Raw genomic sequence first — 113,263 nt, 5'->3', positions numbered from 1 at the left:
TTATTTTCAGTCTGTTACCGATGTTTACTGACGTTGATTTATCGCTCCTTGATCCAACGTCTTACTTCGGCCGCTGCTTTTGCAGCGGCCTTTTTTATGCCTGAAATAAAGCGGGGCGCCCCACGCGCCCCGCTTTATTAAATAATGTTCATGCAACGATCAGAGGGCATACTTCTGCAGGTTCGCCATCATTTCCTTCAAGGCTTCGATATTGTCCCGGGGATGGGCGGCGCCTTCGAAGTCGCAGATTTGCTGCCAGTGCGCGGCCACATCGTCCGGGGAGAAACCCGCTTCAGGGTTAAACCCCACACCCAGGCTGCGCTCCCAACGGGTCTTGCCGATCCAGCCACCACCGACTTCAAACAGGCCAGACGTTTCCTGACAGGCCTCGCTGCCCAGGTACACCACCAACGGGCTGACCAGTTCCGGCTTGAGACGCTCGAACACTTGCGGCGGGATCAGGCCTTCAGTCATGCGCGTGCCACCGGTAGGCGCAATGGCGTTGACCAGAATGTTGTTCTTGCGCCCTTCCAGCGCCAGGGTACGGGTCAAACCATACAGACCGAGCTTGGCCATGCCGTAGTTGGACTGGCCGAAGTTGCCGTAGATCCCGGACGTTGACGCGGTGAAAATGACGCGCCCATAACCTTGCTCGCGCAGGTGCGGCCAAGCGGCGCGGGTGACTTTGTAGGCGCCTTCGACATGCACTCGGTAAACCAGGTCCCAGTCACCATCGTCCATTTTATGGAAGGTCTTGTCCCGCAGGATCCCGGCATTGTTCACCACCACGTCGATGCGGCCGAAAACGTCGAGGGCGTTCTGTACGATCTTATCGCCGTCGGTGACCGAATCATGGTTGGCTTCGGCAATGCCGCCGGCCTCACGGATCTCGGCTACCACGCGGTCGGCCGCCGACGCATTGGCGCCTTCGCCCTGGGCCGAGCCACCCAGGTCGTTCACCAGCACCTTGGCACCGTGCTTGGCGAACAGCAGCGCATGAGCCCGGCCCAACCCACCGCCAGCGCCGGTGACGATCACGACCTTATCCTTGAACTGCACAGACTCACTCATACGAAACTCCTGGGACGATAGGGGAATGGGTTGAGTGTCCGGCACCGGGCTTGTGGTCACAATAAACACGGTTGAGGCTGAATGGTGCGCGATAAGGCGCAGGGATGATTGTCAGGAACAGGCCACGCGTGGCGCCATCAACGCGATGCGCTGGCGAAACGCCGACCACGAAACACAAAGCACTGGCCACGTTTGCGCCAGGCGCTGAGAGGAGTCGTCTCGGCCAGTGGCATCAGGCTGTGTATCCAGGGTCTTGCTTGTCCAGCTTGCGCAACAGCGCCGGCCAGGCCAATGCGCCGCCCATGCCCTGAGCGCTTTTGGTGACGCCAGCGATCATTGCCTTGGCACCCGCCAGGATTGGCGGCTCGATGGCGATTAACTCGGCGCCGCCGTTTTGCGCCAGCACCTGGATATCGCAGGCCCGCTGGAAGGTGAACATCATCAGGAAAGTATCGGCGATGGTGCCGCCGCAGGTCAGCAGCCCGTGGTTATGCAGCATGAGAAAGTTGTTTTCCCCCAGGTCGGCCTGCAACCGGGCTTTTTCCTCGGGGTTCAACGCCACACCTTCGTAGGCGTGATAGGCCAGGCTGGATAACACGAATAACGACTGCTGGCTGATGGGCAATACGCCCTGCTTCTGCGCCGAGACAGCAACGCCGGCCGCGGTGTGGGTGTGCAAGACACACACCACGTCGTGCCGCACTTCATGCACCGCGCTGTGGATGGTGTAGCCCGCCGGATTGATCTCGTAGGGACTGTCCATCAGTTTATTGCCGGCCTGATCGATTTTGACCAGGCTCGACGCCGTGATCTCGTGGAACATCAGCCCGAACGGGTTGATCAGGAAATCTTCGGTGCCCGGCACTTTGGCCGAGATGTGGGTGAAAATCAGATCGTCCCAGCCATGCATGGCCACCAAGCGATAGCAGGCGGCCAGGTCGACGCGGGTCTGCCATTCGGCGGCGCTGACCTGGTCTTTTACACTCTGTGTCGATTGAACGGGGGCTAGGCTCACGGCAATGACCTCGACGGTGTGGAGTTCTTATTGTTTTGAGGATGAAGGACCAGTCTAGTCAGCCCTGAGGGCTGGCGTAGTTGCATTGGCAGCCAGCTTGATGGCCGAGCGGGTCAGCACTCAGCATAGTTTCAATTTGCTCAATGCGTGTCAGCCGCGCAGCGCAGCAACCAACTCAGCCAGCCATGGCTCGGCGTCGGTTTCCGGGGTCACGCTTTCGCTGGCGTCCAGGCGCAGCATCGGCAGCACTTCTCGAACACCCAACTCGGCAAACAGCTCACGCATTTGCTCGCCACCGCCGCAGAAGGTGTCACCGTAGCTGGCATCGCCCAGGCCGATCACCGCGCCCGGCAAGCCACGCCAGGCGACGGGCAACTGATCACGGATCATCGAATACAACGGTTGCAGGTTGTCCGGCAATTCGCCCATGCCGGTGGTGGACGTCACGGCCAAAAAGGCATCCGGGGCGAAGGCCTGCACATCCGCCAAGGTGGCCCGGGCGTTATGCCAGGCCTCAAAACCTGCGTCTTTAAGGATACTTGCTGCATGCCGGGCGACGTCTTCAGCCGTGCCGTACACCGAGCCGGAAAGAATGGCGACTTTCATCAATCTGATCCTGTAGCTGAGTAAAAGCCTGGGATATTAGCAGCTACGGCGACGCTTTCAGCGAATGCCCTGCAAGACCCTGTGCAAAGGTGGCCGAGACACTGGCTGGGTTGACCGCGCTCAAGGCGACGAGCGGATCTAACAAAATTTAGAAAGTGCGGTCTTCTTAAGGCGATAATCGCTTTTTGCCACATTTTTTTGAGCCAGATCAATGCAACGCGACGCGCTTTTGACGCAGGACGAGTTGGATTTCATTCAGACCCTGCACCACAACCCGCAACTCAACATGCGGGACGCGTCGTCGAGCCTGACGGTCAATGGCGGTGCGCAGATTCGCGATCTGCTCACCCGCTTGGCCGCCCACGAACACGTCACTATCCAGGCCCAATTCGACAACCAGCAAATGACCTTTCCGCTGCAACTGGTGGAAGACGAGTTTCATGCGGTGCATTTGCGCCTGGGCGTACCGAGCATTTTCGAAGACGGGCCGATGATCCGTCCGTGGCGCCTGGCACTCGAGGAGCCAGTAGCCCTTGAGAATATCAAGGGCCATCCAGGTTCATTATGGGTGTGTGAGGTGTCATTCAAGGGATTGCTGCTGGAGGTTCGCGGCCGGGCCAAGGCGCCGAAAACCTTTTCTCTATGGTTCAGCCCGTCCGGTTACGAGCGCATCGCCGTGCGCGGCACCCTGGAGCGCGAAAACGCCCAAGGACTGTTTGCCTATCGCCTGAATCAGGGGGATGTGGATGAAATCGAGCGCCTGCGCCAGTTCATCCTGCAGCAGCACCGCTTGGCGCATCCGGACGTTCATGCCTGACTTCAGGTATCCAGGGTACCGCTGAGAAACTCTTGCAATCGCCGCTGCATCAAGCGTCCATCATTTCCCAGGCAGCCAATGAGCGAGCCCGCCAGGGCCTCCTGCACCAGGTCTGAGGCATCACCGGCCAGCAGCAGCGGGCATTCGAGGGTCAGCGCCAGCCGGTTCAGGCGCCGAGGAAGGTCATGGGTCGGTGAGTGATTAGAGAACACCACCATCGCCTGAGGACGAGCCTTTTCACAAATCAGCGTCAATTCATCGAAGGGCTGGCCTATGCCCAGAATCTGCACGGCCAGTTCTTCACTGCTTATCAACACACCGGCTACCAGCAACTCCAGCCCGCGGCACTCCCCGGACATGGCCGCCAGCAATACCCGGGGAGTCGGCAAAGCACACGCCATTTGCAGGCGCTGCATTGTCCGGCCACGCAGGAAGACGTCGAAGAACAACCATTCACTGGCTTGGCCAAATTGGCCCTGATGGCGTAACAGCTGGTACCAAAGCGGCATCAGGATGTCCTGGAACACCACCGCAGTCGGGTAAGCCGCAAAAATCCGATCGTACAAACGGTCCAGTTGCCGCTCGTCAAAAGCGCGGACGGCCTGTCCCAGTTGAGCTTGCCACTGAGCCCACTCGTGACCCGCGGTATCTTCTACGGTATCGTCGCGCGCCAGGATCTTCCCCACCTTGCTTACCGCCACTCCACGCTCGATCCAGTCGACAATGCGATGAACGGTATCAATATTGGCTTTCGAGTACAGGCGATGCCCTCTTTCGGTGCGTATGGGCTGGATCAGGCCATAACGCCGCTCCCAGGCGCGCAAAGTGACCGGGTTGATGCCTGTCAATCTCGAGACTTCGCGGATCGGAAACAGCTCATCGGAGTCAACCACACCGGGGAGTCTGGGGCCTTCAAGCGAAGCAATAATCGAAGCCATTAGAAGCCAGCACATCCATGTGATTTTGGATCCCATTTAACGCCTATACACCTGCCTTATTCAAGGTTCTACCTAATCGACCAACGTCACTGGTGTATTTCGTCAATTCAGGAATAATCCTTGCCTGTTTTTCAGTACCACCGCCCTACCTCGCGGTTGTGCTGGGTACGCCACCTATCCGGTTACGCGTGCCCATACATCTGGAGATACACAATGTCTACCTCCCCCGTTACCTTGATGGTCGCGCGTCGCGTGGCCAAAGGTCGTTATGAAGACCTGATTGCCTGGCTGCGCGAAGGCGAACAATTGGCCACTGACTTTCCGGGCTACCTCGGCTCAGGCGTACTGGCTCCGCCACCGGGCGATGATGAATTCCAGATCATTTTCCGTTTCGCCGATGAACAGACCCTGCACGTCTGGGAGTTTTCCGCATCCCGCAGCGCCTGGTTGGGACGCGGCAGTGATTTGTTTGCCAACCCATCAGAACATCGGGTCCGCGGGATCGATGGCTGGTTTGGCGCCGTCGGCCAGCGTCCACCACGCTGGAAACAGGCGGTTGCCATCTGGCTGGCATTTTTTCCGGTATCGCTGCTGTTCAACTTCGGGCTTGAGCCACTGCTCGGCGAACTGGGCCTGTTCAACCGCGTACTGGTCAGTACCTTGGCGCTGACGCCGTTGATGGTTTATTTCTTTATCCCGCTGTCGACCCATTTGCTGGCGAACTGGCTGCAGCCTGCACCGGTTCGGGTCAAAGCCACTGAAGCTGCGGCGTAACCTACGCACATCAGGTAAGGCGGGCCGGTCGCTGGTATAGTTTTCGCCTACCCGCGATTCGAGCCCGTCATGACGCCTACTCCTGCCCCGATCCTGATCACCGGCGCCAGCCAGCGCGTCGGCCTGCATTGCGCGTTGCGCCTGCTGGACGAGGGGCAGCCGGTAATCTTCAGCTACCGCAGCGAACGTCCGGGCGTGCAGACCCTGCGCGAGCGCGGTGCGATTGCCTTGTTCGCCGATTTTTCCAGCGAGGTGGGTATCCTCACCTTCATCGATGAGCTCAAGGCACATACCACCCGCCTGCGAGCAATCATCCACAATGCCTCGGCCTGGGAAGCAGAAACTCCCGGCGAGGAAAGCCGCGCCTTCACCGATATGTTCAGCGTGCATATGCTTGCGCCATACCTGATCAACCTGCATTGTGCGGACTTGCTGCAACGCGCTCGACCGGCCGATATTGTGCACATCAGCGACGACGTCACCCGCAAGGGCAGCCGTCAACACATCGCCTATTGCGCCACCAAGGCCGGCCTCGACAGCCTGACCTTGTCCTTTGCCGCTCAACTGGCACCCGATATCAAGGTCAACGGCATCTCCCCTGCCATGGTGATGTTCAATGAAGGCGACGATGCGGCGTATCGTGCCAAAGTGCTGGCCAAATCGGCGCTGGGCATCGAGCCAGGGCCCGAGGTGATTTACCAGAGCGTGCGTTACCTGCTGGACAACCCTTATGTCACTGGTACCACCCTGACCGTCAACGGCGGGCGGCATATCAAGTAAGCCGTTTGCGAGGATGTTGTATGACGTTGTCCCTGCCCCACCACTACCGCGAGATTCTCAAAGGCCTGGGTGAAGACCCGGAGCGCGAAGGCTTGCTCGACACACCCAAGCGCGCGGCCAAGGCCATGCAGTATCTGTGTCATGGCTACAGCCAGAGCGTGGAGGAGATCGTCAACGGCGCACTGTTCGCCTCCGACAATGACGAGATGGTGATCGTCGCCGACATCGAGCTGTATTCCCTGTGCGAACACCACCTACTGCCCTTTATCGGCAAGGCGCACGTCGCCTATATGCCAACGGGCAAGGTGCTGGGCCTGTCGAAGATTGCACGCATTGTCGACATGTTTGCCCGTCGCCTGCAGATTCAGGAAAACCTCACGCGGGAAATCGCCGATGCCATCCAGGATGTCACCCAAGCTGCCGGCGTGGCGGTAGTGATTGAAGCCAAACATATGTGCATGATGATGCGCGGTGTCGAAAAACAGAATTCAACCATGAACACCTCGGTGATGCTCGGCGCCTTCCGCGAGTCGAACACCACACGCATGGAGTTCCTGCAACTGATTGGACGGAGCAAGTAGCAATGCCACAACTTCAACCAGGCATGGCGCGCATCCGGGTCAAGGACCTGTGCTTGCGCACTTTTATCGGGATCAACGAGGACGAAATCCTCAACAAACAGGATGTGTTGATCAACCTGACCATCCTCTACGCAGCCCAGGACGCGGTGCGTGACAACGACATCGACCATGCGTTGAACTACCGCACCATCACCAAGGCAATCATCGCCCACGTGGAAGGCAATCGTTTTGCCCTGCTGGAGCGCCTGACCCAGGAATTGCTGGACCTGGTGATGAGCAACGAGTCAGTGTTGTACGCCGAAGTCGAAGTCGACAAACCCCATGCGCTACGTTTTGCCGAGTCGGTGTCGATCACCCTCGCGGCGAGTCGCTAACCCCTTACATTCGCAGTGAGCCCTATGAACGATCAACAACGCCTCGAACTCGAAGCCGCCGCCTTCCGCCGGCTGGTGGCGCATCTGGACAGCCGCAAGGATGTACAGAACATCGACCTGATGAACCTCGCCGGCTTCTGCCGTAACTGCCTGTCCAAGTGGTACAAGGCCGAGGCCGACGAGCGCCAGATCGAGGTCAGCCTCGATGACGCCCGTGACGTGGTGTACGGCATGCCGTACGCCGAATGGAAAGCCCAATACCAGCAAGAAGCCAACGCCGGACAACAAGCGGCGTTCGCCAAAGGAAAACCCCATGACTGACCTGAACACCCTCCGCGCCAGCCTCAACAGCGGCGAACACGCCTTTGCCGATACCCTGACCTTTGTCGCCGCCGGTTACGACTACCAGCCACAGGCCTTCACCAACGGCGGCGTGGAAAACGCTGCCGGCCAGAACGAAGGCTCTTGCAAGACCCTGGGCCTGGCCCTGCTGGAAGGCTTGAGCGATCAGGAAGCGTTGCTGGCGTTTGGTGAGCATTACCGTTCGGTGATGGCGACGCCAGAGGGCAGTGACCACGGCAATATTCGTGCGTTGATCGAGCATGGGTTGGCGGGTGTGAAATTCAGCGCACAGCCTCTGACACGCAAATCCTGAGTCAGACATAGATCAACATGTGGGAGGGGCGGTGCGACGATTCGACTTGCTCCCTCCCACATTTGAGCTGCGGTGTGGCATAAATCGCAGACATAAAAAAACCGGCCTCGCAGCCGGTTTTTTCATTTCAACGGTTTAGAACGAAGCGTCCTTCAATCCGTCGAGGTAACGCTCGGCGTCCAGTGCCGCCATGCAACCCGCGCCGGCCGAGGTGATCGCTTGGCGGTACACGTGGTCAGCCACGTCGCCGGCAGCGAAGATGCCTTCGATGTTGGTCGCGGTAGCATTGCCTTCACGGCCGCCCTGCACCACCAGGTAACCGTCTTTGGCTTCCAGCACGCCTTCGAACAGCGAGGTGTTCGGGGTGTGGCCGATGGCGATAAATACGCCGTCGACGGTCAGTTCGTCGAAGCTGCCGTCGTTGTTCTTCAGGCGAGCACCGGTCACGCCCATGTTGTCGCCCAGGACTTCATCCAGGGTGGCGTTGAGCTTGAGGATGATCTTGCCTTCGGCAACCCGGGCGTGCAGCTTGTCGATCAGGATCTTCTCGGCGCGGAAAGTCTCGCGACGGTGAACCAGAGTCACGGTGCTGGCAATGTTGGCCAGGTACAGCGCTTCTTCGACAGCGGTGTTGCCACCACCAACTACGGCAACGGGTTTGTTGCGATAGAAGAAACCGTCGCACGTGGCACAGGCAGAAACGCCCTTGCCCATGAACGCTTCTTCCGACGGCAGGCCCAGGTAACGAGCGCTGGCGCCGGTGGCGATGATCAGCGCGTCACAGGTGTAGACGCCGCTGTCGCCGGTCAGGCTGTAAGGTTTCTTCGAGAAATCGACGGCGTTGATGTGATCGAAGACGATTTCAGTCTCGAAGCGCTCGGCGTGTTCTTTCATGCGTTCCATCAACACCGGACCGGTCAGGCCATGGACATCGCCCGGCCAGTTGTCGACTTCGGTGGTGGTGGTCAACTGACCGCCCGCCTGCATGCCGGTGATCAACAGCGGCTTGAGGTTGGCCCGGGCCGCGTAGACCGCAGCGCTGTAACCGGCAGGGCCGGAACCGAGAATAATCACTCGCGAATGACGGGTATCAGACATGACTCACTCCTATCGACCGCCCGGACAACAGAACGGCTGGAATAAAAAAGGACCGCGAAGCACTTGGGGAAGGCTTGAACTCGCAAGATCCTGAAAAATAATGGGTGCAGCGTATCGAGGGGGGCAAGATTAAGGAAATACGGAATAACAATCCAGCTCATAGGTGGTCTCTATGCAGTCGCCTCTATTAATCGACGCCTTTGTTACCGTTAGTGTCGACATGTCGACCCAGCTTTCGCCTTTCCGGCAAAGGCGGTAAGGTCGGCCCGTTCGCCCTTTTGACCGGAGTTATCCATGTCCGCCCCCGCTCTCTCAGGCCCGCAGTATCTGCGCGAAGGCCTCAAACTGGTGCTCAGCCCCGGCCTGCACCTGTTTGTCCTGCTGCCGTTGGCGATCAACCTGATACTGTTCGTCGGATTGATCTATTTCGCTGGCCATCAGTTCAGTGTGTGGGTCGACACATTGATGCCGACCCTGCCAAGTTGGCTGAGCTTCCTGAATTATCTTCTGTGGCCGCTGTTCGTGGTGCTGGTGGTGCTGATGGTGTTTTTCACCTTCACAATGCTCGCCAACATCATCGCCGCACCGTTCAATGGCTTTCTCGCGGAAAAGGTCGAAGTGGTGGTGCGCGGCACCGACGACTTCCCGCCGTTCAGTTGGGCCGAGCTGGCAGCCATGGTCCCCCGTACCCTGGCACGGGAAATGCGCAAGCTGGGTTACTTCCTGCCGCGGGCCATCGGCCTGTTTATTCTGTCGTTCATTCCGGTGGTCAACCTGGTGGCGGCGCCACTGTGGTTGCTGTTCGGGGTGTGGATGATGGCGATCCAGTACATCGACTACCCGGCGGATAACCACAAACTGGGCTGGAACGAAATGCTCGCCTGGCTGCGCCAGAAACGCTGGCAGAGCATGAGCTTCGGCGGGATCGTTTATCTGGTGCTGCTGGTGCCGGTGGTCAACCTGCTGATGATGCCGGCGGCAGTGGCTGGAGCAACGCTATTCTGGGTGCGTGAGCAAGGTGCCGAGGCGATGGCAGTGAAGAAGGCCTGAGCCGTCATAAATCCATCATCCAGATGACACAATGACGACATGGCCCGCGCCGACACTGGGGCCATGACGAGCGCTTTGCTGCATATCACCCTGATTACCGAAACCTTCCCGCCGGAGATCAACGGGGTGGCCAATACCCTTGGCCGCCTGTGTGACGGTTTGCGCGCGCGCGGCCATCAAGTGGAGCTGATCCGCCCTCGTCAGGGCAGCGATCAAAGCCGGCCCAGCGACGATGGCTTGTTGCTGTGCCGTGGCTGGCCGTTGCCTGGCTATCCGGGCCTGCAATGGGGGCAATCGTCGATGCACAAGTTGCTGCGGCGCTGGAAACGCCAGCGCCCCGATGTGTTGTACATCGCCACCGAAGGACCGCTGGGGCTGTCGGCACTACGGGCTGCGCGGCGCCTGGGAATCAGCGTGGTCAGCGGCTTCCACACCAATTTCCAGCAGTACTCCAACCTGTACGGCCTGGGCATGTTGAGTCGGGTGCTGACCCACTACTTGCGCTGGTTTCACAACCGTTCGACCTTGACCCTGGTGCCCAGCGCCAGCCAACGGCTGGAACTGGAGCGCCGCCACTTCGAGCGACTGGGCATGCTGGCAAGAGGTGTCGACAGCCAGCTGTTCCACCCGGCCAAGCGCGACAATGACTTACGTGAAGGTTGGGGAGTGGGCAACGACGATATCGCCGTACTGCACGTTGGGCGCCTGGCTCAGGAGAAAAACCTGGGAGTGCTCAAACGCTGCTTCGATTCGTTGCAGGCCGCTTATCCACAGCGTCGGTTAAAGCTGATCATCGTCGGCGATGGCCCGCAACGAGTGATGTTGGAGAAAGCGCTACCAGAGGCGATTTTCTGCGGCACTCAACGCGGCGAAGAGCTTGCCCGGCATTACGCATCAGGCGACCTGTTCCTGTTCCCCAGCCTCACCGAGACCTTTGGCAACGTGGTACTGGAGGCCATGGCCTCAGGGCTCGGCGTGGTGGCCTACGATCAAGCGGCCGCAACCCAGCATATCCGCCATGGCTACAGCGGTGTACTGGCGATGCCCGGGGATGAGGACGCGTTTTGTGACGCCGCCAACTGGCTGCTGGACGAGCGCGAGCACTTGCGGCGGGTACGACTCAATGCCCGGCAACACGCCAGCCGTCAGGGATGGCCGGCGATTATCGAGCAGTTTGAGCAGCAGTTGCGTGGAGTGTGCGTGGACGAGCAGGCGCTGCCCGTCCTGCCGCCGCTTATACCAGGGTCATCAACGCCTCACGACTGAACGGCAAGATATCTCCTTCACGCCCTTCACGGACCTTCACTGCCCAGTCCGGATCCACCAGCAACGCACGACCGACTGCCACCAGGTCGAACTCGTCGTTGTTCAGGCGCTCCAGCAGTTTTTCCAGGCTCGCTGGCTGGGCAATCTTGTCGGTGTTGACCATGAACTGCAGGAACTCGCCATCCAGGCCGACGCTGCCCACGGTAATGGTGGGTTTGCCGGTGAGCTGGCGGGTCCAGCCGGCCAGGTTCAGGTCGGAGCCTTCGAACTCCGGCTCCCAGAAACGGCGGGTGGAGCAGTGGAAGATATCCACGCCCGCATCAGCCAATGGCTTGAGGAACTCGCCAAGGGCTTCAGGGGTTTGTACCAGGCGCGCGGTGTAGTCCTGCTGCTTCCATTGCGAGAAACGCAAGATGATCGGGAAGTCCGGACCCACGGCGACGCGGACCGCTTGAATCAATTCAATGGCAAAGCGCGAGCGGTTGACCAGACTGCCGCCGTATTCGTCGGTACGCTGGTTGCTGCCTTCCCAGAAGAACTGGTCCACCAGATAGCCGTGGGCACCGTGGATCTCCACACCGTCCATGCCGATGCGTTGGGCATCCTTGGCGGCCTGGGCGAAGGCGGCGATCACCTCCTTGATATCCTGGACCGTCATGCCATGGACCACGACCTTGCCGTCCTTGAGTTTCTCGGTCGGCCCATAACCCGGAACGCTGGCATCCGGCTCGGTGCCGATGCGGCGCACACTGCCCACATGCCACAGTTGCGGGACGATCTTGCCGCCTTCGGCGTGCACGGCGTCGACCACTTTCTTCCAGCCGGCCAACGCGGCTTCACCGTAGAAATGCGGCACGTTCGGGTAGCCATTGGAGGCCTGATGGCCGACCACGGTGCCCTCGGTGATGATCAGGCCCACACCCGCTGCGGCACGGCGACGATAGTATTCGATGACTTTGGAATTGGGCACGCCACCCGGGGAAAACGAACGGGTCATGGGCGCCATGACCACGCGGGTCGACAATTGCAGTGCACCGAGCTGGAAGGGTTTGAACAAGGCTTGGACAGGCATGGGAGCACTCCACAAGAAGGAATTTATGATATGGATAATATGGAGTGCGCAACGTGCTGGATAGCACTATTGATTGGGGTGATTAAGGGGTAAAAGCACGAAGGACTGTGGAGAGGGGGCTTGCCCCCGTTGGGCTGCGCAGCGGCCCTAAGTCGGGCAACCTGTTCTCTCTAGTGTATGCAGTGACATTATTGGGGCCGCTTCGCAGCCCAACGGGGGCAAGCCCCCTCGCCACAACAAGCCCCCCACTACAACAATGGTGTATCAGGCCAGGGCTTTTTCGATGGCCTGGACGATGGTCGGATCATCCGGAGCGGTACGCGGCGAGAAACGCGCCAGCACCCGACCGTCCTTGCCCAACAGGAATTTTTCGAAATTCCAGGTGATATCCCCAGGAAACTCGGCCCCCTCGCCCGCCAGCAAACGGTACAGCTGGTGACGCTCAGGGCCATTGACCTCAAGCTTGCTGCCCAGGGGAAAGGTCACGCCATAGTTAAGGCTGCAGAATTCCTGGATCTCTTCTTCGGTCCCAGGCTCCTGACCCGCAAACTGGTTGCACGGCAGGCCCAGCACGGTGAAACCCTGGCTTTTATACTGCTGATAGAGGTTTTCCAGCGCGGCATATTGCGGTGTCAGCCCGCATTTGGAGGCAACGTTGACCACCAGCACGACTTGCCCCTTGAAGGGCGCCAGAGGCAGCTCCTGACCATTGAGGCCAGTCAGATTAAGGTCGTGGAAAGCACTCATGACGAACTCCAGATATCCCATGTTCTTCGCATAACAGCGGTTCGAGATTACAACCGCCAAGTCGGCAATAATAGCCGCCGATCAAAAAAGGCGCCCGAAGGCGCCTTTTTCCAACTGACAGACCTTAGCCTATCAATTAATGGTGATGACCGCCTTCACCGTGGACGTGACCGTGGGCCACTTCTTCCTGGGAAGCATCGCGGATAGCCACGATCTTGACCTGGAAGTTCAGGCGCTGGCCAGCCAACGGGTGGTTGCCGTCGACGGTGACATCGTCGCCGTCCAGGTCACGAATGGTGACGATCTGCATTTGGCCGTCTGGAGCGGAAGCGTGGAACTGCATACCCACTTCCAGCTCATCAACACCTTCGAACATGCTGCGGCTCAGGGTGCTGACCAGTTCGGCGGAGTATTCACCGTAGGCATCTTCAGGTTCTACGGCAACGGTCAGTTCGTCACCGACCTCTTTGCCTTCCAGGGCCTTTTCCAGGCCCGGGATGATATTACCTGCGCCTTGCAGGTAGACCAGCGGCGCGCCGCCGGCAGAACTGTCGATGACCTCACCAGCGTCGTTGGTCAGGGTATAGTCAATGGAGACAGCCTTATTGGCGGCGATCGGCATGGGGCGAGACCTTTTGCATAAGAATGAAGAACGGACAAGTCTAAACAAGGATTTGCCCGAAAGCGAACAGAACCCGGACAGACGGGGTCGAACAAGCGACTCGACGGTCATGGGCTTTCATCAGGATGAAGACCAACACTGGGTCGTCGAGCTTTCCTGCGGCCACACCCAACACCTGCGCCACCAGCCGCCGTGGCAATCCCGGGCCTGGGTCAATGACCCAGCACAACGCCTTGAAAAAATAGGCCGACCCTTTGCGTGTGGCTGGTGTGCGCAGGACTCAGATAGAGATAACCTTGGCACTTGATTCCCCCGGTAGGCCATCAGCTATAGACAGCCACCGAAGCCATGCACCTCCAGAGAATTCGCATGCAGACTTTTTTTATCGCGCCCACCGATTTTGGTGTGGGTCTGACCTCCATCAGCCTTGGGCTGGTGCGCACCCTTGAACGGGCCGGGCTGAAAGTCGGTTTCTTCAAACCCATTGCCCAGCCGCACCCGGGTGATACGGGGCCGGAGCGCTCCACCGAACTGGTGGCCCGCACCCACGGCCTGAAACCGCCACAGCCGTTGGGCCTGGCCCACGTCGAGCGCATGCTCGGCGACGGCCAGTTGGATGAGTTGCTGGAAGAAATCATCACCTTGTACCAACAGGCAGCCGTGGGCAAAGACGTGCTGATCGTCGAAGGCATGGTGCCAACCCGCAGCGCCAGCTATGCGGCCAGGGTCAACCTGCACCTGGCGAAAAGCCTGGATGCCGAAGTGATTCTGGTCTCGGCTCCGGAAAACGAAGTGCTGACCGAGCTGTCCGGCCGCGTGGAACTGCAGGCCCAACTGTTTGGCGGCCCGAAAGACCCGAAAGTCCTCGGTGTGATCCTCAACAAGGTCCGCACCGAGGAAAGCATGGAGGCGTTCTCCGCGCGCCTCAAAGAGCATTCGCCGTTGCTGCGCAGCGGTGATTTCCGCCTGCTGGGCTGCATTCCTTACCAGCCGGAACTCAACGCCCCGCGCACCCGCGACGTGGCTGACCTGATGGGCGCGCAGATCCTCAACGCCGGCGACTACGAAACCCGGCGCATGACCAAGATCATCATTTGCGCCCGTACCATGCGCAACACCGTGGAGTTACTCAAGCCCGGCGTGCTGGTGGTAACGCCGGGGGATCGTGACGACATCATCCTGGCGGTCAGTCTCGCCGCCATCAACGGCGTCCCCCTGGCCGGTTTGCTGCTGACCAGCGACACCCTGCCCGACCCGCGCATCATGGACCTGTGTCGTGGCGCCTTCCAGGCCGGGCTGCCGGTATTGTCGGTGAGCACTGGTTCCTACGACACCGCCAACCAGCTCAACAGCCTGAACAAGGAAATCCCGATTGATGACCGCGAACGTGCGGAGATCATCACTGACTTCGTCGCCAGCCACCTGGACGCCCGCTGGCTGCACCAACGTTGTGGCACACCACGGGAAATGCGCCTGTCGCCGGCGGTGTTCCGCTATCAATTGATCCAACGTGCCCAGGCCGCCAACAAGCGCATCGTCTTGCCCGAAGGCAGCGAGCCGCTGACCGTACAGGCCGCCGCGATCTGCCAGGCACGGGGCATCGCCCGTTGCGTGTTGCTGGCCAAACCTGCGGACGTCGAAGCGGTAGCCCGGGCGCAAGGTATCGAGCTGCCCGAGGGTCTGGAGATTCTCGACCCGGATTTGATTCGCCAACGCTATGTCGAACCCATGGTGGCCTTGCGCAAAAGTAAAAGCCTCAACGCACCGATGGCCGAGCAGCAACTGGAAGACACCGTGGTGATCGCTACCATGATGCTCGCGCTGGATGAAGTCGACGGACTGGTCTCCGGCGTCATCCACTCCACCGCCAACACCATCCGCCCGGCCTTGCAGCTAATCAAGACTGCACCGGGCTGCACTTTGGTCTCGTCGGTATTTTTCATGCTGTTCCCGGAGCAAGTGCTGGTGTACGGCGACTGCGTGATGAACCCGCACCCAAGCGCCGCGGAGCTTGCGGAAATTGCCTTGCAAAGTGCCGATTCGGCTGCGGCTTTCGGCATCACGCCTCGAGTGGCGATGATCAGCTATTCCAGCGGCGATTCGGCCAGCGGCGAAGAAGTGGAAAAAGTTCGTGAAGCCACCCTGCTCGCCCACGAAGCCCAAAGCTCACTGCTGATCGATGGCCCGCTGCAATACGACGCCGCCGCTAACGAAACCGTTGCCCGGCAACTGGCCCCCAACAGCCTGGTAGCCGGCAAGGCCACAGTGTTCGTGTTCCCCGACCTGAACACCGGCAACACCACCCACAAGGCCGTGCAACGCAGCGCCGATTGCGTCAGTCTGGGGCCGATGCTGCAAGGCCTGCGCAAACCGGTGAACGACCTGCCCCGTGGGGCCCAGGTGGACGATATCGTGTACACCATCGCCCTGACTGCGATTCAAGCCGCCAACCGACCTATGGATGTCTAAATGCTGGATTTTCTACCTGCCGCCGTGCGCGGGGTGATCGCCTCGCTGTTGCTGGCGTTGAACACGATCCTGCTGTGTTCGTTCCTGTTTATCGTGGCGTTGTTCAAGCTGCTGCCGTTCGCCAAACGCTTCAGCGAATGGCTGATGAACCACACCCACGAGGCGTGGATCAGTAACAACAAGGCCTGGATGAACCTGGTACGCCGCACCCGCTGGCACCTGACCGGCCTTGAGGGGCTGGACTACGAGCACTCTTATCTGGTGACCAGTAACCACCAGAGCTGGGTCGACATCATGGTGCTGCAATACGTGCTCAACCGCCGTATCCGGCCGCTGAAGTTTTTCCTGAAGCAGGAGTTGATTTGGGTCCCTGTGATCGGTCTGGCCTGGTGGGCATTGGGCTTCCCGTTCATGAAGCGCTACACCAAGGCCTACCTGGAGAAGCACCCGGAGAAGAAAGGCAAGGATCTGGAAACCACCCGCAAGACCTGCGCGAAGTTTCGTGACAACCCGGTGGGAATTTTCAACTTTGCCGAGGGCACACGGTTTACCCCTGCCAAGCACGCGCAGCAGAAATCACCGTTTCGCTACTTGCTCAAGCCCAAGGCCGGCGGCATTGCGTTTGTGCTGGATGCCATGGGTGAACAGCTGAAATCGCTGGTGAACGTGACCATTCACTACCCTGGCGGGCGTCCCGGGTTTTGGGATTTGCTGTGCGGGAATGTGAAAGACGTGGTGGTGCAGTTTGAAGAAGTCCAGATCCCTGTGCAGTTCATTGGTAAGAACTATGAGCAGGATGGGGAATATCGGTTGGAGTTCCAGGGGTGGATCAATGGGTTGTGGGAGGAGAAAGACGAATTGCTCGCCCAATTGCACACAGATTTCCCAGGCAAACGGTAATTAAAATGTGGGAGCGGGCTTGCTCGCGAAAGCAGAGTGTCAGCCAATACATGTATGACTGATACACCGCTTTCGCGAGCAAGCCCGCTCCCACATTTGACCGAGTTGTTTTCAAGGCCCCACAAGAAAACCCGCCACCGAGTGATCGGTGACGGGCTTTTTTGTGGCGGCGAGGTTTAGATCGCGCCGCGCTGACGCAACAGCTCCAGCACTTGCTTGACGCTTTCTTCCAGCGACAACACCTGGGTGTCGATCACCAGGTCGGCGTTCAACGGTACGTCGTACGGGAAGGACTCGCCAGGGATGTTATCCCCGCCTGCCGCGTACAAGCCTTGCGGATCACGCTCGGCACACACCAGCGGCGAAGCCTGGACGTACACCGTCAGCAGACGATCAGCACCAATCAACGCCTTGGCCTGTTCACGCCCTTCAGCATCCGGGGCGACAAACGCGGCCAGGGTCAACAGGCCAGCTTCGTTGAACTGACGGGCCACGTGAGCCGCACGACGCCAGTTCTCGGTACGCCCGGCACGGTCCTGTGGCAGACCTTTGTTCAAGTCATGGCGCAGGTTCTGCCCATCGAGCACAAACACCGCACGGCCCATGTCGAACAACTTGCGTTCAACCGCGTAGGCCAGGGTGCTTTTGCCGGCGCCGGACAGGCCGCTGAACAACACGGTGGCCGGTTGCTGGCCGAAACGCTGGGCGCGTTCTTCAGTGGCAACGTGGGCCAACTTGCCGTGCTGCGCCGCGCTGCCGTGAGTCACCGGCTGCGCGATGATCATCCCCGCCGCCACGGTGCCGTTGGTCAACCGGTCGATGACGATGAACGACCCCGTGGTGCGGTTGCTGGCATACCCATCGAGGGCGATGACAGCATCGAGGCTGACCTTGACCCGGCCGATCTCGTTCAATTGCAAGGCACTGGCAGGTCCTTCGGCCAAGGTGTTCACATCAACGCGATGCACGATGCTGGTAATCGAACCCGGCACGTAACTGGTGGCGCGCTTGATGTCGTATTTCTTGCCCGGCAGCATCGGCTCTTCGGCCATCCACACCAGCATGGCGTCGAAGGCGTCGGTCACTTGCGGCACGTTGTCGGCATGCACCAGCAGGTCGCCACGGGAGATGTCGATCTCATCTTCCATGGTCAGCGTCACGGCCTGGCCGGGACCGGCGTGTTCCAGTTCGCCTTCGAAGGTAACGATGGATTTGACGCGGCTGCTCTTGCCCGACGGCAGCACCACGATTTCGTCGCCCTTGTGCACGATGCCGCTGGCCAAGGTGCCGGCGAAACCACGGAAGTTCAGGTTCGGGCGGTTGACGTACTGCACCGGGAAACGCAGGTCGGTGTAGTTGCGATCGTTGGCGATCTCGACGGTTTCGAGGATCTCCATCAGCGACTGGCCGGTGTACCACGGTGAACGCTCGCTCTTGTTCACCACGTTGTCGCCCTTGAGCGCCGACATTGGCACAAAGGCCATGGTGCTCGGCTTGAAGGCGATACCTTCGGCGAACTTCAGGTAATCGGCCTTGATCTGCTCGAACACACTTTGGTCAAAACCATTGATGTCCATCTTGTTGACGGCCACCACGATGTGTTTGATGCCCAGCAACGAGGCGATAAAGCTGTGGCGACGGGTCTGGGTTTGCACGCCGTAGCGGGCGTCAATCAGGATAATCGCCAGGTCACAGGTGGACGCACCAGTGGCCATGTTGCGGGTGTACTGCTCATGGCCGGGGGTGTCGGCGATGATGAATTTGCGCTTGGCGGTGGAGAAGTAGCGGTAGGCGACATCAATGGTGATGCCCTGCTCACGCTCGGCCTGCAGGCCGTCGACCAGCAACGCCAGGTCGATGTCGTCACCGGTGGTGCCGGACTTTTTCGAGTCACGGGTGATGGCTTCCAGGTGATCTTCGTAGATCATCTTGGAGTCGTGCAGCAGGCGCCCGATCAGGGTGCTCTTGCCGTCGTCGACGTTGCCACAGGTCAGGAAGCGCAACATTTCCTTGCGTTCGTGCTGGCCCAGGTAGGCGAGGATGTCCTCGCTGATCAAATCAGATTGATGCGACATGACAACCCCTTAGAAATAGCCTTGACGTTTTTTATCTTCCATGGAGCCTGCGCCATCGTGATCGATGACTCGGCCCTGGCGCTCGGAAGTTCGCGTCAGGAGCATTTCCTGAATGATGTCCGTCAGGCTTTCAGCCTCGGACTCCACCGCGCCCGTCAACGGGTAGCAGCCAAGGGTACGGAAACGTACTTTCTTTTTGACGATTCGGGCTTTGTCTTCGTCGGACAGGTGCTCGAGGATGCGCTCATCGTCAATCATGATCAGCGTGCCATTCTTCTCGATCACATCGCGTTCGGCGGCGAAGTACAGCGGCACGATCGGGATGCCTTCAAGGTAGATGTACTGCCAGATGTCCAGCTCGGTCCAGTTGGACAGCGGGAACACACGGATCGACTCGCCCTTGTTGACGTTGCCGTTGTAGACGTTCCACAGCTCCGGTCGCTGGTTTTTCGGGTCCCAGCGGTGCTTGCTGTCGCGGAACGAGTACACGCGCTCTTTGGCACGGGATTTCTCTTCATCGCGACGGGCACCGCCGAAAGCAGCGTCGAAACCGTACTTGTCGAGGGCCTGTTTCAAGCCTTCGGTCTTCATGATGTCGGTGTGCTTGGCGCTGCCGTGGGTGAAGGGGTTGATACCCTGTGCCACGCCGTCCGGGTTGACGTGGGTGATCAATTCCAGGCCCAGCTCTTCAACCATACGGTCGCGGAACTTGTACATCTCCTGGAATTTCCACTGGGTGTCGACGTGCATCACCGGAAACGGCAGCTTGCCCGGGAAAAATGCCTTGCGCGCCAGATGCAGCATCACGGCGGAGTCTTTACCGATCGAATAGAGCATCACCGGGTTATCGAACTCGGCGGCGACCTCGCGGATGATGTGGATGCTTTCCGCCTCCAGCTGTTTCAGATGCGTCAGTTTGTCGACCATGGCTACTCACGGAAAAACGATCTTATGGACGGCCAGCGGGCCGTGTTCGAGCGGGGCATGCTAGCACAGCACCTGCTTCTATTCAGGGAGCCAGCTAGAACGAAACGGTATATGAATATACCGCTGGGTTTGGCGCTACTCGGTCGAATGTGGGAGCGGGCTTGCTCGCGAACGCGGTGTGTCAGACCATACATGTGGTGACTGACACTCTGCTTTCGCGAGCAAGCCCGCTCCCACATTTTTTGGCAGTGCTCATCAGATCGGGTTGGGGCAATCGATGAACAGGTGTTCCAGGGCAAAACGCCTTGCCAGGTAATCCCCCAGCGCTTGCACGCCATAACGCTCGGTGGCGTGGTGACCGGCGGCAATGAAGCTGATGTCATTTTCCCGCGCGCTGTGGAACGTCTGCTCCGAGGCTTCACCGCTCAGGTACAGGTCAACACCGGCCAGCACGGCCTGATCGATATAACCCTGGCCGCCCCCCGTGCACCAGCCGACACGGCGGATCATCTCGCTGCCTTCGATCAGCAAGGGCTCACGACCCATGGCATCCTGCACGCGGCGGGCGAAGTCGCGGGGCGACACAGGCTCAGCCAGCGAGCCCACCAGGCCGACAATTTTAAGGTTATCCGGGTCCAGCGGGCCCTCGACGGTGATGTCCAGTTGCCGAGCAAGCTGCACGTTGTTGCCGACGTCGGGGTGCAGGTCCAGAGGCAAGTGGTAGGCCAGCAAGCTGATGTCGTGCTTGAGCAGGGTTTTCAGGCGCCGCTGCTTCATGCCGGTGATACACGGGCTTTCGCCCTTCCAGAAATAGCCATGGTGCACCAGCACCAGGTCGGCCTGGGCTTCGACTGCCGCGTCCAGCAGCGCCTGGCTCGCCGTAACGCCGCTGACGATGCGCCGCACCTGGGGTCGACCCTCGACCTGCAGGCCATTGGGGCAATAATCGGCAATTTTCGCGCTGTTGAGGTAGCGGTCTGCTTCCTCAACTAAGGTGCTCAGAGCGACGGCCATAAAAGACTCCTAAATACCCGTTCGGAGGCGCTCGCGGCCTCGTATAATGCGCGACATTATGGGCGCTCTTGCGCCCCCTGCAACCTGTCAGGATTTTTCTTAATGCTCAAGGCACTGCGTTTTTTTGGATGGCCATTGTTGGCTGGCGTGCTGATCGCGATGCTGATTATTCAGCGTTATCCACAGTGGGTCGGCCTGCCGACCCTTGATGTCAACCTGCAACAGGCACCGCAAACCAGCGCGGTGGTACAAGGCCCGGTGACTTACGCCGATGCCGTCGTCATCGCAGCGCCTGCGGTGGTCAACCTGTACACCACCAAGGTCATCAACAAACCGGCCCATCCACTGTTTGAAGACCCGCAGTTCCGGCGTTTCTTCGGTGACAACTCGCCCAAGCAGCGGCGTATGGAGTCGAGCCTGGGCTCCGGGGTCATCATGAGCCCGGAAGGCTACATCCTCACCAACAACCACGTGAGCACCGGTGCCGACCAGATCGTCGTGGCCCTGCGTGACGGCCGAGAAACCCTGGCCCGCGTAGTCGGCAGTGACCCGGAAACCGACCTGGCGGTACTGAAAATCGATTTGAAGAGCCTGCCCTCGATCACCATCGGTCGCTCCGAAAGCTTGCGCGTCGGTGACGTAGCGCTGGCCATCGGCAACCCGTTCGGCGTCGGCCAGACGGTAACCATGGGGATCATCAGCGCCACCGGGCGTAATCAGTTGGGCCTCAACAGCTACGAAGACTTTATCCAGACCGATGCGGCAATCAACCCCGGCAACTCCGGTGGTGCGCTGGTGGATGCCAATGGCAATCTGACCGGGATCAATACGGCGATCTTCTCCAAATCCGGCGGTTCCCAAGGCATCGGCTTCGCTATCCCGGTCAAGCTGGCCATGGAAGTAATGAAATCGATTATCGAGCATGGCCAGGTCATTCGTGGCTGGCTGGGTATTGAAGTGCAACCGTTGACCAAGGAGCTGGCGGAGTCCTTTGGGCTGACCGGTCGCCCTGGCATCGTGGTCGCCGGTATCTTCCGCGACGGTCCGGCGCAGAAAGCCGGGCTGCAATTGGGCGATGTGATCCTCAGCATCGACGGCGAGCCGGCGGGTGATGGCCGTAAATCGATGAATCAGGTGGCGCGGATCAAGCCCACTGACAAGGTCACCATTCAGGTCATGCGCAATGGCAAAGAACTCAAGCTGTCGGCGGAAATCGGCTTGCGGCCGCCGCCTGCACCGATGAAAGGAGAGGAGTAACCCGCCTCTTGCAGGAGCCTGTGCGCAGGCTCCTGTAACCCAATATTTCAAAAAGCATCCATTCTTATCCGTCATGTTATATTGTTTCAATAACGCTATTGGAACGCTCTACCATGCCTTCTCGAAAATTTGCCCCATTGGCCGGAATCGCCTTGGGTTTGCTGGTGGACCCGGTCTACGCCGAAGACACCACCAGCCTCGAACTGGACACCATCAGCGTGACCAGTGAGGCGTACGAATCCGCCACCGGTCCCGTCAAAGGCTACCGCGCCACCCGTTCCGCCAGCGCCACAAAAACCGACACCGCCATACGGGATATCCCGCAGTCCATCAGTGTAATTCCCGCCACGGTGCTCAAGGACCTGGGCAGCACCAACGTCGAACGCGCCCTGGAATTTGCCGGCGGCGTGTCCAAACAGAACAATTTCGGCGGCCTGACCCTTTACGAATACAGCGTGCGCGGGTTCACCACGTCGGAGTTCTACCAGGACGGTTTCAGCGCCAACCGCGGCTACCCGAGCACCCCGGACGCGGCCAACATCGAACGCATCGAAGTACTCAAGGGCCCCGCCGCCAGCCTCTATGGCCGTGGTGATCCCGGCGGCACAGTGAATATCGTCACCAAGAAGCCGCAGGCCGAAGCCTTCACCACCGTGCAGACCAGCGCCGGCAGTTGGGATCGCTACCGCACTGCCCTTGACGTCAACACGCCACTGGACAGCAACGGCACCTTGCTGTCGCGGGTCAACCTGGCGGTGGAGGACAACCACAGCTTCCGTGATCACGTGCAAGGCAAGCGAGTGTTTGTCGCGCCGTCCCTCAGTTGGCAACTGGACCCGGACACCAGCCTGCTGGTGGAAAGCGAATTCGTGCGCCACAGCTCGACCTTCGACCGAGGCATCGTCGCGCCCAACAACCGCTGGGGCGGCGTCTCCCGCTCGACCTTCCTCGGCGAGCCCAACGATGGCGATATCCGCAACCACAATAACCGTCTGCAAGCGACCCTTGAGCATCACCTCAACGATGCCTGGAAGCTGCGCCTGGCCAGCCATTACAAACAAGGCAGCCTGTGGGGCGACGCCTCGGAAAACCGCGCACTGAATACCGATGGCCACACCCTCAACCGCCGCTACCGCGAACGCTCCACCGGTTGGCATGACAGCATCACCCAGCTGGAACTGCGCGGCCTGTTCGACATCGGCCGTTGGCAGCATGAACTGCTCATCGGCACCGAATACGAGGATTACCGCAAGAAGGAACGCGTGACCGCCATCGGCGGCAGCGACTACGCGATCGACCTCTACAACCCCATCTACGGCCAACCCAAGCCCAACGGCGCGCGCTCCGGTACCGATTTCTACGAGCAGGTGAAAAGTCAGGCCCTGAACCTGCAAGACCAGATCATCTTCACCGACCGTCTGCGGGGCATGATCGGCGCGCGCTTCGAGCACTTCGAACAACGTACCGACGACTACACCCATAACCACGCCAAAAGCCGGCAAACCCACGACGCCCTGACCCAACGCGCCGGGTTGCTCTACCAACTGACACCGCAAGTGGGCGTGTTCGCCAACGCCTCCACCTCGTTCAAACCCAACAATGGCCTGGACGCCGGCGGTAAATCCTTCAAGCCGGAAGAAGGTGTGGGTTATGAAGTCGGCATCAAGAGCGAGCTGTTCGACGACCGCCTGAGCACCACCCTCGCCGCCTTTCATATCGAAAAGGAAAACGTCCTGGCCCTGGACCCGGCCACTGACACCAGCCGCGCCATGGGCAAAGCCCGCAGCCAGGGCATTGACTTGCAGCTGACAGGGCAGTTGACCGACGCCGTACGGGTTATCGGCGCCTTTGCCTACATCGATGCCGAAGTCACCAAGGGCGACAAAACCATCCCGGCCGGCAGCCGGATTCTCGGCGTGGCCAAGCGCAGCGGCAGCCTGTTGGGAGTGTATGAGTTTCAGGATGGCCGGCTACGTGGATCCGATCTGGGCGCCGCGCTCACCTACGTCGGTGATCGTTCGGGTGAAGCGGGCGGCAGCTTTGAGTTGCCGGCGTACCACACCGTCGACCTGCTGGCCCATTACAAAGCCAGTGACAACGTCACCGTGGGCCTGAACCTCAACAACCTGTTCGATGAAAAGTACTACGAGCGTTCCTACAGCAACTACTGGGTCAATCCCGGGGAACCACGCAACCTCACCGTCAGCCTGACCCTCAACCTGTAAAAGGACGTCACCATGCTCCCTCTCAAATCATTGGCAGTGCTGGGCCTGCTATTTGCCACCCAGGTATCGGCCCATGGCCTATGGACCGAACAACGACGCGGTAACATCGAAGTCATCTACGGCCATGGCGCCGAGGACAATGCCTTCAAGGCCCAGAAAATCAGCGGTGCCTGGGCTTACGACGCCAGCGCAAAAATGATCCCGGTGACAGTGCAACGTCTGGACGATCATGCCCGCCTGCAACCGCTCAAACCACCTGCGGTGCTGGCGGTAGCGTTGGATAACGGGATGTGGTCGAAGACTGCGGATAACAAGTGGATCAACCAGGGCCGCAGTAAAGTGCCTGGCGCAGTCGAGTCGACCCAGACCTTCAAATACAGCCTGGCGATTTACCAGCCCGGGGCGAAATTGCCAAAGCTGGATCAGATCAAGCTGCTGATCCTGCCGGAAGTTGACCCTCTGACCGTAGGCCCGGGCAAGTCGCTGCCGGTGCAAGTGTTGCTCGATGGCAAGCCGGCGGCGGGGATCAAGTTGATCGGCGACTACCGCAATGCACCCAACACCTTGAGCACCGAGACCGACGCTGAAGGCCGTGCGCAGGTGCTGGTGCGCAATGAAGGGTTAAATGTGATTGCGGCGCAGGTGGAAGTGCAGCTCAAGGACAACCCTGATGTGGCGACGCGAGGATTGTTCAGTTCGCTGACGTTCCTTGGCGAACCGCATCACGAGTAACCCCACTGACTCAGAGTGAGCACAGTAGTCAATGTGGGAGCGGGCTTGCTCGCGAAGGCGGTGTATCAGTCAGAGCATGTATTAACTGACCCTCCGCATTCGCGAGCAAGCCCGCTCCCACATTTAATCTTCATTCGGCTTGACTACAGCGCAACGGGCGCTCTTTCACACAAAGCATTAAGCGCCACCGCCCACTGCTCGTCATCATTCAAACACGGCACCAGCACCAACTCCTCGCCACCCGCTTCGCGGAACTGCTCCAGCCCACGATCACCAATCTCCTCCAGCGTCTCAATGCAATCGGCCACAAATGCCGGGCACATCACCAGCAACTTCTTCACCCCTTGCCCGGCCAACGCTTCCAGCCGCGCTTCGGTATAAGGTTCGATCCACTTCGCCCGTCCCAGGCGCGATTGAAACGCCACCGACCATTTGCCCTGCGCCAGCCCCATCCGCTCAGCAAAGTCCCGAGCAACGCTGAAACACTGCCCGCGATAACAGGTGGCTCGCACCTGTGGCGAGGCGTTGGCGCAGCAATCGGTGGCACCGTCGAACTCATGGTCCGGGTTGAGTTTTTTCAGGTGTCGCTCAGGCAAGCCGTGGAAGCTGAATAACAGGTGATCGAAGTCCTGCTGCAAGTGTGGTTTGGCGCTGGCTACCAAGGCGTCGAGGTATTCCGGCTGGTCATAGAACGGCTGCAAAATCGAAAACTGGATCGCCAACTTCTTGTCCCGCACTACACGTTTGGCTTCTTCAACCACCGTGGTCACGGTGCTGTCGGCAAACTGCGGGTACAGCGGCGCCAGGGTGACTTTCTTGATGCCCTGGGCAGCGAGTCGGGTCAACACGCTCTCAATAGACGGCTCACCATAACGCATCGCCAACTCCACAGGGCCCTGAGTCCACTGGGCAGTCATTTGTTGTTGCAGGCGGCGACTCAGGACCACCAGAGGCGAACCTTCGTCCCACCAGATCGAGGCATAGGCATGGGCCGATTGCTCGGGACGCTTGATCAGGATCAGCGACACCAGCAACCGTCGTACCGGCCACGGCAGGTCGATCACATAAGGGTCCATCAGGAATTGATTGAGGTAGCTGCGCACATCGGCCACCGAAGTGGATGCCGGTGAACCCAGGTTGACCAGTAACAACGCGTGATCCGTCATGCAACATCCTATCTCTAGAGGCGGCTGGACAAGTCGTCCAGGGCCGCACGCAACTCAGTGAACTGGAAAGTGAAACCGGCTGCCAACAACCGCTGCGGGATCGCCCGCTGGCCACCCAGCAACAAGCTGGACAACTCGCCCAGGCCAATACGCAAGGCGAAGGCCGGCATCGGCATGAACGCGGGCCGGTGCAGCACTTTGCCCAGCGTCTTGGCGAATTCAAGATTGCGCACCGGCTGCGGCGCGCAGGCATTATAAGGACCCTGGGCGTCAGTCTTGTGCAGAAGAAAATCAATCAGGGCGATTTGATCCTTGATATGCACCCACGGCATCCACTGCCGGCCATTGCCGATAGGCCCGCCCAGCGCCAGTTTGAACGGCAACAGCAGCCGCGACAAAAAGCCGCCCTCGGCCGCCAGCACCAATCCGGTACGCACCAGTACAACCCGTATGCCAAAAGCTTCCGCGCGCTGGGCGGTTTCTTCCCAGGCAATGCACAACTGGCTGGGGAAATCGTCCAGCACCGGGCCGCTGTCTTCGGTCAGTTCGCGCTCCCCGCCATCGCCGTACCAACCCACGGCAGAACCGGATATCAATACCCCCGGTTTGTGCTCAAGGCCATCGAGCCAGGCAAGCAGGGTTTCAGTCAGGCCGATCCGGCTGCTCCACAACAACGCCTTGCGTTTGTGGGTCCAGGGCCGACCGGCAATGGGGGCGCCGGCCAGATTGATCACCGCGTCCACCGGCTCGCTAATGTCCTGTAGACGGGCGACGCCTTGCACCTGGGCACCGCAGAGTTTGGCCACCTGTTCCGGATGACGACTCCACACACTCAAACGATGCCCCTGAGCCTGCCAGTACTGGCAGAGCTGGCGGCCGATCAGACCCGTACCACCCGTCAGCAAAATATGCATGAGTTTTTCCTCGTGTAACGTTCGCCGTCCGCCACTGGTCTATTTTATAGACAGGGATCTTTTAAATCGGGCGCAACGTTGGTTTAACTCTCAGGTTTAACCATAGAACACGCCAAACGATCAGGCACGCAAAAACTTATACCAAAAAACAATATTGTACAGCTATTGGTGTCGGCGTAGTCTGTACCCAACGGTAAAACGAGGCCTCCCATGACTGTTCCCATCGCGATCATTGGTACCGGCATCGCCGGGCTCTCCGCCGCTCGAGCACTGAAAGACGCCGGGCACGTTGTACAACTTTTCGATAAAAGCCGCGGCAGCGGCGGCCGCATGTCCAGCCAGCGCAGCGATGCCGGCGCACTGGACTTGGGGGCCCAGTATTTCACCGCCCGCGACCGGCGCTTCGTCAATGAAGTACAACGCTGGCAGGCCAATGGTTGGGCCGCAGAATGGGAGCCCCAACTGTACAACTTCAAGTCCGGTCAATTCAGCCCCTCACCCGATGAACAGACCCGCTGGGTCGGCACCCCACGCATGAGCGCTATCACTCGGGCGTTGCTGGATGACCTGCCGGTAGAGTTCGGTTGCCGGATCACCGATGTGTTCCAGGGCACACAGCACTGGAACCTGCTGGACGCCGACGGTGGTAACCACGGCCCATTCAGTCACGTCATCATCGCCACCCCGGCGCCGCAAGCCACCGCGCTGCTGGCCGCTGCACCGAAACTGGCAAGTGTCGCCGCCGGGGTGAAGATGGACCCGACCTGGGCCGTTGCCCTGGCCTTCGATACCCCGCTGGACACCCCCATGGAGGGCTGTTTCGTACAGGACAGCCCACTCGACTGGCTGGCCCGCAACCGCAGCAAACCTGGACGCGACACCACCCTCGACACCTGGGTGCTACACGCCACCAGTGCCTGGAGCAAGCAGCATCTGGACTTGCCCAAGGAGGCGGTGATCGAACAGTTGCACGGCGCCTTTGCTGAACTGCTGCACAGCGCCATGCCTGCCCCGATCTTCAGCTTGGCCCACCGCTGGCTCTATGCTCGGCCGTCCGGCAGCCATGAATTTGGCGTGTTGGCCGACGCCGACCTTGGGCTGTACGTGTGCGGCGACTGGTGCCTCTCAGGCCGGGTCGAAGGTGCCTGGCTCAGTGGCCAGGAAGCTGCACGGCGATTGATTGCGCATCTGTAGTCGCTGACCGTATCAGGAATGAACTCGATGCCGTGGCCTGGCTCGATGAAACGTGCGGCCGATGCCCTTTCGCAAATACCTATACAAAATATTTGACTTGTACAGCATCAAAGCTATGATGAGATTAAGTTGTACGAAAATATAAATTTGTACAGGTATTTTGTAGAGGTTTGGCTATGTCCGTCACCGGCAAACCAAAAATCACCATCAGCGCGCACCACAGTCGTGGGCGTGGCATCTATGCCCAGGCGTTTTGCGTCCGCCATCCCGTTCTGCCGATACAAGAAGAACCTCAGCTTAATGACCCGACGGCGCCTCGGGAAAATTTCCTGACCCGGTCTTTCGTCTATGCCTGTTGGCAACAACTGCTCGCCGAGGGCCTGACGCGCCATCGCCTGCTGAAATTCCACGCACGCTACAAATACCTGCTGATGGCCCACAGCCCCGCCCATTACAAAAGCCTGGGCAACCTGCTGGGTAGCATGACCAAGAGCGGCGACCTCGACCTGCTGGCCGCCAGCTATTTCAGTGACCTGATGAGCGCTCTGAAAAAATGCGCCACCCGTGGCACCCACACCAACGTGTTGCAACACATCAGCGGTTACCTCAAACAGGTCATCAGTGCCGAAGACAAACAGGAAATGCAGACCCTCATCGGCCACTACTACCAAGGCGTCGTGCCGTTGGTGGTACCGCTGGCCCTGCTCAAACACCATTTTCGCCGACACCCGGATCGTTACATCGCACAGCAGGCCTACCTGCAACCGCATCCGGAAAACCTCAGCCTGCGTAATGCGGTTTAAACCATGAATACTTTTGTACAAGACGACTTCGTCCAAGCCCTGGAACAAGGCTGGTTGCCGATCCGTGAAGTAGCACGCCAGACCGGTGTCAACGCCGTAACTTTGCGGGCCTGGGAGCGGCGCTACGGCCTGATCGTGCCCCAGCGCACGCCCAAGGGTCACCGCCTGTTTAGCATCGAACATGTGCAGCGCATCCATTCGATCCTCACCTGGCTCAACCGTGGCGTGCCGGTCAGCCAGGTTAAAAAACTGATCGACACCGCACAAACCCACAACGACGAAACCCCAAGCGAATGGCACAGCCTGCGCCAGAACCTGCTGCAAGCCATCAGCGAACTGGCAGAGCGCCAGGTCGACACGGCCTTCAACCAAGCCATGGCTCTGTATCCACCGCGCACCTTGTGCGAACAACTGCTACTGCCGCTGCTCGAAGACCTTGAACAGCGCTGGCAAGGCCAATTTGGCGCACAGATGGAGCGGGTGTTTTTCCATTCCTGGTTGCGCAGTAAGTTCGGCGCACGGATCTATCACAACAATCACCCGCTCAACGGCGCGCCGCTGTTGCTGATCAACCAGTCAGACCTGCCTCTGGAGCCTCACCTGTGGCTCACCGCCTGGCTGGTCAGCAGCGCCAACTGTCCGGTGGAGGTTTTCGACTGGCCATTGCCCGCCGGCGAACTAGCCTTGGCAGTGGAGCATCTGCAAGCCCGTGGAGTGTTGCTGTATTCGAGCAAGGCGATCAACGTACAAGCGTTAACGAAGCTTCTGAGCGGCGTCAGTTGCCCAAAACTGATCGCCGGGCCAACGGTAGCCATCCACCAGGCCGAGTTGACCGTATTAACCCATGATATGCCTGACTTGCTCCTGGCCGAGAATCCCCTGTCGGCTCATCAGGCACTGATCCAGCATGGACTTGTATAAACGATGAACCGGCAATTGATCTGGCTGCGCAGTGACCTGCGCCTACATGACAACACCGCCCTCGCCGCAGCTGCCGAGCGCGGGCCGACAGTGGCTGTCTACCTGATCACGCCCGAGCAATGGCAGGCCCACGATGATGCCCCGTGCAAGGTGGATTTCTGGCTGCGTAACCTGAGCAGGTTGAGCCGAGCGCTGGGCGATTTGAACGTTCCATTGCTGATCCGTCATGCCGCCACCTGGGATCAGGCACCGCAAGCTTTGGCGCAGCTGTGCCGAGAACTGTCGATTGAGGCGGTCCACGTCAATAACGAATACGGCATCCATGAAAGCCGCCGCGATGCCGCCGTGGCCAATGCACTGGAGGCTGAGAACGTCAGTTTCCATCGCTATCTGGATCAACTGCTGTTCCAACCCGGCAGCATCCTGACCAAGACCGGCACCTACTTTCAGGTCTTCAGTCAATTTCGCAAGGTTTGCTACACACGTCTGCACGCAGCCCTGCCGCGCCGGGTGGCGACGCCCAAAGCTCAAGCGGAACTGGCGGTGAAAAGCGACCTGATCCCCGAACACATCAGCGGTTTCGCCACGCCGAGTAAAAGCTTGCGCGCCCTTTGGCCAGCAGGTGAAGACGAAGCCCAGCGGCGCCTTGAACAGTTTGCCGATGAACAAATCAGCGACTACAAGAACGAGCGTGACTTCCCCGCCAAACCCGGCACCAGCCAGTTGTCGGCCTACCTGGCCGCTGGTGTCATCTCGCCGCGCCAGTGCCTGCATGCCGCCTTGCAAAGCAATCAGGGTGAATTCGAAAGCGGCGATATCGGCACCATCACCTGGATCAACGAGCTGCTGTGGCGCGAGTTCTACAAGCACATTCTGGTGGGCTACCCACGAGTCTCTCGCCATCGGGCCTTCCGCCCGGAAACCGAAGCCGTAGCCTGGCGCAACGCACCCGAGGACTTGGCCGCCTGGCAAGAAGCCCGTACCGGGTTACCGATCATCGATGCAGCCATGCGCCAATTGCAGGAAACCGGCTGGATGCACAACCGCCTGCGCATGGTAGTGGCGATGTTCCTCACCAAGAACCTGTTGATCGACTGGCGCGAAGGCGAACGTTTTTTCATGCGCCACTTGATCGACGGTGACCTGGCAGCCAATAACGGTGGCTGGCAGTGGAGCGCCTCCACCGGTACCGATTCGGCGCCCTATTTCCGAATTTTCAGCCCCTTGAGCCAGTCGGAAAAATTCGACGAAGATGGACGCTTCATCAAACACTGGTTGCCACAACTGGCGACGCTGAACAAAAAAGAGGTGCACAACCCGGCCGCTCTGGGTGATCTGTTTGGCGTGGCCGATTATCCCCGTCCCATGGTCGATCTGAAAAAATCCCGGGACCGTGCCCTCGCCGCGTTCCGCAGCCTGCCCTCAAGGAGTATGGGATGAACCTTATGACCGCACGCCGCTACTGGCTGACCGGTGCCAGCAACGGGATCGGTGCCGCGCTGGCCGAAGCGCTGCTCAAAAGCGGTGCTCATGTGGCGCTCAGCTCTCGCTCCCGGGAGCCACTGGAGCAATTTGAGCAACAGTATCCAGGGCAAGTATTGGTGGTGGCAGGCGACCTGACCCACAGCCAGACCGTACGCGAGATCGGTGAGCACATTACCCAGGCTTGGGGTGCGCTGGACACGGTGATCCTCAACGCCGGCACCTGTGAATACGTGGACAGCCAGCAGTTCGACGTCTCGATCATCGAGTACGTGGTGCGCACCAACCTGCTGGCCACCAGTTACTGCATCGAAGCGGCGTTGCCGCTGTTGCGGGCCGGCCGGACACCCCATCTGGTGGGCATTGCCAGTGCTGTGACCTATTTGCCGATGCCCCTGACCGAATCCAAGGCCAGCCTGCGCCAACTGTTCGAATCCTTGCGCATTGACCTGTCATCCCAAGACATGGATATCACCGTGGTCAGCCCGGGGTTTGTCGACACACTACAGACCGATGGCAATGATTTCCCGATGCCCTTGAACTGGCCAGCTGACCAAGCAGCGCGGCATATTATCGGGAAACTGCAAGATCGCCCGCGGGAGATTGCCTTTACGGCGCTATCGCTCGCAGCCCTGTGGCCGCTGTCGACGCTACCGGACAGGCCAAAGCTGATCATCGACAAATGCATACTGCGCAGCCCGCCGCCGCAAAAGGATGATGTGTGAGAGCCGCGATCATCGGCACCGAATAACGTCCGTCAGAGCTTTCACACGCGCACAGCCCGCTTGCCTTACACTGCGCGCCTATGACCAACATCCCCCACACCCAAATCGCCGAACCCGCCGTCACCTGTTCCACCTGCGCCGCGTGCTGCTGCCAGTTGGAAGTCATGCTGATTACCGACACCGGCGTGCCCGATCGTTTTATCGACACTGACGATTGGGGCGGTGAAGTGATGCTGCGCCTGGACGACGGCTGGTGCGCCGCTTTGGATCGCGACACGATGATGTGCAGCATCTATGAGAAGCGGCCGTTGATCTGCCGGGAGTTCGAGATGGGCGCGCCGGAGTGCATTGAGGAGCGCCAAGGGATTGCGACGGTGTATCGCTGACTTTTGAATGTGGGAGGCAAGGCCTCCCACATTGTTTTGCTCGAGTCGCTACAGCGGCATCGTGTAATGCAGCGAATAGCTCTCGACACCGTCGTTGTGGCTACTGATCCCGGCATTGGAGTAATGCGTGGCGCGAATGCCCACCTCATGCCCACCGGCAAAGCGCAAACCGAAGCCCAGGCGGTCTTCGAACTGAAGGGCCTGGCCAAGATTGTTGTCCTCTACCCGAGTTCGGGAGAACACAGCCACGCCGATCCCCGCCTCGATGTAAGGTTTTACCGATTCCCCGGCGAATTCATACATAAAGACCGGCGAGAACGACAGGCTGCTCACGCTGGCGCGCTTGTCACCGTCCCAATAGGTGTAAGCGCCGCTCCAATAGCCAGTCAGGCGGCCAACATCGCTCTGCCACCAGCTTTTGTCCCAATCCGATGTCAGACCCAAGCGGTAGGTCATGGTCGAATCGCCAGTACTCCCCACCCCGAATTCCAGGCCTGCGGCCTGCGTCGAAACAGAGTGCCCCACCACAACGGCCGCAATCGCAGCCAAACAGAACAAACGCCTCATAAGAAACATCCTTTCCGAATCAGGTTGTATGATTTTTTACAGGCTAACGACCTATAGAAGCCGTCGTTTACGCAGAAGTTCAGCTTATAAATTCGTTATTTCACGAATTTTTCACAAGCTAATTTTTTGCACAACGCCGGACGATTTCCATAGTGTGGGGAGGATATTTCTCAGGTGCTCCGTATCGCCACTGGTCCAGAACCGGGTGGCCTGAGGGGTGCCCTCGGCCAGCAATTCGCGCTCGCCCAGCAGGCGCTGCAACTGGCGCGCCACCGCGGCGCCCGTGTCGATCAAGATGATCGTCGACGCCAGCATCTGCGCCAGTAACGGCTTCAGGAAAGGATAGTGCGTGCAGCCCAGGATGATGGTGTCACAACCGGCCGCAATCAACGGTTCGACATAGCCCTGCAACAGCAGGCGCAGGGCCGGGCTGCCCAGGTCACCGGTTTCGATCAACTCCACCAGACCTGGGCACGGTTGGGTAATGACCCGTACGTCAGTCGCGAAGCGATCGAGTAATGCCGCAAACTTGGCGCTTTGTAACGTGCCGGTAGTCGCCAGCACGCCGACCACACCGCTGCGGGTCGCGGCTGCGGCCGGTTTTACAGCGGGCTCCATGCCCACCAGCGGCCAGTCGGGATAATCCCGGCGCAAATCAGCGACAGCAGCCACCGTCGCCGTATTGCAAGCGATCACAAAAGCCTTGGCACCCTGCTCGCGGAAAAATCCGGCAACCAGACGAGAACGTTCGAGGATGAACTCCGGAGTTTTCTCGCCGTAAGGGATGTGCCCGCCATCCGCCACATACAGCAGGGACTCATGAGGTAACAGCCGCTGGATTTCGGCCAGCACCGACAGGCCGCCGACACCGGAGTCGAACACCCCAATCGGTGCGGCCTTAACCATGGGCAACGCCACACACGCTGCAGGCAGGGTCACGCTTGACCCGCAGCTCACGGAAGCGAGTACTCAGGGCATCGATCAGCAACAGACGCCCGACCAGTGGCTCACCGAAGCCGGCCAGCAGCTTCAATGCTTCCAGGGCTTGCAGGCTGCCCACCAACCCCACCAGCGGGCCGATGACACCGGCTTCGCTGCACGTCAGCTCGGCTTCGCTGCCGTGCCCGTATAAACAGTGGTAGCAAGGGCTTTGCGGACGACGCGGGTCGAAGACCGAGAGCTGCCCTTCCAGACGAATTGCCGCGCCGCTGACCAAAGGCTTGCCGGCGGCGACACAGGCGGCATTCACCGCTTCGCGGGTGGAGAAGTTATCGCTGCAATCGAGGACCAGATCCACCGCTGCCACCGCCTGCGCCAGGGAATCGGCGTCCAGCGCCGTGCGGTGGGCAACCAACCGGACCTCGGGATTGATGGCCGTCAGTCGACCCATGGCCGAGTCAACCTTGGTCAGGCCGACACTGTGGGTGTCATGGATGATCTGGCGTTGCAGGTTGGTCAGGTCGACGGTATCGAAATCCGCCAGATGCAGCTCGCCCACACCCGCGGCGGCCAGGTACAGCGCCACCGGCGAACCCAGGCCACCGAGACCGACGATCAGCACGCGGCTGTTTTTCAAGCGCAACTGGCCTTCAATGTCGACATGCTGCAACAGAATCTGTCGGCTATAGCGCAACAGCTCCTGGTCATTCAGCATGACCGGCGCCCCAGGCTGATCCGCTCATGGCCGCCGAGATCGATGCGGCTGTGGACCGCCTCAAAGCCCTGCTTCAATAGCAGTTCGCGCACGGCCGAGGCCTGATCGTAACCATGCTCCAGCAGCAACCAGCCACCGGCATCAAGATGCCCTGGCGCCTGGGCGATAATCAGACGAAGGTCATCTAAACCGTCCTGGCCGGCCACCAGTGCACTGGCCGGTTCGAAACGCACATCACCGGCCACCAGGTGCGGATCGGTGTCCGCGATGTACGGCGGGTTACTGATGATCAGGTTGTACGTGTGGCCTTGCAGGGCATCGAACCAATGACTGCTCAGTACCGTGGCGTTTTCCAGGTGCAGGCGCTGGCGATTGCGCTCGGCCAGGGCTACCGCTTCCAGCACCCGGTCGACGGCGGTGACGTTCCACGCGGGACGCTCACTGGCCAGGGCCAGGGCAATCGCGCCGCTGCCGGTGCCCAGGTCGAGGACCTTGGTGGGGGTGGCGGGCAACAATTCCAGGGCGGCTTCCACCAGCATCTCGGTTTCCGGACGGGGGATCAGCGTATGGGGTGCGACTTCCAGGTCCAGCTTCCAGAAACCCTGCTGGCCGAGAATATAGGCCACAGGCTCACCTGTGCGGCGCCGTTGCAGGTAGCCGGAAAAGGTCAGCGCGTCTTCGCTGCTGACGATTTTCTCCGGCCAGGTGTGCAAGTAACTGCGGGACTTGCCCAACGCGGCGGCCAACAGCAACTCCGCATCCAGTCGCGCAGTGGGCGAGTCCGGCAGTTCGGCGGCGCGTAACAGGCTAGCAATAATGGTCATTTATTCACCTATCGCCGCCAGTTGGTCGGCCTGGTACTCGGCCAGCAAGGGCTCGATCACCGCATCAACGCCACCGGCGAGGATTTCATCCAGGGAGTACAGGGTCAGGTTGACCCGGTGGTCGGTGACCCGGCCCTGGGCAAAGTTGTAGGTACGGATACGTTCGGAGCGATCGCCCGAGCCCACCAGCAATTTGCGCTCGCTGGCAATCGCGTTGGCGGCGGCGCTGGTTTGCTGGTCGTTGAGCTTGGCCGACAGCCAGGACATCGCCCGCGCCCGGTTCTTGTGCTGGGAGCGTTCTTCCTGACACTCCACCACAATGCCCGACGGCAAGTGGGTGATGCGAATAGCCGAGTCGGTCTTGTTGACGTGCTGGCCACCGGCGCCCGATGAGCGATAGGTGTCGACCCGCAAGTCCGCCGGGTTGATCTCGATGGTTTCCTGCTCATCCGGCTCGGGCAACACCGCCACGGTGCATGCCGAAGTGTGGATACGCCCCTGGGATTCAGTGGCCGGCACCCGCTGCACGCGGTGCGCGCCAGATTCGAACTTCAGCTTGCCGTAGACGTTGTCCCCTTCAACCCGGGCGATGACTTCTTTATAGCCGCCGTGCTCACCCTCGTTCTCCGAGAGAATCTCAACACGCCAGCCGCGCCGCTCGGCATACCGTGAATACATGCGAAACAGGTCGCCGGAGAAAATCGCCGCTTCGTCACCGCCGGTGCCGGCACGGATCTCAAGGAATACGTTACGCCCGTCGTTGGGATCCTTGGGCAGCAACATGCGTTGCAGATCGCCTTCCAGCTCAACCAGCTTTTCCTTGGCCTCACGGACTTCTTCCACGGCCATTTCGCGCATGTCCGGGTCGCTGTCCTTGAGCAGCGCCTGGGCGCCTTCCAGATCGGCCTGAACCTTGAGCAGGTGTTTATAGGTGGCCACAATGGGTTCAACTTCCGCGTATTCCTTGGAATAGGTGCGGAACTTGTTTTGATCGGAGATGACTTCGCCATCGCCAAGCAAGGCGGTCAATTCTTCGAAGCGATCCTGGAGAATATCCAGCTTATTGAGCAGTGACGCTTTCATTGCGGTTTTTTATCCGAAGAGCTATCTGACGCGCCCTCACCGAGGGCAAAGAGTTCCTGGGCCATGGCCAGCGCATCAAGGCGGCCTTCGGCAGTCAGTTTTTTAAGCTGTACGCTCGGGGCGTGCAGCAGTTTGTTAGTCAGGCCACGAGCCAACTGCATCAGCACGTCTTCGGCGCTGCTGCCATTGGCGAGCATACGCTGGGCCTTGATCAATTCCTCGTCCCGCAGGCGCTCGCCTTGTTGACGATACGCCTTGAGCACATCCACCGCCGCCAATTCACGCAGGCGCACCATGAAATCATCGGCGCCGGTGCTGACCATTTCCTCGGCGGCCTGGGCTGCGCCCTGGCGGCTCTTGAGGTTTTCGGCGACCACTTCGTGCAGATCGTCGACGCTGTAGAGGTAAACGTCGTCCAACTCGCCGACTTCAGGCTCGATATCCCGGGGAACCGCGATGTCCACCATGAAGATCGGCTTGTGCTTGCGCAGCTTCAAGGCGCTTTCCACCGCACCTTTACCGAGAATCGGTAACTGGCTGGCGGTGGAACTGATGACGATGTCGCTGCGCACCAGTTCGGCGGGGATGTCCGAAAGCAGCACCGCGTGGGCGCCGAACTGCTCGGCAAGGATGCTCGCGCGCTCCAGGGTGCGGTTGGCAACGACGATCCGCTTGACCCCCAGCTCATGCAAATGGCGGGCGACCAGGGTAATGGTTTCACCAGCACCGATCAGCAACGCCTGGCTGCGTTGCAGGTCACTGAAGATCTGTTTGGCCAGGCTGACGGCGGCAAACGCCACGGACACCGGGTTTTCACCGATGGCCGTGTCGGTGCGCACCTGCTTGGCCGAATTGAACGTGGCCTGGAACAAGCGCCCCAGCAACGGGCCGATGGTCCCGGCCTCGCGCGCCACAGCGTAGGCCGATTTCATCTGGCCAAGAATCTGCGGCTCACCCAATACCAGCGAGTCGAGCCCTGAGGCGACGCGCATCATGTGACGAACTGCCGCATCTTCTTCGTGCACATAAGCGCTGGCACGCAAGTCTTCGAGGCTCAAATGGTGGAAATCCGCCAGCCAGCGCAACACCACATCCGCTGACAGATGTTCCTGCTCTATATAGAGCTCGCTGCGATTGCAGGTTGAAAGGATCGCAGCTTCGCGGCTGTCGGTGAGCCGGCAGAGCTGCTGCAAGGCCTCAACCAACTGCTCGGGCGTAAACGCCACGCGCTCGCGCACGTCTACGGAAGCAGTCTTGTGGTTAATACCGAGTGCAAGGAAGGCCATTCAATATCGCTGATGATGTCGAGAAGCCGACAATTGTCCTACTTCGTCTGATCCAGAACAACCACCGTAGTCTATTGTCCTAATGCCTTACGCCTATAAAGGCATCAATTGAGACTCGGTTATGTTTGGCCGAAGGCTTGTGTCATGATGATCCGACCGCAGGTTAGTCGTCCTCTTCCTATATGAATAGATCTTCCGCGTTGCTCCTTGCTTTTGTCTTCCTCAGCGGCTGCCAGGCCATGGCGCCCGTGTCTCCGGACGATTCGTCGCCGGTCGAAGACAGCACTCCCGCCCCTGAAAAGCCCAAAGTTTATTCCTCGTTCAGTGAAGAGACGGTCTTCAGCTTGCTGAGCGCGGAGCTGGCTGGCCAGCGCAATCGTTTCGACATTGCCCTGGATAATTATGTGACACAGGCCATCAACACCCAGGATCCGGGAATTTCCGAGCGGGCGTTTCGCATCGCCGAGTACCTGGGGGCCGATCAGGCGGCGCTGGATAGTTCACTGATCTGGGCGAAAAACGCACCGGACGATCTTGAAGCCCAGCGGGCGGCGGCCATTCAACTGGCCCGCGCCGGGCGCTATGACGACTCCATGGTCTATATGGAGAAAGTCCTGCAAGGCAAGGGCGACACCCATTTCGACTTCCTCGCACTGTCGGCGGCCGACACCGATCAGGACACCCGCAATGGCCTGATGAAGAGCTTCGACCGCCTGCTGCAAAAACACCCGAACAATGGCCAGCTGATTTTTGGCAAGGCCCTGTTGCTGCAACAAGATGATGAAGCACAAGCGGCCTTGACGCTGCTGGAGCAGAACCCGCCGGAAGACGGTGAAATCGCCCCGCTGCTGCTGCGCGCGCGACTGCTGCAGAATCTCAATCGCGGCCAGGAAGCCTTGCCGCTGCTGGAAAAAAGCATCAAGAAGTACCCGGATGACAAACGCCTGCGCCTGACCTACGCCCGCATGCTGGTTGAACAAGACCGCATGGAAGACGCCAAGGTGCAGTTCGCCAACCTGGTCCAGCAATACCCGGACGATGATGAACTGCGTTATTCCCTGGCACTGGTATGCCTGGAAGCCAAGGCCTGGGACGAGGCCAAAGGTTATCTGGAAGACCTGATTGCCCGGGAAAGCCACGTCGACTCGGCGCACTTGAACCTGGGGCGTATCGCCGAAGAGCGCAATGACCCGCAAGGTGCGTTGATCGAGTACGCCCTGGTCGGTCCCGGCAATGATTATTTGCCTGCCCAGTTGCGCCAAGCCGACATCCTGATGAGCAATGGCCGCACCGATGAAGCAGAAAAGCGTCTGGCCGCGGCCCGGGATGCCGAGCCGGACTACGCCATCCAGCTTTACCTGATCCAGGCCGAAACCCTGTCGGCCAACAAGCAGGGCGATCGTGCCTGGAAACTGTTGCAACAAGCGTTGCTGCAATACCCGGACGACTTGAACCTGCTGTACACCCGCGCCATGCAAGCGGAAAAACGCAATGACCTGGCGCAGATGGAAAAGGACCTGCGCCTGATCATCAAGCGCGACCCGGACAACGCCATGGCACTGAACGCCCTGGGCTACACCTTGTCCGACCGTACAACCCGCTACGCCGAGGCCAAGGTCCTGATCGAACAGGCCCACCAGCTCAACCCGGAAGACCCGGCCGTCCTCGATAGCCTGGGCTGGGTGAATTACCGCCTGGGCAACCTGGATGAGGCCGAGCGCCTGTTGCGTCAAGCCCTTGAGCGCTTTCCCGACCAGGAAGTCGCCGCTCACCTGGGCGAAGTGCTCTGGGCCCAAGGTAAACAACGCGAAGCCAAACAAATCTGGGACAAGTTCCTCAAGGAACAACCCGACAGCCCTATCCTGCGCAGCACCATCAAGCGCCTGACCGGATCCGAGACCCTTTAAGCTTATGTTTTTGCGCCACGTTATCGTTTTCAGCTTTATCGCCCTGCTCGCCGGTTGCGCGGGCTTTGGCGCTCGCGAATCCGTTGAAGGCCAGGGCAACCCGGCGCAGTGGAAACAGCACAAGGACCAATTGAGTAGCCTCGACGGCTGGCAGATCGAAGGCAAGGTCGGCATTCGCGCCCCGAAGGACTCGGGCAGCGGCACCTTGTTCTGGCTGCAACGCCAAGACTATTACGACATTCGTCTGTCCGGGCCGTTGGGCCGTGGTGCTGCGCGCCTGACCGGCCGACCTGGGCAAGTGAGCCTGGAAGTCGCCAATCAGGGCCGCTATGAAGCGCCAACCCCAGAAGCCCTGCTGGAAGAACAAATGGGCTGGAAGTTACCGGTCTCGCATTTGGTCTGGTGGGTTCGCGGCTTGCCTGCACCCGATAGCAAGAGTCGCCTGAGCCTCAATGGCGACAGCCGCCTGGCATCGCTGGAACAGGATGGCTGGCAGGTCGAGTACCTGAGCTATGTACAACAGAACGGATATTGGCTGCCCGAGCGCATCAAGCTGCACGGCACCGACCTTGACGTCACGCTGGTGATCAAGGATTGGCAACCTCGCAAGCTGGGGCAATGAGATGACTGCGCCCCGTCTGACCCTGCCTTCCCCTGCCAAACTCAATTTGATGCTGCACATCCTCGGTCGCCGTGAAGATGGCTATCACGAGCTGCAGACAATTTTTCAGTTTCTCGACTACGGCGATGAATTGACCTTTGCGGTTCGTGACGATGGTGTGATTCAACTGCACACAGAATTTGAAGGCGTGCCTCACGACAGCAACCTGATCGTGAAGGCCGCAAAAAAACTTCAGGAGCAATCCGGTTGCTCGCTGGGCATCGATATCTGGATCGACAAGATCCTGCCCATGGGTGGCGGAATCGGCGGTGGCAGCTCGAATGCGGCCACCACCCTGCTCGGCCTGAATCACTTGTGGCAACTGGCTTGGGACGAGGATCGCCTGGCTACGCTGGGCCTGACGCTGGGCGCCGACGTCCCGGTTTTCGTGCGCGGGCATGCGGCTTTTGCCGAGGGCGTGGGCGAGAAACTCACCCCTGTAGACCCCGAGGAGCCGTGGTATGTCGTGCTTGTTCCGCAAGTATCTGTAAGTACAGCAGAAATTTTTTCAGATCCACTGTTGACACGTAACTCTCCTCCCATTAAAGTGCGCCCCGTTCCCAAGGGAAACAGTCGAAATGACTGCTTACCGGTTGTAGCAAGGCGTTATCCAGAGGTACGTAACGCTTTGAATTTGTTAGGTAAATTTACCGAAGCAAAATTAACCGGCACTGGAAGTTGTGTGTTTGGGGGCTTCCCAAACAAAGCTGAAGCTGATAAAGTCTCGGCCCTTCTGACAGAGACCCTTACAGGGTTTGTAGCAAAGGGAAGCAACGTTTCGATGTTGCATCGCAAGCTGCAAAGTCTGCTCTAAAAGGAACCGAGTACTGGGTACTCGTTGCAACAGATACAGGGGCGTCGCCAAGCGGTAAGGCAGCAGGTTTTGATCCTGCCATGCGTTGGTTCGAATCCAGCCGCCCCTGCCATTTTCTATACTCATCCAGGTTACCCTCAGCCTCTAGGTACTGCGCGTGTCCAAGATGATGGTCTTTACGGGGAATGCTAACCCCGATCTGGCTCGGCGTGTTGTACGTCAGCTGCATATCCCTCTCGGTGACATCTCTGTCGGTAAATTTTCCGACGGCGAAATTACAGCCGAGATCAATGAAAACGTCCGCGGTAAAGACGTCTTCATTATTCAGCCGACTTGCGCTCCGACCAACGATAACCTGATGGAACTCGTCGTGATGGCTGATGCCTTCCGCCGCTCCTCAGCGACTCGAATCACAGCTGTAATCCCTTACTTTGGTTATGCCCGTCAGGATCGCCGTCCGCGTTCCGCACGTGTGGCTATCAGCGCGAAAGTCGTTGCTGACATGCTGACCGTGGTAGGTATCGACCGTGTTCTCACGGTTGACCTGCACGCTGACCAAATTCAGGGGTTCTTCGATATTCCAGTAGATAACATCTACGGCTCCCCCGTTCTGGTGGATGACATCGAAGACCAGCGCTTTGAAAACCTGATGATCGTGTCCCCGGACATTGGTGGCGTCGTGCGTGCACGGGCTGTTGCCAAATCCCTGGGCGTAGATCTCGGGATCATCGACAAACGCCGTGAGAAAGCCAATCACTCTGAAGTGATGCATATCATCGGTGATGTCGAAGGGCGCACCTGTATTCTGGTCGATGACATGGTTGATACCGCCGGCACCCTGTGCCACGCGGCTAAAGCCCTGAAAGAGCACGGTGCAGCAAAAGTCTTCGCCTACTGCACACACCCTGTGCTGTCGGGCCGAGCGATCGAGAACATCGAGAACTCAATGCTGGACGAACTGGTGGTGACTAACACCATCCCGTTGTCCGCTGCTGCTCAAGCCTGTTCGCGTATCCGTCAACTGGATATCGCACCGGTAGTTGCCGAAGCGGTTCGCCGCATCAGCAATGAAGAATCGATCAGCGCGATGTTCCGTTAAGGGTCAAACCTACGGAGCACCTCACTGACGAAAAGCGCCCCGCCCCAGCATTCTGTTGGGGCGGGGCTTTTTTGCCCATATCGCCTTTAGCGCTGGTCGCAAACGCTGGGGCGAATGTGGTTATTTTGGAGATACAACATGAACGATTTTACTTTGAATGCTGAACTGCGTTCCGACCTGGGGAAAGGTGCGAGCCGCCGCCTGCGTCGTCTCGCAAGCCTGGTTCCAGCTGTAGTTTACGGTGGCGAAAAAGCCCCTGAATCCATCAGCATGCTGGCCAAGGAAATCGCCAAACTGCTCGAAAACGAAGCGGCTTACAGCCACATCATCGAGCTGAACGTTGGTGGTTCCAAGCAGAACGTCATCATCAAGGCACTGCAACGTCACCCAGCTAAAGGCCACGTGCTGCACGCTGACTTCGTACGCGTAGTAGCCGGCCAGAAACTGACCGCTATCGTGCCTGTGCACTTCGTTGGCGAAGCTGCTCCGATCAAGAAAGGCGGCGAAGTTTCGCACGTTGTTGCCGAGATCGAAGTGACCTGCCTGCCGAAGGACCTGCCTGAGTTCATCGAAGTCGACCTGAGCAACGCTGAAGTCGGTTCGATCATTCACCTGTCCGACCTCAAAGCCCCTAAAGGCGTTGAGTTTGTTGCTCTGGCTCACGGTGATGACAAGGCTGTTGCCAACGTCCACGCTCCACGTGTTGCTCCAGAAGCTGAAGAAGGCGCTGCAGAGTAATTCACTCTGTAATGCCGGAGCTTGAGGAAACATCGCGGACCGGAACGTAGCGAGAAAGCGGGCGACAACGCGAAGTTTATCTCTGGATAAGTTAGCTCTTGTCGTCCACTTTCGCCGCACCCAGGTTGCGGCGATGTTATCCACAACTCCAAAGGAAGGGCCCCTGTCGTGACTGCCATTAAACTGATCGTTGGCCTGGGAAATCCAGGCGCCGAATACGAACAGACCCGGCATAACGCGGGGGCCCTTTTTGTTGAGCGGATCGCCCACGCCCAAGGTGTCAATCTTGTGGCCGATCGCAAATATTTTGGCCTGACCGGACGCTTCTCGCATCAGGGTCAGGATGTTCGTCTACTGATTCCCACCACCTACATGAACCGCAGTGGCCAGGCTGTTGCGGCGCTTGCGGGCTTCTTCCGGATCAAACCCGAAGAAATCCTGGTGGCCCATGACGAACTGGACCTGCCACCCGGCGTTGCCAAGCTCAAGCAAGGCGGCGGGCATGGCGGTCATAATGGCCTGCGGGACATCATCGCGCAGTTGGGTAATCAGAATACGTTTTACCGCTTGCGGCTTGGCATTGGCCACCCGGGCGTTGCCAGTATGGTTTCAAATTTCGTCCTGGGTCGTGCGCCACGCGCCGAACAGGAAAAACTCGATGCCAGCATCGATTTTGCCCTCGGCGTGCTGCCGGATATCTTCGCCGGTGAATGGAACCGTGCGATGAAAAACCTGCACAGCCAGAAGGCCTGACTCTTATCCGAGGGGAAACACCATGGGATTCAATTGCGGCATCGTCGGCCTACCCAACGTCGGCAAGTCCACCCTGTTCAACGCCCTGACCAAGTCCGGTATTGCGGCGGAGAACTTCCCCTTCTGCACCATCGAACCGAACACCGGTATCGTGCCAATGCCAGACCCACGTCTGGAGGCACTGGCGGCCATCGTCAATCCCAAGCGCATCCTGCCAACCACCATGGAGTTCGTCGACATCGCAGGCCTGGTGGCCGGTGCGTCGAAAGGTGAAGGCCTGGGCAACAAATTCCTCGCCAACATCCGCGAGACCGATGCCATCGCCCACGTGGTCCGCTGCTTCGAAGACGAGAACGTGATTCACGTCTCCAACAGCGTCGACCCGAAACGCGACATCGAGATCATCGACCTGGAACTGATCTTTGCCGACCTCGACAGCTGCGAGAAGCAACTGCAAAAGGTCACGCGCAACGCCAAGGGCGGCGACAAAGACGCAGTAGTCCAGAAAGCCTTGCTTGAGCAGTTGATCGCTCACTTCACCTTGGGCAAGCCGGCACGCAGCCTGATGAAGAGCATGAGCACCGACGAAAAAGCGGTGATCAAGGGCTTCCACCTGCTGACCACTAAGCCGGTGATGTACATCGCCAACGTGGCTGAAGACGGTTTCGAAAACAACCCGTTGCTCGACGTGGTCATGGCCATTGCCGAAGAAGAAGGCGCGATGGTCGTACCGGTCTGCAACAAGATCGAAGCGGAAATCGCCGAGCTGGAAGACGGCGAAGAGAAAGACATGTTCCTCGAGGCCCTGGGCCTGGAAGAGCCAGGCCTGAACCGCGTGATCCGTGCGGGCTATGAAATGCTGCACCTGCAGACCTACTTCACCGCAGGTGTTGAAGAAGTCCGCGCCTGGACCGTCAAGGTCGGCGCCACTGCCCCGCAAGCTGCTGGTGTCATCCACACCGACTTCGAAAAAGGCTTTATCCGCGCCGAAGTCATCGCCTACAACGACTTCATCCAGTTCAAGGGTGAAGCCGGTGCCAAGGAAGCCGGTAAATGGCGCCTGGAAGGCAAGGAATACATCGTCAAGGATGGCGACGTGATGCACTTCCGCTTCAACGTCTAAACAACACCCACGGCCCAGGCCGTCAAACAAAAAAGCCGATGCATCGCATCGGCTTTTTTGTGGGCGACGTATCCGCCGGCTCATAAATACTCTCTACGAAATATTCACTAACGTTTTACACCCACAAACAAAATATAACCATTTACACCTGAAAACGGAAAGTTTTCAAAACTCACGGAAACTTTAAGATTATTCCGACCTATAACAAGATAATTACAAGCTGTCAGCGCTTGAGTATTGTCTTACTTTATTAACTTTAATTTTCCACACATACCAAGCATCCACTTCACACTTTCCACCACAATGACAAATCAGATAAATTCCGTTCTACTTACCAAAATTTGGAAAGTACACCCACGTTCAGTAAAGTGCCGCGACGCACAATAGGAGCAACAGCAACATGTCGGCTTCCTATCAGAAAGAGTTTGAAACGGATGATCCACTCACTGAATGCCCGACTATTGAAACAACCATCAACAATACTGCGACACTGAATATCGATATCCTTTTGTTGGGGGAAACAGGTACCGGCAAAGATACCTTGGCCCAGCGAATTCATCGTTTGTCCTGTCGGCGCGGAAACTTCGTTGCCGTCAACTGTGCTGCTATTCCGGAAACCCTCGCGGAAAGCCAGCTGTTCGGCGTGAACAGCGGTGCCTATACCGGTGCGATGCAATCCCGGGCAGGGTTTGTTGAAGCGGCGCACTTGGGGACGTTGTACCTTGACGAAATAGACAGCATGCCGCTTACCCTGCAAGCCAAGCTGCTGCGGGTGCTGGAGTCCAGAGGCGTTGAACGCCTGGGCTCAACCCGGTTTATCCCGGTGGACATGCGGGTTATCGCATCTGCCCAGCAATCTCTGCATGAAATGGTCGAGCAAGGTGCCTTCAGGCGCGATCTGTACTTTCGCCTGAACGTAGTCAGCATCAAGCTTCCTCCCCTGCGCGAACGTCGGGAGCGGATTATTCCGTTGTTCCTGAATATGGTCGACCAAGAAGCCGAGCACTTTAAGCGCCCGGCTCCCCTGGCATCCAGCTCGCTGCTGCAACAGTTGCTGTGCCATCCCTGGCAAGGCAACGTCCGTGAACTACGTTCGACAGCCAAGCGTTTTGTGTTGGACCTTCCGCTGCTTTCAGAATCGATAATGGACCATCAAGATATCGAAATCGGCCTCAAGGAGCGGCTACAGCAAATCGAGAAATCACTGATTGAAGAGTCGTTGCGCCGGCACCGGCGCAATGTGGATGTGGTGGCAGTTAAATTGGGGGTTGCCAAGCGCACGCTGTACTACAGGATGAAACAACTGGAAATATCACTGAGCGGTACCGATTGAACGCAGGACCGGGAGATCTCCAATACCAAGCACCGGGTTAGCGTACGCGAACAAGAAGCTCTTTCCAAAAAACGTTGAAGCATTATTAAGGTTTCTGGAACCGAACTCTTCATTTAACCACTCAAGGAAGGGCCACCTACATGATCATCAACGCTGTCGATCAAGCCTCAATGCAACGGTGATGCTATGTGTATTATTTAAACACCGGATAGGCAGCGATCGATCTATGTTTCTGGCTATACGTCGGCGTTTAAAAGCGCACACAACATGTAAATCAAGAAACCCAAAGGTGATGTTATGAGTTCTATTGGTTCTTCCAGCCCCTCTCGTTCTAGCGGTAGCGGTATTGGTGGCGGCGAAAACGCCGATCTTGACGCTGCGAAAAAAGCTGAAATGCGTCGACTAAAGAAAGAGGAGATTAAAAACGAAATAATGACAAAAGAACTAGAAAATATTAGCAAACTTAGATTTTAAACTATAGCTTCCTCTATTAAACATAGAGGAAGCTGCTTACCTTTCCCGCTATACAGAACATTCACAAACCAACAAGAACGTTCATAACGTCTTGCCGGAGGCCTACATGCGTGTGCTCACTGATAGTTTCACAGACCGCCTGGTTCCACGAGCCGTTGAATCGCAGGGCGTTACTCCCGCTGCTTCCGACATGAATTTTTTTCAAGCCAGACTGGATGATACCGCTCCTTCCCCATGGAGCCAAAATGCCACAGTCGGTACGAATGCGTTATCCGAACAATCAGCTCACTTAACAAAGCTATCAAAACGTGCGACCAAAGGTTTGCGCGACCTGAGCATTAACAAAAAATCACAAGACATGCACGAAATTGCCAAGTCACTTTCAGACGCTCATCGAGAGTTGTCCATGTCAGTCAAGGTGATCAGCAAAACCGTGCAATGTTGCGAGAAAATAACCAACCTACAGTAGGTAAATCATGCTCCGCTGTATCACCACCCCGTTGGTTTTATCATTGGCATTGCTGCTCGGAGGCTGCGGTGAAAAAGTAGAACTCCATAGCCGACTGTCGGAACAAGAGGCTAATGAGGTTGTTGCAGAGCTTGCGGATAAACAAATCCGGGCCCAAAAAGTGCCGACCAAAGACGGCGTTATTGTGCGTGTTACCGCGACGGACATCAGCAGGGCGGTCCGAACGCTCGAAGCTGCCGGCCTGCCCAAATTAGCCCGGTCAACACTGGGTGATATATTTCGCAAAGAAGGCGTTATCTCCACACCACTGGAGGAACGTGCCCGTTACATCTATGCACTGTCTCAGGAGTTAGAGGCGACCTTGTCGAACATCGACGGGGTCATCGTCGCCCGAGTCCATGTCGTGCTCCCCGAACGGGTTGCACCGGGTGAACCCGTACAACCAGCATCAGCCTCGGTATTCATCAAACATGATCCACGACTTGAGCCTGATAATATTCGGCCCCGAGTGCGCAGGATGGTGGCCAGTAGTATCCCCGGCATGGCAGCCGCGGTAGAAAACACTCAAAAGCTAACCGTAGTCTTTGTGCCTGCTGCGGCCTATCTGGAGCGACAGCGCCTGACCTATTTTGGTCCGTTCCTGGTTCAAGATAGCGATCTCGGTTTCTGGCGTATAAGTCTTACGCTATTCCTCATGCTATTGGCACTCGCAGGGGTTGGCGCGGTTCTCTGGCGCAAACGGGGGATACATCTGCAACAAAACTCATCTGCCGTATCGGCTCACGCACCACTAAATCCTTCCGCTCATGAGTAATCACCTGGAGTGGGTTCGATGGTGGGCCTGCCCGTGGGCGATGTCTGAGTGTGACTGGGAGGTCCTCGGCCCGTACGTCACATCGACCGATCTATGTCGCAGCCAGCATGAGCGCGTGAGCACCGCCTTAGCTATAAAGCCCTGCCTGCCACCTTCACCCTCCCCAGCCTTGCTGCATCTGGTACAGGCCTCCCCACGACAACGTGACCGCATGCTGACGCTGATCGGCAGTGTCTGCCAGGCTGTACGCGACAATTCACTGGAAGAGGATGAATACCTCTGGTGTCAGCGCCTTGCCAAAGCGCTCCCACCGGATTCATTGATGCTGAACATAGACGATCCGCTGCAGTACTTGCGCGCCTGGGTTGAGCCTGCCGTATGGCAACGCCTACGGATTGGCTTTGCGAATCAGCGAGTACTCGGCCTGGAGAAATACTCCAACCTGCCCGACAGTCATGGTCGGTTGAACACCCTGTGGCAAGCCGTCATCTGGCGAGCGACCGCCATGACGAACGATGGCGCTTGGCCCTAACCAAGAGAAAACAATCTGCATGTTATGCCGACACAAAATTGAGCTGACTAAAGGCCAAGACCTGCCACAAACCCTGATCGCCCGAGAGACGCTGATTGACTGTGCTCAAGCGGGCACATTACTGACTAACGCCAAAGCCGAGGCGATTGAACTACTGCGCCAAGCCGAGGAGCAGTGCGCCACACTACACACAAATGCCAGCCGTGAGTTCTGGAAGCGCGCCAACGCTCAACTGCAACGCTGGGAGATTGAGCGCCAGACAATCTGCGACAACATTGAACCCATTGCCGCCTCCATCACAAGCCTGGCCATTCGTAGTCTGCTCGAGGAAACAGCCTCGCCCCAACGCCTAAGTGCCCTGCTCAAACAATTACTGGCCACCCAAGTCCCGCGAATCGAAGCCACACTCATCTGCAATCCACTGGACCGTAAAAACGTAGACCAGTGGCTGAACAAACACACCGGGCTCCCCTGGACCCTGCGCTCCGAGGAGAATATCGCACCTCAAATGCTCGTTCTGGAAACGGCCGAAGGTGGATTTCGTATCGACTGGGTCTCGATGGTGGAAACCTTATTGAATGCCGAGGAGGCAGGTTCAACGAAATAACGGGGATAGGCTGCGGTTCAGCGAGGGTTGATTTTTAACGAAATACTCATGGAACTGGAATCACAAGTCGTGCCACACAGAACGTAACATCCTCTGGAGCAAAACCAATGAGCTTTGATCATCGCCTGCAAGCAAACCTCTATAGGCAACTGGAAAATTCGCAAAAACGCTTTGAAAAGATAGAACGAGACGGATTGGACGATGACGAAGCCATGGCAGCAATGAACGACGAAAAAATCTTCCTCGCCGCCACTTTATCGGCCAGTTCAACCTACACCAATTACATGAGTGAAACAGCCAAAACCGTTATCGAAGGCATACAGTGAGTGGACGAGTTATTAGGTCGTTGGTTGAGTAGCAACGAACCGCAGATCACGTTGTTTGAAGATGATGACGAAATCAAGGTGCGGCGCGACCAACAAATTTTGTTGATCAGCGCTCAACTAACTCACCATCGCGTAAGCGCCAAGACCAGCAACAGACCCAGGCAAGCGTGCAGCAGATAGCGGAACAAGATGATCAACGCGAGGATATAGCTCTGCAGATCACTGGTGGCCAGGTTGATCAAGGCTCCCAGTGACGGGCCGATCACGACATACAAAATCACGCCAAGGAGCAACGCCTTGGCCAACCCCATCAACAGGTTCATCACCGACTTGGCAGAGAACATCTGCTTGACCTGATTGAGGGGATTGAGGCGGTTAAAGTCCAGCTTCAGGCTTTCCGGCGCAAACAGAAATCCGAACTGCATCCAGCCGCTGATCAGCTTCACGGTAATCGCCAACCCGGCCATCAGCAGCGCGAACGAGAAAAACACCATCAGGCTCTCCATGAGCACTTCTTCCAATGCCCGCACAAAGGGCTGCCCCATGCGTGACATGGGCATCACCATCAATTGCTGAAAGCGCTGCATGCTGGTTTCGGCGGTGAACAAGGCGATTTCGCTCAGGGTGGTCAGTACGAGCAATTTGCCGATGTCCTGACTTTGGGCGACCTGGCCCTTCTTGCGCTGATCCTTGAGCTTCTTGGGCGTGGCGGCGTGTTTTTTCTCCCCCGAATCACTCATGGTGTCGAAACCCTGAACATCAGTGCGAGGGAATGCTTGAGGTCCCCCAAAAACGCCAGGCGCGTGACGATCAAGTCCTGCAACAGCGGAAAGTAAAGCAGCAGAATCCCCAGCCCCACCAGGCTCTTTACCGGCGTCGCCAGGGTAGAGACTTGCAGTTGCGGACTGTACAGTCCCAGCACGGCGAAGCCGAACTCCAGAAACAACAGCACCGCAATAAAGGGCGCAGCGTAGAGCATCATGTGGGTAAAGGTATCGCCGAGTATACCGAGGAAAACACTGAAGCCATTGACTGCCGGTAGCGGCAGCCAGGCGGTGGCCGGCCAGATCAGGTAGCTGTCCCAGATCACCTGGGTCAGGACGCTCAGACCCAGGACGGCGATCAGCAGGTAAATCACCAACTGTTTGAACAGATGCCCGATGGGAGTAGCGTCCGGCCCCAGCGAAGGGTTGAGCTGGCCACCCGCCAGGGCGCCGCGCTGGTTATCCAGCAGCGCACCCACTGACTCGAACATCCAGAACGGCATGGCTAACAAGATGCCCAGCAAAAAACCCAAGGCAGCCTCCTTGATCAGTAGCCCGCTGATCATCAGCGCGGAATAATCCTGGCCCGCCAGTACGGCATGAATGCCGGGAGCAGGAATCAAGGCCATGACCATCACGATGATATGTCGGGGCATGCCGCGTATATGCTGGAAACTGAACGCGGGCACCAAAAAGGCACAAGGATAAATGCGCGCCATGGCAACCAGCAGGCTTGGCAGAAATTCAAGATACAGCAGCACGCGCATTCCCTCAGTTCAGTGCCGAACGGGCGATCATGTCGAACATCAGGTTGATCAGTTGAATCAACTCCAGGCCGATCCAGCGGCCCGTTAATACCAGCGTGATGCCCACCGCAACCAGCTTGATGCCAAAGGGCAACGTCTGGTCCTGTATCTGCATCAGGGCCTGCACCAGCGAAGTCAGCACGCCGACGATCACCGCCACGATCAGCGGCGGCGCCGACAGCACCACCACCAGCAGCATGCCCTGCTTGAACAGCACGATCGGTTCCATAGGTCACTCAGAGATAAGAAAGGAACAGGCTGTCGAGCAACCGCGACCATCCAGAGACCATGACGAACAGCAGCAGTTTGAGCGGCAGGGAAATGGTCATGGGCGAGACCATTTGCATGCCGAGGGCCAACAGCAGGTTGGAGACAATCAGGTCGATGACGATGAACGGGATGTAGATCAGGAACCTTCGAGGTGCGCCATGTTTAATCTTGACGAAGCATTGCGCAATCACCTGGCTCAACGCCCAAAAGAGCCCAAAGCGCGTTTTGTCGCCGCGAGTGTCGCCACTTTGTCGCCACGCTCAAAGGCAGACAACGCAAGGGTTGTCGCCGCTGTCGCCGATGTCGCCACCCTCCGTAAAGTTGGCACCACGACGACGGCCATTATCCAATGGTTGAAAGAGGAGGGCGCGCATCTATACGTCGCCGACAACACGCTGTGTTTTCGCCCGACTGATTGGGCCCAGTTCGCTATTGTGAATGCACACTGGCGAGCCCTTTTCTATGAGCTTGCGGCAGTCGATCAGGAGCAGAAAAATGGCTCGGGTCGGTAAGCGGGCTGGGCGTAATTTCGGCTTCGGTCGCGAGCTCAGCTATGCCGGACCGCAAGCCCTGAGAGATCTGTTTGGTGACGGCCATTTTGCGACCGTCAAAGCCCATAGCGTTCGCTGGCAGGCATTCGTGCGGTGGTGCCGATCCGATGAAGGTCCGAGGCTCAATGACGCGCGACAGATCAACCGTGACATCCTCATGCGGTACGCCACTTCTGTGAGGGAGCAGGTGGATCCGGGTAGCATCGGCATTGCCACCGCGCAGAACCGACTGTCCAGCGTGAACCGAACCATGGCCGCGCTGCGCGGTGATCAGTACGTCAAAATTCCCAGTCCGAGCAAGGCTTTGGGCCTGCAGCGCTCAGGGGTACGTATTGAGGCACCGCAAGGTCAAGACCGTGTGCAGGTCGAGCAGATCGCACAGGCGCTGTCAGAGCATGGCCAGCCAAGAGTCAGGGCAATTGTGCGCCTGGCTCGTGAGACCGGCATGCGTCTGCGTGAAGCGATCCTGGCGGATCTGCCCCGACTGCAACGTGAGGCCCGGCAGTTGGGCAAGATCAACATCCAGGACGGCACCAAAGGCGGTCGGTCAGGCGCATCGGCACCACGTTGGATCACAGTCACGGATCAAGTTCGCGATGCCCTCGACAGTGCGAGCGAGGCCTTACCCAAGGGAAGTCGGAACCTGTTAGCACCTGATGAAAGCTACAAGGACTTCATGCAGGCAGTGGTGCGACCTACGCGGGACATTCTGCATGAGCAGGGATTGAAAGGTTTTCATGAACTGCGGGCGGCTTACGCGTGTGAACGCTACGAGCAACTGACTGGCTTCCCTGCACCCGTTAATGGCGGTCGTGCTTACCGAGAAGATCGTGCACTCGATCAAAGTGCACGCCAGCAGGTTAGCCACGAGTTGGGGCACAACCGTATTGACGTGGTGAGTGCTTACATCGGAGGCCGACGATGAAGTCTGAGTTCGACATGGCGTTGTTTCTGCGCCCCGTGCTCAAAGGTGCACATGTCACGCGGCAGCGGCACATCAGACAGGCAGAAAGGATGCAAGAGGCGATTCGAGAGCGCTGGGGTTGCGCGACTCCATACTCCTGGAAAGAAAAGCATGTGAGATGGTTTCTGCAGCACCACCTGCGCTGTTCTGCTCCCGCGACGATTTACTATTATGAGTTAACAGCAGATTTGATTAATGCTCGGCATTTACGCCGTAAAGCTGACACTGCGGGTTAGGAGGTCGTCGTCTTAAGGGCGATTTTGACGTTTCCCGTTTCCAGTGCTTCAAGATAATCAGCGTACCACTGCATCATCTTCATACGTTGTTCCAGATATTGGGCCTTGTTATAGATTCCTCGAACGCCTGCAGCTTTGTGGCTGAGTTGGGCTTCAATGTGGTCTGCTTGAAAGCCGTGTTCGTTGAGTATGGTGCTGGCGATATGACGAAAGCCATGCCCTGTCTGCCTCCCCTCATACCCTAGGCGCCTCAGTGCCATCAAAAAAACGGTATCGCTGCGAGGCTTGGTTCGATCGCTTCGACCGGGAAACAGTAATGGGTACCCCCCCGTGATATGTCGTAGCTCATTAAGGGCGCGGAGTGACTGCTTGCAGAGTGGTACAAGGTGTTCACGCCCTTTTTTACGGCCTTTGCGTTCGACGGGGATGGTCCAAAGCTTCTTGTCAAAGTCGAACTCAGCCCAGTATGCCTCTCGAAGCTCGCTGGGACGAACAGCCATGAGAGTGAGCAACTGCAGGCCAAGCTGAACGTCTTTGGCGTGAGGGTATGATCGTATTGCTCTGAGCAGTGCGGGAAGTTCTTCTTGCGAGACATGGGCGTAGTTCACGGCCTTTCCCGATGACAGAAACTTATGAACCCCCTCCAAGGGGTTGTTCATCGCTCTGCCGGTTACGCGAGCCAGGTCATAGATGTCCTTGCAGTACGCCCTTACGCGGCTCATCTGCTCAAGGATTCCCTGACGTTCGAGCCCTCTCAGAAGCTCCATCCATTCCATTGACATGATGGAGATATATGGTCGCTTTCCAACGGAGGGGAATACGTGACGTTCCAAGGCCCCAAGTACCCTCTTCGCTGTGCCGACATCCCAACCAGCTAGGCGAGAGGTATGCCATTCGCGAGCCAGGGACTCAAAGGTTTTGTTTGTTGCTTCGATCTCCGCAGCTTTTCTCGCTTTTTTGGCAACTATCGGATTTTTGCCTTCTGCCGCATCCGCCCTTAATTCGGCAGCCTTCTGCCGTGCACGGGCACCGCTGACTTGTGGGTAGCCCCCAAGCCCGAGCCACGACCAATTGCCGTCGGGTTTCTTGTACCGTAACTCCCACGATTTTTGCCCGTTAGGCTTAACCCTGAAATAGAGTCCAGAGCTGTCTAGCTCACGGTATGCTCCTGATTCGGGAGCTAGGTTGGCCAGCGTTGTATCAGAGAGAGGTCGGCGTTTGATGTCGGAGCGCTTCATATGTGTATGCCTCCAGTTCAATTATTATTGAAGCATACACGGGGGCATACAAGATGTGTAGGACACCAGTAGAAAGGGGTGGACGTCCAGAAACAAGAAAGCCCGCACTAGGCGGGCTTCTTGAGGTGATTTATAGACATCCTTGGATCTCTATAAATCGGTACTTGGTGGCTACACAGGGACTTGAACCCCGGACCCCAGCATTATGAATGCTATGCTCTAACCAACTGAGCTATGTAGCCAAGTGGCGCGCATTATTCGCGTAGAACGGGAATGCGTCAAGCGATTTTTTGAAAATTTATCTACGCTATCAACTGTTTAACGGGAAACACCCGGTTGGCGACGAGTGGCTTGGGGATTTGCGCAGGTCTCAAGGCCACATTTGATCTGCTGTGTTTTACAGCCTGCGTACTAGGTTTTACGCGGATGCAGGCACTCTATCGAGCGGTCGACCATGGCCTTGGCGATTTCCAGCAGGTGCCACACGGCGAGCACTTTGGCGCGTTCGGGGCTTTGCAGGTGTTCGCCGCAGTCGAGCGCGGTGGCCGAGGCGCTGTGCAGCAGGTCGGCGGTGTAGAGCAAAGAGTCTTCGAAGCTGATGTCTTCACTGATGGCGTAGAAGTGGTTCGAAGGTCGCGGTGGGTCGGTCGGCAAATAATGGTCGAGCGCACGGTGGAAGGCGGCACGGTCTTTGGTTTTATCACGGGGTGGATCGGGGACGATCTTAAACATGGCATAGCTCCTGATTAATTTGGAGCCGGCCCGTTCGCGACTAAACGAAGGGTGGCGGCTGTACGCAGGTTAGTCGACCGGCTAATCAGGAAAACCCGGCGCACCCGAAGGTGCCCTGCGCACAGCCACCATGAAACCTCATGAGAACATGCGCCTGATATAAGTCCGGGCGACTAAACCCGATCACTGAAAACCAGCGACGGACCGAAGACTAGTCACCGACTCCCCCAGGCACAAGGCCGAAAGATTCTCTAGGAAACGTCCCGCAAATTAAAGGGATTCATCTTGCTGGCCCTTTACAAATCATGACCACAGCATCGACTCACTCACTCGTTAGCCTCCTAAGGGTCTGGCCTTCTTACCCCCAAAAGTGGCACATTGTCGCACCTGCACCTGTGCATCCATCTGTTGTACGGAAATCCTCTCCATGGCTCTTAGCAATTCCCAGCCCCCTGTGGCTACGGCGCCTGCTGCCGGGCAAACCAGCCCGTTGGTCATGCGTGTCATCGGCGCGGTAGCGCTGGCGCATTTGATCAATGACCTGATCCAGTCGGTACTGCCGTCGATCTACCCGATGCTCAAGGCCAACTACGGCCTGACATTCACTCAGGTCGGGCTGATTACCCTGACATTCCAACTCACCGCGTCCCTGCTGCAGCCGTGGGTGGGTTATTACACCGACCGCCATCCCAAACCGTACCTTTTGCCGTGTGGGATGATCTGTACGCTGGTGGGTATTTTGATGATGTCCCAGGTAGGCAGTTTCCCGTTGATTCTTTTAGCGGCGGCGCTGATTGGAGTGGGTTCCTCGACCTTTCACCCAGAAGCGTCACGCGTGGCACGCCTGGCATCAGGTGGGCGCTATGGCCTGGCACAGTCGACGTTCCAGGTCGGCGGTAACGCCGGCTCGGCCTTTGGCCCGCTGTTGGCGGCGGCGATCATCATTCCTTTCGGCCAGGGCAATGTGGCCTGGTTCGGTCTGTTTGCAGTGTTTGCCTTGTTTGTTCTGTACGCGATCAGCCGTTGGTATGCCCACCACTTGAACCTGTTCAAGCTCAAGCAAGGGCAGGCCGCCACCCACGGTCTGTCCAAGGGCCGGGTGCTGAGTGCGTTGGTGGTGCTGGGGCTGCTGGTGTTTTCCAAGTACTTCTACATGGCCAGTTTCACCAGTTACTTCACCTTCTACCTGATCGAGAAGTTCGACTTGTCGGTGGCCAGTTCTCAGTTGCACCTGTTCTTGTTTCTCGGTGCAGTGGCGGCAGGAACATTCTTCGGTGGGCCAATTGGCGACAAGATCGGCCGTAAGGCGGTGATCTGGTTTTCGATCCTCGGCGTTGCGCCCTTCACCTTGCTGTTGCCCCATGTCGACCTGTTCTGGACCAGCGTGCTCAGCGTGGTGATCGGCTTTATCCTGGCCTCGGCGTTCTCGGCCATTGTGGTGTACGCGCAAGAGTTGGTACCGGGCAATGTGGGGATGATCGCCGGGGTATTCTTCGGTCTGATGTTCGGTTTTGGCGGGATTGGTGCGGCACTGCTGGGGCACCTGGCAGACATTCACGGCATCGAGTACGTGTACACGCTGTGCTCGTTCCTGCCGCTGTTCGGTGTGTTGGCCATCTTGTTGCCGCGCTCGAAAAAGGCCTGATCTCAAACTGATCAGGTCGGGCAGATATCCTTGCTGCCCAACGTGTGCGATCAAAGGTTAAATCGTGTGCTCCTGCGATAGGCTTCGGCGTGGTGCCGGGGCCCCGATTTACGGATGCAGCGGGTGGTGAGTGGCCCGTTTGAGCTGTTCGCGGGCGCGGGATAGGCGCGAGCGGACAGTGCCAATGGGGATTTCCAGTACGTCGGCGGTGTCCTGGTAACTGCCATCGGTTTGCAGTGAGGCATACAGCGTTTTGCGCATTTCCACTGGCAGGTGCTTGATCGCTCTCAGGGTTCTTTCTAGCCTGCGGTTGACCTCGAACTCCCAATCCAGATTGTTGTTTTCCTCCTGGCCATGCCACAGCGCTTCATCGAATTCGCAATGCACAGGTTTGGCGTACAGACGCCGAAAGTGATTGCGGATCAAGTTCTGTGCGATGCCGCACATCCAGGTGCTGAGCGTTGCCTGCCCACTGAAACGATCCTTGTTGCGCCAGGCCTCCAGATACGTCAACTGCAGAAGATCGTCCGCATCTTCTGGGTTCAGTACACGTTTATGAATGAATCTACGAAGTTTCTTATGGTGGTCGTCCGACAGATCGAGGATGGATTGGGACGAGTCAGGGGGAAGGTGACCTAAAGCATCGATAGGGATATCCATGATTTTTTCCTCTGGGTAGACACTGTCGAAATGATTTCGACGGGAACCCTGTTAGCACTGCTTGTGCCAAGAAAAAAAATCACATATCTAATTGATATATATAAATAATTATTTTATTTGAGCGGTTTTTTTTGCAGTAACTTGCACAAGCCGTTGTCGGCTTGTACCGATTTTTTCAAAAGCGCCGGTATTGCCAATAAATATGGAACCGTACCGGGCTTGCCTGCCACACAAGGAAACGAAACTTCCTGTCCAGGCATTCCCATGAAAGTCGACTCTCATATTGATGTGCAAAAATCCCAGCGCTTGGATCAGCCTGTGCCTGCGAGAACAGACACTGAGCTAGCCTCCCGGACAACGATGGGGCCTGCCGTCGATGACCTGGCTGCGCTGTTCAGCCAGGAGGTCGATCTCAACAGCAAGGGCTTGAGTCGGCGTCAACTGGGTACGCGGGTGACGCCTCTGGAGCAGCTGTCACAACTCTATGAGCAGTTGGGGCATCCGGCTCAAACGACACTGGCGACCATGGTGCGTAATGTCAGGGTTCAGTTGTTGCTTAAGCCCAGCCTGGAAAAGTTGCTGGACCTCACCGGGAACGATCCCGCCCGGACCTATGTGGTGCTCAAAACAGTGGCCGCAGAGGCGCAAGTTTATGTGCGCACTGCTGAGGCGGTGCTGGCCCGCGATGCTCTGGCGAAGCTGGAGATCCGCTTCAAGCCACACATCCAGGCGGGCTTGAACATTGCGCTGGCGCTGCAGGCGGGCAGTGATGATCCGGAACTGCGTCAGGCCGTACGCAGTTTGTATTACGCCAGCGTGGTCTCCCGGCAATCGTTGTCTACCATGATGCACGCTTTGTTGGGGTTGTTCGGTGGTGAAGACTTTCATCAGGGGCTGAAGTTGATGCGCCGGGCCCTGGCTGACGATATTGCCGCGCATACCCCTTCGATGCCCAGCGCCCAGCTGCGTACCCTGCTGCTGGGTTTGCGAAGCTGTGGTCAGTTGGGCAGCGTATTGTCTGATTGCCACAAGCTGATTGAGCGTCTGGTTGCTTTGCATCCTGGTGTTGATCGTGACGCCGTGGCGCTGTTGCAACGTTTTCTGGGGTATGCGAGCACCGGTATTGCGTCTGCTGAGGTTCAGCGTCTGGGATGCGAGTTGGGCGGTGCCGACTCATCCGGCCAGTTGATTTCGCTCAATGCCATTTATCCGCTGCTCAGGAGCCTGCCCATGGCCTTGTGGCGCGACAGCAAGGGACAGCAGGAAGCGCTGCACAACGTCAAGCTGGTGATGGACGAATATACGCTCATCGAACGAGGCTCCCGGTCTATCGGCGCTTGGTTGAGCCGTGCGGTATGAGTGTGTTACGGGCAATCAATGCGGTTCTGCTGAAGGTTGCACAACGTGCCGAGGTAATGGGTGCGGTGGTGATCCTGGGTATCGTGTTTATCTTTATCGTGCCATTGCCGACCTGGCTGGTGGATATCCTGATTGCCCTCAATATCTGCATTTCGTGTTTGTTGATCGTACTGGCGTTATATCTACCGGGGCCATTGGCCTTTTCCTCGTTTCCGTCGATCCTGCTGCTGACCACCATGTTTCGCCTGGCGTTATCGATTGCCACCACGCGTTTGATCCTTCTGGAGCAGGATGCCGGTGACATTGTCGAGGCCTTCGGCAATTTTGTGGTGGGGGGCAATCTGGCGGTGGGGTTGGTGATTTTCATGATCCTGACCATCGTCAACTTTCTGGTGATTACCAAGGGCTCGGAGCGTGTTGCTGAAGTGGCGGCGCGTTTCAGCCTGGATGCAATGCCTGGCAAGCAAATGTCTATCGACAGTGATTTGCGGGCCGGTCTGATCGATGGCGAGCAGGCCCGCGATAAACGCGAGCAGTTGTCCCGAGAGAGTCAGCTGTTTGGTGCGATGGACGGCGCCATGAAGTTCGTCAAAGGCGACGCAGTGGCGGGATTGATTATCGTAGTGATCAATTTGCTGGGCGGCTTTTCCACCGGCATGTTTCAGCATGGCATGAGCGCCAGTGACTCCATGGCGCTGTATTCGGTACTGACCATTGGCGATGGCCTGATTGCGCAGATTCCTGCACTGCTGATTTCCTTGACCGCCGGCATGATCATCACCCGCGTGGCACTGTCAAAGTGAACTGGCCGACTGAAAGTGCAGCTACGTGCGCGACCTTTCTTCGAGACCTGTTGCGATGATCCGCATCGACTCCATCTGGCTCGCCACCGAGCCCATGGACATGCGCGCCGGCACCGAAACCGCGCTGGCGCGTGTGGTCGCCGTGTTCGGTGCGGCGCAGCCGCACTGTGCTTATTTGTTTGCCAACCGCCGGGCCAATCGCATGAAGGTGCTGGTGCATGACGGATTGGGTATCTGGCTGGCGGCTCGCCGCCTGCATCAAGGCAAGTTCTTTTGGCCGGGCTCTCGGCACGGCTCACAGATCGAGTTGGGTGCCGAACAGCTACATGCCCTAGTGCTGGGTTTGCCTTGGCAAAGAGTCGGCCCAAGCGGCGCGATTTCCATCGTTTAACGCCTGCCATGACCACCCCGGCCGCGCAATTGTCCGATCAGCCTATCGTCGGTTTTGGCACGCTCTGGCAGAATCGGCGGCATGACTTCGCTTCCCAATCTTGACCAACTAAACCCTGAACAACTGCGCGCTTTGGCGGCGCAGTTGATGCAGCGTGTCGAGAATCTCGATCAGAAAGTCGAGACGATGGGTAAGCAAATCCATCATCACAAAACGGTCAACGAGAAACTGGCCCACGAGATCGCGCAGCTCAAGCGCTTCAAATTTGCCAAGCGCAGCGAGCAACTGAGCCCGGATCAGACCAGCCTGCTTGATGACCTGATCGACACCGATATCGCAGCCATCGAAGCCGAACTTGAAGCGCTACAGCCCGCTCCCGTTTCGACCGACACTCGGCAAAAACCCAAGCGTACTGCCTTGCCGCCGCAGTTTCCGCGCACCCTGATCCACCACGAACCCGACAACAGTCACTGCCAGTGTGGCTGCGTCCTCAAGCGCATTGGCGAGGATGTCAGCGAGAAACTTGACTACACGCCGGGCGTGTTCACCGTCGAGCGCCATATCCGTGGCAAGTGGGTCTGCGATGATTGCGAAACCCTGATCCAGGCACCAGTTCCGGCGCAGGTCATTGACAAGGGCATTCCAACCGCAGGGCTTCTGGCCCACGTCATGATCGCGAAGTTCGCTGACCATTTACCGCTCTATCGCCAAGAGTCAATTTTTGGGCGAGCCGGTTTGGCCATCGCTCGTTCAACCCTGGCGCAATGGGTTGGCAATTGCGGTGTGCAGTTGCAGCCGCTGGTCGATGCCCTGCGTGATGCTGTTCTCGAACATGGCGTAATCCACGCTGATGAAACGCCGGTACAGATGCTGACACCGGGCGCAAAGAAAACCCATCGAGCGTATGTCTGGGCCTACGCCACCAGCCAGTTCTCGGACTTGGCGGCGGTCGTTTACGACTTCAGCCCCAGCCGCGCCGGAGAGCATGCACGTAACTTCCTGCAAGACTGGAAAGGCAAGTTGGTCTGCGACGATTTTGGCGGCTACAAGGCCAGCTTTGAACTCGGCGTTACTGAGATCGGCTGCATGGCTCATGCGCGGCGCAAGTTCTTCGAACTGCACGCCACCAACAAGAGCCAGCTCGCCGAACAGGCCTTGCGCTACATCCAGTTGCTTTACGAAATCGAGAGCGAAGTCCGCGATATTGAACCGGATTTACGCCGCCGAATACGGCAAGAAAAAGCCGTACCTGTGATGGATGCACTGCATGCCTGGATGATCGCCCAGCGCCTACTTGTGCACGATGGCTCGGCGATAAGTAAAGCTCTGGATTACAGCCTCAAACGCTGGGCAGCGCTGTCACGCTATCTCGATGACGGGGCGGTACCCATTGACAATAATTGGTGCGAGAACCAGATTCGACCATGGGCGTTGGGGCGCAAGAACTGGCTCTACGCAGGATCACTGCGCAGCGGCAAACGGGCAGCGGCGATCATGAGTTTGATCCAATCGGCGCGACTCAACGGGCATGATCCATATGCTTATTTGAAGGACGTCCTTACGAGGCTGCCGACGCAACGGGCGAGCGAAATTGCCGAGTTGCTGCCACATAGATGGGCGCCCGTCCAATGATACGGGATTGATGGATTACCCAAAAAACCTCTCCTAGGAAGGATCAAATGGTAGATAAAACGCACGAGTACGAAATCCAGGTAGCTTGGACTGGCAATGAGGGTACAGGGACGTCATCTTATCGCGGTTACAGCCGGGCACATGCGATCCGGGCAAACGGTAAGACGTCAATTGACGGCTCATCCGACCCCAGTTTCCGGGGAGACTCAACACGCTGGAATCCAGAGGAGTTACTTGTTGCATCTTTATCGGCGTGTCACAAGCTGTGGTACCTCGGTCTTTGTGCTGAAGCCGGGATTGTGGTGGTGGCTTACGAGGACAATGCACAAGGAACAATGGTCGAGGAGAGCAACGGCGCGGGCCAATTTACCTCGGTTGTTTTGAGACCAAAGGTAATCCTGGCTTCTGGGTCTGAAATCGAAAAAGCTCAGGCTCTGCACCAAATTGCACACGAAAAATGCTTCATTGCTCGTTCGGTTAACTTTCCCGTCAGACATGCACCCGAAATATCGGTAAGCCTGGATACTTAAGAATCTAGAAATGGTGTCCGCGTGGATGGGCACCATTTCTTGTTTCGCACAGCTAACCAGATGACATTGCCGAACGCTTACTCATCGCCGACTACACCGAGGCGTTGAGCAACGGCAATGTTGTCCTTGAATCGCAGCTGACTGAGAGCTGCTGCAGCGACGCCTATGGGGCCCAGTACCTGAAGAACATTCCAAAGCGAATCATCGAAGCCAACTTCGGGTGCGGTAACCCGACCAAGTATGTGCGCCAAGGTGATGTCGTCCTGGACTTGGGGTCAGGGGCCGGTCTGAATTGCTACGTTGCTGCCCAAATCGCCGGCAGTAACGGTGCTGTCTTTGGTATCGACATCAACCCAAGCATGTTGCAGATCGCTCGTGAAGAAGCGAAGGCCTTTCAGAAGGCAACGGATAGCGCACCTTTGCGCTTCTACAAAGCATCCGCGAGCAACCTGAAAGTCGACCAGGAGCTCGCCGAAGAGCGCCTGCGTTCGGAACCTTGTGCTGATTGGGCATCGTGGAAAAACTTCGAGCAGTTCATCAGCGAAAGCGCCCAGTCCAAGCCTCTTGTCGAGAGCCAGTCCGTCGATCTGGTGATCTCGAACTGCGTGATCAATCTGGTTGGTGAGACCGAAAAGCAGAATGTTTTCGCCGAAATTTATCGGGTGCTGAAACCAGGTGGCCGTTTTGCAATTTCTGACAACGTCTCAGATATCGCCATTCCTGACGAATTGAAACGAGACACCAAGCTGTGGTCTGCCTGCTACTCAGGCGTGCTTCAGGAGCAGGAGTTCTACAAGTAGCTTCAGGAAGTCGGTCTGACGGGAGTAAAGATTGAGGCCAGAAACGACGCCTCAACCAAGCGAATTGGCTCTGTCCGGTTCTACTCCGTCACTGTCACCGGTACCAAACCTGAGATTCAAAATGGGACACCTGCGAAAGTGATCTACCGAGGGCCTGGGCTTGAACTCACTGGAGATAGCGGCAGAGTTTACAAGCGCGGCGTGCCTGCATGGTTCATGCATGCATCAGCCACGGTTCTATACGGGGAGCGACGAGGAAAGACATGATTTACAAAGTGAGAGTTGCTACACCCACTGATGCCGCCGATATCCAGGCCATCTATGCTCCGATGGTTTTGGACACCGTCATCTCGTTTGAGCTGGCACCACCGACCATCGAAGAGATGGCGGAGCGAATAGCAGTAACAATGCAGACGTACCCCTATCTGGTAGCAGAGATGAGCGGCAAGGTCGTTGGATACGCTTATGCAAGCCAGCATCGAGCCAGGGAAGCTTATCGTTGGTCGGTAGATGTCACCGTCTATATCGATCCAGCCGTACACCGAATAGGGATTGGCCGTGCGCTTTATCAGCGGCTTTTGCCACTCCTTGAAAAACAGGGATTTCATGCGGCCTATGCAGGTATCGCCTTACCCAACGCCGGAAGTATAGGTATCCACGAATCACTCGGGTTCACCCATATTGGCACTTACCCTGAGGTCGGATTCAAGCATGGCCAATGGCACAGCGTGGGTTATTGGCGCAAACCACTGTGTGCTGTGACACCGCCAAAGGAGATCACCCCGTTCAGCGAAGTGCAATGCGAGTAGAAAAGCAGGATGCCGGCGGCTGTCGCCAACACCAAGGTCATTTAGTCTTTTAGACCAAGCCCCTGAACATAGGAAGGCTCCGCATTCCTATGTTCAGGGGCTCACATTAAAAACGATGAGCGGCTAATTATTCCATCCAAAACCACCCGCAAACCAGATTTTCCAGCCTATCTGGCTAGTAATGCCACTCCAAGACAACGGATGGCATATTTTTTGGTAGACCAGTCAGAAGTCTGGAAACGTCGTTTTGTCGAGATGGACGACATCATGCCAAGCTCAGATATTAGGGGGCATCCGTTGAGATGCCCGGCAGTATGTATGCCTATGTGTATGCCTAACTGATTTAACAGTTAAAAAGCATAATAAATACATCATCTTAGGCTTCTGGTTCAAATGACTGTGTACCACCAAGTACTAAAAACGGCTTACCGAAAGGTAGGCCGTTTTTTTATGCCTGGAGAAAAGCCCTGGCTTTTCTTAGGCCCATTAGCTTCAAGGCCAGCCCTTTCAAGGTTTTTGAAAAGTCAGTCGCATCAGGCCAGGGATGAAGATCTAACCCTTGTGGGCGTTGATCTTCACTGCCCTGAGCGGAATGTTTCAACCGTATTGGGCTGCGTTCTCAACGACCTTGAAAGGGCTGAGCTTAAAGGCGGGGGCTGTTCGTGATCTGCACGCCCACTGGAGCGATACCCAATAATCGCTGATTTTCTTCGATTTTCCTTTCCCGATTTTCCGTGTAAGCAGCCGCTTGTATACATAAAGGCCGGTCACTAAGCTGACTTCCTTTTTGATGTTGCCCGGAGTCCTCCCATGTCCCGAAGTATCGCCCACTTCGCTCTGCTGCTGGGGTTGATCACGGCTGTCGGCCCCTTTGCCATCGACATCTACCTGCCCGCCCTGCCAACACTCGGGGCCAGCCTGCAAGCGACACCGGCAGCGGTACAAATGAGCTTGACGGTGTTCTTCATGATCATCGGTGTCTGCCAACTGTTTTACGGACCGATCAGCGATGTGTTCGGGCGCAAGCTACCCATCTATGGCGGCCTGCTGATCTTCACGGTGGGCAGTATCGGCTGCGCGCTGGCACCGAACATTGAGGTGTTGATTGGCTTTCGTGCCGTGCAGGCGTTCGGTGCGTGTGCAGGGATGGTGATTCCCCGGGCAATTGTCCGCGACTTGTACACGGGCCATGAAGCGGCGCGGTTGATGGCCTTGCTGATGCTGGTGGTGAGTATTTCGCCGATCCTGGCACCCTTGGCCGGTAGTCTGATTATCTCGGTATGGAGTTGGCGAGCGATATTTGCCGTGCTGGCCGTGGCCGCCGTATTGTGCCTGGTGATGACCATCGTGCAACTGCCCGAAACCCATCCGGCCGAGCGCCGCCTGGGCAAAACCCTTGGCAACGCTTTCGGCAGTTACGGTGCCTTGCTGCACGACCCGGTATTCACCGGCTTGTCGGTGGTAGGCGGTTTTGGCCTGGCAACGTTTTTCGTGTTCATCGGCAGCGCACCGTTCGTCTACATCGAGTACTACGGGTTAACCCCCACCCAATTCAGCCTGTGCTTTGCCCTCAACGCCGCATCGTTTTTTGCCCTTAGCCAGTTGACGGCCCGCTTGAGCGCACGCTTTGGCCTGGCCCCACTGATTCGCTGGTCAGTAACGGGTGTGGCGGCTGTCATGACCTTGTTGGCGCTGACGACGCTTTGGGGCAATAACCTGCCGTTGATGATGGTGCTGCTGTTTATCGGTTTCGGTTTTCTCGGTTTGCTGCTGCCCGCTGCCGGCGTGTTATCTCTGGAGGATCATGGTGCCGTAGCAGGTTCTGCGTCTGCGCTGTTGGGCGCCATTCAAATGGTCACCGGCGCCGTGGCCATGTCCCTGGCCGGTTTGTTTGCCGACCACACCCCGGCACCGATGTTGATCGGCATCGCACTGTGCGCAATAGCGGCGGTGCTCACCACCACGTGGACGCTGCGCCGCTTGCCTGCGCACCTGCAACCTCAGCCACGCATGTAACCGCCATCCACGTCCATGATTTCGCGGGTGACAACACTCGCCGCATACGATGCCAAGAAACGCACGGCTGCGGCGATATCCCCAAGCGTCCCAACCCTCTGCGCACTACCTCCCTCGCCGAACAAAACACTGCTCTACCACCAAGAGGTCAAGCAAAGTCGATGGCTGTTACTGCGCAACAAAGAAAACCTCAAGGCGGAACAAACTGTTCATCTCGCTGAGTTGTTGGCAGCCAGCCAGCCGCTGTCGACGGTCTATTTGCTCAAGAATGCTCAAGGCCGCCTTTCCCGGAAAACAGTGAAAAACCTTTTTATGCCTGGAGAAAAGTCCTGCGCCCGGCCGACGCACTTCAGGATACCGGCAAGCTGGGAGCCCTCACCCGCTGGTCCGCCAAATCAATAGTCAAATCGTAGCTCGGCGGGCTGCCCAGTGTGTCGCTCAGGTTCATTCTCAACGGTTTGTTCATATCCACCCCGTACTCGAGGTCGGCGTTGACCCGTTTATGGGTATGGCTAAGTCCTGCATTGCTCGAAAAGCCGATATTCGTCATTGCCGGTACCGACAGGGCATGGGACTGGCTCGCGGTATGACTGAGGCTCATACTTTTGATACGCAGGTTCTCACGGTTATTCAGGGCACTTTTGATCAGCGGCTCCGGGTTGTCACCGTCGAAAATTTTGCGCTCGATGGCACGCAACACATCCGGCTTCAACTCCAGGCCGACTCTTACCGAGGTCCCCTCACCGTTCTGCAATTGGTCGAGTACTTGGGCAAACTGTGGATCATCCTTGAGCCACTGCACAATGGCAGCCTTATTGGCCGGTGCAACATCGTTCAGCCAGGCATGCTGCCCATTGTCACGCAAGCCAACAGCGGTGACCGAAGCTTCAACCGACGCCAGTTGGCGAAGCCCGTTCTGCTGCAGGTACTGCTGGTGAGTCAGCTTATCCAGTGACTGGGCAATAGCATGGTAAGCCTCGGGTTTTGTCGACACCGGTGGATGGCTCGCGAGGAAATGCTGCAGCTTGGTCAATTGCTCACCGGGTGTATTGCCCGAAAGCCCCAGAGCGCCCAGGTCCTGCCTGAACGCCGGGGAGTAACGTGACAAGCTGCTGACAACGCCGTCAATCTGCAATTGTGTCACCGGCTCAGGCTGCTTGAAGCTGAAGCTGAAACCCCGCGATTGCGTGCGATCAAACTTCACCATGAACGACACCTCGGGTAGCGCGAACGCAGCGACGTTAGGCGCACCGCCGCCCGGAATGCCCATCGCCACCATATTGAGGGGAGCAACGTTGACACCTACACCGCCCAGCCTGCCAAGTTGCAGATTCGCTCCGCCACTGTGGCTGGTACTTGTCGCGCCACGGCTGGTGGACTGGCTATTGTCTGCGTGCGCCACGTTGAGGCTACCCACCACACCAATGCCGGCTCGAATCACCGTAGCCAGCTCGTTGATGTCCTCTTGGGGGTTGTAGAGCAAACGCAATTGCGCCACCCCATCCAGGCTGAGATCAGCGTTGTTTTTCGAACTTTTACCCGCCACATGTGCCTGCCCCAAGGCCAGCAAGTCGTAGACATTGCCTTGCTCTCCCATGAGGATCGACATCATCTTCGGAAAGTCCGCTTCCTTCACATCAAAGCTGATGGTCGAGCCGGTATTTCTTGCTACGGCCGCAGTCACTTCCGCGGCGACTCTCAGCCCCGGTCCCACGGCTTGCACTCCTCGCCCCAAGGTCAGCCCCGAAGCCACCGAAGCCGCCAGTCGCCGGGTGTCATCCATGCTGATTTCAACCCTGGCGCCTTTATCGGTTCGACTGATGCTGACGCCGTTGGCATGGGCCTTGGAAACCCCCATGAAGAACTCCACCGGTGCCACGGGTTTTATTCCGGTCACCATGATGCCAAGGCTTTTACCCTGGGTACGGCCCGAGGCCAGGGTTTGGCCACTACCCAGCTGCTGCACTTCCCGGGTCATTGCTTCTTTGAGGCCGGCATCGGCCGGTAAACCCAGCAACCGAGTAAGATGCCAATGAAGAGCGGACCCTGGTGTTCCAAGGTCCTTGGCCAACGATTTGAAGTTCTTGTAAAGGGTTTCTGCCTGGTCATAGCTGGCGATGTTCTGAGTCGACAGTTTATGCACAGGGCTCTGGTCATAGGCCTGCATCACGGCTTTCAGGGATTGTTCAATTCTCGCCAGGGCACTCGGGCTATGACCTGAGGCAGTCTCAAGCTCGACCGCCAGATCGGTAAGTTGCTTGAGGGTGCTCGCATGGTGAATCAGATCACCCTCAATTATCGCCGAGGGATGGTTGAGATCACGCTTGCGCTCGGGGTCCCATTTCGGAAGCGACAAGGCCTGGCCCTCGTAATTGGCAAGCAATGCAGCGGTGGGTTTCTGCGAGGACGGCGAGACCCTTTTGAAAGCCTCATAGAGCTGATGAAGTGTCGACCCTGCTTGAGTGGTCGCCCGGTTTAACCCTGGCTTGGGATCAACGAGAAAACCATGCACATCCCCCAGGCGTCGAGCGGTCGACTCACTGTTTTTCTCCACCTGAACCAGCGCACTGCTGATTGACTCGGCCAGCGCCTGGCGTGGCCCGGCCTCACCCAAGGAAGCGAGGCGGCTGCCAAGATCAGCAGATACAGGCCGGGAACGGGAAAGCGGCAAGAGTTGTTCATGCAGATGCTTGTCGTCTGCGTAGACACTCGCCAGGCCCTCGCGTCCGTTTAAGTGTTGCTGAACATCCATGCCCATTTGCTTGAGGCTTTCCAACGGATGAAAGTGCGCTCTCAATCCAGAGAGAAAACCTCGATTGCGTGGCACACCGTCACTGGTTTGTCCCATCACGTTACTGCTGACGGCCAAGCTGCCACCCGGGAACTGTGCGCGCAGTTGAGCGCCTGCCAGCTTCTCGGCCAATGACTGACCAGGCGCATGTGACGAGGGCATTGGCCCCCACTCCATTGCCCCCTGGACAGAAGCCTCCAATCGAAAGAATCGATTATCCCAACCACCAATCAAGTGTTTATCAGACCCCGTGCGCAAAGAGTCCAGCCGTTGGTCATCCGGCAGGTTGACCTTGGTCCAGGTCTGCGTTGCCTTAAGGTTGCCCTGCCAGTCTTGACGATCCAACCGAAACAACTCGCCGTTGCTGCTCTGGGCATAAAGATTAGCCTCATGATCCAAAGCCAATGCTTGCACGGCGACAGGGCTGGAAAACGCCAACCGCGTGGTCACGCCATCCAGGCTTACCTGAAGCTGATTATCTTGGTCAGCCGTTATGAACGTGCGGCCATCCGCCACGGCGAACGCCGTGATATTGCGCTGTTTATCCCCTGCCAATACTTCATCAAGCAGGACCTGCGGCCTAGGCTTGGGAACAGACGACAACTCGTGGCTGGCCCCCTCATGGATCGGCGCCCGAACTTGCTGGATCGCCACCGCCTTCAGCTGTCCTTCCTGCAATACATAGGCACGACCATCCAACCCTCGCTCCAGACCTTGAATACCCTTCTGTGGGCTGCCTTCCCAACGTTGCGCCGCGGCATCCCAAGCCAACAGGTTGCCGGCATCAAACGCGACTTTTCCGCGCTGCCCGAGATCAACCGCCCCCGCCAGTGCCTGTTGGCTGAGTTGCGGCAAGCCTTTCTCAATGCCCTTGACCAGCACATCACTGAGGTTCCACTCCGGTCTCAGCGGATCCGTACCGGTCAGTGGAGCACTATGCAGTTGCTGGCGTGAATCCCGTACCAAGGCATTGAGTTGTCCCGCATCGTCATGGAAAAAACCCTCGACGCTGACCGGCCCGCTTAATGTCCGCTCCAGTGATTCAACTGGTTGTCGGGTCATTGTCAGCACACCGGCCCGGGATGGGTGCAGATCAGCACGCAGCAACTCGCCATAGGTGTTGCTCGCATAGAGAGTATTTCCGGACAGCCCTATGCGCGTCAGCTGCAATGGGGCACCGGCCTCATCCAACGGGCGCAGGGTTTGCTCGCCAGCACCTTGAAGATGCAAGACCGAAACACCCTGGGCGTGACTCAAGGAAACCGCAGCCCGACCCTCGGCGCTGCCGTCTACCACGCCCTCGGGCAATTTCAGCAACTGGCCCTCCCGGGTCAGGCCAATACGACTGAGCGGGCGGTTGTCGGCATCGGGAAGCCAGGTGTTGACCTGTGGCTCAAAGCGATACAGGCGTCCGTTCGCCAAACGGAACTGCTGACCATCAACAGTGGTTTGCACCTGGCTGATCTGTCCGAGATGGGCCCTGCCGGAGCTCGCCGGAGGCTGTACCGATCCCTTGGCGGCCGCAGCAGGAGGAACGTGCTTGAACACCGCTGCAACGGCAGGTGTGGACTGGATATGAAACAGATGTTGCCGATCATCTTTGATACGCAACGTGTTTGTCCCTGCCTCGGCGGGCCCCTCGGCAACATACTGCCTGTTCATTCCATTGAGCTGTCGCGCGATATCCTGACCCACCACTGACGCGTCAGTCTGCACCCCTCCGTCCTTGAGCCTGACGTCGAATAACATCGAGCTCGGTTGCAGCGATTGATAATGGGTCAATTCGACAGGTGCCGGGGCATTCCTGTCTTTTGATGAAAAATCGCGGACAGTACGGTTGCCACGCGCCTCCTGAGGAAGCCTCTCAGAGGATGGCGCCACCGCCAGCCCAATGGCATTATGTCGCGAACCAACCACGCCCTCTGCCTCTAGATTCATTGCAATCTCCTGAAAGTCCTGATTGCAGTACCTAGTGAACATTTGAAGCTTTTGGTTCCACATCTTGTACTCGCTTCGCTCCCTCGCGCCCTAGTTCGTCTGGCTGCCGCTGGCCCTCTCAAGGCGCGGACAGATCACGGCGCAATCAATTACCACCCTGCCGCACAAAACACTGCTCGATCACCAACCGCCCCCACTGCTGCCCTTCCTGTTCCGTCTGCAGCACAAAGCCCGCGTCTTCATAGAGCTTGCGTGCCACATCAAGCCCCTTGAACGTCCACAGCCGAACCGCGGCAAAGTGCTGTTCATCACAAAAGCTCAGCGCCTCATTCAACAAGCGCTTACCCAATCCATGGCCTTGGGCCGGGGGATCAAGGATGAAACAGCGCAGTATCGCCTCGCCATTTTCGCCCTCACCGTCAATCGCAATCGAGCCTACAATCCGTCCTGCGTCCAGCACCGCCCAGACCTCATTGCGAGGGTTGGCCAAACGCCCCATCAACTGCGCCATATCGGTGGCCACCAGGCTTTCGAAGGGTTGGCCGAAGTCGGCGTGCCTGGCGTAGTAATTGGCGTGCATTTCAGCAATCCGTCCGATCACACCCGGTCGATAGCCTCGAACAACGCTGAAGCGCTGTGGTGTAGAAGACTCGCCCCCCAATCGGTGCACCCGCAAAGCATCCGCATAGTGTTCGATGCCCTGACTCACCGCGTGCTGTTGCTCAGCCGACAACAGCCCGAGCGCATCCCCCACCTGGCGCCTGGCAAACGCCTCAATCTCTCGCAACGTGCTCGTGCCTTGCATCGTGAGGCGCAGTACTTTCGAGCGAGCGTCGTCAGCGTTGGCGAACTCTTCAATCTCGCCCGCCTCGATCAGCTTGCGAACCATCCGGCTCACCGAGGATTTCTCCAACCCCAGCAGCTCCACCAGCTCACCTGCGGTCAGTGAGCCACGCTCTCCCAGTTCCACAATGGTGTGCACCGATGAAGGCGGGTAGCTGGAAGCTGCCAACCTCGGTTGCATGAAGCCCAGCTCTCGAACCATGAGACGGGATGCCGAACGGATTTGATCAATGAGATCCGCTTGAAAAGTATTCACAGGGGGCCACCTTCATCTGAACCACACATGTAGTTGTGCGAAGCAACTATATGGCTAGAGGTTGTATCGCACAACCATTTCTCACTTTTGACGCTCGCCCTTCCCCACTGCTAGTGTCCGACCTCCCTTACATGCAAGCCATGACTGACCTGTTAGAGCGTTACCCCAAGGACAACAGATCATTCTCAAAATGAACGGAGTTCATCGCGTGTTTTCGATTCCCCGCCGTCAACGGCTTACCACCCTCTCGGTGATAGCCGCCGCCCTCACCCTCGCCGCCTGCCATAGCGCCACCGCCCCGGAACTGCCACCGGCACCGGAGCTCGGCTCAGGCTATCGCACCGACATGAGCACCCGTCACGCCGAGCGCCATATGGCTGCTGCTGCGAATCCGCTGGCGGCCGAAGCCGGACGAGAGATCCTGCGCAAGGGCGGTTCGGCCATCGATGCGGCGATTGCCATGCAAGCCGTGCTGACGCTGGTGGAACCGCAATCCTCAGGCATCGGCGGCGGGGCCTTTATCATGCTGTGGGATGGCAAGCAGGTGCACGCCTACGACGGTCGCGAAACCGCACCGGCGGGCGCCACCGAGCGTCTGTTTCTGAAAGCTGACGGTTCACAGATGTCGTTCCCCGAGGCACAGATTGGTGGCCGCTCGGTCGCAACGCCCGGCGTATTGCGCGCGTTGGAAATGGCGCATAAAAAGACCGGCCACCTGCCATGGGCGGTCTTGTTTGAACCGGCCATTCACCTGGCCGAACAGGGCTTCCCGATTTCCCCACGCCTGCACAGCCTGATCGCCGCCGATCGCTACATCACTCGCTCGCCAGAAATGGCCGCCTACTTCCTCAACGCCGATGGCACCCCCAAAGCTACCGGCACACTGTTGAAAAACCAGCCGTTGGCCAATGTACTCAAGCGTATCGCCAAGGAAGGGCCGGATGCGCTTTACCACGGCGCGATTGCCGAAGAGATCACCCGCAAGGTCCAGGGCAACAGCAACGCCGGCAGCCTGTCGCTCAATGACCTCAAGGGCTACACCGCCAAAGAGCGCGCACCGCTGTGTACTGACTACAAGCGCTGGCAAGTCTGCGGTATGCCACCACCGTCTTCGGGCGGGATCGCCATTGCGCAAATCCTCGGCACCTTGCAGGCTCTGGAAACCCGGGACCCGCGCCTGGACCTGGCACCGCTCAAACCGGTGAAAATCGATAGCCCGGCTGGCCTGGAACCGATGCCGGAAGCGGTCCATCTGATCGCCGAGGCCGACCGCCTGGCCTATGCCGACCGTGCGCTGTACGTCGCCGACTCGGACTTCGTGCCCGTACCGGTTGCCGGCTTGGTTGCGCCGGATTATCTCGCCAGCCGCGCCGCGTTGATCGGCGATCGCAGCATGGGCGTTGCCAAACCCGGCAAGCCGGCGGGGATCCAGGTGGCTTATGCACCCGACCGCTCACCGCTGCGCATTTCCACTTCACAGGTGGTGGCCGTGGACGATCAGGGCGGTGCTGTGTCGATGACCACCACGGTGGAGGCGGCCTTCGGCTCGCACGTCATGGTCCAGGGCTTTTTGCTGAACAACCAGATGACCGACTTCTCGTTCATCCCCGAAGAAAACGGCCAGCCGGTTGCCAACCGCATCGAACCCGGCAAACGCCCGCGCTCATCCATGGCCCCCACGCTGGTGTTCGACCGCCAGAGCGGCGAGCTGCTGGCCACGGTCGGCTCGCCGGGTGGTTCGCAAATCATCGAGTACGTCAGCAAATCCCTGGTGGCCATGCTCGACTGGAATCTGGACCCGCAAGCCGCCGTCGGCCTGCCTAACTTCGGCAGTCGCAATGGCGCCACGGAGTTGGAGCAAGGGCTGTTCAGCCCACAACTGAAGCAGGCACTCAAGGACAAGGGCCACGCCCTCAGTGAAATCGACATGACCAGCGGCGCCCAGGCCATCGTTCGGGTGCGCGATACCCAAGGTAAACCTTCGTGGAGCGGTGGCGCCGATCCTCGGCGTGAAGGCGAAGCGCTGGGAGATTGAACCTTGCAGGGTGACGATCGCCCCCATCGATCGACACCCTGCCTACTCGTTTTATTGAACGGAGAGAGCAGCGTGCATCAGGCAAGTAACCTCGGCGCCATCCCCGGCGTCGACCACGGCTTTTGCTCAATCAACGACCCCTTGCGTCCTGACGACGTGTTCTTCTGCAAGCAGGCACATACCGCGACGATCATTGAATGGCACCGCGATCAGGTGGCCAATACCATCGAGGCCGACGGCGTTTTCACCCGCGACAAACACCCCATCGCCGTGATCACCGCCGACTGCCTGCCACTGCTGATTGCTTCGAAAGAGGGAGAGTTAGTGGCCGCGCTCCACGGCGGCTGGAAGGGCCTGCAAGGAGGGATCATCGCCAACGCCATGCAGCGTTTTGCCGCCGAAGGGATTGCCCTGGACCAACTGCAAGTCGCCATCGGCCCGTCGATCAAGCCCTGCTGCTACGAGGTGAGTGAGGCGTTCATCGCCCAGTTGCAAGCGAGCCAAGGCCACTTGTGGCAAGACGGTGAAGCACCGTGGACATTCGAACAGCCTGCGCCGATGCTGACGCCGACTATCACACCGCCCGAGGCACGGCAGGCGTTGAGCGCGTGGTTTGACCTGAGCCAATACGCACTGATTCTGCTGCAAGCGGCGGGGGTTGCACGCCAGCAGGTTGAGGTCAGTGAGGTGTGCACTTACTGCACGTCAAACGCGTTTGCCAGCTATCGCAGGCGGACTCATCACAGCGAGGAAAAGAAGACGTTATTGTATTCGTGGATTGCGCGTACAGCAGGTGGAGCGAAGCAAATCTAGTGTGGGACCCGACAAGCCCGCTCTTATTAAACTTAAAATAACTTACTGAGTTTAAAGGGTTAAAATTTCACCCTAAAGTCTTGAGTCCTGCATAAACAATTTCAGGCGACCGCATTCTTGTGGCGAGCGGGCTTGTCCCGCGTTGGGCTGCGCAGCAGCCCCAAAACCAGGCGCAGAGGAGTGCCTGATACACCGCATTCGTCTTCATCAGGGGCGCTTCGCACCCCAACGCGGGACAAGCCCGCTCGCCACAGAGGTCCCAGTTTGCTGCGCGACAGCGCTACGTCGAAGAGGTAGTGGGACCTCCCACATTAGTTCTTCGTTGCCTGGGTGATATCGCTCGACCCAGCCAAGCCTGACTTTACCGACTGATCTTCAACCCCTTGCGCCCCGCATGCCGCTCCAGTGCCAAGTCAATCAACCGGCTGACCAACTCGCTGTAACTCATCCCGGCGGCCTGCCACAACTTGGGGTACATGCTGATACGGGTAAAACCCGGCAGTGAGTTGATCTCGTTGATCAGCACTTCACCGTCATCGGTGAGGAATACATCCACCCGCGCCAGCCCGGCGCAGCCCAGGGCTTCAAACGCTTCGATGGCCAAGGCACGAATACGCTCGCTGGCCTCGACGCTGATATCGGCCGGCACGACCACCTGGGCGGCCTGGCCGTCGATGTATTTGCTGTCGTAGGAATAGAACCCGTCACGCACCACGATCTCACCGCAGGCGCTGGCCTCCGGTCGGTCGTTGCCCAATACGGCGCATTCGATTTCCCGGCCCTTGACCGCCGACTCCACCAGTACTTTTTCGTCAAAACCCAAAGCCAACTCAATCGCTGCGTGGTACTCGGCTTCGTTGCCGACTTTACTCACACCCACGGAGGAGCCTTGATTCGCCGGTTTCACGAACAGCGGCAGGCCGAGCTTGTGCTGCGCTTGCTGGAACGAGGTACGCGCCGCGTTGCCACGGTTGAGGGTAATGAATGGCGTGACAGCAATCCCGGCATCGCGCAGCAGGCGCTTGCTGATGTCCTTGTCCATGCACACGGCCGAACCGAGCACGTCGGAGCCCACAAACGGCAAGTCCGCCATGCGCAGCAAGCCTTGCAGGCAGCCGTCTTCGCCGAGGGTGCCGTGGACGATGGGGAAGATCACATCGACGTGTTCCAGCATTGTCTGGCCGGACGTTTCCACCAGTTGCTGGCTGGCCTTGCCCGGTACCACCGCCAGTTCGCGGTTGGACTGGTTGAGGGCGATCAGCGCCGGGTTTTCCTGGTTGATCAGAAAGTTCGAGGTGTCATTGAGGTGCCAATGGCCGGCCTTGTCGATACCAATCAGGATCGGCTCGAAGCGCGAGCGGTCCAGCGCATCGACGATATTGCGCGCCGACTGCAACGACACTTCGTGCTCGGTCGAACGCCCACCAAAAATAATACCTACCCGCAGCTTGCTCATGTCCGGCCTCGCATTGAACGTGTTCTGAAAAGTCACGCTACTTAACACGAGGCTCGCCCGAACTTAAAGAGGCAGCGCGATTTTCGCAGCCTGTGCCCGCTCGGAAAGCATCACGCTGGTGGGCAGCATCGACAGCACGTAAGCACCGCGCTCGGCGCTGCCAAGGTTGGCGATGAACGTCAGGGGTGAGTCCCGGAACTCGAATATGAGGTTGAAGGTGCCATAGGCGCTGCGCACGTCCACCTGGAGTATCGAGGACAGCGGCCGCTGCCGCTGCCGCAAGACTCGATACACCAGGCTGTCTCCGTCAATCTTCAACACAGGATTGAGGTTGTTGCTGGCGAGCGCCACCCAAGGCAATACACGAATACCGACAAACGTCGCCAGTACCGGGATGTTGGCACCATTGAGACCGGTGCCTGGTGCATAGGCCGTGGTCGCGCAAGCCCGCGGCTTGTTCAAGTGCTTCCAGACCCGGTAGACCACCCACAGGGCGAAGGCCTGGACGCCAATAACCAGTGGTGCCAACACAATGTATTCCCACTCCATGGTCTTGACTCCGTTTCAGCGAGTGGTCACCAGATGCGCCCCGAACAACACATAACAACTGCCGGCAAAGCGATCCAGCCACTTGCGCGAGCGGCTGTAGAGGCTGGCCATTCGTTCACTGGAAAACACCAGCGCCACGCAGGAGTACCAACTGAATGACAGCGTCGCCATGGTGATCACGGCCAAAGTCAGCAACATCGGCGAGGGTGACGGCGGCATGGTGGAAGCAAAGATGGTGGCGACAAATAACGCGGCCTTGGGGTTGGACAGATTGCCCAGCAAGCCCAGGCGCCAGGCAGAAAACAGCGAGCGTCGGGGTTCGTCCGGCAACAGGCTCTGACTCATGGCAGGCGTCGAGCGTTTGAACAGTTTCAACCCCAGATAAATCAGGTAGCAGCCGCCGATGATTTTGAACGCCAGATACAACATGGGAGCGGCGGTGAACAGCGACTTGATGCCCAAGCCACCCGCCAACCCCCACATCACGGTGCCGGTGGCCACGCCTGACGAGGCCACCACACCATGGCGGCGCGAACAGCTGGCCGCCAGTTGCGCGGTGTTGAAGAAATTGGGCCCCGGCGTCACCACCGCGACGGTCCAGAGCAGGGCCAGCGACATCAGCGGTGTGGCGTAGGCCGGATTGAAAAATTGCATGGGGTTGCACCGGGTCAGTACATGAACTGGAATCATAGGCCACGCCCAAGGGGCTGTCTGCCCACGCCGCGCACAATCGTACAAGACCCCGGCAGACAGTGGATTCAGACTGGGTTAACGTGTTTCCACCTCACCTTGCGACAAGCCACCATGGGCAAACCGACTTCCAACATCGACTGGCTGCACCGCGCGCCCCACGCCAGTGGCCTGGAGCGTATCGAGGCGTACTTTTCCGGGTTCGGCTTCGATCCCCATCGCCACGACACCTATGCCATCGGTCGCACCCTGTTCGGAGTGCAGAGTTTTCATTACCGCGGCAACAAAACCCACAGCCTGCCCGGCACCACCATGGTGCTGCATCCCGACGAAGTCCATGACGGTTGGGCCAGCAGCGAGGAAGGTTTCAAGTACCGGATGATTTATGTAGAGCCGGCGCTGATCCAGCAAATCCTCGGCGGCAAGCCGTTACCGTTTGTCCATGCTGGCTTGTCCCGCGATCCGTGGTTGTACCGGGCCAGTGAAGTGCTGCTGCAAAGCCTGGACTGCCCCATTGATCCGTTGCAAGAGCAAGACGCGCTGTTTGACCTGGCCCAGGCCCTGAACAACGCCTCAGGGATCAGCGTCGTCCGCAAGACCTTTGATTACCGGGCCGCCGAACGTGCCCGTGAGTTTATCCACAGCGCCCTGGGCCGGCCCGTCACGCTGGAAGAGATGGCCGCGCACAGTGGTCGTGACCGTTGGGCGTTGTCGCGGGATTTTCGCCTGTTGTTCGGCACCAGCCCCTACCGTTACCTGACCATGCGCCGCCTGGACCTGGTGCGGACCTTGATCGGCCAGGGGCAATCGTTGGTGGATGCTGCGCTGACGGCCGGGTTCACCGATCAGAGTCACATGACCCGGCAATTTCACAGCACCTTCGGGTTGCCGCCGTCGCGGTGGGTGAAGATGCTCGGGCGCTGAGGCGCGATCTGATAAACCCCTGTGGCGAGGGGGCTTGCCACAAGTACCTTAAGAGGTTTCAAGTACTGGGCCTGAATTCACCACCGCAGGCTTGAGCCGCAACGCCAGCACCGCCCCCGCCAGGGCAATCGCCGCACTCCACCACAATGCCAGTTCAATGCCAGATGCCTGACCCGCGCCGGTCCCACCACCGGCATTGGCCATAGACACCAGCAACGCCAACCCCAATGCCCCGCCAATTTGCTGGCTGGTGGACGCCATCCCCGCCGCCACGCCCTGCTCTCCCGGTTTGATGCCAAGACCGGCAGACACCCACATGGCGGTCCACGTCATGCCCTGGCCGACACTCAGGATCAAGATCCCCGGCAGCAACGGCCAGAATCCCGCCCCACTCGGCAACGCCAGGCACACCAATGCGATGCCCAGCGCACCGGCCAGTTGGCCGCTGACCAGGGTCGTGCGCAAGCCAAATCGTACCAACGAGCGTTCGGCCAGCCAGATGCCCAGGGTGCACACCAACGTCGCCGGCAAGAACGCCAACCCTGACGCCAACACGCTGTAGCCGTAGATCTGCTGGTAGTACACCGCCAGAAAGTAGTACTGCACGCCGAAGCTACTCATGAACACCGCCGTCAGCACCATCGCCATGCGCAACTCGCGATAGCCGAACAAGCGCAGCGGCATCAGCGGGTCACGGCCCCGGTGTTCGATCCAGGCGAAGAGCCCGAGCAACACCAGCGCCACCAGCATGCAGCCCAACGTGGCAGGCGCCGTCCAGCCCCACTCCGGCCCTTGCACCAAGGCAAACACCAACAGGGTTGCGCCCACTGTCACGGTCAACGCGCCGCTGAGATCAAAACTGCGTCCGTGAGCGCGCTCCCCGTCGGCAGGAATCCAGCGGCGCGCCGCCAACGCGCAAGCGCCCGCCAATGGCACATTGACCAGAAACACCGCCTCCCAGCCCCACCATTGCGTCAACACCCCACCCAGCAACGCCCCCAGAGCCAAGCCCGCCGCCGACGCCGCGCTCCACACCGCAAAAGCCCGGTTGCGGGCCGGCCCTTCAGCGTAATAGGTGTTGATCAGCGCCAGGGTCGCCGGGAACAACAACGCGCCGCCGACACCCTGCACCGCCCGCGCCAACACCAGCAGCAACGCGCTGCCTCCCAGCACCGCCGCCAGCGATGACAGCGCGTACAACGACTGGCCAAGCATGTACAAACGCCGCTTGCCCAACAGGTCCGCCGCCCGACCACCCAAGAGTAGAAAGCCGCCAAACGCCACCGTATAGGCGCTGACCACCCATTGCAGTTGCTGGACAGAAAACCCGAGGTGGCTGCCGATTTGTGGCAGGGCGACAAACACGATGGTTGCGTCCAGGGCGATGATCAACTGCGCCGTTGCCAGCAGCGCAAGCATCCAGCCCGAAGGTCGCGTCAAAGGAGTAGCGGGCATCACAGCATCCTGTCCGAAAATGAAGTGCGGCCAGTGTCTTTCATGCGCCACAGATGATAAATAGCCCTATCACTCTTTCAGTAATGACTTTAATCATGGATCTGAACGCTGTTCGCCTGTTGGTTCGAGTTGCCGAGACCCGTAGCTTTACCCGCGCGGCCGGTGACCTGGGCCTGACGCAGTCGGGGTTGTCCCGGGCCATTTCCCGGCTGGAAAACGAGTTGGGTGTGCGCCTGTTGCAGCGCAATACCCGCAGTGTCAGCCTCACGCCCGATGGCCAGATGCTGTACGAGCGCAGCGCCCCGTTGCTCGCCGAACTGGCGGAAGCCGAACGGCAGATGCTGGACCGTCGCTGCTCGCCGTCGGGGTTGCTGAAGATCAGCACGCCGTCGCTGTTCGGGCGCAAGGTGGTGATGCCGGTAATTGGCGAGCTGACCCAACGTTTCCCTGACTTGTGCATCGAAGCGGTGATGACTGACCGATTGGTGGACATCGTCGACGAAGGCTTCGACGCCCTGCTGCGCACCGGTGAAATCCAGGATCAACGCCTGATCGCCCGGGCACTGGCGCCGCTACGCTGGGTCACGGTCGCCTCGCCCGCGTACCTCGCACGTTTTGGTGCGCCGCAAACCGTCGATGACCTCAAGCACCACAACTGCCTGACCGTGCGCAACCTGCGCAGCGGGCGGCTGGTGGAGTGGCAGTTCATGCTCGATGGAAAAGTGCGCGATGTCAGCGTCGAGGGCCGGCTTATCTTCGATATCGGCGACGCCTTGGTGGACGGCGCTGTCGGTGGTTTTGGCATCGCCCAGGTGATGGACTTCGCCGTGCGTGAAGACCTCGCCGCCGGCCGTCTGGTGCCGTTGCTGGAAGACTTCGCCGGCCGCAGCCGGGCGTTGTCGCTGGTCTATCCGCCCTCCCGGCAATATTCACCAAAGCTGATGGCGTTTGCCGAGGCGCTGAGCCAGGCCCGGTGGTAAGCCTCAGACGTCGAGCTGGCGCCCAACCACCGGCTGGCCAATCGTCAGGAAATTCCCGCCCGCCACATGGTGCAAGGTGCGCAGCGCATCCTGGCCTTCGAAGTGCCAACGGCCATCGCTGAACACTCGCTCGTCGGCCTGGGCGGCGATCACTTCGGCGAGGAACAGGTCATAGGTCTGCTGGTTATGCGGCTCTGGCAACAGGCGGCATTCCAGCCAGGCCACGCAGCCTTCAAGCATCGGTGCATCGGTTTGCTCGCCAGTGAATGCCTGCAAGCCATAGGCTTCGAACTTGTCCCGATCGCTGCCGGTGGTGTTACCCACGGTTTGCACAATATCGGCCTGGGCCACGCACGGTACGTTGAGCACAAAGCTACCTGCGCCTTCGAGCAACTGCCGGGTCCAAGTGGCCTTGTCCAGTACCACGGCGACTTTCGGCGGTTCGAAATCCAACGGCATGGCCCAGGCGGCCGCCATGATATTGCGTTGCCCATTGTGGGCGGCACTGACCAGCACGGTCGGCCCATGGTTGAGCAAACGGTAGGCCTTGGACAGCGGGACGGGACGACGATAGGTAAGGCTCATGGACGGTCTTCCGGTGCTCGGGGAAAATCCAACGATACCTGAAACTTGAATCCACCGGCCGGATCATGAGATGAAGGAGGCACAAGTGACACTGACCACGAGGCTTGCCAAGGATGAACCTGACATTGACGCCCCCACAGTGGGATGACATGCACGAAATGCTGGCGTTCGAGCTGGCCAACCGGGCGTTTTTCGAAAGCTGGATCAATGCTCGCCCGGACGCTTACTACAGCGTCGACGGCGTGACCCGGGCCATCGAAACCGCTTTGCAGGAAGCTCGCGAAGATCACACCTACCAGTACCTGGTGCGCGAGAACGGCCTGTTGGTGGGGCGACTCAACTTCACCCAGGTGCGGCGCCGCTACTACCATTCGGCGTCCCTGGGCTACCGCATGGGGGCCGAGTATACCGGCCGCGGCCTGGCTCGGCAGGCGGTAGCCCTGGGGTTGCAGAAAGCCTTTCAAGACCATGGATTACTGCGGATCGAAGCCACGGTACGTCCGGAAAACCTGGGCTCGGTCCGGGTGCTGGAACGCAGTGGTTTTACTCAGTACGGGCATTCACGCAAAAGCTTTCTGCTGCATGGGCAGTGGTTCGACATGCTGCACTTTGAAATCCACGGCAGCGCTTAAGTGGCCAACTGAAACTGGCAGACGGTCCCACAGCACCGGCTACTTTCTACGCATTCTCAACTGCCGTTATTACGGCACATGCCCATCACCTGATACTCCAGAGTATTGAGCTTGCCGGTGGAGTCTTCGTAGGTCATGCGCGACGGCACCACCTCGCACGCACGGATCGGCGGCGTCACATTGACCACCTTGGCAATGTCCAGCTTCATGCCGTAGCGATAGGCCTGAACCTCGGGTGCGGGCTTGCCGTTTTTCGCGGCATACAGGGCCATGGCCTTCTGGTTGTTGTCCATCAACTGGGTAAAGGTACGATCACCACCGCCCTCGGCCATTGCGCCGAACGACAGGGCCAGGACCAACGCGCCTACTGTGACGGTTAGGGTATTCATGGGGTGTTCCTCGTCTGAAATATTCAGTACCGAGGTTAACGAACCAACCCTGTCAGGAGCGTCACTGAAAGATTACTTATCCGTTATATGCGACCGAACTTCCAAAATTGTAATCCTCGCGCCACCTCGCCGTTATCTCGTGTTTGCAACTATCAATCTGGGCCAAACCAACAATAACGCCCACTTAATAAAAGGCTGATAGCTGCCAATAACGAGGAGCGAAACATGTGCACTAACCACAAACTTTCCCTTTCATTCATTGCGGCCCTGGCGGGTTGTACGCCACTGGCCGGCATGGCCGTGGAAGAGCAACCTGAAGGGTTTATCGAAGGCAGTACGTTGAACGTGCTGGCCCGTAATTTTTACTTCAACCGCGATGACCGCAAGGGCCAGTCCAGCCCCACCGGCAACGGGTATTCGCAAGCCTGGGCCCAGGGCCTGATCAGCAAGTTCGAATCCGGCTTCACCCAGGGTACCGTCGGTTTTGGCCTGGACGCCTTTGCCATGTATGGCCTGAAACTGGACTCGGGCACCGGCCGCAGCGGCGGCAAGGGATCGTTCGGCGTGCTGCCGGTGGACAGCGACAACCGTCCCGAAGACAACTACAGCAAGCTCGGCGGAGCCCTGAAAGTGCGCCTGCTGGATACCGTGATTAAAGCCGGCGATGTATTCCCGCAAACGCCAGTGGTGCATTACGGTGATTCACGGTTGCTGCCGGAAAGCTTTCGCGGGGTCACCGCACAAAACACCAGCTTTGACGGCTTGACCCTGCAAGGCGGGCGTCTGCATGCCATGAGCCAGCCCAACGCCAGCGGCATGAACAATGGCTTCGCCACCTTCTACGCAGGCAAGGTCGACGCCCCCTGGGTCGGCTACTTCGGTGGCGATTACCAAGTGAACCCGAATGTCAGCGTCAGCCTTTACAGCAGCCGCTTGAAAGATGCCTGGGATCAATACTACTTCGGTACCGCGGCCAGCTATCCGCTGACGGATGAGGTGTCGTTGTTCGGCGGCTTCAACTATTACAACGCTCAGGACGAAGGCAAGAAGCTGCTGGGGCAATTCAATAACAACATCTGGAGCGCCAAACTCGGCGTGAAGATGGGCGCCCATAAACTGGCGCTATCGCACCAGCGCAACAACGGTAATGACGACTTCGATTACCTGCGCCAGTCGGACTCGATCTTCCTCGATAACTCGATCCAGTACAGCGACTTCAACTCGCCCAAGGAGCGTTCGTGGATGGTCACCTACAACCTGGACATGCAGCCCTTCGGCATTCCCGGCCTGTCCTTCATGACCCGCTACGGCAAAGGCACCGGGGGCGACTACAGCAACGCCAACTCGGTGTACATGCGCCGCGATGCGGCGGGTAATCCGTTGACCGATCAACGTCGGTGGGAGCGGGATATCGAGGCCAAGTATGTGGTGCAAGGCGGCAACCTGAAGGATCTGTCGCTGCGGGTTCGCCAGGCGACGGTGCGCTCCAGTGCCTTTGAATCGGATCTGGAAGAACTTCGCCTGATCGTTGAATACCCGCTCGCCATCCTCTGATACACCTCAGCGGCAAGTGCTTACATTCACTTGCCGTTGACCTACATCTGTTCACAACTTGCAGCCTGTCAGAACTGTAATATCGCCCTCACCTTCTCGTTAAGTTGACCTTCATATACTGGCCGCATCGCCCAGCCGAGGTTTGTTTTCAACTAACGGCACAGGCCTTGTCTGGAGAACATTTATGAAACTACTTAACGTGTTATTCATCAGTTTGCTGGGCACCCTTTCGACCGCAGCGCTGGCTGACGACGGCAGCGACCGCTCCAAGCAGTTCCTCGCCGAGTTTCGCCAGCAACAGCAGCAGATCCATGGTTCAGAAGCTGTGGCCCAGACGCCGTCCGCAGAGGCCGATAAAACCTCGAAAGAGGCAATCTGAACGGCGCACACCGAGCACATTCATCTCTGAAGCTTTTGTGTAGCTCCTTTGGAAAGAGATGAATTTTTAACGCCCCGATTGGGGCGTTTTTTTTGCCCTTTGTAGCCGCTGCCGAGGCACGAGGCTGCGATAAGGGCCGAAGGACCTTCAGCGGTTTCAAGAACCTGGCGTCTGCTACGCAGCCGATCGCAGGCTACAGGATGGCTGCATTTAATCTGTAGCCGCTGCCGAGGTACGAGGCTGCGATAAGGGCCGCAGGACCTTCAGCGGTTTCAAGAACCTGGCGACTGCTGCGCAGCCGATCGCAGGCTGCGCCAGCGGCTACAGGTGATCGACATGGCCCTGTAGCCGCTGCCGAGGTACGAGGCTGCGATAAGGGCCGCAGGACCTTCGGCGGTTTCAAGACCCTGGCGTCTGCTGCGCAGCCGATCGCAGGCTACGCCAGCGGCTACAGGTGCTCGACATGGCCCTGTAGCCGCTGCCGAGGCACGAGGCTGCGATAAGGGCCGTAGGGCCTTCGGCGGTTTCAAGACCCTGGCGTCTGCTGCGCAGCCGATCGCAGGCTGCGCCAGCGGCTACAGGTCAGTCGCTCACGGGCTCTTCATCCCGCCGATGCGCCCAGTAGTACAGCGCCGGCAATACCAACAGGGTGAGGATCGTGGACGAGATAATCCCGCCAATCACCACCGTCGCCAGCGGCCTCTGCACCTCAGCACCGGTCCCTGTGGCCAATGCCATGGGAATAAACCCCAGGGATGCCACCAACGCCGTCATCAACACCGGCCGCAACCGCGTCAAGGCCCCTTCATTGATCGCCACCGATAACGTACGTCCTTCCTCCCGCAAGTTACGAATGAAGGCAATCATCACCAGCCCGTTGAGCACCGCCACGCCGGACAAGGCAATAAACCCCACCCCCACCGAGATCGACAGCGGTATATCGCGCAACCACAGCGCCATGATCCCACCGGTCAGCGCAAAAGGAATCCCGGTAAACACCAGCAGCCCATCCTTGAGGTTGTTGAACATCATGAACAACAGCCCAAACACCAACAGCAATGCCACCGGCACCACGATGCGCAAGCGTTCGGAGGCTTCTTTCAGTTGTTCGAATTGCCCGCCCCAGGTGGTCCAGTAGCCCGCTGGAATTTTCACCTGAGTGGTGATGGCCGTCGCGGCCTCTTCGACAAACGAGCCTATGTCACGTCCACGCACGTTGGCACTGACGATCACCAGGCGCTTGCCGTTCTCACGGCTGATCTGGTTGGGGCCAAGTACCAGGTCCAGGCTGGCGACTTCCGACAAGGCGATAAAACCAATCTGCCCACCGGCATTACTGGCCAACGCGGGTATCGGGATCAACAACCGTGACAACCCGTCGATATCGGTACGCAGGGCGTCGGACAAGCGCACGACCATGTCGAAACGCCGGTCACCTTCGTACATCGTACCGGCCTGACGCCCTCCTACCGCCACGGCGATGGTGTCTTGCACATCACCCACATTCAGGCCAAAACGCGCGGCCTTGTCGCGGTCAATATTGATGGTCAGCACCGGCAACCCGGAGGTTTGTTCCACCTTCACTTCCGAAGCACCTTTGAGCCCCTGCAAGGTCTCGGCAATTTCCCCGGCGGTCGTGTTCAGCACCGCCATGTCATCGCCTAATACCTTCACCGCCACATCACTGCGCACCCCGGAAATCAGCTCGTTGAAGCGCAGTTGAATCGGCTGCGACAGCTCATACACGCTGCCCGGCACAATCGCACTGGCGCGCTGGATATCGGCGATGATGGCCTCGCGAGACTTCTTCGGATCGGGCCATTGATCCTTCGGCTTGAGCATCACATAGCTGTCGGAAATATTCGGAGGCATCGGGTCCGAGGCGATTTCCGCAGTACCGGTACGTGCAAACACGCGCTCGACTTCCGGTACCTTGGCCAGCAAGGTTTTTTCCAACTGCTGCTGCATCTGGACCGATTGCGTGAGGCTGGTGCCCGGCACACGCATGGCCTGCTGGGCAAAGTCGCCCTCACTGAGGCTGGGGATAAACTCACTGCCCATGCGACTGGCGACCGCGCCCGACACCACAATGGTCAGCACCGCCAGACCAAAGGCCAGCGGACGGTGCACCATCACCCAATCCAGCACCGGTGCATAGGCCCGGCGTGCGGTGCGCATCACCAGGTTTTCTTCTTCCTTGACCTTGCCGGTGACAAACAGCGCAATCGCTGCCGGCACGAAGGTCACCGAGAGAATCATCGCCCCGAGCAACGCAATCACCACCGTGAACGCCATGGGATGGAACATCTTCCCGGCCACCCCGGTGAGAGCGAAGATCGGCAGGTACACCACCATGATGATCAGTTGCCCGAAGATCAGCGCCCGACGAGCTTCCTTGGCCGCCGCAAACACTTCATGCAGGCGCTCGCTGCGGGTCAGCAGCCGGCCATGGCGCTGCTGGGCATGGGCCAGGCGGCGGATGGCGTTCTCGACGATCACCACCGCGCCGTCGACGATAATCCCGAAGTCCAGCGCCCCGAGGCTCATCAGGTTGGCGCTGACCTTGTTGGTGAACATTCCGGTAAAGGTGAACAACATCGCCAGGGGAATCACCATTGCGGTGATCAATGCCGCGCGGATATTGCCCAGGAACAGGAACAGAATCACGATCACCAGCAGTGCACCTTCGAAGAGGTTTTTCTTCACGGTGCTGATGGCTTTTTCCACCAGGTTGGTGCGGTCATACACGGTGACCGCCACCACGCCTTCGGGCAGCGAACGGTTGATCTCTTCCAGTTTTTTCGCCACCGCCTGGGACACGGTGCGGCTGTTCTCGCCGATCAGCATGAACACCGTACCCAGCACTACTTCGCGGCCGTTTTCGGTCGCAGCGCCCGTACGCAACTCACGGCCGATGTCGACCTGGGCGACGTTGCGCACGCGAATCGGCGTACCGTCGACGGTGTTGATCACGATGTTGGCGATGTCTTCAATGGACGCCACTTGCCCTGGCGCGCGGATCAGCAATTGCTCACCACTGCGCTCGATATAACCGGCACCGACGTTGGCGTTGTTACGCTCCAGCGCGGTGACCAGGTCGGTCAAGGTCAGGTTATACGCCGCCAGGCGTTTTGGGTCCGGGGCGATCTGGTATTCCTTGGCAAAGCCGCCAATGGTGTTGATCTCGGCCACGCCCGGGACGTTGCGCAATTGCGGCTTGATGATCCAGTCCTGGATCACCCGCAGGTCTGTCGGCGTGTAGGCAGTGCCATCCTCCTTCCGGGCGCCGTCCTCCGCTTCCACGGTCCACAGGAAAATTTCACCAAGCCCGGTGGAGATCGGCCCCATCCTCGCTTCGACCCCTTCGGGCAATTGCTCACGGGCTACCTGCAAACGCTCGTTGACCAATTGCCGGGCAAAGAACAGGTCAGTGCCGTCCTTGAAAATCACCGTCACCTGAGACAAGCCGGAGCGGGACAGCGAGCGGGTCTGTTGCAATCCCGGCAAACCTGCCATGGCCGTTTCGATGGGAAACGTAATGCGCTGCTCGGTTTCCAACGGCGAAAACCCGGCGGCGGCCGAGTTGATTTGTACCTGGACGTTAGTAATGTCCGGCACCGCGTCGATGGGCAGTTTCTGGTAGCTGGCGATGCCGACACCGGCCATCAACAGCACCGCCAGCAGCACGATGATGCGCTGCTCGATGGCAAATTGGATAAGGCGCTCAAACATGGGAAATCACTCGCAGAAAAGGCGTATCAATGCGCAGGGTCCAACAAATCGTGAGGCCAGCGTTGCGTAGCAGCTGTCGAGCCCAGGCGAGGCTGCGTCCGCGGTTTATCTGACACACCGGGACATCAGGCTCTACGACTGCTTCGCAGTCGGACGCGACCTCGTTCTACTCGACCGCTGCTACGTAATGCCAACCACAGGAGGTACAGATACCCGCGCGTATCAATGGGCGTGCTCGGCCGAGCCTTTGCCCAATTCCGACTTGAGGATGAAGCTACCGACGGTGGCCACCTGCGCGCCGGCATCGAGGCCCTCGCGGACTTCGACGAAGCCGTTTTCACTCACGCCCAGTTCGATATGGCGAGTCATGAAGCCGTCCACCGTACGTACGAACACCGAAGGTTTGTCCTCGACGGTCTGGATCGCCTCCTGCGGTACCGTGACCTTGGCCTGGTAGGTGTCAGTCGCCACTTGCACGGCCACAAACAAGCCCGGGCGCCACGAGTCATCGGGGTTTGGCACGGTGACTCGCACAGTCGCGGTACGGGTCTGTTCACCCAGCAAGTTGCCGACATAGGCCACCTTGCCCATCACTTCGGTGCCCATTTCCGTGGAGCTGACCTTCACCGGTTTACCTACCTGGACCTTGTTCAGATCTTTGGGGAACACGCCAAAGGTGACCCACACCTGAGACAGGTCCGACAGGGTGAAAGCGTTGCTGGTCTCGCTCACCACTTCACCGACGCCGAGGTGTTTTTCCACCACTACGCCGTCGAACGGCGCACGCAGTTCATAGCGATTGCCACCCGCCAATACGGTGCTGCCGCTCAGGGCATTCATCTTTTGCCGAGCGTTGTTCAGGGCAATCTCGGCCTCTTGCAAGGTCTGGCGCGCCAGCAGGTAATCCTGCTCGGCGGAGATCTTGTCCTGCCACAATTGGCGCTCGCGCTGGAAGGTGGTGCGGGCCAGTTCGACCCGGCGCTCGCTGGCCGCCAGTTCACTGCGCTGATCAGAGATCTGCTGGCTGGCGATAACGGCCAGCAACTCGCCTTTTTTCACCGACTGCCCCAGGTTGACCTTCACCGACTCCACCACACCCGCTGCACGGGGCACGATGTGAGAGGTGCGGTCTTCATCAAAACGTATCTCGCCCGGCAGCGACAACACGGTGCTGATCTGGCGGGGTTGGGCTTGAGTCAATTGAATGCCGGCGGCCTGGATTTGCTGGTCGGTGAGTTCGAGCTTGCCCTCTTCTTCTGGTGCTTGCGCGGCGGCTGCCTGTTCCTCGACCGCCACACTGGGGGCAGGTCGGAACAGGTCGGTCGTCACCACCAGCCCTAGACCCACGGCCACTGCAACGGCCAAAGCAATGCCTTGTTTCTTGTTCATCGGGTACTCCTGAAAAATCAAAACCGGGCGAGGTCGCCGTAAATCCGTTCGATACGTACCCAGGCGTCGGTGGCCTGGGCCAACGCTGCGAGGTATTGGGTGCGGGCCGCAATCAAGGTGCGTTGGGCGTCGAGGACTTCCAGGAAGTTGAACTTGCCCATTTCGAAACCACGGGTGGCGCTGTCCACCGCGCTCTGGGCGGCCGGCAGAATCACTTGGTTGAAAGAACGCACTTCGCTGTTGGCCGTCGACCACAGGTCCAGGGCCTGGCGGGTGTCGGTGCGCAACCGCAGCTCGGCGGCGTTGCGCAGGTCCCGCGCCTGGTCGGCACGCCGGCTGGCAGACAGCACGTTGCCCTGGTTACGGTTGAACAGCGGGATCGGCATCGACACGCCCACCACGTTCACCCGCTCACGCACGCTGGCGTCGTATTGGCTGCCGATGGACACATCGAGGTTGGGAATGCGCTCGGCCTTTTCCAGGCCCAATGCCGCCTCGCGTTGCTGGATTTGCAGTTCGGCCAGGCGCAACTCGGCGGTTTGATCCAGACGCGCCAGCAGTTGTGTAGGTGGGGGTAATGCTGGCGCGGCCATGGCTTGCGCCGCGACGGATTGGAAGTCAGTGTTCGCCGCGCCAGTAATGGCGGCCAGACGACGGTAGGCATCGGTCAGGCCCATTTCGGCGCGGCTGAACTCAAGGCGGATTTCCGAGAGTTGTACCTGAGCGCGAGTGGCTTCCACCGGCGACGATTTGCCCGCCGTGACCCGGCCATTGGCAACCACCAGGCCGCGCTCGGCAAGTGCCAGTGAGCGTTGGGCCAGATCGAGGCGTTCCTGCGCCCGCAGCGCGCCGTAAAAACCTTCGATGACATCGGCCCGCAACACGTTGCGACGCTGCTCCAGTGTCAACGCTGCCGCGTCCTGGGCCCTCGATGCCACATCAATTCGCGCGCCGCGCTTGCCGCCCAACTCCAGAGTCTGGCTCAGCTTAAGGGTGGTGGTACGGGAGTTGCGCCGCGTGTCTTCGGCGTCGAAAGAGGCCACAGGATTGGGGATCAAACCGGCCTGCTGTCGACCGCCTTGGGCGATGTCGATTTCCCATTGCGCAGCGGCCAGGTCCGGGTTGTTGGCGAAGGCGGTCTGCAGCGCCGAATCGAGGGTCAACGTTTGGGCTTGAGCGCCTTGAACCGTCGCCGTACTAAATAACAAAACAGCGGACAAAGCGCCCGCCATCCACAGTAATTTTCTTACGAGAGTTGGCATAACAAGAGTTCCACGCCCATGAAATAGCGGATAAATCCAAGCACGGGCAATGTAACTTTCGTTACTTATCAGAGGGGTGGCCAGAACATTACAAATCCGTTATCAACCGCTCTATTACGGACCTTTGCTTTAAGATCCCGGTCAATCGAAGGCGACCCACACACTCAGCAAAAGTCAGCTTCCACTTTCACCTTCAACACACTTTCAAACTCAACTTTATCTTCTTCATTAAACCGAGGGACTTTACCCATGCGCATTCTGGTTATCGAAGACGAGCCTAAAACTGCCGACTATTTGCATCAGGGCCTCAGTGAAAGTGGCTACATCGTCGACTGTGCCGCCACCGGCGCCGACGGTTTGCACCTGTCACGCCAACACGCCTATGACCTGGTGATGCTGGACGTGAACCTGCCGCAGATTGATGGCTGGGATGTGCTCAGGCGCATCCGCCAGAACAGCAGCACTCGGATCATGATGCTGACGGCCCAAGGCCGATTGGCCGACCGGATCAAGGGCCTGGACCTGGGCGCCGACGATTACCTGGTCAAGCCGTTCGAGTTTCCCGAACTGTTGGCCAGGGTGCGTACCTTGATGCGCCGCAGTGTGCATTCGCCGGTGCCTGACGTGCTGCGGGTGGCCGATCTGGAACTGGACCAGGGCCGCCATCGTGCCTATCGCGGCCTGCAACGCATTGACCTGACCACCAAGGAGTTCGCCCTGCTGCACCTGCTGATGCGCCAGAGCGGCGTGGTGCTGTCGCGTACGCAAATCATCTCGTTTGTCTGGGACATGAACTTCGATTGCGACACCAACGTGGTGGAGGTGTCGATCCGCCGTCTGCGGGCCAAGATTGATGACCCGTTCGAGCACAAACTTATCCACACCCTGCGCGGCGTCGGCTATGTGCTGGAAGAACGGGAATAGCCGTCAGGCATGCACCTCGTCGTGGTCGTCGTGATGGAAGCCTTCACCTTCGACCTGCAGCGTGACGTGGGAAATATCGAATTGCTCATGCAGCATTTCCGTCACTTGGGTGAGGATTTGTTGTTCAGTACCCACGGTGGCATCCGCCACCAAATGACTGCTCAGCACATTCTTGCCGCTGGTCAGCGCCCAGATATGCAGGTCGTGCACATCCTTGACCCCAGGGATGGCGCGAACGGCTTGCTCCACCTGGTCGATATCAACCCCATCCGGCACGCCTTGTAGCAGGACGTTCATGCTTTCCTTGAGCAGGGTCCAGGTCCGTGGCAGTACCCAGAAGCCAATAGCTGCCGCCACCACCGAATCGACCCAGCCCCAACCGGTGAACATGATCACCACCGCCGCAATGATCACGCCAATAGAGCCGAGCATGTCGCTCCAGACTTCCAGGTACGCCCCTTTGACGTTGAGGCTCTCACCACTGGCCGCGCTCAACAGGCGCATGGAAATCAGGTTGACGATCAGCCCCAGCACCGCGATCACCAGCATGCCAGTGGACTGGATCTCGGCAGGTGCCTGCAGGCGCTGATACGCCTCGTAAAGGATGTAGAACGCCACGGCAAACAGCAGCAGTGCATTGAAGGCCGCCGCGAGGATTTCGAAGCGTGCATAGCCAAAGGTGCGCTTGCGGTCGGCCGCGCGCTTGGCCACCTGGATCGCCACCAGGGAAATCGCCAGGGCCAGGGCGTCGGTCATCATGTGGGCGGCGTCGGACAACAGCGCCAGGCTGCCGGTGACAAAGGCCCCGATAACCTCGGCAATCATGAAGCTGCCGGTCAGCCCCAGGGCCATCCATAACTTGCGTTCGTGTCCGGCGCGTACCTGGGCGTGGCTGTGTCCTGCGCTCATGAAATGTCCTCGTGACTGAATGTGAAACGGATCATAGAGCTATAGGCCAAAACCATCGGCATGGTTTGCAAAATTGTCATCTGGCGGCCAGTTTGACGTTAGCAGGCCGCACCAAAACTGCGCACGAACGCTCTGGAACAGTCTTATCAGGTATGATTTTCGAACATGAAACAAAAAGAAACATATTAGTCAGCCTGTTCGATAAGGAGTCCCGTTTTGGAGTTATCGACCGCCGTGTGGATGGTTCACGACACCCGCCTCATGCTCTGCGTCCTGCTGGCCATCGCCAGCATTATTGTGCTGATCAGTGCGACCAAGCTGCCGCCATTCCTGTCGATCCTGATTGGCACCTTTATCGCGGGTGTCGGCGCCGGATTGCCACCTGAAGAGGTAGCAAAAGCATTCAGCAAAGGTGCCGGGGCGATTCTCGGTGAAGCCGGGATCATCATCGCCCTGGGCTCGATGCTCGGCGCGCTGATGGCCGAATCCGGCGCTGCCGACCGTATCGCCACCACCCTGTTGAGGTTGGGCAAGGGCAAGTCGTTACCGTGGGTGATGGCGCTGGTGGCGATGGTGATTGGCCTGCCACTGTTCTTTGAAGTGGGCCTGGTGATGATGGTGCCGATCATCTTCGTCATGGCCAAGCGCTCGAACCAGCCGCTGCTGAAAATCGCCATTCCGGCGCTGGCAGGGATGACCACGCTGCACGCACTGATGCCGCCGCATCCCGGGCCGCTGATTGCTGTAGGCGCGCTGCACGCCGACCTGGGGCTGACCATGTTGCTGGGCTTTTGCCTGGCGGTTCCCGCGGTGATCCTGGCCGGCCCGCTCTACGGCAACTGGCTGTCCAAACGCATGCATGTTGACGAGCCCGCCGACATCGGCGCGTTGTTCAGCGCCCCGCCCAAGGCACCGCGCCAGCCAGGTTTTGGCGTATCGCTGCTGATCATCCTGTTACCGGTGATCCTGATGCTCGGCAGCACCTTGGCCAAGGTCGCCATGCCAGCGCAAAGCACGATCGCCCTGACCCTGAAGTTTCTTGGTGAACCGTTGATTGCCCTGGGGCTGGCGGTGATTGCCGCGGTGATTTGCCTGGGTTGGGCCAGCGGCATGCCGCGCGCCGATGTCGGTAACACGCTGCGCAAAGCCCTCGCGCCTATCGCCGTGTTGCTGCTGACCATCGGTGCCGGCGGCGGCTTGAAGCAAACCCTGCTGGACGCTGGCGTCAGCCAGACCATCAGCAAGTTCGCCGAAGGCGCCCATATGCCGTACCTGTTGCTGGCGTGGTTGATCGCCGTGGCCCTGCGCCAGGCCACTGGCTCGGCGACCGTCGCCACCACCACAACGGCGGGCATCCTGGCGCCGATGATGGCGGGGCTGGCGGCGACGCAAAGCTCACTGGTAGCGTTGGCGATTGGTGCGGGCTCGGTGTTCTTCTGCCACGTCAACGATGCCGGGTTCTGGATGGTGCGCGAGTACTTTGGCTTGCAGTTGAAGCAGACGATCTGGGTGTGGTCGGTGTTGCAGACCATTGTTTCGGTGGTAGGCCTGGTCGGCACCTTGCTGATGTGGCACTTTTTGACGTAACGACCGTCAAGCGGTGGTGTGGCGCCTGCCAAAGTGCGCCGCACTCACCGCCCCAACCGCACCCATCACCACGCAATACCCCACGCATATCCACGGACTCGTGGGCATCAGCGCGATCAACATCAACGGCGTGGTACTCGCCCACAGCGCGTAGGCAATGTTGTAGGTGAAGGAAATCCCCGACACCCGAATCTGCGCCGGGAACAGGTTGACCATCACTGACGGTACCGCACCCACTACACCGCAACTCAAGCCGGCAATCGCATAGGCCGCACCGAGCCAGACACCGCCTGCGATGAGGCTGGCATACAGAATCGCAATCCCCACCGGCAGCAACAGGCTGTAGACCAATACCGCGCGCCAGGCACCGATGCGGTCCACCAACAGGCCGGCCAGTACGCAACCGATGTTCAGGAAGACGATGCCCAACGCGCTCAAGGCGAAGGTGTGGCTGGGGCTCATGCCGAAGGTTTTCTGCATCATGGTCGGGGTGATGACCACCAGCACCACCACCGCCGAGGTGAGGACGCAAGTGAGGATCATCGCCGGCAACAGGGCACTGCGATGTTCGCGCAAGACCCTGCGCAGGGGCAGTTCGGCGTCGGCTTGACGACGGGCCTGCATCGCCAGGAACACCGGGGTTTCGCTGAGCCAGCGCCGCAGCCACACACCGATCACGCCAAACACGCCGCCCAACAGGAATGGAAAGCGCCAGGCGTAATCGAGGATTTCAGTGGGCGTAAACACTTGCGCCAGCAGCGTTGCCGTCAGCGCGCCAAGCAGGTAGCCGAAGGTCAAGCCGGCCTGTAGGAAACCCAGGGCATAACCACGATGATTGGCCGGCGCATGCTCGGCGACAAACACCCAGGCGCTGGGCACTTCGCCGCCCACCGCCGCGCCCTGGAGGATGCGCAGCGCCAGCAGGATCAGCGGTGCGAAATAGCCGATTTGCGCGTAAGTCGGCATGATCCCGATCAGCAGGCAGGGCAAGGCCATCATCAGGATACTCAGGCTGAACACCCGTTTGCGTCCCAGATGATCGGCAAAATGCGCCATCAGGATCCCGCCCAGCGGCCGCGCCAGGTAGCCGGTGACGAAGATGCCGAAGCTTTGCAGCAGGCGCAGCCACTCGGGCATTTCCGGCGGAAAGAACAGTTGGCTCAAGGTCAGGGCAAAAAATACGAAGATGATGAAGTCGTAGATTTCCAGGGCGCCACCGAGGGCGGCCAGGCCCAGGGTTTTGTAGTCGGAGCGGGAGAAGCGCTGCGCCTGTGGATAAGAAATGGCAGTCATGACGAAACTCTGAATATTAAAGAGATAACGGTACGCGGGGGCATGGTCTACGCAAACCCTGGCGCGATCAACCCGATTGGCGGAGGTTCTTCCACCCGACGATCTCCAGCGGCATACTCGATCACCCTCACGGACGAATGCAGGCCCGCCATGACGACACCTGTGCAGAGTCAGCAACAAGCCGCCTTTGAAAGTTCGATCAAGGCGCTGCAGGCTGAAGTCGCCAGCATCGGTACCCACCTGAGTATCGATGCCAGCGCACGCCTGGCCTATACCCAGCGCATCAAGTTGATGGCCGATGATTTGCGCATGCAGGTGGCCAGCGGTCGTCTGACCTGGACCCAGGCCGCGTCCCAGGCGCAAGAGGCGCGCAACGCCATCATGGAAATCATCCGCGCGCGCAGCACGCCGGTTGGCCGGGCCATGGCCCAGCAGTTGAAGAGTGAGGGCAAGACGCTCAACGAGTTGGTGGCGCGCAAGACGCTGCAACTGCATGGGCCGACGGCGGATTTCAGCCGCTTGTCGGCGTCACAGCAGAACGCGGTGTACGCCGAAATCGTCAAATCGGCTGGCAAGTCCAACCCCCGGGTTACCGCCACCATGCGCAACCTGTCCCGCTTCGGACGCGGGCTGATTGTGCTGTCGATCGCGGTTTCGGTTTATAACGTGATGAGTGCCGAAGACAAGACCCAGGCGGCTGGCCGGGAGATTGCCGTCACGGGCGCGGGAATTGTCGGCGGTATGGCGTCGGGGGCCTTGGCCGGGTTGGCCTGCGGGCCTGGAGCGCCGGTGTGCGTCACCGTTGGCGCCTTTGTCGGTGGTGCATTGGCCGCTTTTGGCATGGATATGCTCTTTTAAGGGGACGCAATGATGCGGTTGGCTTCAGAGGTCAGCGTCCGGCATCAGCCTGGTGCCGATGAAGAGGTGATTCCTGCCAGCGAAGTGCTGTTGCAGGGCGTCGCCAGTGGCACCCTCGTCAGCGGCGCGGTACTGGAAGCCGCGGTGCAATGGCGTAGCTTTTACCTGCTGTTTCTGACGGATGATGTGCCGTTCGAAGAAGGCCTCAACATTCATCTGCTCGACGAACGTGGCGCGCTGCTGGATTCGGCGACACTGGGCGGGGCGTACAGCAGCGGGCATTTTCACGACTTGCTACTGGGCGATGGCGACACCCTGAGCTTTCGGTTTATTGGCGATACCACCTGGCGCCTGGAGCTGTTGCAACACCCGCAGTTTCGCTTGCCACTGGTCTCCGAGCCCGCTGGGGTCAGTCGTCGACTGGGGTTTTCCCGGCACTTCATTCTTCGGGGTAATCCCAAGCCTCAGGCCGGTTGAAACGGGCTGCCATTTTCTCCCCGGTTTGATTTACTGTGGGCAACTGAACCCAAGGGCCCTCCTGCGGCCCTGCGCCCCACCATAATCATAAAAATCTGGAGTAGCTTCATGGCCGCTGATATCGAAGATAGCCGCTATGCCCGTTTCGCCCTGCGTTGCTCGAACTTTGCCGAGCGCTGGTTTCCTGACTCCTGGGTGTTTGCTGCCCTCGCCGTGATCATTGTCGCCGTGGCGACGTTAAGCATGGGTGCCGCGCCGACCGAGGCGGCCAAGGCGTTTGGCGATGGTTTCTGGAGCCTGATCCCGTTCACCATGCAAATGGCCTTCGTGGTGATTGGCGGCTACGTGGTCGCCAGTTCGCCGCCTGCGGTCAAGTTGATTGACCGCTTGGCGCGTATCCCGAAAAACGGCCGTTCTGCCGTGGCGTGGGTGGCGCTGATCTCGATGGTGGCCTCGCTGCTCAACTGGGGCTTGTCCCTGGTGTTCGGCGGCCTGCTGGTGCGGGCGTTGGCCCGGCGCACGGACTTGCGCATGGACTACCGCGCGGCGGGTGCTGCGGCTTATCTGGGGCTCGGCGCGGTCTGGGCGCTGGGGCTATCCTCGTCGGCGGCTCAATTGCAGGCCAACCCCGCCAGCCTGCCGCCGTCGATTCTGTCGATCACCGGGATGATTCCCTTCACTGACACCATCTTTCTCTGGCAGTCCGGCGTGCTGTTGCTGGCTCTGATCGTGGTCTCGCTGATCATCGCCTACGCTACCGCACCAGGGCCGAACAGCGCCCGTGACGCCAAGGCCTGCGGGGTTGATCCGGCCTTCAATCTGCCCAAGCCACAGCCGCCGAGCCGTCCGGGTGAATGGCTGGAGCACAGCCCGTTGCTGACGATTCTGCTGGCGTTGCTCGCGGCCGGGTGGCTGTTCCATGAGTTCTCGACCAAGCCGGCGATCAGTGCCATTTCCGGGCTGAACACCTACAACTTTCTGTTCCTGATGGTCGGCGCGCTGTTGCACTGGCGCCCGCGCAGCTTCCTCGATGCAGTGGCCCGAGCGGTGCCGACCACCACCGGGGTGCTGATCCAGTTTCCGCTGTATGGCTCGATCGCGGCACTGATGACCGTGGTCAAAGGCGGCGACGGCCAGACCCTGGCTCACCATATCTCGACCTTCTTTACCTCCATCGCGTCCCACGACACCTACGCCCTGTTGATGGGCGTGTACTCGGCGGTGCTCGGCTTCTTTATCCCGTCGGGCGGCGGCAAGTGGATCATCGAAGCGCCTTACGTGATGCAAGTGGCCAATGACCTGCAATATCACCTGGGCTGGGCAGTACAGATCTACAACGCCGCCGAGGCATTGCCGAACCTGATCAACCCCTTCTATATGCTGCCGCTGCTGGGAGTATTGGGATTGAAGGCGCGGGATCTGATTGGCTTTTCGTTTGTGCAGTTGCTGGTGCACACGCCGTTGGTGCTGTTTCTGCTGTGGGCGCTGGGGACGACGTTGAAGTATTTGCCGCCGGTGATGCCATAGCCCAATAACAGTTCTGTCTTCGTTCCGTCACATTCCATTGCTACCGTTCTGGCGAAATATCTTGCAACAACTAGCCAGCAGGGACTCCCAGCAATGAGTGACGAGCACGAAGACCGCCCTTCCCCCGAAACGGCAACCAAACCGCCGGTCGACACCAGCCGGCGGCGTTTTCTGGGAGGGGCGGCGGTGCTGGGAGTGGGCGCGACCTTAAGTGCCTGCGGCAATACCAGCGAAGCGCCGGGCAAACCGGTGGAGCGGCCGCTGACGCCCCAAGAGCTGGACAAGGCATTGCGCGAGCAGGTGAAAACCGTGGTGGTGATCTACGCCGAGAACCGCAGTTTCAATAACCTGTTTGCCGACTTTCCAGGCGTTGAAAAACCGCTGTCGGCGCTTTCTGCCGCCGAGTATCAACAACGTGATCGCGATGGCAGCCTGCTCAGCACCCTGCCCCCAGCCTGGGGCGGCGTATTGCAGGTCGGTCCGCAAAGCGTGGATGGGGTGACTTATCCCAGCGAAGTGCAATTCCAGGAAAACCTGCCCAACGCCCCGTTCCCCCTCAAGGGCCCGAATGGCGAAGACCTGCCCCTGAGCCTGGTCACCCGCGACTTGTGGCATGTGTTCTACCAGAACCAGATGCAGATCAATGGCGGCAAGAACGATGGTTTCGTGGCCTGGGGCGACGCCGGTGGCCTGGTCATGGGGCATTACGCCCAGAGCCGCTACGCCCTCAGGCTGTGGGACGTGGCGAAGGAGTTTGTGCTCTGCGATAACTTTTTCCAGGGCGCCTTTGGTGGCTCGTTCCTCAACCACCAGTACTTGATCAGCGCCACGGCGCCTTTTTATCCGAACGCGGCCCAATCGGTGGCCAAGGCACAGATCGCCGCGTTGCAGAGTGACGACCCGATGGATCCGCGTCTCAAGCCTCTGGATAAATCCCCGGCCAGCGCCATGACCGGGCCGCCGCAATTCGGCCCCAGCGCGCTGACACCCGACGGCTACGGCGTAAACACCCTGGCCCCGCCCTACTGGCCAACCTGGATCCGCGACCCAGAGCATCCGGACTACTCCAAGCCTGATTTGCCCAACGTGCTGGTACCGCAAACCCACGAACACATCGGCGACAAGCTGTCGAAAAAGAACATCGACTGGGCCTGGTACGCCGGTGCCTGGCAAGCGACCCTGGACCAGTTCAAGGACTCAGGCGGTATTCCGAAGATTCCGAACTTCCAGTACCACCATCAGCCCTTCAACTACTTCAAGCAGCAAGGGCCAGAGAACCCGACCGAGCGCAACAAGCGCTTGCGCGACGGTGGTCTGGGGGAGGAGTCGAGCACCAATAAGTTTTTCGCCGATGCCGAGGCCGGCAAGCTGCCCGCCGTGACCTTCTACAAACCCCAGGGCAATCTCAACATGCACGCCGGTTACGCCGACGTGGCCTCGGGCGACCGGCATATCGCCCGCGCCTTGAAGGTGCTGCAGGAAAGCCCGCAGTGGCAGAACATGGTGATCATTGTCACCGTCGATGAAAACGGCGGGTGGTGGGACCACGTGGCGCCGCCCAAAGGCGATCGCTGGGGCCCGGGATCACGCGTGCCGGCGCTGGTGGTCTCGCCTTTCGCCCGCAAGGGCATGGTGGACCACACGGTCTATGACACGGCATCGACCCTGCGCCTGATCACTCGGGTCTTCCAACTGGAGAAGCTTGACGGTCTCAAGCAGCGTGATGACGCGATGATCGCCCGAGGCCAGAAGCCCATGGGAGATTTGAGTAACGCCCTGCACTTCACGGTGTAGCGAGTTTTGCCGATTGCCCGGCAAAAAAGCATATTTACTGCACGTTTTTCCTGGTCAGACGCTACTGTGTGAGGGTGGGCATTCATCCCGCGCAGACGGGCATTCGCTGACAAGGAATCAAGCATGTTTAAACTGACCAGGCTGTCCTTCACCCTGGCCGCACTGACCTTGAGTGCGGTCGTACACGCTGATGTCGAGGTACCGCTGGGCACTCCGCAACGGGTCACCCAATTGTTCGCTTACCCCAACAACTGCAGCGTCATCTGTTTTCGGCCGATGACACTGGAGCAGACCGTCGAGCACTACCTGAACCAAAGCTTGCAACGTGACGGTTACAGCCGGGCGAAAGTCAGCGTAAAAACCGATCAGGACAAGGTCCTCGCGACCTTCAGTGGCGTACCGGACAGCTATGATCAGCCGTTGACCACCCTACTGAACACGGCGGACCTCGCCTATCAAGGCGCCAGCAAACTCAACAGCGACGGCAAGTGGCAGTTCAGCTGGTACCTGTTCCTGCCATTGGGCATGGCGTTGGAAAACCGCAAAAGCATCGAGCTGATGCATTTTCCGCCGGATTACTCCCTGACCCATTTCCAGGACTACCTGGAGTCGGCCACCACCGACCGCTGGGCCACCTTGCTCACAGCCAACGGTATTCCGGCGACCCAGACGCCGGAGTACCAGACCATCATTGATATCGCCCCGATTGCCGCCCCGTCCACCGCTGGCAAGGATCTGGAGGGCGTCTATAGCTACTTCACCGAGTACCAGACACGGATGGTCAAGGAGCTCAGCCAGCAGGCCAACGGCTCGTTACCCATGGTGGCGTTTGGCGCGCCGGTGCGCAATTGGATCAAGCAGCAGTACGATCAAACCGTAGGCGTACTGGGCCTGGCACAGATCAGCCCGACCGAAGACAGCAAGGTGGCGGTATTGGGTGCCAACCATCCCAGCTACATCTGGTATGCCGCCAACCCGGACACCTATGACGGCGACGAGCAAAAGGCCGATGAGGCGGGCTTAAAGGTCATGGGCCTGGACTTGAGCGCGGCCTGCTGGCAGGCGGCAATGGGTCAAAGACCGGGCAGCGATGCCAACGTGCAACTCAAAGCCTGCATGAACACGTGGCAGGTGACGCGTAAGGAGCAGACCTGCGAACTGTTCTACACCTCGATTCGCGAGCTGACGCCCGAGCAGGCCAATGCCAAATGTGCCACGCCAGGCATCCGAGCCCAGTTGAAACAGTTAAAAGGCTCGGCACCCGCACCGTCCATCAGCGCCCCCGCGCTCTAAGGGCAGACATTTTCCTACGCGAAAAATAGCCAATATCTACTGTCAGATTTGACAGTAGATATTGGCTGCCACTTCAACGAATCTTGAGCTGAACCCATCAGTTGCATGGCCGGCATGCCAATCACTACCCGCAGGCCAGTGCAGCAAAACTCAGGAGAGTGATGAAAACTCAAGCCATGGATAAGGCGCCTGTTGCAAGTGACTGCCTTTACCCCTTTGAAACCCTGCTCGACAAGCCTGGCTATCCGTCGACGCGCGACTTTCAGGTAGTACAGACCCGCTACGGCCCGGGGATCGAATCCAGGACCGCTTTCGACAGTCGGGTACGTATCGCCAAAGTGTCCGGTTATGCGCTGAGTGAGCGGCAACTGCATACCCTGCAGATTTCCTCTCGCATTCACCTGTACGACCGGTGGTTCAGCGGTTTGCTGTCGCACTCATGCAACCCGAACGTGTTCCTCGACATCAGCGAGCTGGAGCTGTGGTCGGTCCAGCCGATCCCCCCCGGTACAGTGCTGACCATGGATTACTCCAGCACCGAAGACGAACTGCCCCAGCAATTCGCCTGCCGCTGCGACGAACTCAACTGCCGAGGCTGGATCACCGGCATGAAGGAGCCCCTGAATGCCGATGGCCAGCTGTTTATGGAGCAATGGCGTAAACGTAAACGCCCCTAAACCGCGCCGACCGGGCGCAGGCGATATTGCGGCGGCAATTGTTCGAAACCACTGATGGTGGCGTTCAGGCTTTTCCAGCGCCCGTCCTTGATCCCGTAGATGCAACCGTGGATCGACAGGCTCTGCCCGCGGTGCCAGGCGTTTTGCACAATGCTGGTATGGCCGACGTTGGCCACTTGTTGGATCACGTTCAGCTCGCAGAGGCGGTCAACCCGCTCCTCTTCCGTGGGCAATTGGGCAAGCACTTCGCGATTTTCGTAATAGAGGTCGCGGATCGAGCGCAGCCAGCCGTCAATCAGACCCAACTGACGGTCCTGCATCGAGGCGCGCACACCGCCACAGCCATAGTGGCCGGTGACCAGGATGTGTTTGACCTTGAGCACATCGACGGCGTACTGGATCACCGACAGGCAGTTGAGGTCGGTGTGCAGCACGACATTGGCCACATTGCGGTGCACAAACAGGTCACCGGGCAGCATGCCGACGATCTCGTTGGCCGGCACACGGGCATCCGAACAGCCGATCCACAGGTATTCCGGGGTTTGCTGGCGGGCGAGCTTGGCGAAGAATTCGGGATCTTCCTGTTTGATCGCATCCGCCCAGCGTTCGTTGTTATCAAGCAGGTCTTGTAGTTCGTTCATCAGGGAAAGCCTCAGGAATGATGCGCAGCTTTGACAGACGACCGCCCGTCGGGGTCACGCCCAAAATGCAGATAGCCAAACCGTAATTACCTTGAATCTTAGTGTGTAGTGCCTGTCCACACACTATAAGCCCCACAGTATGAGGAATGGTCATGACTGAATCACGACGTCCCTACGGTGCACCGCAACCGGAGCCGATTGATGACAACGAGGACCGCATGGGCTCGATGCGGGAGCTGGACTTCGACGAGGAGGAGCCGACGGCGGAGATTGGCGATGAAATTCCACGTCGGGAGCGCAAGCACTTGATGCCCGACGAACGGGTGCGAGAGGCCGGCATGACCGGGGCTTCGACCGATGATCATGAGTCGACCGATGATGACATGAGCCCGGAAACCCTGATTCGTGAGGATGGCGCACGGGATGCCCGGGAAGAAGGTGAAGGCGAACAGGCCGATTGGGACCTGAGTATCGTCGATGAGGATGATATTGGCGGCGGAAACGGCTTGGATGAAGCGGAGATGGCGGAGCGGGATCCGGTAGATGGCAATCGTTGAAGCACCGCCGCTCCCACACATGGGTTGTTGCGTCTAATCGACCAGGGTGCAGGCCATGACAACCGCATCTTCGCGGCCACCGACAGCGGGGTAATAATCCCGCCGGCGACCAATCTCGTTGAACCCATAACGCTCATATAACCGAAACGCGCCGGTATTGCTGTCACGCACCTCCAAAAAGCATTCCCGCGCATTGGCTGCATAAGCCCGGGACATCAGGTGTTCCAGCAATTTCAGGCCCAGGCCGCGGCCCTGGTTTTCCGGCTTGACGGTGATGTTCAGCAAATGGGCTTCATCGAGGATGATCTGCACCACCCCATGCCCCACTTGCTGCTCACCGTCAAACATCAGCCAGATCTGGTACTTGCCCAACCCATCGAGAAAAATCCCGCGGGTCCAGGGATGGCTGAACGCCGCGTATTCGATTTTCAGTACGGCGTCGAGGTCCGCCTCGGTCATTGGGCGAAAGGATACAGCGTCACTCATCGGTACTTTTCCAACGCGCCATCAGCCGGCGCATGGCTTGCCAGACGTCAGCCTTACGCTGTGGCTCTTCCATTAATAATTCCAGGCCCGGCAGGGCCCAGACTGAACCCAGGCCTTCAACCTGCAGCTCGCGGTACCAGGCTTCGGCATCGGCTTCACCCGCAAAACGTACGGCGGGCAAGCCGATCAGCCACAGGCACACGCACGGCTCATCTTCCAGGCGTGCCGACACAAATCCTTGTACGAAGTCCCGCGCAGCTTCCGGCCCTTGGTCCATCGTGCCGCGCACCAACAGCGGCCAACGCACCGGCTCGCCGACGATTTGCGGGCTGTCCGGCAGGCCGGCGGCGCGCAGCATGTCCTTGAGCAGCAGATAGGCCGGGTCGCGGGTCTGGAAGCGCTCGCCGGTAGGCAATTCCACCAGCAACAGGCAACGCCCGGCCCGCAGCAGTTGCAGAGCAAAGCGCGGCGGCGGCACGACCGGGGCCTTGGCCACGGGTGCCGCTTCTTCTGTAACGGCAGGTTTGGCAATCGGCGACGGACGCGGTACTTCAATCTTGACCCGCTCCGCAGGCCTTGCAACCACCTCGGCAGGCGGCTTGACCAGCGCTACAGGCACAGCCGCTTCTTCACCCGAAGACTCGAAGGCCTCAAACGGTTCAAGCGCTTCCAGCAGCTCAGGCCGCGAAGGCGCGGCAAAGGGCAGTTCGGTGCGCGGCAGCCAGTTGACCACCTGCATGGCGGTCAAGTAAGCGCGGCGTCGGGACTCGATAAGCAAGGGTCGGCCACTTGTGGATAACTAAAGAAAGGGGATTCTACCGCCCTTCGACGAAGATCGCCCGCAGTTGATCGTTTAAAACATCTCCCGACCACGCCCTGACCGGCTGTGGATAAATCCCACCGAGGATGCAGTACAATCGCTGCTTTTAATCGCCAACCAGCCGGCCATTCCCATGATCGAACCCAAGCGCGTCTTGCGCGCCCTCGCCGAACACTGGGCCCTGCTTGAGCCACTGTGCGAACACTTTGACCAAGGCACCCTGAGCCTTGCCGAGCTGCGCGCGCAACTGGCCGCCCAACAACTGGACAGCACGCCACAGGACATCACCAGCCTGCTGGACGTGTGGATTCGCCTGGATATCCTGGTACCTGTCGCCAAGAGCCCGAACCGTTTCGAGCTCAATGCGCAGATCCACGACTTCCTCGCCTATCTTCGCAAGGAGCACCGGCTAGGCCTGTGCCTGGAAATCGAAGCCTACCTGCGTCACCTTGAGCGCCTGGCCGGTTATATCCAGGACGCCTTCGACATCCGCGACGGCCACGACCTGGCCCGGCAACTGCGCTTGCTGGATATGCGCGTGCGCGACGTGCTGAAAAAGCTCGCCAACGACGAACAAGCCCTCGCCGCCGTGGCCGATCGCGCCAAGACCAGCGACCGGCAGATCCCGTTGCGTCAGCGTTACGCCGAAGTACTGGCGACCTGGGACGAATACGTCGAACCGATGATTCAACTGGTCAACGCCGACGGCGCCTTCGAACAAGGCGTGCGCAAGGTCGAAAACGTGCTGCTGCGCATGCTCACCGAGCAGCAACGCCTCGGCCACCTCGTGGACGACGACATGCTGCTGCGCACTCACGCACGCATCCTCGAAATGCAGACCAGCGCCCAACTGACCTTGCGTCATGCCCGTGAATTGCTGCTGCCGCTGCGTGAAGAAGCGCGCCGGCACAACGCCGTGACCCGTGGCGCCGCGCTGGCCTTGTCGGCCATTCGCCGCAAGGGCCTGGACGCGGTGCCGCAAGCGGCAATGCCGATGTTTACCCGGCCGCAAAGTACCTTTCTCGGCAGCGCCAGCCAGGTCGAGGCCTATGTCTACGCCCTGGCGAACTTCGAGCCCAAACCGGCGCGCTTTCCCAAGGCGCACAAATCCCACAAGGGCGAAGCCCCTCGTGCGCCACGCACGGTCAAGGAAATGCTCGAGCGTTGCGAAGACGCGCTGCCGATGCCGGACCTGATGACCTGGCTGCTGGAGCAGGAACCGGACGGCGCGACCGACGAGTTGCTGTACTGGTTCTCACGCCTGTCGCGGGAGAAACGCTTCAAGCGCGAACGTCTGGAACGACGGGATTACCACACTCACGAGCACCAGGTCAGCCTGCGCTCCTTCGCCCTGCTCCCGGCCAGCCTTGATACGGCCGAGAATTCTGCGAGCACACCTTATGCATCTTGATCTATCCGAACTGTCCCAACTGGCACCGATCTTTCGCGAACTGTTCAAGGGGTACCACGTCAGTCGCCGCGACCCGGAGCTGTACGCACAACTGTCGAACTTCCAGGACCAATACCGCACGCTGTTCAAGGCCCTGGGCTTTGAGCTGGTATGCGACACCCGGGGTTTCTACTACTTCGTCCCGGACACCGCTGTTGCCGCCGCGCAGGTCAACAAGACCGCCCAGCGCCTGGCGTTATTCACCTTCATCATCGTCGAACACCTGGCCGACCAGGGCCGCGACCCGGTTGCCGTGCTCGACGGTGGCAGCCTGGGCCGTGATGAATTGCCCTCCTTGCTGGAAAAGTACCGCGACCTGTTTATCCAGGCCGAAGTGCAGACCCAGGAAGAGCTGGAAGAAAAAATCATGCGCCGCATGACCCAGCTCGGCTTTGCCAGCGAAGAAAACGGTATCTACCGCTTCTTGCCGCCGATGCATCGCTTCCTTGATGTGTGCCTCTCCGTGCAGCAAGACCGTGACTTGGCAGCCAGCCTGCACAGCGTGTTGCCTTTGCCGGTGCCGGTGTTGATCGACGAAGACAGCGATGAAAAACTGCTGAAAACAGACGATCCCTTGGATTTGAGTGACTTCGCTGAAGAAAGCGAAGAAGACGCCATGGCCCGTGCCATTGCCGAAGAACAGGAGACCGACGCATGAGCAAGGAACGCTACGGCATTCGCCGCTTCGCCCTTTTGAACACCGCCGGTTACAGCCTGGGCTTGTTCCCGCTGGAAGAACCGCTGTCGGTATATGGCGCGAACAACCTCGGTAAATCAGCTTCGATCAACGCCCTGCAGTTCCCGATTCTGGCGCGTATGTCAGACATGAGCTTCGGCAAGTACACCCTGGAGCAATCCCGGCGTTTCTACTTTGCTACCGACACCAGCTACATCCTCGTTGAAGTCGCCCTGCCCCACGGCCCACACGTGATTGGTGTTGTCGGGCGCGGCCCGGGCGGCGGTTTCGGGCACCAGTTCTTTGCCTACGCCGGCAAGCTGGACCTGGCCCATTATCAGAAGAATGACACCTGCCTGCGCCAGAAAGAGCTGTTCACCAACCTTGAGCGCGAAGGCCTGAAAGCCTATGAGCTCAAGCCCGATGAACTGCGTCGTTTGCTGGTGGGTGGTCACACTTCGATCCCGCTGGACCTGACCCTGATTCCGCTGCGCTCCACCAGCGAGCAGAGCCTGAAGACTTTCCGTGCGCTGTTTATCAACTTGCTGCACATGCGGGAAATCACTGCGGCCAAACTCAAGCAACTGTTCCTCGATGCCTTCGAGCACAGCCTGCGTTCCGGCAGTGTCGATTACATCGCCGCGTGCGAAGAAGCTTTCCGCGATGTACGACGGATGGAACAGGACTACAACTCGCTGGTGGCCGCCGGCCCGCTGGTGGAAGCGCTTTCCAACGGTGTGAAACAGCGAGAGATCCTGCGGGGCAAATTGCATCGCCTATCGCCGTTGCTGGACTCGCTGCTGGGCACCTGGTCGGACTATGCCAGTGCGCGCAAGGAAGAACTGACGATCCAGGCCGAGCATTACCGTAACGAGCAAGATGCCCTGCAGAACGACCAACGCGGCGGCACCCAGGAACTGATGCGTCTGGAGCGGGAAATCAGCGGCATTCAGCGCTGGCTGGGCGAGTTGTCGGTGCTCAAGCATCGCTTTGCCCTGGTGGATGACGTCAAGGTTCTGGAACAGCAATTGCTGGCGGCCAAGGATGCTCACGATGAACTGGCAGGCGCCCTGGCGCAGTCGCGGCAGTTCAGCGCCGAGGATCTGGATGAGCGTCTGCGGGATCTGGAAAAACGGTTGAAGTCGGTCAAGCAGCAACTCGACCACGCGGATAACAACAGCTACGCCAAGCTGCGCGAAGAGTTTTCCCAGCAGGACGTCGAGCGCCTGATGCGCCTGTTCAACAGTTCGTTGTTCAGCTTGCCGCTGGGTGAGCACGGCATCACGCTGGATGAGGATGGCCAGTGGGTCAAATCCCTGGAGCTGATCCTCGATGGCTTCAAGGGCGAGCGTTTTGAAGTGCCGGGGCTGTCCATCGACATCTCGCACATCGAGCCACCGGCGTTGCAGGCGTTGGCCGACCGCGCGGCATTACGCGACCAGAAAGAGCGCCTGGAAAAAGAACTCAAGCAACTGAAAACCCAGCAAGCCGTCGCTTCTGACCGGGCAGCGAGCAAGACCCAGACCGAAGCGCTGTACCAGCAAGTACTGGATGCACAGAAAGCGTTGGAAGATTTCCGCCGCGCTCAGACCCTGAGCGCCGAGGAAGGCGAGAAGCTGGAAAACCTGGCGCAGATGGAAGCGGCGCAAGACGAGTTGAAGCGTTCCAGTGATGCTTTCACCGAACGCGTCCAGCAACTGTCGGCCAAGCTGCAGTTGGTGGGCAGGCAGATCGGCGACATGGAAGCCAAGCAACGCACGCTGGATGACGCCTTGCGTCGTCGTCAGTTGCTGCCGGCGGACTTGCCGTTTGGTACGCCGTTCATGGACCCGGTCGACGACTCCATGGATAACCTGCTGCCGTTGCTCAATGACTATCAGGACAGCTGGCAGGGTTTGCAGCGCGCTGATGGCCAGATCGACGCGCTGTACGCACAGGTGCGCCTCAAAGGTGTGGCCAAGTTCGACAGCGAAGATGATATGGAGCGCCGCCTGCACCTGCTGATCAACGCTTATGCACACCGTACCGACGAAGCCCTGACCCTGGGCAAGGCGCGGCGTGCGGCGGTGACCGATATCGCGCGAACCTTGCGCAATATCCGCAGCGACTACGACAGCCTTGAGCACCAGTTGGCGTTGTTCAACCGCGAGATCAACAAGCGTCAGGTCTCCAACCTGCAAAGCTTCCGCATCGTGCTGGCGCCGAACAAGGAAGCCCTCAAGCATATCGACCAGATCATTCACAGTGCCGGTCAGTATGAAGAAGGCGAAACCCTGTCGGTGTTCGACCTGAGTCAAAGTGCCGAGCAAGACAACAAGAACGAAGAGGCCAAGGAATACCTGGCACGCCTGGTGGCGGCGAATCATAACCAGCTGGGTCTCAAGGACCTGTTTGAGTTGGCGTTCGAGATCACCAAGGTCAATGGCCAGCCGATTATCCACACCGACATCGATGGCGCCGCGTCCAACGGCACCACCATGACCATCAAGGCGCTGACCAACATGTACTTGTTGCTGCACTTGATGGACCGCGACCAGGCCGGTCGCGTGCGTCTGCCTTACTACCTCGACGAGGCGGCAGACATCGACGAGAAGAACCAGGCGGCTTTGCTGGAAACCAGTTTGCAACTGGGCTTTGTGCCGATCCTGGCCAGTGTGAAACCGCAGGTTTCCGCCCAGGTGGCGATTGACCTGGAAGGCGGCAGTGGGCCAAACGGTATCTACATTGATGAGGCGGACTGGAAATACATTCGCCGTCATGATGTGGTGAAGGCGACCGTCAACGTGCAGGCAGATGAGCCGGAGTTGGACGAAGTCTGATCGGCTGCACTGAAACGCAAAAGGCCGCGATCCAATGGATCGCGGCCTTTTTTGTGATCTTTATGTTTTATAGTGTTTCTGATGGCCTCATCGCGGGCAAGCCCGGCTCTCACATTGGAACGCGATCAAATGTGGGAACGGGCTTGCTCGCGAAAGCCACGCCTCGGTCTATTTTCCGAGCGGAATTTTGGGTGCCCAGGTCAGCCATTCGTCTTCGAACTGGTCGAACAACGGGAACGTCTGCTCGGGACGCGCCGGGTTGCCCATGCGTTCACCGTCCGGAGTCGCAAAGGCTATGCCGCCCTGGATCAACGTTTCCAGGGACTCTGTGCGCACCGTCGCGCCCTTGAACAGGCCGAAGTCGACACCAAAGCCGCTGGTGTTCCAGAAACGACTGCCGCTACGAACCAATGGGGCGTATTTGGGTTCGATCAGCACATGGACCAACACGCGATCCGCGGTTTGGCCCAGTTCGTAGCCTGTGACCTTGCCTACAGTGACTTCACGGTAAGTCACCGGCACACCGATTTTCAGCGAGCCACGACGGGCGGCGCTGAGTACCAGGCTCAAACCGGCTTCCTGCACGTTGGTCTCAGGCGGTTGTGCCAAGGCAACGAAGTCTTTCTGTGGCCCGGTGCTTTTCACGGCAGGCAGGACTTCGATGTATTGGCCGGTGACCAGGGTTTCCAGGTTGGAGGTTTTCATTATTCCCAGCTCTGGCTTGACCACCCAGAACTGGCTACCGACGCGGGCAATGCGCTCCGGTACTTCGGTGATCCGTGCACCGAGCAGTACCGATTGCATATCGGCGCTGAGGTCTACGCTTTCGATCTTGCCCACATCCAGGCCCTTGAAACGCACTGGCGTGCCTGTGCTTAACCCGTCGGCGCGGTCAACCTTGATGGTCACCAGAGTACCTCGTTTGTGGGCGGTTTCACGGTCAGGGAACAAGCGGAAACGTGGGATACGGTGTTTCAGCGGCACGTTCGGCTCAGGCGTTTCGAAGGCGATACCACCCGCCATCAAGCTTTGCAGGGATTCACTTTTCACCTGGATACCGCCGGTGAGGCCGCCGGTGAGCGTCACGCCGCTGGCATTCCAGAAGCGGGTCGAACCATTGACCAGGCCTTCGTATTCTTTCTCGATGTGAACGCCGATCACCAGTTGCTTGTTCTTGCGGGAGAACTGATAGCTCTGCACCGAGCCGACCTTGACCTGCTTGTAGAGAATCGGGCTGCCGACCTCCAGCGAACCGAGACTGTCAGTGAGCAGCACCATGTGCAGGCCGGGGGAACGCAGGTCCAGCGGCGGTGCCTTGGCCCGAGCGACGAACTCGCGTTGCGGTGCACTGCCCTTGTCACCCGGACGAATGGCAATGTAGTTACCTTTAACCAGTGCTTCGAGACCGGTGATACCGGCCAGGGAGATCGAGGGTTTGACCACCCAGAACTGAGTGTCCTGGACCAAGTAGTCTTCAGCCAATGGATCCAGGGTCAACTCGGCATTGGCGCTGGAGAGGTCGGAGGCGACCTTCAAGGTTTTCAGGCTGCCGACCTGGATGCCTTTGTACATCACTGGCGTGCGACCCGCCTGTAACCCCTCGAAGTCGCTGAGCTGGACCTTGACCCGAATACCTGCGGCAGCGGCGTCGAAGTCTTCGTACAGACGGAACGGCAGGGTCGGATCGGTGGGAGGGCTGTCCTTGCGATTCTCCGGCGTGGCGAAGGCGATACCGCCGGCGACGATGCTGGAGAGGGACTCGCTGCGCACTTTGACGCCGGAGAGGTTGGCGTCGATGCTGATGCCGCTGGCGTTCCAGAAACGCGTATGTTTGCGCACCAGGTTGGCGTAGGTGGGCTCGATGTAGACCTTGATTTCAACGGTGCTCTGATCTTCGGAGAGCAGGTAGCTTTTGACCTGGCCCACTTGGATCTGTTTGTAGAACACCGGGCTGCCACGGTTCAACGAACCGAGCCGTTCAGCCTTGAGGGTCAGGTGCAGGCCCGGCTTGGCATCGGATAATGGAGGCTCTTCGGAGAGCGCCTTGAACTTGCGCGTTGGTTCGCCGTCGCCAGGATTGGCCGCAATGTAGTTACCTGAGACCAGGGTTTCGAGGCCGGTGATCCCCGCCAGGCTGACGCTGGGCTTGACCAGCCAGAAACGGGTGTTGGTCTTGAGGTATTGCTCGACGTCCTTGTTCATCTCGATGGTGGCAATCACCCCACGATTGTTGCCCTCATCATCCAGGGCCAGGGTTTTGACCTTACCCACGGACATGCCTTTGTAGACCACTTCGGTCTTGTTGGCCTGGATGCCCTCTCCGCTTTCAAAACGGACCTGAATCTCGATACCTTGCTGGTGATAGGCACGCCACCCCAGCCAACCACCGATGATCAGAGCAATCAACGGCAACACCCAAATGGCCGACCAGTTGGAAGCTGGGCGGGTTTTAGCCTTAGGCAAATCATTCATCGTCGTCGTCCGACTCCGTGTTATCCCAAATCAGTCGGGGATCGAAAGTTACTGCGGCAAGCATCGTCAGAATCACCACACTGGCGAAAGCCACGGCCCCGAGATTGGCCTCGACGCTGGCAAGTCGCCCAAAGTTTACGACCGCCACCAGGATGGCAATCACGAAGATATCCAGCATGGACCAGCGGCCGATGAACTCGATAAAACGGTACATGATAATGCGTTGTTGCGCGGAAAGTGGCTGGCGACGTTGCACCGAGAACAGCAGTAGACCAATGCCCACCAGCTTGAAGGTCGGTACCAGAATACTCGCGATAAACACGACCGCGGCGATGGGATACATGCCGTGTTGAGCCAGTTGAATTACCCCTGACATGATGGTGCTGGGGTCACCTTGACCCAGGGAGCTCGCGGTCATGATCGGTAACAGGTTGGCGGGGACGTACAGAATGGCGGCGGTGATCAGCAAGGCCCAGGTACGCATCAAACTATTCGGGCGACGCGCATGAACCAGAGCACCGCAACGGGTACACGTTTGCTCATCGGCGTCCGAATCTTGCCTGTTCAATTCGTGACATTCAGTACAGATCAGAATGCCCGCATCAATCGCCCGCATGAGCATCCTCTCCTGACAACGCTTCCCATATCTGGTGAGGCGACATCACCACCTCCAGCAGGACCTGAACCATTAATAGACTGATAAAACAGGCCAAGCCCAGACCTACGTTGATGGACGCCATGTCGGCCAGCTTTACGATGGCGACCAGTACGCCCATCAAGTAGACCTCGAGCATCCCCCAATCCCGAAGGTGGTGATAAATGCGGTACAGCAACAAACCGTAGCTGCGGCCAATGTTCCAGCGGATGCTCAGCAGCACAGCCAATTGGCACAGCAATTTAAGCAGGGGAATACCCATGCTGCAGAGGAAAACCACTGCGGCAACCCCTTCCATGCCGGTATCAAACAGACCGACAACGCCGCTCCACACGGTGTCCTGAGAGGACTGCCCGAGTAGATTGAGCTCCATAATGGGTAAAAAGTTCGCGGGGACGTACAACAACAGTGCGGCCAGTACCAAAGCAAGGCTGCGTTCAACGACGTTGTGGCGACGAGCATACAGCTCGTAGCCGCAGCGCGGACATTGGGCCGTCTCACCGCGGGCAAGCGTTGGCTTGCGCATCAGCAAATCGCACTCATGGCATGCCACCAAGTCTTCCAGCGGTAAGTCTGATACCGCGAGGGCATCAACCGGATCGGGCATATAGGGCTCGGACTCTAAAAAGGCTAGGTGCCTATTCTAGTGTTCTGGTTCAGAAATAACTGTGCAAAATTGTCGGGCTGCCAGTAGATGTTCCTGAACTTTTCGATCGCCCAAAACAAAACCCCATCTGCTTTCGCAAATGGGGTTCTGGAATTTAATCTTG

Annotated in this window: 108 protein-coding genes, 2 tRNA genes and 5 pseudogenes; 68 read left to right on the top strand and 47 right to left on the bottom strand. The window is 58.8% G+C overall.

Translation table 11 applies throughout. The features are described 5' to 3' along the window. Positions 1-159: 159 nt before the first annotated feature. The 3 genes from J7E41_RS16500 to J7E41_RS16490 form a co-directional block, all read right to left on the bottom strand. Positions 160-1,071, bottom strand: a complete 912-nt coding sequence (locus J7E41_RS16500) for an SDR family oxidoreductase (protein WP_214994391.1) — start codon at positions 1,069-1,071, stop codon at positions 160-162. Positions 1,072-1,303: 232 nt separating this feature from the next. Further along, the gene (locus tag J7E41_RS16495; RefSeq protein ID WP_214994389.1) at positions 1,304-2,086 is read right to left on the bottom strand and encodes a class II aldolase/adducin family protein; all 783 of its coding nucleotides are present in this window, start codon (positions 2,084-2,086) and stop codon (positions 1,304-1,306) included. A gap of 150 nt (positions 2,087-2,236) precedes the next feature. Further along, the gene (locus J7E41_RS16490; protein ID WP_214994387.1) at positions 2,237-2,692 is read right to left on the bottom strand and encodes a flavodoxin; all 456 of its coding nucleotides are present in this window, start codon (positions 2,690-2,692) and stop codon (positions 2,237-2,239) included. Positions 2,693-2,903: 211 nt separating this feature from the next. Here J7E41_RS16490 and J7E41_RS16485 point away from each other — a divergent pair, with 211 nt between their 5' ends. Further along, positions 2,904-3,509: a hypothetical protein gene (locus J7E41_RS16485; protein ID WP_214994385.1), complete on the top strand. Its 606-nt coding sequence runs from the start codon at positions 2,904-2,906 to the stop codon at positions 3,507-3,509. A gap of 2 nt (positions 3,510-3,511) precedes the next feature. Here the strand turns inward: J7E41_RS16485 and J7E41_RS16480 are convergent, their stop codons facing one another. Continuing rightward, positions 3,512-4,447 (bottom strand): MerR family transcriptional regulator, encoded by a 936-nt coding sequence (locus J7E41_RS16480; protein WP_214994383.1) that lies wholly within the window; start codon positions 4,445-4,447, stop codon positions 3,512-3,514. Positions 4,448-4,660: 213 nt separating this feature from the next. Here J7E41_RS16480 and J7E41_RS16475 point away from each other — a divergent pair, with 213 nt between their 5' ends. The 6 genes from J7E41_RS16475 (at position 4,661) to J7E41_RS16450 (ending at position 7,611) form a co-directional block, all read left to right on the top strand. Then, the gene (locus tag J7E41_RS16475; protein ID WP_214994378.1) at positions 4,661-5,221 is read left to right on the top strand and encodes an antibiotic biosynthesis monooxygenase; all 561 of its coding nucleotides are present in this window, start codon (positions 4,661-4,663) and stop codon (positions 5,219-5,221) included. A 69-nt stretch (positions 5,222-5,290) separates the two neighbouring features. Continuing rightward, entirely contained in the window at positions 5,291-6,001 is a 711-nt protein-coding gene (folM, locus tag J7E41_RS16470; protein WP_214994377.1) for a dihydromonapterin reductase, read from the top strand. Positions 6,002-6,021: 20 nt separating this feature from the next. Beyond that, on the top strand, positions 6,022-6,582 hold the full coding sequence (gene folE, locus J7E41_RS16465; RefSeq protein WP_214994376.1) for a GTP cyclohydrolase I FolE: 561 nt from the start codon (positions 6,022-6,024) through the stop codon (positions 6,580-6,582). 2 nt (positions 6,583-6,584) lie between these two features. After that, the gene (folX, locus tag J7E41_RS16460; protein ID WP_032857710.1) at positions 6,585-6,956 is read left to right on the top strand and encodes a dihydroneopterin triphosphate 2'-epimerase; all 372 of its coding nucleotides are present in this window, start codon (positions 6,585-6,587) and stop codon (positions 6,954-6,956) included. 24 nt (positions 6,957-6,980) lie between these two features. Continuing rightward, positions 6,981-7,277 (top strand): DUF1244 domain-containing protein, encoded by a 297-nt coding sequence (locus tag J7E41_RS16455; protein WP_214994375.1) that lies wholly within the window; start codon positions 6,981-6,983, stop codon positions 7,275-7,277. After that, positions 7,270-7,611, top strand: a complete 342-nt coding sequence (locus J7E41_RS16450) for a HopJ type III effector protein (protein ID WP_214994373.1) — start codon at positions 7,270-7,272, stop codon at positions 7,609-7,611. Before J7E41_RS16455 ends, J7E41_RS16450 begins: the two co-directional genes overlap by 8 nt. 135 nt (positions 7,612-7,746) lie before the next feature. Here the strand turns inward: J7E41_RS16450 and trxB are convergent, their stop codons facing one another. Beyond that, positions 7,747-8,709: a thioredoxin-disulfide reductase gene (gene trxB / locus J7E41_RS16445; protein ID WP_214994371.1), complete on the bottom strand. Its 963-nt coding sequence runs from the start codon at positions 8,707-8,709 to the stop codon at positions 7,747-7,749. 294 nt (positions 8,710-9,003) lie between these two features. Between trxB and cysZ the strand changes: the two genes are divergently transcribed. Next, positions 9,004-9,759 carry a sulfate transporter CysZ gene (gene cysZ, locus J7E41_RS16440; RefSeq protein WP_214994369.1) on the top strand — a complete coding sequence of 252 codons (756 nt, stop codon included), beginning with the start codon at positions 9,004-9,006 and terminating at the stop codon, positions 9,757-9,759. A 63-nt stretch (positions 9,760-9,822) separates the two neighbouring features. After that, positions 9,823-11,025 (top strand): glycosyltransferase family 4 protein, encoded by a 1,203-nt coding sequence (locus J7E41_RS16435; protein ID WP_214994367.1) that lies wholly within the window; start codon positions 9,823-9,825, stop codon positions 11,023-11,025. On the opposite strand, the gene J7E41_RS16430 is transcribed toward J7E41_RS16435, so the two are convergent. From J7E41_RS16430 to J7E41_RS16420, 3 genes are all read right to left on the bottom strand, one after another. Next, complete coding sequence (locus J7E41_RS16430; RefSeq protein WP_214994365.1) at positions 10,994-12,097, bottom strand: NADH:flavin oxidoreductase; 1,104 nt, start codon at positions 12,095-12,097, stop codon at positions 10,994-10,996. The genes J7E41_RS16435 and J7E41_RS16430 overlap by 32 nt on opposite strands. 264 nt (positions 12,098-12,361) lie before the next feature. Continuing rightward, a complete protein-coding gene (locus J7E41_RS16425; protein ID WP_214994364.1) occupies positions 12,362-12,844 on the bottom strand; it encodes a glutathione peroxidase in 483 nt (160 codons plus the stop codon). Positions 12,845-12,980: 136 nt separating this feature from the next. Next, entirely contained in the window at positions 12,981-13,466 is a 486-nt protein-coding gene (locus J7E41_RS16420) for an FKBP-type peptidyl-prolyl cis-trans isomerase (RefSeq protein ID WP_017476012.1), read from the bottom strand. Here J7E41_RS16420 and J7E41_RS16415 point away from each other — a divergent pair. The 3 genes from J7E41_RS16415 (at position 13,435) to J7E41_RS16405 (ending at position 16,835) form a co-directional block, all read left to right on the top strand. After that, positions 13,435-13,773: a DUF3565 domain-containing protein gene (locus tag J7E41_RS16415; protein ID WP_214994363.1), complete on the top strand. Its 339-nt coding sequence runs from the start codon at positions 13,435-13,437 to the stop codon at positions 13,771-13,773. The two genes, J7E41_RS16420 and J7E41_RS16415, sit on opposite strands and share 32 nt — an antisense overlap. 62 nt (positions 13,774-13,835) lie before the next feature. Next, a complete protein-coding gene (gene pta / locus J7E41_RS16410; protein ID WP_214994362.1) occupies positions 13,836-15,935 on the top strand; it encodes a phosphate acetyltransferase in 2,100 nt (699 codons plus the stop codon). Beyond that, a complete protein-coding gene (locus J7E41_RS16405) occupies positions 15,936-16,835 on the top strand; it encodes an acyltransferase (RefSeq protein WP_214994361.1) in 900 nt (299 codons plus the stop codon). It begins immediately after the preceding gene. 176 nt (positions 16,836-17,011) lie between these two features. Here the strand turns inward: J7E41_RS16405 and cysN are convergent, their stop codons facing one another. The 3 genes from cysN to J7E41_RS16390 form a co-directional block, all read right to left on the bottom strand. Continuing rightward, entirely contained in the window at positions 17,012-18,910 is a 1,899-nt protein-coding gene (gene cysN / locus J7E41_RS16400; RefSeq protein WP_214994360.1) for a sulfate adenylyltransferase subunit CysN, read from the bottom strand. A 9-nt stretch (positions 18,911-18,919) separates the two neighbouring features. Beyond that, positions 18,920-19,837, bottom strand: a complete 918-nt coding sequence (cysD, locus tag J7E41_RS16395; RefSeq protein WP_214994358.1) for a sulfate adenylyltransferase subunit CysD — start codon at positions 19,835-19,837, stop codon at positions 18,920-18,922. A gap of 255 nt (positions 19,838-20,092) precedes the next feature. Then, a complete protein-coding gene (locus J7E41_RS16390) occupies positions 20,093-20,851 on the bottom strand; it encodes a Nif3-like dinuclear metal center hexameric protein (protein ID WP_169352989.1) in 759 nt (252 codons plus the stop codon). Between the two features lie 102 nt (positions 20,852-20,953). On the opposite strand from J7E41_RS16390, the gene algW reads away from it, so the two are divergent. The 3 genes from algW to J7E41_RS16375 all read left to right on the top strand — a co-directional run bounded on the left by algW (position 20,954) and on the right by J7E41_RS16375 (position 25,065). Further along, positions 20,954-22,108, top strand: coding sequence for a Do family serine endopeptidase AlgW (algW, locus tag J7E41_RS16385; RefSeq protein WP_214994356.1), 1,155 nt, complete (start codon positions 20,954-20,956; stop codon positions 22,106-22,108). 113 nt (positions 22,109-22,221) lie between these two features. Next, positions 22,222-24,333 carry a TonB-dependent siderophore receptor gene (locus J7E41_RS16380; RefSeq protein WP_214994354.1) on the top strand — a complete coding sequence of 704 codons (2,112 nt, stop codon included), beginning with the start codon at positions 22,222-22,224 and terminating at the stop codon, positions 24,331-24,333. 12 nt (positions 24,334-24,345) lie between these two features. Beyond that, a complete protein-coding gene (locus J7E41_RS16375; protein ID WP_214994352.1) occupies positions 24,346-25,065 on the top strand; it encodes a DUF4198 domain-containing protein in 720 nt (239 codons plus the stop codon). A gap of 143 nt (positions 25,066-25,208) precedes the next feature. Here J7E41_RS16375 and hemH read toward each other — a convergent pair whose 3' ends face one another. Next, positions 25,209-26,231: a ferrochelatase gene (hemH, locus tag J7E41_RS16370; protein ID WP_214994350.1), complete on the bottom strand. Its 1,023-nt coding sequence runs from the start codon at positions 26,229-26,231 to the stop codon at positions 25,209-25,211. A gap of 14 nt (positions 26,232-26,245) precedes the next feature. Then, complete coding sequence (locus tag J7E41_RS16365) at positions 26,246-27,145, bottom strand: TIGR01777 family oxidoreductase (RefSeq protein ID WP_214994349.1); 900 nt, start codon at positions 27,143-27,145, stop codon at positions 26,246-26,248. 210 nt (positions 27,146-27,355) lie between these two features. On the opposite strand from J7E41_RS16365, the gene J7E41_RS16360 reads away from it, so the two are divergent. The 6 genes and pseudogenes from J7E41_RS16360 to J7E41_RS16335 all read left to right on the top strand — a co-directional run bounded on the left by J7E41_RS16360 (position 27,356) and on the right by J7E41_RS16335 (position 32,656). Continuing rightward, positions 27,356-28,339 carry an NAD(P)/FAD-dependent oxidoreductase gene (locus tag J7E41_RS16360; protein ID WP_214994348.1) on the top strand — a complete coding sequence of 328 codons (984 nt, stop codon included), beginning with the start codon at positions 27,356-27,358 and terminating at the stop codon, positions 28,337-28,339. Between the two features lie 227 nt (positions 28,340-28,566). Continuing rightward, positions 28,567-29,142 (top strand): annotated as a pseudogene (locus tag J7E41_RS16355) (YbgA family protein); the annotation flags it as partial. Positions 29,143-29,145: 3 nt separating this feature from the next. Then, the gene (locus J7E41_RS16350; RefSeq protein WP_214994347.1) at positions 29,146-30,063 is read left to right on the top strand and encodes a MerR family transcriptional regulator; all 918 of its coding nucleotides are present in this window, start codon (positions 29,146-29,148) and stop codon (positions 30,061-30,063) included. Between the two features lie 3 nt (positions 30,064-30,066). Continuing rightward, the gene (gene phrB / locus J7E41_RS16345) at positions 30,067-31,503 is read left to right on the top strand and encodes a deoxyribodipyrimidine photo-lyase (protein ID WP_214994346.1); all 1,437 of its coding nucleotides are present in this window, start codon (positions 30,067-30,069) and stop codon (positions 31,501-31,503) included. Then, positions 31,500-32,270, top strand: coding sequence for an SDR family NAD(P)-dependent oxidoreductase (locus J7E41_RS16340; protein WP_214994345.1), 771 nt, complete (start codon positions 31,500-31,502; stop codon positions 32,268-32,270). Before phrB ends, J7E41_RS16340 begins: the two co-directional genes overlap by 4 nt. Before the next feature lie 80 nt (positions 32,271-32,350). Then, positions 32,351-32,656 carry a YkgJ family cysteine cluster protein gene (locus tag J7E41_RS16335; protein ID WP_155581838.1) on the top strand — a complete coding sequence of 102 codons (306 nt, stop codon included), beginning with the start codon at positions 32,351-32,353 and terminating at the stop codon, positions 32,654-32,656. A 48-nt stretch (positions 32,657-32,704) separates the two neighbouring features. Here J7E41_RS16335 and J7E41_RS16330 read toward each other — a convergent pair whose 3' ends face one another. From J7E41_RS16330 to hemA, 6 genes are all read right to left on the bottom strand, one after another. Then, a complete protein-coding gene (locus tag J7E41_RS16330; protein ID WP_214994344.1) occupies positions 32,705-33,223 on the bottom strand; it encodes an acyloxyacyl hydrolase in 519 nt (172 codons plus the stop codon). A 111-nt stretch (positions 33,224-33,334) separates the two neighbouring features. Continuing rightward, positions 33,335-34,129, bottom strand: a complete 795-nt coding sequence (gene murI, locus J7E41_RS16325; RefSeq protein ID WP_214994342.1) for a glutamate racemase — start codon at positions 34,127-34,129, stop codon at positions 33,335-33,337. Continuing rightward, on the bottom strand, positions 34,122-34,877 hold the full coding sequence (locus J7E41_RS16320; protein ID WP_214994340.1) for a molybdopterin-synthase adenylyltransferase MoeB: 756 nt from the start codon (positions 34,875-34,877) through the stop codon (positions 34,122-34,124). Before J7E41_RS16320 ends, murI begins: the two co-directional genes overlap by 8 nt. Beyond that, a complete protein-coding gene (gene prmC / locus J7E41_RS16315) occupies positions 34,871-35,701 on the bottom strand; it encodes a peptide chain release factor N(5)-glutamine methyltransferase (protein ID WP_214994338.1) in 831 nt (276 codons plus the stop codon). Before prmC ends, J7E41_RS16320 begins: the two co-directional genes overlap by 7 nt. Further along, positions 35,702-36,784 (bottom strand): peptide chain release factor 1, encoded by a 1,083-nt coding sequence (gene prfA, locus J7E41_RS16310; RefSeq protein WP_155581842.1) that lies wholly within the window; start codon positions 36,782-36,784, stop codon positions 35,702-35,704. It abuts the gene before it with no gap. Beyond that, positions 36,781-38,070 carry a glutamyl-tRNA reductase gene (gene hemA / locus J7E41_RS16305; RefSeq protein ID WP_214994336.1) on the bottom strand — a complete coding sequence of 430 codons (1,290 nt, stop codon included), beginning with the start codon at positions 38,068-38,070 and terminating at the stop codon, positions 36,781-36,783. Before hemA ends, prfA begins: the two co-directional genes overlap by 4 nt. Positions 38,071-38,252: 182 nt before the next feature. On the opposite strand from hemA, the gene J7E41_RS16300 reads away from it, so the two are divergent. The 15 genes from J7E41_RS16300 (at position 38,253) to J7E41_RS16230 (ending at position 49,720) form a co-directional block, all read left to right on the top strand. Beyond that, positions 38,253-39,977 carry a tetratricopeptide repeat protein gene (locus tag J7E41_RS16300; RefSeq protein WP_214994334.1) on the top strand — a complete coding sequence of 575 codons (1,725 nt, stop codon included), beginning with the start codon at positions 38,253-38,255 and terminating at the stop codon, positions 39,975-39,977. A gap of 4 nt (positions 39,978-39,981) precedes the next feature. Beyond that, positions 39,982-40,599: a lipoprotein insertase outer membrane protein LolB gene (gene lolB / locus J7E41_RS16295; RefSeq protein WP_155581845.1), complete on the top strand. Its 618-nt coding sequence runs from the start codon at positions 39,982-39,984 to the stop codon at positions 40,597-40,599. A 1-nt stretch (position 40,600) separates the two neighbouring features. Then, on the top strand, positions 40,601-41,452 hold the full coding sequence (gene ispE / locus J7E41_RS16290) for a 4-(cytidine 5'-diphospho)-2-C-methyl-D-erythritol kinase (RefSeq protein WP_214994332.1): 852 nt from the start codon (positions 40,601-40,603) through the stop codon (positions 41,450-41,452). Positions 41,453-41,489: 37 nt separating this feature from the next. Continuing rightward, positions 41,490-41,564: transfer RNA gene (locus J7E41_RS16285), tRNA-Gln, on the top strand. 45 nt (positions 41,565-41,609) lie between these two features. Beyond that, on the top strand, positions 41,610-42,551 hold the full coding sequence (locus J7E41_RS16280) for a ribose-phosphate pyrophosphokinase (protein WP_003208392.1): 942 nt from the start codon (positions 41,610-41,612) through the stop codon (positions 42,549-42,551). Positions 42,552-42,689: 138 nt separating this feature from the next. Beyond that, entirely contained in the window at positions 42,690-43,289 is a 600-nt protein-coding gene (locus J7E41_RS16275) for a 50S ribosomal protein L25/general stress protein Ctc (RefSeq protein ID WP_155581847.1), read from the top strand. 168 nt (positions 43,290-43,457) lie between these two features. Beyond that, complete coding sequence (gene pth / locus J7E41_RS16270) at positions 43,458-44,042, top strand: aminoacyl-tRNA hydrolase (protein ID WP_003208389.1); 585 nt, start codon at positions 43,458-43,460, stop codon at positions 44,040-44,042. Positions 44,043-44,064: 22 nt separating this feature from the next. Continuing rightward, a complete protein-coding gene (gene ychF, locus J7E41_RS16265; RefSeq protein WP_099167955.1) occupies positions 44,065-45,165 on the top strand; it encodes a redox-regulated ATPase YchF in 1,101 nt (366 codons plus the stop codon). Between the two features lie 400 nt (positions 45,166-45,565). Next, positions 45,566-46,498 (top strand): sigma 54-interacting transcriptional regulator, encoded by a 933-nt coding sequence (locus tag J7E41_RS16260; protein ID WP_214994330.1) that lies wholly within the window; start codon positions 45,566-45,568, stop codon positions 46,496-46,498. Between the two features lie 297 nt (positions 46,499-46,795). Continuing rightward, positions 46,796-46,972 (top strand): hypothetical protein, encoded by a 177-nt coding sequence (locus tag J7E41_RS16255; RefSeq protein ID WP_169352969.1) that lies wholly within the window; start codon positions 46,796-46,798, stop codon positions 46,970-46,972. A gap of 106 nt (positions 46,973-47,078) precedes the next feature. Further along, entirely contained in the window at positions 47,079-47,441 is a 363-nt protein-coding gene (locus J7E41_RS16250) for a hypothetical protein (protein WP_214994328.1), read from the top strand. Between the two features lie 7 nt (positions 47,442-47,448). Next, complete coding sequence (gene sctJ / locus J7E41_RS16245) at positions 47,449-48,255, top strand: type III secretion system inner membrane ring lipoprotein SctJ (RefSeq protein WP_214994326.1); 807 nt, start codon at positions 47,449-47,451, stop codon at positions 48,253-48,255. Between the two features lie 211 nt (positions 48,256-48,466). Continuing rightward, positions 48,467-48,787, top strand: a complete 321-nt coding sequence (locus tag J7E41_RS16240; RefSeq protein WP_214994325.1) for a type III secretion protein — start codon at positions 48,467-48,469, stop codon at positions 48,785-48,787. Further along, a complete protein-coding gene (gene sctL / locus J7E41_RS16235) occupies positions 48,771-49,394 on the top strand; it encodes a type III secretion system stator protein SctL (RefSeq protein ID WP_353049407.1) in 624 nt (207 codons plus the stop codon). The genes J7E41_RS16240 and sctL overlap by 17 nt, the downstream gene beginning before the upstream one ends. Before the next feature lie 107 nt (positions 49,395-49,501). Then, on the top strand, positions 49,502-49,720 hold the full coding sequence (locus J7E41_RS16230; protein WP_214994324.1) for a hypothetical protein: 219 nt from the start codon (positions 49,502-49,504) through the stop codon (positions 49,718-49,720). A gap of 134 nt (positions 49,721-49,854) precedes the next feature. On the opposite strand, the pseudogene J7E41_RS16225 reads toward J7E41_RS16230, so the two are convergent. From J7E41_RS16225 to J7E41_RS16210, 4 genes and pseudogenes are all read right to left on the bottom strand, one after another. Continuing rightward, positions 49,855-50,460 (bottom strand): annotated as a pseudogene (locus J7E41_RS16225) (EscU/YscU/HrcU family type III secretion system export apparatus switch protein); the annotation flags it as partial. After that, complete coding sequence (gene sctT, locus J7E41_RS16220; protein ID WP_169357756.1) at positions 50,457-51,245, bottom strand: type III secretion system export apparatus subunit SctT; 789 nt, start codon at positions 51,243-51,245, stop codon at positions 50,457-50,459. The pseudogene J7E41_RS16225 and the gene sctT, both read right to left, overlap by 4 nt. A gap of 10 nt (positions 51,246-51,255) precedes the next feature. Beyond that, positions 51,256-51,519, bottom strand: coding sequence for a type III secretion system export apparatus subunit SctS (gene sctS, locus J7E41_RS16215; protein ID WP_010177045.1), 264 nt, complete (start codon positions 51,517-51,519; stop codon positions 51,256-51,258). Between the two features lie 7 nt (positions 51,520-51,526). Further along, positions 51,527-51,703: pseudogene (locus J7E41_RS16210) on the bottom strand (EscR/YscR/HrcR family type III secretion system export apparatus protein); the annotation flags it as partial. 15 nt (positions 51,704-51,718) lie between these two features. Here J7E41_RS16210 and J7E41_RS16205 point away from each other — a divergent pair. Genes J7E41_RS16205 through J7E41_RS16195 form a run of 3 tightly spaced genes read left to right on the top strand, consistent with a single transcriptional unit; the run spans position 51,719 to position 53,311 of the window. After that, the gene (locus tag J7E41_RS16205; RefSeq protein WP_214994323.1) at positions 51,719-52,072 is read left to right on the top strand and encodes a hypothetical protein; all 354 of its coding nucleotides are present in this window, start codon (positions 51,719-51,721) and stop codon (positions 52,070-52,072) included. Continuing rightward, complete coding sequence (locus J7E41_RS16200) at positions 52,056-53,036, top strand: integrase domain-containing protein (protein ID WP_214994322.1); 981 nt, start codon at positions 52,056-52,058, stop codon at positions 53,034-53,036. The genes J7E41_RS16205 and J7E41_RS16200 overlap by 17 nt, the downstream gene beginning before the upstream one ends. Continuing rightward, a complete protein-coding gene (locus tag J7E41_RS16195) occupies positions 53,033-53,311 on the top strand; it encodes a hypothetical protein (protein ID WP_214994321.1) in 279 nt (92 codons plus the stop codon). Before J7E41_RS16200 ends, J7E41_RS16195 begins: the two co-directional genes overlap by 4 nt. Here the strand turns inward: J7E41_RS16195 and J7E41_RS16190 are convergent. The 3 genes from J7E41_RS16190 to J7E41_RS16180 form a co-directional block, all read right to left on the bottom strand. Then, a complete protein-coding gene (locus J7E41_RS16190; RefSeq protein WP_214994319.1) occupies positions 53,308-54,549 on the bottom strand; it encodes a tyrosine-type recombinase/integrase in 1,242 nt (413 codons plus the stop codon). The two genes, J7E41_RS16195 and J7E41_RS16190, sit on opposite strands and share 4 nt — an antisense overlap. A 165-nt stretch (positions 54,550-54,714) precedes the next feature. Next, positions 54,715-54,791: transfer RNA gene (locus tag J7E41_RS16185), tRNA-Met, on the bottom strand. 169 nt (positions 54,792-54,960) lie between these two features. Continuing rightward, a complete protein-coding gene (locus tag J7E41_RS16180) occupies positions 54,961-55,281 on the bottom strand; it encodes a DUF6124 family protein (RefSeq protein WP_214994317.1) in 321 nt (106 codons plus the stop codon). A 427-nt stretch (positions 55,282-55,708) separates the two neighbouring features. Here J7E41_RS16180 and J7E41_RS16175 point away from each other — a divergent pair, with 427 nt between their 5' ends. Further along, positions 55,709-56,926 carry an MFS transporter gene (locus J7E41_RS16175; protein ID WP_214994315.1) on the top strand — a complete coding sequence of 406 codons (1,218 nt, stop codon included), beginning with the start codon at positions 55,709-55,711 and terminating at the stop codon, positions 56,924-56,926. 108 nt (positions 56,927-57,034) lie between these two features. Here the strand turns inward: J7E41_RS16175 and J7E41_RS16170 are convergent, their stop codons facing one another. Further along, positions 57,035-57,586: an RNA polymerase sigma factor gene (locus J7E41_RS16170; RefSeq protein WP_214994314.1), complete on the bottom strand. Its 552-nt coding sequence runs from the start codon at positions 57,584-57,586 to the stop codon at positions 57,035-57,037. A 264-nt stretch (positions 57,587-57,850) separates the two neighbouring features. Between J7E41_RS16170 and sctW the strand changes: the two genes are divergently transcribed. The 8 genes and pseudogenes from sctW (at position 57,851) to J7E41_RS16130 (ending at position 65,926) form a co-directional block, all read left to right on the top strand. Continuing rightward, positions 57,851-58,945: a type III secretion system gatekeeper subunit SctW gene (gene sctW / locus J7E41_RS16165; protein WP_214994313.1), complete on the top strand. Its 1,095-nt coding sequence runs from the start codon at positions 57,851-57,853 to the stop codon at positions 58,943-58,945. Next, positions 58,942-59,736, top strand: a pseudogene (locus J7E41_RS16160) (FHIPEP family type III secretion protein); the annotation flags it as partial. The gene sctW and the pseudogene J7E41_RS16160, both read left to right, overlap by 4 nt. Before the next feature lie 67 nt (positions 59,737-59,803). Next, positions 59,804-60,139, top strand: a complete 336-nt coding sequence (gene tnpB / locus J7E41_RS28120) for an IS66 family insertion sequence element accessory protein TnpB (protein ID WP_251029535.1) — start codon at positions 59,804-59,806, stop codon at positions 60,137-60,139. Between the two features lie 81 nt (positions 60,140-60,220). Further along, positions 60,221-61,771, top strand: a complete 1,551-nt coding sequence (gene tnpC / locus J7E41_RS16150; RefSeq protein WP_214994312.1) for an IS66 family transposase — start codon at positions 60,221-60,223, stop codon at positions 61,769-61,771. A gap of 47 nt (positions 61,772-61,818) precedes the next feature. Continuing rightward, positions 61,819-62,301, top strand: a complete 483-nt coding sequence (locus J7E41_RS16145) for an OsmC family protein (RefSeq protein ID WP_214994311.1) — start codon at positions 61,819-61,821, stop codon at positions 62,299-62,301. Positions 62,302-62,405: 104 nt separating this feature from the next. Beyond that, positions 62,406-63,101: a methyltransferase domain-containing protein gene (locus J7E41_RS16140; protein ID WP_251029534.1), complete on the top strand. Its 696-nt coding sequence runs from the start codon at positions 62,406-62,408 to the stop codon at positions 63,099-63,101. Between the two features lie 263 nt (positions 63,102-63,364). Continuing rightward, entirely contained in the window at positions 63,365-63,910 is a 546-nt protein-coding gene (locus J7E41_RS16135; protein ID WP_214994310.1) for an arsinothricin resistance N-acetyltransferase ArsN1 family B, read from the top strand. 810 nt (positions 63,911-64,720) lie between these two features. Then, complete coding sequence (locus tag J7E41_RS16130; protein ID WP_214994309.1) at positions 64,721-65,926, top strand: multidrug effflux MFS transporter; 1,206 nt, start codon at positions 64,721-64,723, stop codon at positions 65,924-65,926. On the opposite strand, the gene J7E41_RS28435 is transcribed toward J7E41_RS16130, so the two are convergent. Then, positions 65,911-65,991 carry a hypothetical protein gene (locus J7E41_RS28435; RefSeq protein WP_353049410.1) on the bottom strand — a complete coding sequence of 27 codons (81 nt, stop codon included), beginning with the start codon at positions 65,989-65,991 and terminating at the stop codon, positions 65,911-65,913. The two genes, J7E41_RS16130 and J7E41_RS28435, sit on opposite strands and share 16 nt — an antisense overlap. An 82-nt stretch (positions 65,992-66,073) precedes the next feature. On the opposite strand from J7E41_RS28435, the pseudogene J7E41_RS28545 reads away from it, so the two are divergent. Next, a pseudogene (locus J7E41_RS28545) lies at positions 66,074-66,211 on the top strand (transposase); the annotation flags it as partial. A 64-nt stretch (positions 66,212-66,275) separates the two neighbouring features. Here J7E41_RS28545 and J7E41_RS16115 read toward each other — a convergent pair. Together J7E41_RS16115 and J7E41_RS16110 are read right to left on the bottom strand one after the other, a co-directional pair. Then, entirely contained in the window at positions 66,276-70,328 is a 4,053-nt protein-coding gene (locus J7E41_RS16115; protein ID WP_251029533.1) for an AvrE-family type 3 secretion system effector, read from the bottom strand. 472 nt (positions 70,329-70,800) lie between these two features. After that, positions 70,801-71,700 carry a bifunctional helix-turn-helix transcriptional regulator/GNAT family N-acetyltransferase gene (locus tag J7E41_RS16110; RefSeq protein ID WP_214994757.1) on the bottom strand — a complete coding sequence of 300 codons (900 nt, stop codon included), beginning with the start codon at positions 71,698-71,700 and terminating at the stop codon, positions 70,801-70,803. Positions 71,701-71,962: 262 nt separating this feature from the next. Here J7E41_RS16110 and ggt point away from each other — a divergent pair, with 262 nt between their 5' ends. Both ggt and J7E41_RS16100 read left to right on the top strand, forming a co-directional pair. Continuing rightward, positions 71,963-73,789, top strand: coding sequence for a gamma-glutamyltransferase (ggt, locus tag J7E41_RS16105; protein ID WP_214994302.1), 1,827 nt, complete (start codon positions 71,963-71,965; stop codon positions 73,787-73,789). Positions 73,790-73,861: 72 nt separating this feature from the next. After that, positions 73,862-74,602: a polyphenol oxidase family protein gene (locus J7E41_RS16100; RefSeq protein ID WP_214994301.1), complete on the top strand. Its 741-nt coding sequence runs from the start codon at positions 73,862-73,864 to the stop codon at positions 74,600-74,602. 361 nt (positions 74,603-74,963) lie between these two features. Here J7E41_RS16100 and ddlA read toward each other — a convergent pair whose 3' ends face one another. From ddlA to J7E41_RS16085, 3 genes are all read right to left on the bottom strand, one after another. Then, positions 74,964-76,058 carry a D-alanine--D-alanine ligase gene (gene ddlA / locus J7E41_RS16095; protein WP_214994300.1) on the bottom strand — a complete coding sequence of 365 codons (1,095 nt, stop codon included), beginning with the start codon at positions 76,056-76,058 and terminating at the stop codon, positions 74,964-74,966. 63 nt (positions 76,059-76,121) lie between these two features. Then, positions 76,122-76,607 carry a hypothetical protein gene (locus J7E41_RS16090; RefSeq protein ID WP_214994299.1) on the bottom strand — a complete coding sequence of 162 codons (486 nt, stop codon included), beginning with the start codon at positions 76,605-76,607 and terminating at the stop codon, positions 76,122-76,124. Between the two features lie 15 nt (positions 76,608-76,622). Continuing rightward, a complete protein-coding gene (locus tag J7E41_RS16085; RefSeq protein WP_214994298.1) occupies positions 76,623-77,261 on the bottom strand; it encodes a LysE family transporter in 639 nt (212 codons plus the stop codon). Positions 77,262-77,411: 150 nt separating this feature from the next. Here J7E41_RS16085 and J7E41_RS16080 point away from each other — a divergent pair, with 150 nt between their 5' ends. After that, positions 77,412-78,221: an AraC family transcriptional regulator gene (locus J7E41_RS16080; RefSeq protein ID WP_214994297.1), complete on the top strand. Its 810-nt coding sequence runs from the start codon at positions 77,412-77,414 to the stop codon at positions 78,219-78,221. Between the two features lie 48 nt (positions 78,222-78,269). Here the strand turns inward: J7E41_RS16080 and J7E41_RS16075 are convergent, their stop codons facing one another. Then, the gene (locus J7E41_RS16075; protein ID WP_214994296.1) at positions 78,270-79,676 is read right to left on the bottom strand and encodes an MFS transporter; all 1,407 of its coding nucleotides are present in this window, start codon (positions 79,674-79,676) and stop codon (positions 78,270-78,272) included. Positions 79,677-79,771: 95 nt separating this feature from the next. Between J7E41_RS16075 and J7E41_RS16070 the strand changes: the two genes are divergently transcribed. Beyond that, the gene (locus J7E41_RS16070) at positions 79,772-80,656 is read left to right on the top strand and encodes a LysR family transcriptional regulator (RefSeq protein WP_214994295.1); all 885 of its coding nucleotides are present in this window, start codon (positions 79,772-79,774) and stop codon (positions 80,654-80,656) included. A 3-nt stretch (positions 80,657-80,659) separates the two neighbouring features. Here the strand turns inward: J7E41_RS16070 and J7E41_RS16065 are convergent, their stop codons facing one another. Next, complete coding sequence (locus J7E41_RS16065; RefSeq protein ID WP_214994292.1) at positions 80,660-81,241, bottom strand: flavin reductase family protein; 582 nt, start codon at positions 81,239-81,241, stop codon at positions 80,660-80,662. 113 nt (positions 81,242-81,354) lie between these two features. Here J7E41_RS16065 and J7E41_RS16060 point away from each other — a divergent pair, with 113 nt between their 5' ends. Next, the gene (locus J7E41_RS16060; protein ID WP_214994291.1) at positions 81,355-81,873 is read left to right on the top strand and encodes a GNAT family N-acetyltransferase; all 519 of its coding nucleotides are present in this window, start codon (positions 81,355-81,357) and stop codon (positions 81,871-81,873) included. Positions 81,874-81,929: 56 nt separating this feature from the next. Here the strand turns inward: J7E41_RS16060 and J7E41_RS16055 are convergent, their stop codons facing one another. After that, positions 81,930-82,262 (bottom strand): DUF2790 domain-containing protein, encoded by a 333-nt coding sequence (locus tag J7E41_RS16055; protein WP_214994290.1) that lies wholly within the window; start codon positions 82,260-82,262, stop codon positions 81,930-81,932. A gap of 225 nt (positions 82,263-82,487) precedes the next feature. Between J7E41_RS16055 and J7E41_RS16050 the strand changes: the two genes are divergently transcribed. Further along, complete coding sequence (locus J7E41_RS16050; RefSeq protein ID WP_214994289.1) at positions 82,488-83,816, top strand: OprD family porin; 1,329 nt, start codon at positions 82,488-82,490, stop codon at positions 83,814-83,816. A gap of 184 nt (positions 83,817-84,000) precedes the next feature. Beyond that, the gene (locus J7E41_RS16045) at positions 84,001-84,195 is read left to right on the top strand and encodes a hypothetical protein (RefSeq protein ID WP_214994288.1); all 195 of its coding nucleotides are present in this window, start codon (positions 84,001-84,003) and stop codon (positions 84,193-84,195) included. A gap of 582 nt (positions 84,196-84,777) precedes the next feature. Here the strand turns inward: J7E41_RS16045 and J7E41_RS16040 are convergent. The 3 genes from J7E41_RS16040 to J7E41_RS16030 all read right to left on the bottom strand — a co-directional run bounded on the left by J7E41_RS16040 (position 84,778) and on the right by J7E41_RS16030 (position 90,578). After that, entirely contained in the window at positions 84,778-87,927 is a 3,150-nt protein-coding gene (locus tag J7E41_RS16040; RefSeq protein ID WP_214994287.1) for a CusA/CzcA family heavy metal efflux RND transporter, read from the bottom strand. Between the two features lie 222 nt (positions 87,928-88,149). Then, on the bottom strand, positions 88,150-89,316 hold the full coding sequence (locus tag J7E41_RS16035; RefSeq protein ID WP_214994286.1) for an efflux RND transporter periplasmic adaptor subunit: 1,167 nt from the start codon (positions 89,314-89,316) through the stop codon (positions 88,150-88,152). Between the two features lie 17 nt (positions 89,317-89,333). After that, positions 89,334-90,578, bottom strand: a complete 1,245-nt coding sequence (locus J7E41_RS16030; protein WP_214994285.1) for a TolC family protein — start codon at positions 90,576-90,578, stop codon at positions 89,334-89,336. A 249-nt stretch (positions 90,579-90,827) separates the two neighbouring features. Between J7E41_RS16030 and J7E41_RS16025 the strand changes: the two genes are divergently transcribed. Then, positions 90,828-91,502 (top strand): heavy metal response regulator transcription factor, encoded by a 675-nt coding sequence (locus J7E41_RS16025; protein WP_169352927.1) that lies wholly within the window; start codon positions 90,828-90,830, stop codon positions 91,500-91,502. A 3-nt stretch (positions 91,503-91,505) separates the two neighbouring features. On the opposite strand, the gene J7E41_RS16020 is transcribed toward J7E41_RS16025, so the two are convergent. Beyond that, a complete protein-coding gene (locus J7E41_RS16020; RefSeq protein WP_214994283.1) occupies positions 91,506-92,411 on the bottom strand; it encodes a cation diffusion facilitator family transporter in 906 nt (301 codons plus the stop codon). A gap of 216 nt (positions 92,412-92,627) precedes the next feature. Here J7E41_RS16020 and J7E41_RS16015 point away from each other — a divergent pair, with 216 nt between their 5' ends. Continuing rightward, positions 92,628-93,998, top strand: coding sequence for a gluconate:H+ symporter (locus tag J7E41_RS16015; RefSeq protein WP_214994281.1), 1,371 nt, complete (start codon positions 92,628-92,630; stop codon positions 93,996-93,998). 6 nt (positions 93,999-94,004) lie between these two features. Here J7E41_RS16015 and J7E41_RS16010 read toward each other — a convergent pair whose 3' ends face one another. Next, positions 94,005-95,291: an MFS transporter gene (locus J7E41_RS16010; RefSeq protein ID WP_214994279.1), complete on the bottom strand. Its 1,287-nt coding sequence runs from the start codon at positions 95,289-95,291 to the stop codon at positions 94,005-94,007. 150 nt (positions 95,292-95,441) lie between these two features. On the opposite strand from J7E41_RS16010, the gene J7E41_RS16005 reads away from it, so the two are divergent. From J7E41_RS16005 to J7E41_RS15980, 6 genes are all read left to right on the top strand, one after another. Continuing rightward, positions 95,442-96,149 (top strand): hypothetical protein, encoded by a 708-nt coding sequence (locus tag J7E41_RS16005; RefSeq protein WP_214994277.1) that lies wholly within the window; start codon positions 95,442-95,444, stop codon positions 96,147-96,149. Positions 96,150-96,161: 12 nt separating this feature from the next. Next, positions 96,162-96,626 carry a hypothetical protein gene (locus tag J7E41_RS16000; protein WP_214994275.1) on the top strand — a complete coding sequence of 155 codons (465 nt, stop codon included), beginning with the start codon at positions 96,162-96,164 and terminating at the stop codon, positions 96,624-96,626. 108 nt (positions 96,627-96,734) lie between these two features. Continuing rightward, entirely contained in the window at positions 96,735-98,153 is a 1,419-nt protein-coding gene (locus J7E41_RS15995; RefSeq protein ID WP_155581898.1) for a short-chain fatty acid transporter, read from the top strand. A gap of 93 nt (positions 98,154-98,246) precedes the next feature. Next, entirely contained in the window at positions 98,247-99,947 is a 1,701-nt protein-coding gene (acpA, locus tag J7E41_RS15990; RefSeq protein ID WP_214994273.1) for an acid phosphatase, read from the top strand. Positions 99,948-100,070: 123 nt separating this feature from the next. Further along, a complete protein-coding gene (locus J7E41_RS15985; RefSeq protein ID WP_214994271.1) occupies positions 100,071-101,240 on the top strand; it encodes a hypothetical protein in 1,170 nt (389 codons plus the stop codon). Positions 101,241-101,401: 161 nt separating this feature from the next. Beyond that, complete coding sequence (locus tag J7E41_RS15980) at positions 101,402-101,917, top strand: SET domain-containing protein-lysine N-methyltransferase (protein WP_214994269.1); 516 nt, start codon at positions 101,402-101,404, stop codon at positions 101,915-101,917. Here the strand turns inward: J7E41_RS15980 and can are convergent. Next, positions 101,914-102,558, bottom strand: coding sequence for a carbonate dehydratase (can, locus tag J7E41_RS15975; RefSeq protein WP_169352917.1), 645 nt, complete (start codon positions 102,556-102,558; stop codon positions 101,914-101,916). The two genes, J7E41_RS15980 and can, sit on opposite strands and share 4 nt — an antisense overlap. Before the next feature lie 152 nt (positions 102,559-102,710). On the opposite strand from can, the gene J7E41_RS15970 reads away from it, so the two are divergent. Next, complete coding sequence (locus J7E41_RS15970; protein ID WP_214994267.1) at positions 102,711-103,115, top strand: serine kinase/phosphatase; 405 nt, start codon at positions 102,711-102,713, stop codon at positions 103,113-103,115. A 33-nt stretch (positions 103,116-103,148) separates the two neighbouring features. On the opposite strand, the gene rimI is transcribed toward J7E41_RS15970, so the two are convergent. Together rimI and J7E41_RS15960 are read right to left on the bottom strand one after the other, a co-directional pair. Further along, entirely contained in the window at positions 103,149-103,601 is a 453-nt protein-coding gene (gene rimI / locus J7E41_RS15965) for a ribosomal protein S18-alanine N-acetyltransferase (RefSeq protein ID WP_214994264.1), read from the bottom strand. Beyond that, positions 103,594-104,340: an energy transducer TonB gene (locus J7E41_RS15960; protein ID WP_214994755.1), complete on the bottom strand. Its 747-nt coding sequence runs from the start codon at positions 104,338-104,340 to the stop codon at positions 103,594-103,596. Before J7E41_RS15960 ends, rimI begins: the two co-directional genes overlap by 8 nt. 214 nt (positions 104,341-104,554) lie before the next feature. On the opposite strand from J7E41_RS15960, the gene mksB reads away from it, so the two are divergent. Genes mksB through mksF form a run of 3 tightly spaced genes read left to right on the top strand, consistent with a single transcriptional unit; the run spans position 104,555 to position 109,366 of the window. Continuing rightward, positions 104,555-105,832: an Mks condensin complex protein MksB gene (gene mksB / locus J7E41_RS15955; RefSeq protein WP_214994262.1), complete on the top strand. Its 1,278-nt coding sequence runs from the start codon at positions 104,555-104,557 to the stop codon at positions 105,830-105,832. Further along, positions 105,822-106,529, top strand: coding sequence for an Mks condensin complex protein MksE (gene mksE, locus J7E41_RS15950; RefSeq protein ID WP_214994260.1), 708 nt, complete (start codon positions 105,822-105,824; stop codon positions 106,527-106,529). Before mksB ends, mksE begins: the two co-directional genes overlap by 11 nt. Then, positions 106,526-109,366, top strand: a complete 2,841-nt coding sequence (mksF, locus tag J7E41_RS15945; protein WP_179449076.1) for an Mks condensin complex protein MksF — start codon at positions 106,526-106,528, stop codon at positions 109,364-109,366. The genes mksE and mksF overlap by 4 nt, the downstream gene beginning before the upstream one ends. Positions 109,367-109,534: 168 nt before the next feature. Here mksF and J7E41_RS15940 read toward each other — a convergent pair whose 3' ends face one another. Genes J7E41_RS15940 through J7E41_RS15930 form a run of 3 tightly spaced genes read right to left on the bottom strand, consistent with a single transcriptional unit; the run spans position 109,535 to position 113,100 of the window. Next, positions 109,535-111,838, bottom strand: a complete 2,304-nt coding sequence (locus tag J7E41_RS15940; protein ID WP_214994259.1) for a PqiB family protein — start codon at positions 111,836-111,838, stop codon at positions 109,535-109,537. Further along, on the bottom strand, positions 111,831-112,454 hold the full coding sequence (locus J7E41_RS15935; protein ID WP_214994258.1) for a paraquat-inducible protein A: 624 nt from the start codon (positions 112,452-112,454) through the stop codon (positions 111,831-111,833). Before J7E41_RS15935 ends, J7E41_RS15940 begins: the two co-directional genes overlap by 8 nt. Beyond that, a complete protein-coding gene (locus tag J7E41_RS15930; protein WP_214994257.1) occupies positions 112,441-113,100 on the bottom strand; it encodes a paraquat-inducible protein A in 660 nt (219 codons plus the stop codon). The genes J7E41_RS15935 and J7E41_RS15930 overlap by 14 nt, the downstream gene beginning before the upstream one ends. Between the last annotated feature and the right edge of the window lie 163 nt (positions 113,101-113,263).

The organism is Pseudomonas fluorescens (assembly GCF_018614655.1).
GTDB classification, from domain to species: domain Bacteria; phylum Pseudomonadota; class Gammaproteobacteria; order Pseudomonadales; family Pseudomonadaceae; genus Aquipseudomonas; species Aquipseudomonas fluorescens_BX.
The sequence above is the reverse complement of the archived record's forward strand: the minus strand, read 5'-3'. Positions and strand labels throughout refer to the sequence as shown.

What these genes read in the sequence shown, in the direction of transcription:
- J7E41_RS16500 (WP_214994391.1), bottom strand. Translation starts at nt 1,071, where the DNA reads ATGAGTGAGTCTGTGCAGTTCAAGGATAAGGTCGTGATCGTCACCGGC.
- J7E41_RS16490 (WP_214994387.1), bottom strand. Translation starts at nt 2,692, where the DNA reads ATGAAAGTCGCCATTCTTTCCGGCTCGGTGTACGGCACGGCTGAAGAC.
- J7E41_RS16485 (WP_214994385.1), top strand. Translation starts at nt 2,904, where the DNA reads ATGCAACGCGACGCGCTTTTGACGCAGGACGAGTTGGATTTCATTCAG.
- J7E41_RS16480 (WP_214994383.1), bottom strand. Translation starts at nt 4,447, where the DNA reads ATGGCTTCGATTATTGCTTCGCTTGAAGGCCCCAGACTCCCCGGTGTG.
- J7E41_RS16475 (WP_214994378.1), top strand. Translation starts at nt 4,661, where the DNA reads ATGTCTACCTCCCCCGTTACCTTGATGGTCGCGCGTCGCGTGGCCAAA.
- folM (WP_214994377.1), top strand. Translation starts at nt 5,291, where the DNA reads ATGACGCCTACTCCTGCCCCGATCCTGATCACCGGCGCCAGCCAGCGC.
- folE (WP_214994376.1), top strand. Translation starts at nt 6,022, where the DNA reads ATGACGTTGTCCCTGCCCCACCACTACCGCGAGATTCTCAAAGGCCTG.
- folX (WP_032857710.1), top strand. Translation starts at nt 6,585, where the DNA reads ATGCCACAACTTCAACCAGGCATGGCGCGCATCCGGGTCAAGGACCTG.
- J7E41_RS16455 (WP_214994375.1), top strand. Translation starts at nt 6,981, where the DNA reads ATGAACGATCAACAACGCCTCGAACTCGAAGCCGCCGCCTTCCGCCGG.
- J7E41_RS16450 (WP_214994373.1), top strand. Translation starts at nt 7,270, where the DNA reads ATGACTGACCTGAACACCCTCCGCGCCAGCCTCAACAGCGGCGAACAC.
- trxB (WP_214994371.1), bottom strand. Translation starts at nt 8,709, where the DNA reads ATGTCTGATACCCGTCATTCGCGAGTGATTATTCTCGGTTCCGGCCCT.
- cysZ (WP_214994369.1), top strand. Translation starts at nt 9,004, where the DNA reads ATGTCCGCCCCCGCTCTCTCAGGCCCGCAGTATCTGCGCGAAGGCCTC.
- J7E41_RS16435 (WP_214994367.1), top strand. Translation starts at nt 9,823, where the DNA reads ATGACGAGCGCTTTGCTGCATATCACCCTGATTACCGAAACCTTCCCG.
- J7E41_RS16430 (WP_214994365.1), bottom strand. Translation starts at nt 12,097, where the DNA reads ATGCCTGTCCAAGCCTTGTTCAAACCCTTCCAGCTCGGTGCACTGCAA.
- J7E41_RS16425 (WP_214994364.1), bottom strand. Translation starts at nt 12,844, where the DNA reads ATGAGTGCTTTCCACGACCTTAATCTGACTGGCCTCAATGGTCAGGAG.
- J7E41_RS16415 (WP_214994363.1), top strand. Translation starts at nt 13,435, where the DNA reads ATGGAGACAGCCTTATTGGCGGCGATCGGCATGGGGCGAGACCTTTTG.
- J7E41_RS16420 (WP_017476012.1), bottom strand. Translation starts at nt 13,466, where the DNA reads ATGCCGATCGCCGCCAATAAGGCTGTCTCCATTGACTATACCCTGACC.
- pta (WP_214994362.1), top strand. Translation starts at nt 13,836, where the DNA reads ATGCAGACTTTTTTTATCGCGCCCACCGATTTTGGTGTGGGTCTGACC.
- J7E41_RS16405 (WP_214994361.1), top strand. Translation starts at nt 15,936, where the DNA reads ATGCTGGATTTTCTACCTGCCGCCGTGCGCGGGGTGATCGCCTCGCTG.
- cysN (WP_214994360.1), bottom strand. Translation starts at nt 18,910, where the DNA reads ATGTCGCATCAATCTGATTTGATCAGCGAGGACATCCTCGCCTACCTG.
- cysD (WP_214994358.1), bottom strand. Translation starts at nt 19,837, where the DNA reads ATGGTCGACAAACTGACGCATCTGAAACAGCTGGAGGCGGAAAGCATC.
- J7E41_RS16390 (WP_169352989.1), bottom strand. Translation starts at nt 20,851, where the DNA reads ATGGCCGTCGCTCTGAGCACCTTAGTTGAGGAAGCAGACCGCTACCTC.
- algW (WP_214994356.1), top strand. Translation starts at nt 20,954, where the DNA reads ATGCTCAAGGCACTGCGTTTTTTTGGATGGCCATTGTTGGCTGGCGTG.
- J7E41_RS16380 (WP_214994354.1), top strand. Translation starts at nt 22,222, where the DNA reads ATGCCTTCTCGAAAATTTGCCCCATTGGCCGGAATCGCCTTGGGTTTG.
- J7E41_RS16375 (WP_214994352.1), top strand. Translation starts at nt 24,346, where the DNA reads ATGCTCCCTCTCAAATCATTGGCAGTGCTGGGCCTGCTATTTGCCACC.
- hemH (WP_214994350.1), bottom strand. Translation starts at nt 26,231, where the DNA reads ATGACGGATCACGCGTTGTTACTGGTCAACCTGGGTTCACCGGCATCC.
- J7E41_RS16365 (WP_214994349.1), bottom strand. Translation starts at nt 27,145, where the DNA reads ATGCATATTTTGCTGACGGGTGGTACGGGTCTGATCGGCCGCCAGCTC.
- J7E41_RS16360 (WP_214994348.1), top strand. Translation starts at nt 27,356, where the DNA reads ATGACTGTTCCCATCGCGATCATTGGTACCGGCATCGCCGGGCTCTCC.
- J7E41_RS16350 (WP_214994347.1), top strand. Translation starts at nt 29,146, where the DNA reads ATGAATACTTTTGTACAAGACGACTTCGTCCAAGCCCTGGAACAAGGC.
- phrB (WP_214994346.1), top strand. Translation starts at nt 30,067, where the DNA reads ATGAACCGGCAATTGATCTGGCTGCGCAGTGACCTGCGCCTACATGAC.
- J7E41_RS16340 (WP_214994345.1), top strand. Translation starts at nt 31,500, where the DNA reads ATGAACCTTATGACCGCACGCCGCTACTGGCTGACCGGTGCCAGCAAC.
- J7E41_RS16335 (WP_155581838.1), top strand. Translation starts at nt 32,351, where the DNA reads ATGACCAACATCCCCCACACCCAAATCGCCGAACCCGCCGTCACCTGT.
- J7E41_RS16330 (WP_214994344.1), bottom strand. Translation starts at nt 33,223, where the DNA reads ATGAGGCGTTTGTTCTGTTTGGCTGCGATTGCGGCCGTTGTGGTGGGG.
- murI (WP_214994342.1), bottom strand. Translation starts at nt 34,129, where the DNA reads ATGGTTAAGGCCGCACCGATTGGGGTGTTCGACTCCGGTGTCGGCGGC.
- J7E41_RS16320 (WP_214994340.1), bottom strand. Translation starts at nt 34,877, where the DNA reads ATGCTGAATGACCAGGAGCTGTTGCGCTATAGCCGACAGATTCTGTTG.
- prmC (WP_214994338.1), bottom strand. Translation starts at nt 35,701, where the DNA reads ATGACCATTATTGCTAGCCTGTTACGCGCCGCCGAACTGCCGGACTCG.
- prfA (WP_155581842.1), bottom strand. Translation starts at nt 36,784, where the DNA reads ATGAAAGCGTCACTGCTCAATAAGCTGGATATTCTCCAGGATCGCTTC.
- hemA (WP_214994336.1), bottom strand. Translation starts at nt 38,070, where the DNA reads ATGGCCTTCCTTGCACTCGGTATTAACCACAAGACTGCTTCCGTAGAC.
- J7E41_RS16300 (WP_214994334.1), top strand. Translation starts at nt 38,253, where the DNA reads ATGAATAGATCTTCCGCGTTGCTCCTTGCTTTTGTCTTCCTCAGCGGC.
- lolB (WP_155581845.1), top strand. Translation starts at nt 39,982, where the DNA reads ATGTTTTTGCGCCACGTTATCGTTTTCAGCTTTATCGCCCTGCTCGCC.
- ispE (WP_214994332.1), top strand. Translation starts at nt 40,601, where the DNA reads ATGACTGCGCCCCGTCTGACCCTGCCTTCCCCTGCCAAACTCAATTTG.
- J7E41_RS16275 (WP_155581847.1), top strand. Translation starts at nt 42,690, where the DNA reads ATGAACGATTTTACTTTGAATGCTGAACTGCGTTCCGACCTGGGGAAA.
- ychF (WP_099167955.1), top strand. Translation starts at nt 44,065, where the DNA reads ATGGGATTCAATTGCGGCATCGTCGGCCTACCCAACGTCGGCAAGTCC.
- J7E41_RS16260 (WP_214994330.1), top strand. Translation starts at nt 45,566, where the DNA reads ATGTCGGCTTCCTATCAGAAAGAGTTTGAAACGGATGATCCACTCACT.
- J7E41_RS16255 (WP_169352969.1), top strand. Translation starts at nt 46,796, where the DNA reads ATGAGTTCTATTGGTTCTTCCAGCCCCTCTCGTTCTAGCGGTAGCGGT.
- J7E41_RS16250 (WP_214994328.1), top strand. Translation starts at nt 47,079, where the DNA reads ATGCGTGTGCTCACTGATAGTTTCACAGACCGCCTGGTTCCACGAGCC.
- sctJ (WP_214994326.1), top strand. Translation starts at nt 47,449, where the DNA reads ATGCTCCGCTGTATCACCACCCCGTTGGTTTTATCATTGGCATTGCTG.
- J7E41_RS16240 (WP_214994325.1), top strand. Translation starts at nt 48,467, where the DNA reads ATGCTGACGCTGATCGGCAGTGTCTGCCAGGCTGTACGCGACAATTCA.
- sctL (WP_353049407.1), top strand. Translation starts at nt 48,771, where the DNA reads ATGGCGCTTGGCCCTAACCAAGAGAAAACAATCTGCATGTTATGCCGA.
- J7E41_RS16230 (WP_214994324.1), top strand. Translation starts at nt 49,502, where the DNA reads ATGAGCTTTGATCATCGCCTGCAAGCAAACCTCTATAGGCAACTGGAA.
- sctS (WP_010177045.1), bottom strand. Translation starts at nt 51,519, where the DNA reads ATGGAACCGATCGTGCTGTTCAAGCAGGGCATGCTGCTGGTGGTGGTG.
- J7E41_RS16205 (WP_214994323.1), top strand. Translation starts at nt 51,719, where the DNA reads ATGTTTAATCTTGACGAAGCATTGCGCAATCACCTGGCTCAACGCCCA.
- J7E41_RS16200 (WP_214994322.1), top strand. Translation starts at nt 52,056, where the DNA reads ATGGCTCGGGTCGGTAAGCGGGCTGGGCGTAATTTCGGCTTCGGTCGC.
- J7E41_RS16195 (WP_214994321.1), top strand. Translation starts at nt 53,033, where the DNA reads ATGAAGTCTGAGTTCGACATGGCGTTGTTTCTGCGCCCCGTGCTCAAA.
- J7E41_RS16190 (WP_214994319.1), bottom strand. Translation starts at nt 54,549, where the DNA reads ATGAAGCGCTCCGACATCAAACGCCGACCTCTCTCTGATACAACGCTG.
- J7E41_RS16180 (WP_214994317.1), bottom strand. Translation starts at nt 55,281, where the DNA reads ATGTTTAAGATCGTCCCCGATCCACCCCGTGATAAAACCAAAGACCGT.
- J7E41_RS16175 (WP_214994315.1), top strand. Translation starts at nt 55,709, where the DNA reads ATGGCTCTTAGCAATTCCCAGCCCCCTGTGGCTACGGCGCCTGCTGCC.
- J7E41_RS16170 (WP_214994314.1), bottom strand. Translation starts at nt 57,586, where the DNA reads ATGGATATCCCTATCGATGCTTTAGGTCACCTTCCCCCTGACTCGTCC.
- sctW (WP_214994313.1), top strand. Translation starts at nt 57,851, where the DNA reads ATGAAAGTCGACTCTCATATTGATGTGCAAAAATCCCAGCGCTTGGAT.
- tnpB (WP_251029535.1), top strand. Translation starts at nt 59,804, where the DNA reads ATGATCCGCATCGACTCCATCTGGCTCGCCACCGAGCCCATGGACATG.
- tnpC (WP_214994312.1), top strand. Translation starts at nt 60,221, where the DNA reads ATGACTTCGCTTCCCAATCTTGACCAACTAAACCCTGAACAACTGCGC.
- J7E41_RS16145 (WP_214994311.1), top strand. Translation starts at nt 61,819, where the DNA reads ATGGTAGATAAAACGCACGAGTACGAAATCCAGGTAGCTTGGACTGGC.
- J7E41_RS16135 (WP_214994310.1), top strand. Translation starts at nt 63,365, where the DNA reads ATGATTTACAAAGTGAGAGTTGCTACACCCACTGATGCCGCCGATATC.
- J7E41_RS16130 (WP_214994309.1), top strand. Translation starts at nt 64,721, where the DNA reads ATGTCCCGAAGTATCGCCCACTTCGCTCTGCTGCTGGGGTTGATCACG.
- J7E41_RS16110 (WP_214994757.1), bottom strand. Translation starts at nt 71,700, where the DNA reads ATGGTTCGAGAGCTGGGCTTCATGCAACCGAGGTTGGCAGCTTCCAGC.
- ddlA (WP_214994300.1), bottom strand. Translation starts at nt 76,058, where the DNA reads ATGAGCAAGCTGCGGGTAGGTATTATTTTTGGTGGGCGTTCGACCGAG.
- J7E41_RS16090 (WP_214994299.1), bottom strand. Translation starts at nt 76,607, where the DNA reads ATGGAGTGGGAATACATTGTGTTGGCACCACTGGTTATTGGCGTCCAG.
- J7E41_RS16085 (WP_214994298.1), bottom strand. Translation starts at nt 77,261, where the DNA reads ATGCAATTTTTCAATCCGGCCTACGCCACACCGCTGATGTCGCTGGCC.
- J7E41_RS16080 (WP_214994297.1), top strand. Translation starts at nt 77,412, where the DNA reads ATGGGCAAACCGACTTCCAACATCGACTGGCTGCACCGCGCGCCCCAC.
- J7E41_RS16075 (WP_214994296.1), bottom strand. Translation starts at nt 79,676, where the DNA reads ATGCCCGCTACTCCTTTGACGCGACCTTCGGGCTGGATGCTTGCGCTG.
- J7E41_RS16070 (WP_214994295.1), top strand. Translation starts at nt 79,772, where the DNA reads ATGGATCTGAACGCTGTTCGCCTGTTGGTTCGAGTTGCCGAGACCCGT.
- J7E41_RS16065 (WP_214994292.1), bottom strand. Translation starts at nt 81,241, where the DNA reads ATGAGCCTTACCTATCGTCGTCCCGTCCCGCTGTCCAAGGCCTACCGT.
- J7E41_RS16060 (WP_214994291.1), top strand. Translation starts at nt 81,355, where the DNA reads ATGAACCTGACATTGACGCCCCCACAGTGGGATGACATGCACGAAATG.
- J7E41_RS16055 (WP_214994290.1), bottom strand. Translation starts at nt 82,262, where the DNA reads ATGAATACCCTAACCGTCACAGTAGGCGCGTTGGTCCTGGCCCTGTCG.
- J7E41_RS16050 (WP_214994289.1), top strand. Translation starts at nt 82,488, where the DNA reads ATGTGCACTAACCACAAACTTTCCCTTTCATTCATTGCGGCCCTGGCG.
- J7E41_RS16045 (WP_214994288.1), top strand. Translation starts at nt 84,001, where the DNA reads ATGAAACTACTTAACGTGTTATTCATCAGTTTGCTGGGCACCCTTTCG.
- J7E41_RS16040 (WP_214994287.1), bottom strand. Translation starts at nt 87,927, where the DNA reads ATGTTTGAGCGCCTTATCCAATTTGCCATCGAGCAGCGCATCATCGTG.
- J7E41_RS16035 (WP_214994286.1), bottom strand. Translation starts at nt 89,316, where the DNA reads ATGAACAAGAAACAAGGCATTGCTTTGGCCGTTGCAGTGGCCGTGGGT.
- J7E41_RS16030 (WP_214994285.1), bottom strand. Translation starts at nt 90,578, where the DNA reads ATGCCAACTCTCGTAAGAAAATTACTGTGGATGGCGGGCGCTTTGTCC.
- J7E41_RS16025 (WP_169352927.1), top strand. Translation starts at nt 90,828, where the DNA reads ATGCGCATTCTGGTTATCGAAGACGAGCCTAAAACTGCCGACTATTTG.
- J7E41_RS16020 (WP_214994283.1), bottom strand. Translation starts at nt 92,411, where the DNA reads ATGAGCGCAGGACACAGCCACGCCCAGGTACGCGCCGGACACGAACGC.
- J7E41_RS16010 (WP_214994279.1), bottom strand. Translation starts at nt 95,291, where the DNA reads ATGACTGCCATTTCTTATCCACAGGCGCAGCGCTTCTCCCGCTCCGAC.
- J7E41_RS16005 (WP_214994277.1), top strand. Translation starts at nt 95,442, where the DNA reads ATGACGACACCTGTGCAGAGTCAGCAACAAGCCGCCTTTGAAAGTTCG.
- J7E41_RS16000 (WP_214994275.1), top strand. Translation starts at nt 96,162, where the DNA reads ATGCGGTTGGCTTCAGAGGTCAGCGTCCGGCATCAGCCTGGTGCCGAT.
- J7E41_RS15995 (WP_155581898.1), top strand. Translation starts at nt 96,735, where the DNA reads ATGGCCGCTGATATCGAAGATAGCCGCTATGCCCGTTTCGCCCTGCGT.
- acpA (WP_214994273.1), top strand. Translation starts at nt 98,247, where the DNA reads ATGAGTGACGAGCACGAAGACCGCCCTTCCCCCGAAACGGCAACCAAA.
- J7E41_RS15985 (WP_214994271.1), top strand. Translation starts at nt 100,071, where the DNA reads ATGTTTAAACTGACCAGGCTGTCCTTCACCCTGGCCGCACTGACCTTG.
- J7E41_RS15980 (WP_214994269.1), top strand. Translation starts at nt 101,402, where the DNA reads ATGAAAACTCAAGCCATGGATAAGGCGCCTGTTGCAAGTGACTGCCTT.
- can (WP_169352917.1), bottom strand. Translation starts at nt 102,558, where the DNA reads ATGAACGAACTACAAGACCTGCTTGATAACAACGAACGCTGGGCGGAT.
- J7E41_RS15970 (WP_214994267.1), top strand. Translation starts at nt 102,711, where the DNA reads ATGACTGAATCACGACGTCCCTACGGTGCACCGCAACCGGAGCCGATT.
- rimI (WP_214994264.1), bottom strand. Translation starts at nt 103,601, where the DNA reads ATGAGTGACGCTGTATCCTTTCGCCCAATGACCGAGGCGGACCTCGAC.
- J7E41_RS15960 (WP_214994755.1), bottom strand. Translation starts at nt 104,340, where the DNA reads ATGCAGGTGGTCAACTGGCTGCCGCGCACCGAACTGCCCTTTGCCGCG.
- mksB (WP_214994262.1), top strand. Translation starts at nt 104,555, where the DNA reads ATGATCGAACCCAAGCGCGTCTTGCGCGCCCTCGCCGAACACTGGGCC.
- mksE (WP_214994260.1), top strand. Translation starts at nt 105,822, where the DNA reads ATGCATCTTGATCTATCCGAACTGTCCCAACTGGCACCGATCTTTCGC.
- mksF (WP_179449076.1), top strand. Translation starts at nt 106,526, where the DNA reads ATGAGCAAGGAACGCTACGGCATTCGCCGCTTCGCCCTTTTGAACACC.
- J7E41_RS15940 (WP_214994259.1), bottom strand. Translation starts at nt 111,838, where the DNA reads ATGAATGATTTGCCTAAGGCTAAAACCCGCCCAGCTTCCAACTGGTCG.
- J7E41_RS15935 (WP_214994258.1), bottom strand. Translation starts at nt 112,454, where the DNA reads ATGCGGGCGATTGATGCGGGCATTCTGATCTGTACTGAATGTCACGAA.
- J7E41_RS15930 (WP_214994257.1), bottom strand. Translation starts at nt 113,100, where the DNA reads ATGCCCGATCCGGTTGATGCCCTCGCGGTATCAGACTTACCGCTGGAA.